104 protein-coding genes, 1 tRNA gene, 3 rRNA genes and 1 pseudogene (2 of these 109 only partly in view) are annotated in these 115343 nt (G+C 44.5%); 40 read left to right on the forward strand and 69 right to left on the reverse strand.

Annotated elements, in window-relative coordinates; translation table 11 throughout:
- The 5 genes in view from JK628_RS22515 to JK628_RS22535 are tightly spaced (at most 7 nt apart) and all read right to left on the reverse strand, a layout consistent with a single transcriptional unit that may run on beyond the window.
- Positions 1-503 carry the 5' portion of a hypothetical protein gene (locus JK628_RS22515; protein WP_202287103.1) on the reverse strand. It extends 220 nt beyond the left edge of the window, so 503 of the gene's 723 nt are visible here — the first part of the coding sequence; its start codon is at positions 501-503; its stop codon lies beyond the left edge, outside the window.
- A 7-nt stretch (positions 504-510) separates the two neighbouring features.
- The gene (locus JK628_RS22520) at positions 511-999 is read right to left on the reverse strand and encodes an RNA polymerase sigma factor (protein WP_202287105.1); all 489 of its coding nucleotides are present in this window, start codon (positions 997-999) and stop codon (positions 511-513) included.
- Positions 992-1789: an HvfC/BufC N-terminal domain-containing protein gene (locus JK628_RS22525; protein WP_202287107.1), complete on the reverse strand. Its 798-nt coding sequence runs from the start codon at positions 1787-1789 to the stop codon at positions 992-994. The genes JK628_RS22520 and JK628_RS22525 overlap by 8 nt, the downstream gene beginning before the upstream one ends.
- Positions 1780-2628: a DUF692 domain-containing protein gene (locus JK628_RS22530; protein WP_202287109.1), complete on the reverse strand. Its 849-nt coding sequence runs from the start codon at positions 2626-2628 to the stop codon at positions 1780-1782. Before JK628_RS22530 ends, JK628_RS22525 begins: the two co-directional genes overlap by 10 nt.
- On the reverse strand, positions 2628-2912 hold the full coding sequence (locus tag JK628_RS22535; RefSeq protein ID WP_202287111.1) for a BufA1 family periplasmic bufferin-type metallophore: 285 nt from the start codon (positions 2910-2912) through the stop codon (positions 2628-2630). The genes JK628_RS22530 and JK628_RS22535 overlap by 1 nt, the downstream gene beginning before the upstream one ends.
- A 341-nt stretch (positions 2913-3253) precedes the next feature.
- Between JK628_RS22535 and folX the strand changes: the two genes are divergently transcribed.
- From folX to folM, 3 genes are read left to right on the forward strand one after another with little or no spacing between them, the layout of a single operon-like run.
- Positions 3254-3619, forward strand: a complete 366-nt coding sequence (gene folX / locus JK628_RS22540; RefSeq protein WP_202287112.1) for a dihydroneopterin triphosphate 2'-epimerase — start codon at positions 3254-3256, stop codon at positions 3617-3619.
- 33 nt (positions 3620-3652) lie between these two features.
- On the forward strand, positions 3653-4291 hold the full coding sequence (gene folE / locus JK628_RS22545; protein ID WP_202287114.1) for a GTP cyclohydrolase I FolE: 639 nt from the start codon (positions 3653-3655) through the stop codon (positions 4289-4291).
- Positions 4292-4336: 45 nt separating this feature from the next.
- Entirely contained in the window at positions 4337-5041 is a 705-nt protein-coding gene (gene folM / locus JK628_RS22550; protein ID WP_202287116.1) for a dihydromonapterin reductase, read from the forward strand.
- Positions 5042-5159: 118 nt separating this feature from the next.
- On the opposite strand, the gene JK628_RS22555 is transcribed toward folM, so the two are convergent.
- Complete coding sequence (locus JK628_RS22555; RefSeq protein ID WP_202287117.1) at positions 5160-6416, reverse strand: mechanosensitive ion channel family protein; 1257 nt, start codon at positions 6414-6416, stop codon at positions 5160-5162.
- 199 nt (positions 6417-6615) lie between these two features.
- Here JK628_RS22555 and JK628_RS22560 point away from each other — a divergent pair, with 199 nt between their 5' ends.
- A complete protein-coding gene (locus tag JK628_RS22560) occupies positions 6616-7152 on the forward strand; it encodes an outer membrane beta-barrel protein (protein ID WP_202287118.1) in 537 nt (178 codons plus the stop codon).
- A 97-nt stretch (positions 7153-7249) separates the two neighbouring features.
- Complete coding sequence (locus JK628_RS22565) at positions 7250-7912, forward strand: DUF3157 family protein (protein ID WP_202287119.1); 663 nt, start codon at positions 7250-7252, stop codon at positions 7910-7912.
- Between the two features lie 156 nt (positions 7913-8068).
- On the opposite strand, the gene JK628_RS22570 is transcribed toward JK628_RS22565, so the two are convergent.
- Positions 8069-8530, reverse strand: coding sequence for a PaaI family thioesterase (locus JK628_RS22570; protein WP_202287121.1), 462 nt, complete (start codon positions 8528-8530; stop codon positions 8069-8071).
- A gap of 219 nt (positions 8531-8749) precedes the next feature.
- Positions 8750-8857, reverse strand: a pseudogene (locus JK628_RS22575) (aromatic amino acid lyase); the annotation flags it as partial.
- A gap of 830 nt (positions 8858-9687) precedes the next feature.
- Between JK628_RS22575 and JK628_RS22580 the strand changes: the two are divergent.
- Positions 9688-10713, forward strand: a complete 1026-nt coding sequence (locus JK628_RS22580; RefSeq protein ID WP_202287123.1) for an alpha/beta hydrolase family protein — start codon at positions 9688-9690, stop codon at positions 10711-10713.
- Between the two features lie 60 nt (positions 10714-10773).
- Complete coding sequence (locus tag JK628_RS22585; protein ID WP_202287125.1) at positions 10774-10992, forward strand: hypothetical protein; 219 nt, start codon at positions 10774-10776, stop codon at positions 10990-10992.
- 73 nt (positions 10993-11065) lie between these two features.
- Here the strand turns inward: JK628_RS22585 and hutH are convergent, their stop codons facing one another.
- From hutH to hutC, 3 genes are all read right to left on the reverse strand, one after another.
- Entirely contained in the window at positions 11066-12598 is a 1533-nt protein-coding gene (hutH, locus tag JK628_RS22590) for a histidine ammonia-lyase (RefSeq protein WP_202287127.1), read from the reverse strand.
- Between the two features lie 2 nt (positions 12599-12600).
- Positions 12601-14289 (reverse strand): urocanate hydratase, encoded by a 1689-nt coding sequence (gene hutU, locus JK628_RS22595; RefSeq protein ID WP_202287129.1) that lies wholly within the window; start codon positions 14287-14289, stop codon positions 12601-12603.
- Positions 14290-14435: 146 nt separating this feature from the next.
- Positions 14436-15140, reverse strand: coding sequence for a histidine utilization repressor (hutC, locus tag JK628_RS22600; RefSeq protein ID WP_202287131.1), 705 nt, complete (start codon positions 15138-15140; stop codon positions 14436-14438).
- A gap of 207 nt (positions 15141-15347) precedes the next feature.
- On the opposite strand from hutC, the gene hutI reads away from it, so the two are divergent.
- Positions 15348-16574 (forward strand): imidazolonepropionase, encoded by a 1227-nt coding sequence (gene hutI / locus JK628_RS22605; RefSeq protein ID WP_202287133.1) that lies wholly within the window; start codon positions 15348-15350, stop codon positions 16572-16574.
- Positions 16575-16625: 51 nt separating this feature from the next.
- Here the strand turns inward: hutI and JK628_RS22610 are convergent, their stop codons facing one another.
- Positions 16626-17516, reverse strand: a complete 891-nt coding sequence (locus JK628_RS22610; RefSeq protein WP_202287134.1) for a hypothetical protein — start codon at positions 17514-17516, stop codon at positions 16626-16628.
- 39 nt (positions 17517-17555) lie between these two features.
- Here JK628_RS22610 and JK628_RS22615 point away from each other — a divergent pair.
- A protein-coding gene (locus JK628_RS22615) for an IS3 family transposase (protein WP_202286106.1) occupies positions 17556-18706 on the forward strand; the annotation gives its coding sequence in 2 pieces (ribosomal slippage) (positions 17556-17793 and positions 17793-18706; 1152 coding nt in all).
- Between the two features lie 382 nt (positions 18707-19088).
- Here the strand turns inward: JK628_RS22615 and JK628_RS22620 are convergent.
- Positions 19089-19232 (reverse strand): hypothetical protein, encoded by a 144-nt coding sequence (locus tag JK628_RS22620; RefSeq protein WP_202287136.1) that lies wholly within the window; start codon positions 19230-19232, stop codon positions 19089-19091.
- A 188-nt stretch (positions 19233-19420) separates the two neighbouring features.
- Here JK628_RS22620 and JK628_RS22625 point away from each other — a divergent pair, with 188 nt between their 5' ends.
- Positions 19421-20554, forward strand: a complete 1134-nt coding sequence (locus tag JK628_RS22625; protein WP_202287137.1) for a hypothetical protein — start codon at positions 19421-19423, stop codon at positions 20552-20554.
- Between the two features lie 257 nt (positions 20555-20811).
- Here the strand turns inward: JK628_RS22625 and JK628_RS22630 are convergent, their stop codons facing one another.
- Positions 20812-21027 (reverse strand): hypothetical protein, encoded by a 216-nt coding sequence (locus JK628_RS22630; protein ID WP_202287139.1) that lies wholly within the window; start codon positions 21025-21027, stop codon positions 20812-20814.
- A gap of 578 nt (positions 21028-21605) precedes the next feature.
- On the opposite strand from JK628_RS22630, the gene mtnC reads away from it, so the two are divergent.
- From mtnC to JK628_RS22645, 3 genes are all read left to right on the forward strand, one after another.
- A complete protein-coding gene (mtnC, locus tag JK628_RS22635) occupies positions 21606-22283 on the forward strand; it encodes an acireductone synthase (protein WP_202287140.1) in 678 nt (225 codons plus the stop codon).
- Positions 22284-22472: 189 nt separating this feature from the next.
- Positions 22473-22901 (forward strand): acyl-CoA thioesterase, encoded by a 429-nt coding sequence (locus tag JK628_RS22640; RefSeq protein ID WP_202287141.1) that lies wholly within the window; start codon positions 22473-22475, stop codon positions 22899-22901.
- A gap of 50 nt (positions 22902-22951) precedes the next feature.
- On the forward strand, positions 22952-23224 hold the full coding sequence (locus JK628_RS22645) for a GNAT family N-acetyltransferase (protein ID WP_202287143.1): 273 nt from the start codon (positions 22952-22954) through the stop codon (positions 23222-23224).
- A 20-nt stretch (positions 23225-23244) separates the two neighbouring features.
- Here JK628_RS22645 and JK628_RS22650 read toward each other — a convergent pair whose 3' ends face one another.
- The 5 genes from JK628_RS22650 to JK628_RS22670 all read right to left on the reverse strand — a co-directional run bounded on the left by JK628_RS22650 (position 23245) and on the right by JK628_RS22670 (position 28405).
- Positions 23245-23649, reverse strand: coding sequence for an acyl-CoA thioesterase (locus JK628_RS22650; RefSeq protein ID WP_202287145.1), 405 nt, complete (start codon positions 23647-23649; stop codon positions 23245-23247).
- Between the two features lie 206 nt (positions 23650-23855).
- Positions 23856-25652 carry an AMP-dependent synthetase/ligase gene (locus JK628_RS22655; RefSeq protein WP_202287147.1) on the reverse strand — a complete coding sequence of 599 codons (1797 nt, stop codon included), beginning with the start codon at positions 25650-25652 and terminating at the stop codon, positions 23856-23858.
- Between the two features lie 218 nt (positions 25653-25870).
- Positions 25871-27175 (reverse strand): hypothetical protein, encoded by a 1305-nt coding sequence (locus JK628_RS22660; RefSeq protein WP_202287148.1) that lies wholly within the window; start codon positions 27173-27175, stop codon positions 25871-25873.
- Positions 27172-28017: an ABC transporter ATP-binding protein gene (locus JK628_RS22665; protein ID WP_202287150.1), complete on the reverse strand. Its 846-nt coding sequence runs from the start codon at positions 28015-28017 to the stop codon at positions 27172-27174. Before JK628_RS22665 ends, JK628_RS22660 begins: the two co-directional genes overlap by 4 nt.
- A 13-nt stretch (positions 28018-28030) precedes the next feature.
- A complete protein-coding gene (locus tag JK628_RS22670; RefSeq protein WP_202287152.1) occupies positions 28031-28405 on the reverse strand; it encodes a GntR family transcriptional regulator in 375 nt (124 codons plus the stop codon).
- Positions 28406-28552: 147 nt separating this feature from the next.
- Between JK628_RS22670 and JK628_RS22675 the strand changes: the two genes are divergently transcribed.
- The 3 genes from JK628_RS22675 (at position 28553) to JK628_RS22685 (ending at position 32132) form a co-directional block, all read left to right on the forward strand.
- Positions 28553-30163: an alpha/beta hydrolase gene (locus JK628_RS22675; protein WP_202289932.1), complete on the forward strand. Its 1611-nt coding sequence runs from the start codon at positions 28553-28555 to the stop codon at positions 30161-30163.
- 18 nt (positions 30164-30181) lie between these two features.
- Positions 30182-30916: an ABC transporter ATP-binding protein gene (locus tag JK628_RS22680; RefSeq protein WP_202287153.1), complete on the forward strand. Its 735-nt coding sequence runs from the start codon at positions 30182-30184 to the stop codon at positions 30914-30916.
- A gap of 79 nt (positions 30917-30995) precedes the next feature.
- Positions 30996-32132 (forward strand): ABC transporter permease, encoded by a 1137-nt coding sequence (locus JK628_RS22685; RefSeq protein WP_202287154.1) that lies wholly within the window; start codon positions 30996-30998, stop codon positions 32130-32132.
- An 87-nt stretch (positions 32133-32219) separates the two neighbouring features.
- On the opposite strand, the gene JK628_RS22690 is transcribed toward JK628_RS22685, so the two are convergent.
- Positions 32220-33233 carry a GlxA family transcriptional regulator gene (locus JK628_RS22690; RefSeq protein ID WP_202287155.1) on the reverse strand — a complete coding sequence of 338 codons (1014 nt, stop codon included), beginning with the start codon at positions 33231-33233 and terminating at the stop codon, positions 32220-32222.
- A gap of 142 nt (positions 33234-33375) precedes the next feature.
- On the opposite strand from JK628_RS22690, the gene JK628_RS22695 reads away from it, so the two are divergent.
- Positions 33376-33555, forward strand: coding sequence for a hypothetical protein (locus JK628_RS22695; protein WP_202287156.1), 180 nt, complete (start codon positions 33376-33378; stop codon positions 33553-33555).
- 585 nt (positions 33556-34140) lie between these two features.
- Here the strand turns inward: JK628_RS22695 and mog are convergent.
- Both mog and JK628_RS22705 read right to left on the reverse strand, forming a co-directional pair.
- Positions 34141-34674, reverse strand: a complete 534-nt coding sequence (gene mog, locus JK628_RS22700) for a molybdopterin adenylyltransferase (protein ID WP_202287157.1) — start codon at positions 34672-34674, stop codon at positions 34141-34143.
- A 159-nt stretch (positions 34675-34833) separates the two neighbouring features.
- Positions 34834-35307, reverse strand: a complete 474-nt coding sequence (locus JK628_RS22705; protein WP_202287158.1) for an NlpC/P60 family protein — start codon at positions 35305-35307, stop codon at positions 34834-34836.
- Positions 35308-35523: 216 nt separating this feature from the next.
- Between JK628_RS22705 and JK628_RS22710 the strand changes: the two genes are divergently transcribed.
- The gene (locus tag JK628_RS22710) at positions 35524-35670 is read left to right on the forward strand and encodes a hypothetical protein (RefSeq protein ID WP_202287159.1); all 147 of its coding nucleotides are present in this window, start codon (positions 35524-35526) and stop codon (positions 35668-35670) included.
- Positions 35671-35864: 194 nt separating this feature from the next.
- Here the strand turns inward: JK628_RS22710 and JK628_RS22715 are convergent, their stop codons facing one another.
- The 5 genes from JK628_RS22715 to JK628_RS22735 form a co-directional block, all read right to left on the reverse strand.
- Complete coding sequence (locus JK628_RS22715; protein WP_202287161.1) at positions 35865-37010, reverse strand: ABC transporter permease; 1146 nt, start codon at positions 37008-37010, stop codon at positions 35865-35867.
- Positions 37007-37930 carry an ABC transporter ATP-binding protein gene (locus tag JK628_RS22720; protein WP_202287163.1) on the reverse strand — a complete coding sequence of 308 codons (924 nt, stop codon included), beginning with the start codon at positions 37928-37930 and terminating at the stop codon, positions 37007-37009. The genes JK628_RS22715 and JK628_RS22720 overlap by 4 nt, the downstream gene beginning before the upstream one ends.
- Positions 37927-38877: an HlyD family secretion protein gene (locus tag JK628_RS22725; protein ID WP_202287166.1), complete on the reverse strand. Its 951-nt coding sequence runs from the start codon at positions 38875-38877 to the stop codon at positions 37927-37929. Before JK628_RS22725 ends, JK628_RS22720 begins: the two co-directional genes overlap by 4 nt.
- Positions 38878-39107: 230 nt before the next feature.
- Complete coding sequence (locus JK628_RS22730; RefSeq protein ID WP_202287168.1) at positions 39108-40949, reverse strand: phytase; 1842 nt, start codon at positions 40947-40949, stop codon at positions 39108-39110.
- A gap of 14 nt (positions 40950-40963) precedes the next feature.
- Positions 40964-43702: a TonB-dependent receptor gene (locus tag JK628_RS22735; RefSeq protein WP_202287171.1), complete on the reverse strand. Its 2739-nt coding sequence runs from the start codon at positions 43700-43702 to the stop codon at positions 40964-40966.
- A gap of 399 nt (positions 43703-44101) precedes the next feature.
- On the opposite strand from JK628_RS22735, the gene JK628_RS22740 reads away from it, so the two are divergent.
- From JK628_RS22740 to JK628_RS22755, 4 genes are all read left to right on the forward strand, one after another.
- Complete coding sequence (locus JK628_RS22740) at positions 44102-44983, forward strand: GGDEF domain-containing protein (RefSeq protein ID WP_202287173.1); 882 nt, start codon at positions 44102-44104, stop codon at positions 44981-44983.
- A complete protein-coding gene (locus JK628_RS22745; RefSeq protein WP_202287174.1) occupies positions 44984-46015 on the forward strand; it encodes an AraC family transcriptional regulator in 1032 nt (343 codons plus the stop codon). It abuts the gene before it with no gap.
- A 121-nt stretch (positions 46016-46136) separates the two neighbouring features.
- Positions 46137-46439: a MerR family transcriptional regulator gene (locus JK628_RS22750; RefSeq protein WP_337249452.1), complete on the forward strand. Its 303-nt coding sequence runs from the start codon at positions 46137-46139 to the stop codon at positions 46437-46439.
- 24 nt (positions 46440-46463) lie between these two features.
- Complete coding sequence (locus tag JK628_RS22755; protein WP_202287175.1) at positions 46464-46601, forward strand: hypothetical protein; 138 nt, start codon at positions 46464-46466, stop codon at positions 46599-46601.
- Between the two features lie 57 nt (positions 46602-46658).
- On the opposite strand, the gene JK628_RS22760 is transcribed toward JK628_RS22755, so the two are convergent.
- Genes JK628_RS22760 through JK628_RS22780 form a run of 5 tightly spaced genes read right to left on the reverse strand, consistent with a single transcriptional unit; the run spans position 46659 to position 54006 of the window.
- Complete coding sequence (locus JK628_RS22760) at positions 46659-47900, reverse strand: type III PLP-dependent enzyme (RefSeq protein ID WP_202287177.1); 1242 nt, start codon at positions 47898-47900, stop codon at positions 46659-46661.
- The gene (locus JK628_RS22765) at positions 47897-49816 is read right to left on the reverse strand and encodes an IucA/IucC family protein (RefSeq protein ID WP_202287178.1); all 1920 of its coding nucleotides are present in this window, start codon (positions 49814-49816) and stop codon (positions 47897-47899) included. Before JK628_RS22765 ends, JK628_RS22760 begins: the two co-directional genes overlap by 4 nt.
- Positions 49794-50966, reverse strand: a complete 1173-nt coding sequence (locus JK628_RS22770) for an MFS transporter (protein WP_202287180.1) — start codon at positions 50964-50966, stop codon at positions 49794-49796. The genes JK628_RS22765 and JK628_RS22770 overlap by 23 nt, the downstream gene beginning before the upstream one ends.
- Positions 50963-52819 (reverse strand): IucA/IucC family protein, encoded by a 1857-nt coding sequence (locus JK628_RS22775; RefSeq protein ID WP_202287182.1) that lies wholly within the window; start codon positions 52817-52819, stop codon positions 50963-50965. Before JK628_RS22775 ends, JK628_RS22770 begins: the two co-directional genes overlap by 4 nt.
- Entirely contained in the window at positions 52819-54006 is a 1188-nt protein-coding gene (locus JK628_RS22780) for an ATP-grasp domain-containing protein (protein WP_202287184.1), read from the reverse strand. Before JK628_RS22780 ends, JK628_RS22775 begins: the two co-directional genes overlap by 1 nt.
- 293 nt (positions 54007-54299) lie before the next feature.
- Between JK628_RS22780 and JK628_RS22785 the strand changes: the two genes are divergently transcribed.
- Positions 54300-55070, forward strand: coding sequence for an HpcH/HpaI aldolase family protein (locus tag JK628_RS22785; RefSeq protein WP_202287185.1), 771 nt, complete (start codon positions 54300-54302; stop codon positions 55068-55070).
- Positions 55071-55085: 15 nt separating this feature from the next.
- On the forward strand, positions 55086-57212 hold the full coding sequence (locus tag JK628_RS22790) for a TonB-dependent receptor family protein (protein ID WP_202287187.1): 2127 nt from the start codon (positions 55086-55088) through the stop codon (positions 57210-57212).
- 66 nt (positions 57213-57278) lie between these two features.
- Here JK628_RS22790 and JK628_RS22795 read toward each other — a convergent pair whose 3' ends face one another.
- The 4 genes from JK628_RS22795 to JK628_RS22810 form a co-directional block, all read right to left on the reverse strand.
- Positions 57279-58463 carry an NAD(P)/FAD-dependent oxidoreductase gene (locus tag JK628_RS22795; RefSeq protein ID WP_202287189.1) on the reverse strand — a complete coding sequence of 395 codons (1185 nt, stop codon included), beginning with the start codon at positions 58461-58463 and terminating at the stop codon, positions 57279-57281.
- A gap of 132 nt (positions 58464-58595) precedes the next feature.
- A complete protein-coding gene (gene gpsA, locus JK628_RS22800) occupies positions 58596-59612 on the reverse strand; it encodes an NAD(P)H-dependent glycerol-3-phosphate dehydrogenase (protein ID WP_202289934.1) in 1017 nt (338 codons plus the stop codon).
- Between the two features lie 4 nt (positions 59613-59616).
- Positions 59617-60102: a protein-export chaperone SecB gene (secB, locus tag JK628_RS22805; protein ID WP_202287191.1), complete on the reverse strand. Its 486-nt coding sequence runs from the start codon at positions 60100-60102 to the stop codon at positions 59617-59619.
- A 226-nt stretch (positions 60103-60328) separates the two neighbouring features.
- Entirely contained in the window at positions 60329-60763 is a 435-nt protein-coding gene (locus JK628_RS22810) for a rhodanese-like domain-containing protein (protein WP_202287193.1), read from the reverse strand.
- A 226-nt stretch (positions 60764-60989) separates the two neighbouring features.
- Between JK628_RS22810 and gpmM the strand changes: the two genes are divergently transcribed.
- The 4 genes from gpmM to JK628_RS22830 all read left to right on the forward strand — a co-directional run bounded on the left by gpmM (position 60990) and on the right by JK628_RS22830 (position 65944).
- A complete protein-coding gene (gpmM, locus tag JK628_RS22815) occupies positions 60990-62534 on the forward strand; it encodes a 2,3-bisphosphoglycerate-independent phosphoglycerate mutase (protein ID WP_202287194.1) in 1545 nt (514 codons plus the stop codon).
- Between the two features lie 273 nt (positions 62535-62807).
- On the forward strand, positions 62808-63941 hold the full coding sequence (locus JK628_RS22820; protein ID WP_202287195.1) for a murein hydrolase activator EnvC family protein: 1134 nt from the start codon (positions 62808-62810) through the stop codon (positions 63939-63941).
- A 33-nt stretch (positions 63942-63974) separates the two neighbouring features.
- Positions 63975-65180, forward strand: coding sequence for a S41 family peptidase (locus JK628_RS22825; RefSeq protein ID WP_202287197.1), 1206 nt, complete (start codon positions 63975-63977; stop codon positions 65178-65180).
- A gap of 8 nt (positions 65181-65188) precedes the next feature.
- Positions 65189-65944, forward strand: a complete 756-nt coding sequence (locus JK628_RS22830; protein ID WP_202287198.1) for a divergent polysaccharide deacetylase family protein — start codon at positions 65189-65191, stop codon at positions 65942-65944.
- Here JK628_RS22830 and JK628_RS22835 read toward each other — a convergent pair.
- The 7 genes from JK628_RS22835 to ccoG all read right to left on the reverse strand — a co-directional run bounded on the left by JK628_RS22835 (position 65925) and on the right by ccoG (position 74548).
- Complete coding sequence (locus JK628_RS22835) at positions 65925-66374, reverse strand: Rrf2 family transcriptional regulator (RefSeq protein ID WP_202287200.1); 450 nt, start codon at positions 66372-66374, stop codon at positions 65925-65927. The genes JK628_RS22830 and JK628_RS22835 overlap by 20 nt on opposite strands.
- Positions 66375-66413: 39 nt before the next feature.
- Complete coding sequence (locus JK628_RS22840; protein WP_202287201.1) at positions 66414-66668, reverse strand: YkgJ family cysteine cluster protein; 255 nt, start codon at positions 66666-66668, stop codon at positions 66414-66416.
- Positions 66669-67174: 506 nt separating this feature from the next.
- Positions 67175-67251, reverse strand: a tRNA-Asp gene (locus JK628_RS22845).
- 105 nt (positions 67252-67356) lie between these two features.
- Positions 67357-67472, reverse strand: a 5S ribosomal RNA gene (gene rrf / locus JK628_RS22850).
- Positions 67473-67641: 169 nt separating this feature from the next.
- Positions 67642-70546 (reverse strand): 23S ribosomal RNA (locus JK628_RS22855).
- Positions 70547-70943: 397 nt separating this feature from the next.
- Positions 70944-72486 (reverse strand): 16S ribosomal RNA (locus JK628_RS22860).
- Together the 16S, 23S and 5S rRNA genes with 1 tRNA gene alongside form the textbook arrangement of a ribosomal RNA operon.
- A gap of 640 nt (positions 72487-73126) precedes the next feature.
- Complete coding sequence (gene ccoG, locus JK628_RS22865; RefSeq protein WP_202287203.1) at positions 73127-74548, reverse strand: cytochrome c oxidase accessory protein CcoG; 1422 nt, start codon at positions 74546-74548, stop codon at positions 73127-73129.
- An 88-nt stretch (positions 74549-74636) separates the two neighbouring features.
- On the opposite strand from ccoG, the gene JK628_RS22870 reads away from it, so the two are divergent.
- From JK628_RS22870 to JK628_RS22880, 3 genes are all read left to right on the forward strand, one after another.
- Positions 74637-74990 (forward strand): hypothetical protein, encoded by a 354-nt coding sequence (locus JK628_RS22870; protein WP_202287204.1) that lies wholly within the window; start codon positions 74637-74639, stop codon positions 74988-74990.
- Positions 74991-75130: 140 nt separating this feature from the next.
- Entirely contained in the window at positions 75131-76033 is a 903-nt protein-coding gene (locus JK628_RS22875) for a 1,4-dihydroxy-2-naphthoyl-CoA synthase (protein WP_202287205.1), read from the forward strand.
- Between the two features lie 181 nt (positions 76034-76214).
- Positions 76215-76412 (forward strand): DUF2061 domain-containing protein, encoded by a 198-nt coding sequence (locus tag JK628_RS22880; protein WP_202287206.1) that lies wholly within the window; start codon positions 76215-76217, stop codon positions 76410-76412.
- Positions 76413-76435: 23 nt separating this feature from the next.
- Here JK628_RS22880 and JK628_RS22885 read toward each other — a convergent pair whose 3' ends face one another.
- Entirely contained in the window at positions 76436-77632 is a 1197-nt protein-coding gene (locus tag JK628_RS22885) for a potassium/proton antiporter (protein WP_202287208.1), read from the reverse strand.
- A gap of 717 nt (positions 77633-78349) precedes the next feature.
- Between JK628_RS22885 and JK628_RS22890 the strand changes: the two genes are divergently transcribed.
- The 5 genes from JK628_RS22890 (at position 78350) to JK628_RS22910 (ending at position 82636) form a co-directional block, all read left to right on the forward strand.
- Positions 78350-79159, forward strand: a complete 810-nt coding sequence (locus JK628_RS22890; protein ID WP_202287210.1) for a phosphate ABC transporter substrate-binding protein — start codon at positions 78350-78352, stop codon at positions 79157-79159.
- Between the two features lie 96 nt (positions 79160-79255).
- Positions 79256-80161 carry a phosphate ABC transporter permease subunit PstC gene (pstC, locus tag JK628_RS22895; RefSeq protein WP_202287212.1) on the forward strand — a complete coding sequence of 302 codons (906 nt, stop codon included), beginning with the start codon at positions 79256-79258 and terminating at the stop codon, positions 80159-80161.
- Positions 80161-81018: a phosphate ABC transporter permease PstA gene (gene pstA, locus JK628_RS22900; protein ID WP_202287214.1), complete on the forward strand. Its 858-nt coding sequence runs from the start codon at positions 80161-80163 to the stop codon at positions 81016-81018. The genes pstC and pstA overlap by 1 nt, the downstream gene beginning before the upstream one ends.
- Positions 81019-81030: 12 nt before the next feature.
- Positions 81031-81780, forward strand: coding sequence for a phosphate ABC transporter ATP-binding protein PstB (gene pstB / locus JK628_RS22905; RefSeq protein WP_202287216.1), 750 nt, complete (start codon positions 81031-81033; stop codon positions 81778-81780).
- A gap of 580 nt (positions 81781-82360) precedes the next feature.
- Entirely contained in the window at positions 82361-82636 is a 276-nt protein-coding gene (locus JK628_RS22910; RefSeq protein ID WP_202287218.1) for a hypothetical protein, read from the forward strand.
- Positions 82637-82713: 77 nt separating this feature from the next.
- On the opposite strand, the gene glmS is transcribed toward JK628_RS22910, so the two are convergent.
- The 19 genes from glmS to mioC form a co-directional block, all read right to left on the reverse strand.
- On the reverse strand, positions 82714-84543 hold the full coding sequence (gene glmS, locus JK628_RS22915) for a glutamine--fructose-6-phosphate transaminase (isomerizing) (RefSeq protein ID WP_202287220.1): 1830 nt from the start codon (positions 84541-84543) through the stop codon (positions 82714-82716).
- A gap of 83 nt (positions 84544-84626) precedes the next feature.
- Entirely contained in the window at positions 84627-85397 is a 771-nt protein-coding gene (locus JK628_RS22920; protein WP_202287222.1) for a DeoR/GlpR family DNA-binding transcription regulator, read from the reverse strand.
- A 151-nt stretch (positions 85398-85548) separates the two neighbouring features.
- Complete coding sequence (locus JK628_RS22925; protein ID WP_202287224.1) at positions 85549-87681, reverse strand: TonB-dependent siderophore receptor; 2133 nt, start codon at positions 87679-87681, stop codon at positions 85549-85551.
- A gap of 310 nt (positions 87682-87991) precedes the next feature.
- A complete protein-coding gene (gene glmU, locus JK628_RS22930; protein ID WP_202287226.1) occupies positions 87992-89359 on the reverse strand; it encodes a bifunctional UDP-N-acetylglucosamine diphosphorylase/glucosamine-1-phosphate N-acetyltransferase GlmU in 1368 nt (455 codons plus the stop codon).
- 99 nt (positions 89360-89458) lie between these two features.
- A complete protein-coding gene (locus tag JK628_RS22935; protein ID WP_443019981.1) occupies positions 89459-89833 on the reverse strand; it encodes a DsrE/DsrF/TusD sulfur relay family protein in 375 nt (124 codons plus the stop codon).
- Positions 89834-90305: 472 nt separating this feature from the next.
- A complete protein-coding gene (locus tag JK628_RS22940; protein WP_202287228.1) occupies positions 90306-90734 on the reverse strand; it encodes a F0F1 ATP synthase subunit epsilon in 429 nt (142 codons plus the stop codon).
- A gap of 59 nt (positions 90735-90793) precedes the next feature.
- On the reverse strand, positions 90794-92170 hold the full coding sequence (gene atpD / locus JK628_RS22945) for a F0F1 ATP synthase subunit beta (RefSeq protein ID WP_202287229.1): 1377 nt from the start codon (positions 92168-92170) through the stop codon (positions 90794-90796).
- A 35-nt stretch (positions 92171-92205) separates the two neighbouring features.
- A complete protein-coding gene (atpG, locus tag JK628_RS22950; protein WP_202287230.1) occupies positions 92206-93066 on the reverse strand; it encodes a F0F1 ATP synthase subunit gamma in 861 nt (286 codons plus the stop codon).
- Between the two features lie 48 nt (positions 93067-93114).
- On the reverse strand, positions 93115-94656 hold the full coding sequence (gene atpA / locus JK628_RS22955) for a F0F1 ATP synthase subunit alpha (protein ID WP_202287231.1): 1542 nt from the start codon (positions 94654-94656) through the stop codon (positions 93115-93117).
- A 14-nt stretch (positions 94657-94670) separates the two neighbouring features.
- Positions 94671-95204: a F0F1 ATP synthase subunit delta gene (gene atpH, locus JK628_RS22960; RefSeq protein ID WP_202287232.1), complete on the reverse strand. Its 534-nt coding sequence runs from the start codon at positions 95202-95204 to the stop codon at positions 94671-94673.
- A gap of 16 nt (positions 95205-95220) precedes the next feature.
- Positions 95221-95691 (reverse strand): F0F1 ATP synthase subunit B, encoded by a 471-nt coding sequence (gene atpF, locus JK628_RS22965; protein WP_202287233.1) that lies wholly within the window; start codon positions 95689-95691, stop codon positions 95221-95223.
- A 37-nt stretch (positions 95692-95728) separates the two neighbouring features.
- Complete coding sequence (atpE, locus tag JK628_RS22970) at positions 95729-95980, reverse strand: F0F1 ATP synthase subunit C (RefSeq protein ID WP_011639455.1); 252 nt, start codon at positions 95978-95980, stop codon at positions 95729-95731.
- 64 nt (positions 95981-96044) lie between these two features.
- Positions 96045-96839: a F0F1 ATP synthase subunit A gene (gene atpB, locus JK628_RS22975; protein WP_202287234.1), complete on the reverse strand. Its 795-nt coding sequence runs from the start codon at positions 96837-96839 to the stop codon at positions 96045-96047.
- A gap of 12 nt (positions 96840-96851) precedes the next feature.
- Entirely contained in the window at positions 96852-97235 is a 384-nt protein-coding gene (locus JK628_RS22980) for an ATP synthase subunit I (RefSeq protein ID WP_202287235.1), read from the reverse strand.
- A 223-nt stretch (positions 97236-97458) separates the two neighbouring features.
- Positions 97459-98346, reverse strand: a complete 888-nt coding sequence (locus JK628_RS22985; protein WP_202287236.1) for a ParB/RepB/Spo0J family partition protein — start codon at positions 98344-98346, stop codon at positions 97459-97461.
- A gap of 10 nt (positions 98347-98356) precedes the next feature.
- On the reverse strand, positions 98357-99145 hold the full coding sequence (locus JK628_RS22990) for a ParA family protein (RefSeq protein WP_202287237.1): 789 nt from the start codon (positions 99143-99145) through the stop codon (positions 98357-98359).
- Positions 99146-99362: 217 nt separating this feature from the next.
- Positions 99363-99986 (reverse strand): 16S rRNA (guanine(527)-N(7))-methyltransferase RsmG, encoded by a 624-nt coding sequence (rsmG, locus tag JK628_RS22995; RefSeq protein WP_202287238.1) that lies wholly within the window; start codon positions 99984-99986, stop codon positions 99363-99365.
- A 119-nt stretch (positions 99987-100105) separates the two neighbouring features.
- Positions 100106-101995, reverse strand: a complete 1890-nt coding sequence (gene mnmG, locus JK628_RS23000) for a tRNA uridine-5-carboxymethylaminomethyl(34) synthesis enzyme MnmG (protein ID WP_202287239.1) — start codon at positions 101993-101995, stop codon at positions 100106-100108.
- 460 nt (positions 101996-102455) lie between these two features.
- The gene (gene mioC / locus JK628_RS23005; RefSeq protein WP_202287240.1) at positions 102456-102896 is read right to left on the reverse strand and encodes an FMN-binding protein MioC; all 441 of its coding nucleotides are present in this window, start codon (positions 102894-102896) and stop codon (positions 102456-102458) included.
- A 285-nt stretch (positions 102897-103181) separates the two neighbouring features.
- Between mioC and JK628_RS23010 the strand changes: the two genes are divergently transcribed.
- Entirely contained in the window at positions 103182-104591 is a 1410-nt protein-coding gene (locus JK628_RS23010) for an alanine/glycine:cation symporter family protein (protein WP_202287241.1), read from the forward strand.
- Between the two features lie 156 nt (positions 104592-104747).
- Here the strand turns inward: JK628_RS23010 and JK628_RS23015 are convergent, their stop codons facing one another.
- Entirely contained in the window at positions 104748-105392 is a 645-nt protein-coding gene (locus JK628_RS23015; protein ID WP_202287242.1) for a LysE family translocator, read from the reverse strand.
- 295 nt (positions 105393-105687) lie between these two features.
- Between JK628_RS23015 and JK628_RS23020 the strand changes: the two genes are divergently transcribed.
- Entirely contained in the window at positions 105688-106617 is a 930-nt protein-coding gene (locus JK628_RS23020; RefSeq protein WP_202287243.1) for a DUF1186 domain-containing protein, read from the forward strand.
- Positions 106618-106912: 295 nt separating this feature from the next.
- Here the strand turns inward: JK628_RS23020 and JK628_RS23025 are convergent, their stop codons facing one another.
- A complete protein-coding gene (locus tag JK628_RS23025) occupies positions 106913-107254 on the reverse strand; it encodes a hypothetical protein (RefSeq protein ID WP_202287244.1) in 342 nt (113 codons plus the stop codon).
- 124 nt (positions 107255-107378) lie between these two features.
- Between JK628_RS23025 and JK628_RS23030 the strand changes: the two genes are divergently transcribed.
- The gene (locus JK628_RS23030) at positions 107379-108677 is read left to right on the forward strand and encodes a restriction endonuclease (protein ID WP_202287245.1); all 1299 of its coding nucleotides are present in this window, start codon (positions 107379-107381) and stop codon (positions 108675-108677) included.
- 147 nt (positions 108678-108824) lie between these two features.
- On the forward strand, positions 108825-111338 hold the full coding sequence (locus JK628_RS23035) for a helicase-related protein (protein WP_202287246.1): 2514 nt from the start codon (positions 108825-108827) through the stop codon (positions 111336-111338).
- A 444-nt stretch (positions 111339-111782) separates the two neighbouring features.
- On the opposite strand, the gene mnmE is transcribed toward JK628_RS23035, so the two are convergent.
- The 4 genes from mnmE to rnpA form a co-directional block, all read right to left on the reverse strand.
- On the reverse strand, positions 111783-113144 hold the full coding sequence (gene mnmE / locus JK628_RS23040) for a tRNA uridine-5-carboxymethylaminomethyl(34) synthesis GTPase MnmE (protein WP_202287247.1): 1362 nt from the start codon (positions 113142-113144) through the stop codon (positions 111783-111785).
- A gap of 125 nt (positions 113145-113269) precedes the next feature.
- The gene (yidC, locus tag JK628_RS23045) at positions 113270-114904 is read right to left on the reverse strand and encodes a membrane protein insertase YidC (RefSeq protein WP_202287248.1); all 1635 of its coding nucleotides are present in this window, start codon (positions 114902-114904) and stop codon (positions 113270-113272) included.
- A 3-nt stretch (positions 114905-114907) separates the two neighbouring features.
- Entirely contained in the window at positions 114908-115162 is a 255-nt protein-coding gene (yidD, locus tag JK628_RS23050; protein WP_202287249.1) for a membrane protein insertion efficiency factor YidD, read from the reverse strand.
- On the reverse strand, positions 115129-115343 hold the 3' portion of the coding sequence (rnpA, locus tag JK628_RS23055; protein ID WP_202287250.1) for a ribonuclease P protein component. It continues 142 nt past the right edge of the window; the window shows 215 of its 357 coding nt (coding positions 143-357); its start codon lies beyond the right edge, outside the window; the stop codon is at positions 115129-115131. The genes yidD and rnpA overlap by 34 nt, the downstream gene beginning before the upstream one ends.

Consider the following 115343-nt stretch of genomic DNA (forward strand, 5'->3'; position numbering starts at 1 on the left):
TAGCGTCCGCCGAGCATCTTACTGGCGCTATTATTGAGAAAACTCGAATTAACCGGAGTGAAATCAAGCTGAGTGAAGTAAGCTCGCAACTCGCTCAGCTGTCGAGTTTGCACTTCAAGCGGTTTCATTTTCACATGATTACGGGCAACCTCGTCAGCAATTTTCCAGCTCATGCTGTGCGCCGCGAGGGTGTTTGAGTCGCCATTAAATAAGCGCTGTAAATCTATATGAGACGACAGCTGATACCCAGCCACCAGCAGTAATACACTCGCAGCAATGGCATATAGCGCCTTGGTTATACCGCTACGTGCGCTTACGGTGTTAGCCGAACCGGCTATCGCTGTCTGTGGTGGCTCATCACTTCTTATCCGCTCATCAACCACCTTGCCAGCAAGCAGCGCTTCGATACGTGCTAAACCATCCTCTGACAGCTGCTGCGCCTCAACATACTGTTTCACTGATGATCTGAAACCCTTGTCAGCGGCTTTATCTTTGTTACCCATAATACAGTTAGCCCCCCTGACCTGTTCTGTTGGCGTTTGTAGCCTCATTTTCCAATATATCGACTGCCTTTAATTTAATGCGGTGTAATCTCGATAAAATGGTACCTCGTGGTTGCCCTAGATCGCTGGCAATCTCAGCTGCGCTATACCCCTCTACAGCCCATAGATACAGCACCTCTCTCTCCGCCGCATTTAGCTGTGAAAACAGATACTCGATGAGATCATGTTGCAACGTGACCTCTTCCAGACAAGTTTCATCGAGTAGCGCGGGAGCATGATCATCTATAGGCTCAAAATCGACTATTTTTAAGCGTCTGCAATCATCAATAAATTGATTGCGGATCATGGTGCGTAAATATGCCCTAGGGTGTGCAGGTGTCGCCCCACTCTTTAACCAACGCTCAATGGCCGTTTGCAGTAGATCTTCCGCTGCCGCACCATGCCGAGTGAGACATAAACAATAGCGGTATAAGCACTGCAATAACTCTCTATCCATGATCTGTTACTGATAGCTGGTAACCCGCAAGCCATCCCTTCTGGATTAGCTTGGGCAACAAACTCAAGTCAACATCCGCCGCCGTCAGAGCCCCGAGTGGCAAGCCTTGCTTTATCGACTGTAATAGCTGCGCCTCGGCGGCTGCCACTAATGTAAACGTTGCCTTAAAGTGGTCGCGGAATATCACTAGGTAGGATAGATTGGCGTCGCTATGCTGTGGCGAAGATTCGACACTGTCGACCGCAGCTTGATACTTTAACCATATTTGCTGCACTGGATACTGACAGGTCAGCAGTTCAATATCGGGTTGTAGTAGCAAAACAGCTTGCTGTTGCTGTGCTTCACTGAGTCGGCCCAACGCTTCCAAGCCATACACCTGTGGCAGTTGTAAAAATGCCTTGCGGTCCTGGGCATAGTAGCCCTGTTGCAGTGACCACTCTAACGCCGCTAACTCAGGAAGATACTCCAGCCCCTCAAATGCTTGATGTTGCTCTATCTCTCGAGCGAGCAGCTGCGGAAACTGAGCACCATAATGATTTAAATTAGCGTCATTGAGTGGGTAGGCAATGCCATATCGTTGCGCTAGCTGAGTGAAGCAGCCCTCGCCGAGCACGGTTTGGCACACAGGAAAGCTCGTCTGTAGGCCGTTTAACAGCGCCTGAAACGCATTGTTTCGATAGACACTCAAACGAGACTGTTCACGCTCGTTAACCATGCTAAGCAAAACACTATCATCGCCATCAGCTTGTAACGCTTTAATAAATGCGCCTTGCCAGTCAACTAAGCGCATCGGTCAACACCAGCTTTAGCATTGAGCTGCATCATATCGGCGGCAATTTGCCGCTCTTGCAGCAGTCGATTTAATGACGGGATCTCGCTGTCCCACTCAATCATGGTAGGGATATTGCCATTAAGCTGTATATAGCGCTGATAAGCGATCCATACTTGAGGATCGACAGGGTGGTTATGGGCATCAAGCAGATAATCGCCTTTTTGATGAAACCCCGCCAAATGGATCTGTTTCACACGCTTTGCCGGCACTGCATCTAAAAATGACTGTAGCTGCTGTTCCAAATTTACGCTGGTGACAAAGGCATTGTTGATATCCAGCAGCAGATAGCAATCCGCCTCCTCGGCAATAGCGGCGATAAACTCCCCCTCACTCAGTTCATTATGGCGGCAACTCATATAGGTAGACACATTTTCCAGCAATATTCTTTCACCCATAATGTCTTGAGTTTGCTTTATCCTGTTGCTGATATGCATCACCGCTTCCGCGGTATAGGGGAGTGGCAGCAGATCGGCCACCTTAAAGTCGTCATTGCCAGAAAAGCTCGCATGCTCCGAATACCAATGCCCGCCGCAAGCTTGCTTAAGTGACTTGATCTTGTTGAGGTAGTCAACGTCGAGTGTGTTGGCGCCGCCCAATGACAACCCCACGCTATGGAACACCAGTGGAAAACGTTCACTAATGCGATTGAGCAGATGCTGGTTTAAGCCGCCCTCCACCAGCCAGTTATCGACCAAGACTTCGAGCCACGGGATCTCAAGGCTATCGTCAGCCAAGATCTGTTGCACGTGAGGAGTACGCAGGCCAATGCCTGCGCCCGCAATAGCTGTCGCTAACACTAGCTTTTAGCCGGTTTAACCGCTTTAACTTCGCCGCCGGCTATTTTATCGCAGGTGCCAGCAGGGACATACACCCACTCAGTTGGCAGGTTGTCAGCTTTGGCTTTGCCCGCGCAACCATGGCTACCATCCAGCGCGCCACAATCATTAGCGCCCGCTTTGGCGATCCCGGCACATTTTTCCCACTCTTTGGGCTGATCAGGCACCGCTTGCGCGCCTAAAGACAGACTCGCAGCCAAGATACCTGCCACTGTTACACCAAGTGCTGTTGTTGAAGATTTCATATCGATTATTCCTTTTAATAGATAACACATTCAAACCCTATAACGAGTGAGCTACAGGTTTGATTGCATAATGCACAAAAGTAATTTTAGTTGAAGCGGAAATAATCGCTTAAACGATCGGCAAGAACGGTAATCACCAATAGGAAAACAAGTTTGCAAGCACCTATTAAACCCGCTATTTTTCACCCATAGTGCAACTACCATCAAAGCTAAACCTTAACAATCTGCACTATCTCAGTTGACTTTTAGATCTCCACTTGCTGTAAATGAGTAGTTAACAACTGATCCAAATAGCTGAATTTTCCCTATTCTTGCCTATAGTTAATTTAAAAGGACTCTAAATGACGACTAGCAATGCAATTATTAAAGTGACCAACCTGCGCTTGCGCACCTATATTGGCTTCAATATTGAGGAGCGCGAGAAGATGCAGGATGTGGTGATAAACATCGAGATCCACTACCCCGCAAGTAATGCTATTCGCGAAGATAATGTAGATGAAGCACTCAACTACAAGAAAGTGACCAAGGCTGTTATCCAACATGTAGAGGAGGGACGTTTTTTGCTATTAGAAAAACTCGTTGCCGACGTACTCGACATCAGCAGCCAACATCCATGGGTGCAGTATGCCCGTGTCACCATTGATAAGCCCCACGCATTAAGGTTTGCAGATTCAGTATCATTGTCACTGGAGTACCGCAAATCTTAATGGCAAATTATTCATTCACAGCAGGAGTCAACTATGGATGTATCACTCGCTGAACAGGTAAGAGAAGCATTGATTACCCAAGGACTCGAAACGCCATTAACGCCTTCGGACATGACCGCCGAACAAAAATATGAACGTATTAAAGGCTTAATGACTGAAGTCGTAGCAACCTTGGGCTTAGATCTTAATGATGATAGTTTGCAGGAGACCCCACACCGTATTGCCAAGATGTATGTCGACGAGATATTTGCTGGCTTAGATTATGCGAACTTTCCAAAAATAGCCCTAATTGAGAACAAGATGGGCGTCGACGAGATGGTACGGATCAGCGACATTAGTGTAGTGAGCACCTGCGAACACCATTTTGTGACTATCGATGGCCTCGCAAAAGTGGCCTACATCCCCGCTAACACTATTATCGGGCTATCAAAGATTAATCGTATCGTGCGCTTTTTTGCGCAGCGCCCCCAAGTTCAAGAGCGCTTAACCAAGCAGATTTTAGTCGCACTGCAAACATTGCTCGGTACCGACAATGTGGCAGTAAGTATCGATGCAACGCATTACTGTGTTAAATCCCGCGGAGTGATGGACACCCAATCTAAAACTCAAACGACGGCATTGGGCGGAAATTTTAAATCCAATGCCGCCACCCGAGCAGAGTTTCTAAGATAAATTCACTCGGCAGTTAACCCTGCTATCGACACAAAAAGGAATTTAATGACAGCCCCAATATTAATTACCGGAGTCGGCAAGCGTGTCGGCTTTTATCTTGCTCAACATTTAGCTCAGCAGGGACAAAGAGTCATTGGCACTTATCGTCGCCAATACCCGCAGCTACAACAGCTTGACGCCTTAGGTGTCGAACTGCACCAATGTGACTTTAACCATGCGTCACAGCTCAATGAGCTATTAACCACACTAAAACAGCAACCTGCCATCAGAGCTGTTATCCATAATGCGTCCGATTGGTTACCCGACGGCGATGCAGATACTGCGATAGCCATTATAGACAAGATGATGCGCATTCATGTCAGCATACCTTATGCCATCAACCTCGCCCTGACTGAGCAGCTCAAAGCCAACAACAGCATGGCTGATATTATCCATATCACCGATTACGTAGCAGAAAAAGGCAGTAAAAAACATGCAGCCTATGCCGCCAGTAAAGCAGCACTGCACAACTTAACCCTGTCGTTTGCCGCCAAGCTAGCACCCAAGGTTAAGGTCAACAGTATCGCTCCCGCTCTGCTGATGTTTAACCCCGATGATGACGAGCAGTACCAGCAAAAGGCTCTCAAAAAGGCGCTAATAGCCAAAGAGGGAGGCGAGGTTGAGATCTTAAATGCGGTAAATTATCTACTGCAGAGCCAATATGTCACCGGCCAAACATTGAAGATTGATGGCGGGCGGCACTTAGTCTAGCCAAAAATTAGCCTAAAAAACCCATAAAAAAAGGCACACTTAATAGCGTGCCTTCTTGGTAAATTGTTAGCGCCGCAGCCTAATGATTCATCTTACTGACAGATACTGTTCAGTCACATTAATGGCTTTGCAAGCTACGAACATCCGCGCCTGTTGGCCCCTGGAACACCCTTAAGCCAAACTCTGGCAATATGGCAAACACATGATCAAATATATCGGCCTGAATATCTTCATATACCGTCCAGCGAGTGTCGTTGGTGAAGATATAGATCTCAATTGGCACCCCCGATGATGTCGGCGCAAGCTGGCGAACCATCAATGTCATGTCCTTATGGAGCTGCTCGTGCTGTTTCAGGTAGGCCAACATGTAAGCCCTAAAGGTACCCACATTGGTTAGGTGGCGACTATTGACCGGCATATCGGCATCAACAACTTGAGCATTAAATGAGCCTAACTCCTGCGCTTTAGTCGCAAAATAGGGCTTAAGGTGATTAATCTTGGCTAACCGTAGTTTATCTTCTTCAGATAAAAATCCGATTGAACCGATATCAATTTGTACCGAACGTTTGATTCTGCGGCCACCAGATTCAGACATGCCGCGCCAGTTTTTAAAGGCATCAGACACCAATGCATAAGCTGGGATCATGGTAATCGTCTGATCCCAATTACGCACTTTAACTGTGGTCAGCGACACCTCTTCTACCGCCCCGTCGGCGCCATACTTATCCATTTGAATCCAATCGGTAGGGCTCACCATTCTGTTAGCCGCCAGCTGAATACCCGCCACAAAACCTAATATGGTGTCCCTAAAGACCAACATCACTAAACCGGTCGCGACACCTAAACCACTCAAGAAATAGACTGGCGATTGGTCGGCAAGCACTGAAATAGAGATGATAATGGCGACGAAAAACATGAATAACTTAAACAGTTGTACAAAGCTTTTGATCGGCAATCGACGGCTAACCAAGTTCACGTCTGCGATTTCATTGGCAGCATCAAGCCCGCTATAAACCGCGCGTACAAACAAGATAATGATAGTGACGTCTAACAGTCTGTCAGCCAAACTGGCCAATACAGCGTGTTCGGTTAACGCTAGCGGCAAGATAATATTGAGGATCAGCGCAGGCACTAGCTTGGCCATTTTCTCCAGTACGCGATAACGCATGAAGATATCATCCCACGTCACGCGAGAACGCTGGATAACCATATTCATGGTGCTAACCACACCGCGCTTAACAACAACATAGCCGATAAACGCCACAATGAAACAGGCCAGCACCAAAATGCTGGTTGAAACCCCATCGGCAGGCTGGCTGTCGATACCCGCACTGGCTAACCATTGCGTAATAGTTGCTCGTAATTCCTGATCCAAAATCTAAATCTCCAGTTAGTGAATGGATCAATTAATCCATTCAATCTTGCAAAGCACGGGTAACAAGCTCGAGTCATTTAACGAACAATGACGTTACAAACATCAAGTTTAACAGCTATTTGAGCTAAGTCAGTTGACTGTAATCTAAAGATTCACAACAATCCATTTTCTATTGTTGAATAGCTCAATCGAGATCATCATGACCAAATACTTGCTTACGTGTTTTATTACCCTGTGCAGCTTCAATGCGCTAGCGAATGATTACAGCCAAGATGAACCCATTTTACCAAAAGCGACTATCGGAATAACCCTAGACTATATTCCGGCCATCGACGATCTATACGGTGTTACGATTACCCCTAGTCATCACGACACCGATTACGCCAACTGGGGTTATTACATCGGTTATGCCCAGAGTAAAAAAGATGATTACCCCATTGAAGAACCCGGTGAAGCTTACACTAAAAGCTCACTTTGGCGCTTTGGTTTAAGCTACCCTATCGCAGCAGGCCTAAGTTTTTATGGCGGCGCAGCAGCTTATAGCCATGAACTGTCTTCAACCAATAACATTACCCCTTTAATCGTTGGCGGCGAACCCGTATGGGAAACCGAGAAAGAGACTACTTGGGGAGCTGAGGCTGGGTTACGTTATGTACTGGGCGAAAATTTTACTTTAGCCGCTGGCTATAACTCGGCCACCGAATCCGCGGTATTTAGCATCGGCTACACCATGTAATTAGCGCGCCACAACTACGATATTTTTGATCTTGTCAGTGTTAATCTGATTATAGTTTGTCTATGCTAGGGCAATCTCCTTTAAAAGGTTAACAATCATGTATAAGACCCTAATGGCATTTGCCTGCATTGCACTATTCTCACTGTCGATTCCAGCCTTTGCCGACGAAGTAGCCCGTGTCACTCTAGAAAATGGCGCTACAGTAAAGCTCAATGATGACTTCACTTGGGAATATGTGATCCTAGAAAGTCAGGTTCAAGATAGCACAGCCACCGCAGTCACTCTGCCAGCCACCGTCGCTGCAACTTCTGCCGAAGTAGCAACCGACGCCAGCACAGCCACTAATACAACACCTGCAGTGGCGACCACTTTACCCGCCAATGCCGACAACCTGACTTCAAGTGCGATTGCTCAAGCAGCCCTGCTTAAATCAACGGGTAAAAGTGGCGTGAAAGTTAGCTTTTTGAATGAGCAGTGGGACGATGACGGCCGCCTTGGCTTGACCTTCGAGCTATCAAGCAACAGCAGTGAGCATTATGTGATGATCGAATTAGAGATCAGTTTATTTGCAGATTCTGGCGCACTCATTAAGAGAGAAACGGTAAAAGTATGGCAAGCTGTATTTAGAATGCCAGACACATACCTACGTAAAGGTCAGACTCGCGAGAGTCGTGTTCTGTGGATTGAAGATATCGACAAAGCGCAGTGGACTAAGCAGTTAATGAGCCTGAAGATGAAAGAGATGGATTCTCGTATGTAGCCATTCATTGGCCGACCCCCCCCTTTTAGAGACCTAGCTGATTCAGCTGGGTCTTTTTGTATCAACTGGAGGATATTGGAACCACATTTGGTTGAATGAAAATCAGTGTTACCCAAAAATAAGTCGAAAATTTAAAACTTCATCCGACAAAACCGTTCAACCCATCATACTCTCTGGCATCTTCACCGCTACCATATGCCCTTTGGCACAAGTCACACCATTTGCAGAAAGCGTAATATCTAACACCACTTTTTTGGGCTTTATCTCACGAATAACGCCGCGTAACTCCAGCTCAACACCCATTGGCGTCGGCGCTAGAAAATCAATATTAAGCGCGGCGGTGACAAACCGAGGTGGCAGTTGGTCACGACTACCAAATGCTCGTTGAGCTGCCGCGCTGGCGCTACCCGTGCCATGACAATCGATTAAGGAGGCAATGAGCCCACCATAAACAAAACCCGGGATAGCTGTGTGAAATGGCTTTGGCATAAATAGCGCGATGGTTTCATCGTCATCCCAATAACTCTTTAACTGGTGACCGTGAGGATTATTTTTACCACAGCCATAACAATGGCTGAGATCTTCTGGATACAAATCTTGAAATGCCATAATCGTCATTTGTTGCCCCATGCGCTCAATAAGATCTACAAAAATAGTCAGCCACTACGCTATTACGGTTTCACCGTTTCAGCAATACCGACATAAGCCTTAAGACTAAAGGAGATCCACTATCGAATTGCAGGTTTGGCTGCATCAAGCTTAGATTAAATAACCCATTCAGCTATCAACAAATTATGACTCATGCAGCACTGTTAGCACCTCAAGCACCAACCCTGATGCGCCCAATACCTGAGGCTGACAACGCAGTGAATAGGGATCTTGCACCTTTTCACAGTTCAGGTGATCAAGACTGATCTCAGACTCATCAGCTAATAAGTGACGGAACTTACAGCAAACAGAATTTCTGCATTAAACAAACCTTGCTGCCGAAACAAAACTGTCACTTTTGACCGATATAGCCAACCAGAAATTGAAATTAAATAATAAAAATCAATAACAATTGAACCTTACATGCTACTTCGTTAGCGTTATAAAAAATGCAGAGCAAGGACTCGGAATTTTTAAACAACCGCGGTGTACTATTAACACTGGTAATGTTCGGTAAGTAGCTTACTATTTATTGATTTAAAATAAATTTAGTATCTGAGTGGGGACGCGAACAAAAATAAAACACTCATACGGATGCCTGGCCATATAGCCTCCCCCACCACATTTAATAATGGAGCTGACATTGGAAACAGTCAAAGGCGCAGATAAGCATCCTAGCTTAGATTATATACTTTCATATAAGTGTGATGATGTTATTGATGGATTTATGAAATCATTTAATTTATCCCATAAAGATTCCCAAGAAATATTCAATGAAATGTTAAGGTGAATATGGTACTGCACTTCACCACGAAGTGTTGGATCTCGCTCAATCGACTCCTCCCTCATTATAATTGATGAAATGTGGCATACTTTTATTTTATACACTAAAGAATACCACAACTTCTGCCATGAATACTTAGGTTACTACTTACACCATAGTCCTACCAAAAAATCAGATGCTGTAGAGTTCAATAAGCAAACAAGAAAGGAAGTACTAGAGATAAAAAGAACTCAATATGAATTAGTTTATGACCTTCTCGGAAAGGATGTTTTTTTAAATTGGTATCAAACGTACCCTGACAAATACTCCGCAACCAACATCATTTCAATGAGAACCAAATAAATTGAAAATTATTCTTGCCATATTTATATTCGTCATGTCATTCAACACCTACGCTTCAGCATTAGAAAGAGATAATAAACCCATTGTTTTTAATCATGAAAACATTATTAGGCCTAAAAGTTGCTTTACTGGTGTTATGTCATCATATGAGGGCTGGAGTAAACAACTTATCGCCACTGGCAAGGTTGCTAAAGATGAGTTTTATCAGCGATTTCCGCAACGAAAATATGACTTATACCGGGAAAAGGTAAACTGCTATTCGTTCATCTATCAAGTCGATGAACATAAGGTAAGAGGTTATTTGTTATACCCAAAACTATCTTACCCAAGCCGGTTACCTTCTGTAATTTACAATCGTGGTGGTAACAATATACCTCGTCATACCCTGAAGTTTGGCAATCTATTTTTAACGCATTTCCCTATCGCCTTAGAAGGCTATGTCGTTATCTCTAGCCAGTATGGTGGCGCCAGAGTTTGGCCGCCGTCATATAAAGGTAATACCGGGGTGGATGAGTATGGAGGTAGCGAGGTAGGAGATGTATTAGCGTTACTACCTATACTCGATAACTTGCCAATAACAGACCCGAATAAAGTGGCCATGATGGGCTGGAGTCGCGGTGGAATGATGTCTTTAATATCTGCCACTAAGTCAAACCGAATTAACACGTTAATACTCGGTGGGACGCCTGTAGACCTACTTTCATCGAAAACATACCGCCCTGACTTGGAACGCTTTGTCTTTAAAAAGCTTATACCAAATTATGAAGAGAACAAAGTCGAGGCACTAAAAAAGAGGTCTGCCATCTATTGGCCTGAAAAAATCCCAAAGTCTACCTCTGTTTTAATGTTACATGGAACAAATGATCAGAGAGTTAAAGTTGACAGCATTAGAAACTATGTCAAAGCATTAGAAAATAACGATGTAAAGGTAGAGTTAGAAGAATATAAAAATGGAAGTCATACGCTTATAGAGTTTAATAATGAAGTCTTAACAAAAGTGAAAAAATGGCTCGCACAAGAACTATAAAAAACTATAACTTGTAATAGATACGGTTATAAAATTGAAATAAAAACGAAGGACTAGAACATGAAAAAAAACAAACCTATGCGGGCTGTAGATTTAGAAAAGAATGAAATTATTGAAACTGCACTCCTTAAGAATGTAGGCGGTGGAGGTTATCCAATATTACCAGGGCAACCAGGATTCCCTGGGCAGCTTTGTAATCCAAACTGCCAACCAGCCTGCGGTTGCGGCCCTGACATTTGTAACCCTCAAGGTGACTTCTGTATCTCTACACCACCTTAACCGTACCAATATAAAGCCATATTATCTTGCATATGGCTTTAACTTCCCTTTATAGCTATAGATAACTATGAATTTACAAGCTTGGTAAAACACCTGTTGGCAGGTAGCCGTTGAAGCTAGCGGTCAGAAGCAGATCGGTGGCCGCTTCGATATCTGGGCCGAAGAAACGGTCCTTATCATAATAAGTCACCAATTCACGGATCTCCGCTTTCGCCTTGGCCACTGCTGCACTAGGTTGCAGTGGACGACGGAAGTCCAAACCTTGCGCTGACGCTAATAACTCAATCGCTAACACACCACGAGTATTTTCCGACATATCGCGCAAACGGCGCGCCGCAAAGGTGGCCATAGACACATGATCTTCTTGGTTGGCAGACGTTGGTAAGCTATCCACTGACGCTGGGTGAGCGTAGGTCTTATTCTCTGAAGCAAGTGCTGCAGCAGTTACCTGCGCAATCATAAAGCCTGAGTTTACTCCGCCATTTTCCACTAAGAAAGGCGGCAGCTTAGACAAGTTAGGATCGATTAGCAGCGCAATACGACGCTCGGCAATTGAACCAAGTTCGGCAATCGCTATCGCCAAGTTATCGGCTGCCATCGCTACTGGCTCAGCGTGAAAGTTACCGCCTGAGATGATGTCACCAGTATCTTGGAACACTAATGGGTTATCAGTGACACCGTTAGCTTCAGTGCCTAACACCTCTGCTGCATGGCGAATTTGCGTTAAACATGCGCCCAATACCTGTGGCTGACAACGCAGTGAATAGGGATCTTGCACCTTTTCACAGTTTGCATGGTCAAGACTGATCTCAGATTCGTCCGCTAACAAGTGACGGAATAAAGCAGCCGAGTCAATCTGGCCTTTTTGGCCACGAGCAGCATGAATACGGGCATCGAACGGGCTACGACTGCCCATCGCTGCTTCAACGCTCATTGCGCCAATCACTGAGCTGGCCGCAAACAGGTCTTCTGCGTTGAATAAACCTTCTAATGCTAATGCGGTAGAAGCTTGGGTGCCATTAAGTAAGGCTAGGCCCTCTTTGGCGGCAAGTTCAAGTGGCTTAAGTCCGGCGATCTCTAGCCCTTCAGCGGCAGTGATCAGTTGACCTTTATAGCTCATCTCACCTTCGGCCAGCAAGGGTAAACTCATATGCGATAGTGGCGCTAAGTCGCCCGATGCACCAACCGAACCTTTCTCAGGTATGCACGGGTACACTTCAGCGTTCACCAGGGCAATAAGGAAGTTGATCACCTCTAAACGAATACCGGAGAAACCCCGGCTGAGTGAGTTGATTTTCAGCACCATCATTAAGCGCACAGTGGCGTCTTGCATGTATTGGCCTGTGCCAGCGGCGTGTGACAACACGATAGAGCGTTGCAGCAGTTGCAAGTCCTCAGCGGCAATTTTGGTGTTAGCCAGCAAGCCAAAGCCGGTATTGATACCGTAAACAGTGCGGCCTTCATCTAATACTTGCTGTACTAGACCGGCACTAGTGTTGATGTCGGCTATGGCACTCTCAGCCAGCTCAAGGGTGATTTTTCCACGACTGATTTGACGAATTTGCTGCAGCGTTAAGCTACCCGGCGTTAATACTAAATGGTTCATGTCTACTTTCCCTCAGTCGTGGCTGTGTCTAGCATCGGCAGATCTAAGTTCTGCTCTTTTGCACAATTTTTAGCAAGCTCATATCCAGCATCAGCGTGACGCATCACACCGGTTGCAGGGTCATTCCACAGTACTCGACCTAGGCGCGCGGCTGCATCATCGCTGCCGTCGGCAACAATTACCACGCCAGAGTGTTGGCTAAAGCCCATGCCAACGCCACCACCATGGTGCAGCGACACCCAAGTGGCACCACTTGCCGTATTAAGCAATGCATTCATTAGTGGCCAATCCGATACCGCGTCTGAACCATCAAGCATAGATTCGGTTTCACGGTTAGGGCTAGCGACTGAACCTGAATCTAAGTGATCACGACCGATAACTATCGGTGCTGACAGTTCGCCATTTTTAACCATTTCGTTAAAGGCTAGTGCCAAACGCGCACGGTCCTTAAGGCCAACCCAGCAGATGCGTGAAGGCAGACCTTGGAAGGCGATACGCTCGCGCGCCATATCTAGCCAGTTATGCAGATGTGGGTTGTCTGGAATAAGCTCTTTAACTTTAGCGTCGGTCTTATAGATATCTTCAGGGTCGCCAGAAAGTGCCACCCAACGGAATGGACCAATACCTTCACAGAACAGTGGGCGCACGTAAGCAGGAACAAAGCCTGGGAAGTCGAATGCATTTTCGACACCCTCTTCAAACGCCATTTGACGAATGTTGTTACCGTAGTCCGTTGTCGCCGCACCAGCCGCCTGTAGTGCTAGCATCGCTTTGACTTGAACTGCCATTGACTGCTTAGCCGCTTTAACGACGGCCGCTTCATCGGTTTTACGCATCTCAATAGCTTGCTCTAATGTCCAGCCTTGTGGCAGGTAGCCGTTGAGCGGATCGTGTGCTGAGGTTTGGTCGGTCACCACATCAGGTGTCACTCCACGCTCGACCAGCTCGGCAAATATGTCTGCCGCATTACCGAGTAGACCAACCGATACCGGTTTGCCGCTAGTGTTAGCCTCTTCAATCATCGCCAATGCTTCATCGAGTGAAGTGGCTTTCTTGTCGACATATTGAGTACGAAGACGGAAATCGATACGTGTTTCATCGACTTCACAGGTCAGTACTGAGTAACCCGCCATGGTGCCAGCGAGTGGCTGTGCGCCGCCCATGCCACCAAGGCCGCCGGTTAAGATCCACTTACCCTGCGACGAACCACCAAAGTGCTGCTTAGCCATCGCCACAAAGGTCTCGTATGTGCCTTGCACAATGCCTTGTGAGCCGATGTATATCCACGAACCCGCCGTCATCTGGCCATACATAGCCAAACCTTTCTTATCGAGTTCGTTAAAATGTTCCCAGTTCGCCCAATGTGGCACCAGGTTAGAGTTGGCGATAATCACCCGTGGTGCATTGCTGTGGGTTTTAAATACGCCCACTGGTTTGCCCGATTGCACCATTAAGGTTTCGTCATCTTCAAGACGCTGCAGTACTTCAACAATCTTGTCGTAGCACTGCCAATCGCGGGCTGCACGGCCTATGCCGCCGTAAACGACTAGATCTTCAGGACGCTCGGCAACATCGGGATGTAAGTTGTTCATCAACATACGCATCGGTGCTTCGGTCATCCAGCTTTTACAGCTCAGTTTAGTTCCATGCGGCGCTATGATGCGACGACTTGGATCGTGTCTTTTATCCATGGGTCTACCTCGTTCAATCTGTTTTTTATAATTGGTTTTTATATTTGCTTTTTATCTACTGTCTTATTGTTTTCTTGCTAACGTTACAGTGGTAAATTTGGCCAGTGACAACGTCATTTTTGTTACTAAATCGTTTTATTCAGCGGCTAACTAAACGTCAGATGACCACCCAATCTAAATCTACTACCGGGGTGTATTAGACGGGCGAAACTCACCACACCTTGACGCGACCATGTTCGGCGAGAGATCTGTAAACAAGGCTCTGTTGCCTCAATTTGTAATAGTGCTAACTGGGTATCGTCCGCCAGTTTGGCTTCAATGGTGTGCTTAGCTTCAGTCAGCGGCGCCACCATCGATAAGTATTCATGGGGAGTTTGTTTACTAAAGTCTTGTGCTAGGTATTCAGGCACTAATTTAGGATTCACAAAACGCTCCTCTAACTGCAGTGGCGTGTCTTGTTCGCAATGGACTAACACCGATAAAAATACTGCGCCACCCTCTTCCAGCCCCAACGCAATGGCGATTGCCCCTGTTGCGATAGTTTGCCTGAGCGATACTTGCTGCACGCTGTAACCATGGCCACGATCTTTAATTTCATCGGCAATATTACGAATTGCCATCATCGATGACTGCGATTTGAGCCCTGCGACAAAAGTCCCTAAGCCCTGCGAGCGCTCTAATAGCCCAGATTCGGTTAACTCAGTTAAGCTACGGCGCGCCGTCATACGGCTGCAGTTAAACAGTTCAGCTAATTGATTTTCTGATGGCACACGGCTGTTCTCAGCCCATTGTCCTGATTCAATTTGAGCGCGAATATAGTGTTTAATCTCTGCAAACTTTGGCGTTGCCATTGGTTATCCTGTGTTTTGCACTGCACTTTTGATGACCGATGAGTCTGGTCGTTTACTCAATACAGCTATTTATAATGATCAAAAACTCGGCTACAATCCTAGCTTGTATATACAAGTAAACACAAGCTAGCTCACAAATTATTTTTAGTGGTGCCCTTAGTGTTAGTATTCAACCTCTACCGAAAACGTTAAAAAAGAGAGTGCATCATGTCGTGGGATCAAGTGTGGATTGATATCAATATTGCTACTATGTCGCCCAATATTGCAGAGCCTTACGGTGCGATTAAAGATGCCGCTCTGGCGGTGAAAGACGGCAAAATAGCTTGGCTAGGCAAGCGCGCAGACCTTCCTGAATTTGACGTACTCGGCACACCACTTTACAAAGGCAAGGGCGGCTGGCTAACCCCTGGGCTCATTGATGCCCACACTCATTTAGTGTTTGCGGGTAACCGTGCCAACGAATTTGAACTGCGCCTGCAAGGCGCTAGTTACGAAGAGATCGCCCGCTGCGGCGGTGGCATTATCTCGACGGTTAAAGCTTGCCGCGAAGCCGATGCAGCAGAGCTATTTGAGCTGGGGCGCCAGCGCCTTAACGCACTCGCCAAAGAGGGCGTTACCACGGTTGAGATAAAGTCTGGTTACGGTTTAGATATTGAAACTGAGCTCAAAATACTGCGGGTTGCTCGCGAGCTAGGCAAGCATCATCACGTTGATGTTAAAACCACTTTTTTAGGCGCCCACGCTATTCCGCCAGAATACAAAAATGATAGCGACGCCTATGTCGACCTAGTGATCAACGAAATGTTGCCACGAGTGATAGAGGAAAACCTTGCCGATGCCGTCGATGTGTTTTGCGAGAATATCGCCTTCAGCCTAGAACAGACCGAACGAGTGCTAACGGCCGCTAAAAATGCTGGCCTCGATATCAAGCTACACGCCGAGCAGTTGTCAAATTTGGGCGGCTCAGCCATGGCAGCCAAACTAGGGGCAAAATCAGTTGATCATATCGAGTATTTAGATGAAGACGGGGTTAAAGCCCTCAGCGAAAGTGGCACTTGCGCCACCCTATTGCCCGGTGCATTCTACTTTTTGCGCGAAACCCAGTTACCGCCTATCGATCTGCTACGTCAGTACAAAGTCCCTATGGTGGTTGCCAGCGACTACAACCCAGGTTCATCACCACTGTGCTCAAGTCTGCTAATGCTCAATATGGCTTGTACTTTAATGCGTTTAACGCCAGAAGAAGCACTCGCGGGCATGACCCGCAATGCGGCTAAAGCGTTAGGCATTGAAGCCGAAGTAGGTGTGTTAGAAGCCGGCATGACAGCTGATTTCTGCTTGTGGAATATCACGACTCCAGCGGAACTGGCTTACACCTACGGCGTTGGCTCGTGTATCGACGTGGTGAAGAATGGCCGCTTGGTACATCAGTAAAGCAGGATGCCTGAGCGATGAGGTAATCTCATCGTTTGGGCAGACAGAGCCTTATTGCAACTGCTTCTGTTGCTTTTCATCAACTTCACCATGTTCCTGTATATCAATGGCAGCTGATATTTTTTGATTTTCGTCCGCTAAGACCTTACTAGCTTTCTCATCTAAATGTCTAGCCATCCTTGAAAAGCCGGGGATTTTTGCTAATTTGACAACAGCATCAGCCATTTGAGAACTCTTATCTAATGCATCCATTAATGGATGATCGCTTTTGTTATAATCGGAGATTAATTTGCCCGGATTCTCTGAGTTCACACTAACAAGGTTGAATAATAATTTGAGTTTGAGCTCCTGAGAAATAGGCGAGTCTTCTATTTCATTGACTTGTGTAGATAGTCCTTCAAACGTTTTACTGATAACACCTTTATGCGTGTATTCTTCGATCAGTCTTTTAGAAAGCTTAAAACTTTTATTTGCGGAGTACGCCATCCACAATACAGGGATATAAAGTGGCATCATTGCAAAGACTAGATATGGGGTATCTTTGATTGTAGTAACAAGATTATCACCTTGAAACAGCCTTACCGCATTTAACACAAACGGAATTATCGAAATAATAACTAGCACAATGATAGATTTGCTAAATGTACTATTATGCTTTTTTAAATCCTCCTCTTCAGCTTTAGTTTTAGCCTCATAAGCAGAAGCTAGCCCTGCTGTTAACGCATCAGGAAGAAGCTTACGAATTTTATTTAATGAATCATTGTGAGCTCTATCGCAAGATTCTATATGTTCATTAAAACTCTTACGTGCTTCTACAGAAATATTATCTAGAGAACTATTTATGTCCTCTTTAGTGCCTTGATATTCAGTAGACAGCTTTTCAACGTTATCTTTTATTAAATCATAAGCTTGAGATTGGTAAGCCCCTAGAACAGTAGACACTTCATAGAGTTATACTTAACCAAAAATATGAGGTGTTACATGCGCGGAAAACGATATCCCGATGAGTTCAAAATTGAAGCCGTTAAACAGGTCACTGAACGTGGCTATAAAATAGCAGATGTTGCTGACAGATTAGGGGTTACTTCCAAAAGTTTGCACAACTGGATTAACAAGTTTGATAAGCCAGAAAAGCAGCACATCACCATTGATAATCAGCAAGACGAAATACGTAAGCTCAAGGCGGAGCTTCGCCGTGTAACCGAAGAGCGAAACATCCTAAAGGAGGCCGCCGTGTACTTTGCAAGCGAGTCAAAGAAAAGTACACGTTCATAAAGTCTAGGCTCAAGCAGTATCCTGTGAAAATCTTATGCGAAATACTTGGAGTCCATCGTAGTGGTTTCTATGCCTGGCTGAAGGAACCTCAGAGTCGAAGAGCGACTGAAGACAAACGCTTGCTGGGTAAGATTAAACAGTTTTGGCTGGAAAGTGGTTGCGTTTATGGCTATCGAAATATCACCTTGGACCTTAAAGATGATGGTGAAGTTGTTGGTAAAAACCGTGTATATCGAATCATGAAACAGGCTGAAATTAAAGCTGTACGAGGTTATAAACGCAATCCAACCTTTGGCGGAGGCGATGTTAACCATACGGCACCTAATACATTAAATCGAGGCTTTGATGTCGTCAAACCCAATATGATTTGGGTGACCGATTTCACTTATATTCGTACCCATGAAGGCTGGCTGTATCTCACCGTTGTGATAGACCTTTTTTCAAGACAAGTCGTAGGATGGACGATGAAAAGTACACCGAAGGCAGAGTTAGTTATAGATGCTCTATTAATGGCTATATGGAGACGCTCACCTACAGAAAAGGTGCTAATACATTCCGATCAAGGAGTGCAATATACCTGCTCAGATTGGCGTAGTTTTCTAAAAGAACACAACCTTGAAGCCAGTATGAGCCGAAGAGGAAACTGCCATGATAATGCTGTCGCTGAGAGTTTCTTCTCGCTGCTGAAAAAAGACAGGGTTAAGCGAAAAGTCTATAAAACCAGAGATGAAGCACGCTCAGAAGTATTTAACTATATCGAATATTTCTATAATCCAGTGCGGCATCATGGTAGTAATAATGGACTGTCTCCGATCAAGTTCGAGAAGCAGTATTATGAAAACCTAGAAAGTGTCTAGAAAACTGGGGGCTTACCAAATATCCCCTTCCATGTAAATGACTGTTATAAATCGAATATTATCACGAATATACAAAAATAAAACAAACATATTTCCGATGAACCCTGTCAACTAAAAATACCTACATATCTTAGATATCTACCAAAGAGATAAGAGAAAATAACTGTAATTCCCAAATAAATGGGCATTACTATTGCGAGGTTGGAAAGAGGTACAAATTAATTAAGCTTCCGCCCTATTAACTCAGGTCCACAAAAAATACCAACCTCATCGAAGTTGCCGAAATACGTAGACAAAAATGCTGTAGAAATATTATGGATGATGGTTCACGCTCAGGCGCAGCCTGTGTGGACAAAGCCACCTCTTACATCAAACAGAAACTTTAGACTGCTCCCCAAACGCCTTTCTCATCCAATAAACCACCAGTACCGCAACAGCGGAAGTGCCCCTCTAAGATAGACGAAACACCACTGTATAAAGAACTAGAATCAAATGACGGCGATAATAGATAAATACTATCTAACAACAGTGCACCACTAGGCACTAAAGTAGCGCTAAACCTGCATTAAAGTAGCGCTAAAGGTTGATTTTTCGATGAAAGATCATTCTCCGCTTTACTGGGTTCTTTTCAGGTGTAAGTTATCCGTGCCGAAGTGGAGAGCTCTCCAGTAGTCTTGGTTTATTTAATAAAAATAGACGCAAACACAAGGACTGATGATGAACCTTCTAAAAATTACTCCGCTGCTTGTTGCTGGATTTATGCCATTGGCATTTGCAGGGCAAACCCTAAACACAGTGGGCGCGACACAAACTCAATTCTGTTACAGCTCTCTAATGCAACTAAAACCAAGCATTAGTGCACTAAACAGCACAACCACGATAGATACTTGCCTCTTACTCACTAAAGACCCAGCCAAACAAGTCATCATTAGCTGTCCATCGTCAAACAATGTCGATATTGACGGCATCGATAAAGCTAAACTCAAGAATGATGGTCTTGCTGTTATTCTTTTCGCGAGTTGCCTCGCTGAAATAGAAAGCTCAGGTACTGCATTTACCTCGCAAGACACAGCTGTGTTAACTCAATTAACGGCAACAAAAATTGCAAGCGCGAACCCAACCGCAGATGAGAAACCAACTAAAACACTGAACAATACTAGTAACCGCTGGATCAGCTCATTCGAGCTAGGCTATAAACAACAAAATGGTTATGACGACGATGGCAAGCGCACTGGATTTGATCAAGGCGGGATTACTGGCTCACTAAAACTCAATGGTCGCTGGAGAAATAGCTGGGGGTGGAGTGATGCGGTAACTAACTTTGAAGTTGGAGTGGCATTTGGCCAGAACCCGACTGTAAATGAAGAAAAGTCTGATCCCGATGCTGCTGGGTTTAACGATGTCACCGATACTATTGATGGTTACATGAAATTTTTGTATTCACCAGGGCATATCATGGCAACCCAAAATGGAGACTCTGTCCTTAGCTTTGCCGCATTAGCCGGTATTAGAAGCTTAGATGAAGCTACACCAGGAAATGAACTCGCCAGATATTACGGCGGAGGATTAGAATTTAACCTCTATAATCAAGGAGTAGAAAAAGATAACAATGCACTTCCGAGAGCACGAATTGGAGGTTATTTCGTTAGAACATCAAACCATGGTGCAATGACAGGCGTTAACCTTTGGGTGGTTCAAGCTCAATATCAACTTGTCGCCGACAAGCCATTTTTATTAGGCTTTAAGGCGAACTTAGGTCCGGATGATCTAGATGATTATTCAGTCACTCTCAGCGTAAGACAAGATACCGCAAAACTGCTCAGTTTCTTCGGTTTTATTACCGAATGATGCTCTATTGAAACACAACTAAAAGCCAGTAATTATGCTGTTGAGATTACCAGTAAAGTGACTAAAAACGACTTTACTGGGAATTATATATCCATGAGAACAGGCCTAATTCTAACGCCAGAAGAAAAAACAACACAATTTAAGGCAACTCACTATTTAAATAGATGGTTATAACAAACAAGGAGAGTTATCAGCAAAGGAGGTAACTAGTTCTCTACTATCAAAAATCGCCGATACTACGGGCGATTTTTTGACTCTTACTTACAAGTACCACGCTCCACCAAGACTTTATTATTCGTCACGGTACCTTGAGTTACGCCAGCTCGATTAAAACAGGGTATATATTGTGTTCCAACTTGAACACCGTTACCGTCCAAATAAGCGTAAATCGAAAACTCCCAATAAGCGGCTTGCACTGCGGTTGATATTGCAGCTGTTGTAATGAGTGCTACAAGTCCTTTTTTTATATTCATTATTTATCCCTTAAATTTTCTATGGCGTAATGCCATCAATAATATTATCGGTTTAACTCGGCTTATCTATTACGCTTTTAGTTGATAATTCATACAGGCCGTCATCATTTAGTATGACGCCAAGCACGTACTCATGTGATTCAACCTACTATTCATGACGGATGCCAGATACGAGGGAATTGCCGCTAACAAAGGGGTCAATGGTATCCATAACATCGCTTTATTCTTAGCGATTATGGGATAGAACGCTGAACCCTTTTGATCAAACTTTGGTTGCATGCATTTTCATTTTATAAAATCCTTCCGCTCATGCTTAAGGGTAACAAACAACACAAAATCCAAGGTTAAATAATCACTTAGCATTAGCTAAGTAAGCATAATTCATTCAGTAAACCCAATATACCTACAGCAACTTATTCGCAGATAACACACCGTTATTTCTCACTAAACCCAAACAGCCGCTAAAACTGAAAATTAACTACAGTTTGCAGCGCGAATAGACTAGCCAAAAAGTGCGTTTCAGCTTAGGATCTGAACAATAAACAGATCAATTGCACATTGCGGAGTAACCAAACATCATGGGTATCAGAGCCATTGTCGTAGATACAGCCGGTACAACTACCGATCTTAACTTTATTGAGGATGTTCTTTTTCCTTATTCAGCTAAGGCATTACCCGCTTTTCTTGAAGAAAATCAAAATAATGTGTTAGTTGAAAACTGCATTTGTGATGTACAAGATATTGCACTTGAGCCAAACGCTAACCTTGCTCGCGTGACTGAAATTCTGCTGCAGTGGATTAGCGAAGACCGTAAAGCTACACCATTAAAAACCATTCAAGGCCTAATCTGGAAACAGGGTTATGCCAATGGTGAGTTTAAAGGCCATATCTTTCCTGACTTTATCGAAGCCCTTGATGGCTACAAGCAAAAAGGCTTACGCGTTTATAGCTTTTCATCAGGTTCAGTTGATGCGCAAAAACTCCTGTTCGGCAATAGCGATGCTGGCGATTTAACTGATAAATTTAATGGTCATTTCGACACTCGCACCGGCAATAAACGCTTTAAACAGGCTTACTGCAATATCCTAAACACCATCAGCCTGAGCCCGAAGCAGATTTTATTTGTTTCTGATGTGCTGGAGGAGTTAAAAGCCGCAGATGAAGCAGGCTTAAACGTTATGCAGATGGTACGTGATGATAAGCAACGTACAGGCGACTTTAAGCAGATTAGTAGCTTTGCTGATATTGAGCTCTAAGCGCTAGCCGCTAACTTTAAAAGGCATTCAATGAATGCCTTTTTTTATGGCTTAAATTCATTGATGGCAGTACCTAATACATGAATGAGCATTAGACCACGTCTTGTCGTCACTTCAGCATGCTGTTATGCTGGCTAAAAATCAAACAACCGTTTGAATAATAAAAAACACCAACGATAAGAGATCATTATGGATAAGTTTCTCAAGCAGTACCCAATTAATACCGCAATAAACGTCGCGTGGGGCGAAATGGATGCACTGCAGCACGTTAATAACGTAGTTTATTTTCGCTATTTCGAAACCGCCAGAATTGATTTTTTTAATCAGATTAACTTGTTAGAAGATCTACAAGTCACCTCAGTCGGTCCGGTGATTAGCGAAAACCAAGCTCGTTATAAACGCCCTGTGACCTTTCCAGATGCCATAGTCGTCGGCGTGAGCATTAGTGACATTAAAGATGACCGGTTCATGATGCACTACACTGTTTTCAGTAAAGCTCAGCAAGCAGTCACCACCATTGGCTCGTCTCAAGTGGTTATGTTTAACTTTAAAACTGGTCAAAAAGCCACGTTAACAGCACCACTGTTAGATGCCTTGAAAACCTATCAGCAGGCCTAATACTTTTAGCCATTGATGAAATGAGCGGCTTCGATCATCGGGAATAATCTATGAGTGAGAAAATCATCCATATAGTTGATGAAAATAGATTTGTTATCAATATCGATAAGGTTCAAGCCATGCAGTCCTATGAGATCATTATCGACCCTAGCAAAACATCAGCTGGACGATGCAATTTCGACAGTACCTTTGTACCAAATGAGTTACGAGGAAGAGGACTCGCTGAAAAGTTAGTTCGCCATGGGCTTAATTGGGCTAAATCACAAAACTTACAAATTGAAGCGAGCTGCTGGTATGTACAGAAGTTTTTAACCTCAACATAGGCAGCTCTTATCATTTGAGGCTAGGCACCAGTGAGTAGCGCAAGCTGCGCACGGATCTCGTCACTCAAGGGCGCGCTTTTTTCTGCCGCGTAATCGTAATGCACTACCGATGTTTGTGCTTCGACGGTTTTCTTGCCGTTTTGCCAGCAACTCTGGGTCAACTCAAAGCTACTATTACCGATGCGGCTGACCCAGGTTTTCACCGTTACATCGCTAGCAAAGTAGGTTGGAGCATTAAAGTTTACGCTAAAACCAGCAATGATCAGATTCCATTTCGATAGATCTTGAGTTGGGTTAAATATCTTGAATATTGGTTCACGTGCCGCTTCGAACCACACCGGGAACACGGTATTGTTTATATGACCTAAGGCATCCGTTTCACAAAAACGTGGCTGTATGGTTAAGCTGAATTCACTTTCCTTCACTGTGTTCTATCCTTTATTTATTATTATCTAAAACATTGCCGCCATTCTACCGATAAAACAACCAATACGGTAAAGCCTGTGTCTTTATATCGGTGCAGTGCGTCAACGAGGCTGAACACTGGTTGTTATTAACAACAGATTAGCCAGATACAAAAAAGGATGCCTCTGCACCCTTTTATCGTTACCAAACTTCTATCTACGGCTAGTTAACGACCATACATAGCGTTGATCTCTTGCGAATACTTCTGGTAAATCACCTTACGGCGCAGCTTCATGGTAGGGGTGATTAAGCCCGCTTCCATTGAAAAAGCATCCGGCAGTAGGGTGAACTTTTTAATCTTCTCAAACCCAGCTAACTCAGTTTGTAGCGCCTTTAAGCGCTCCTCAAAATGCTCTATCACATGTGAGTGACGCAGTAACTCAAGCGGGCTATCGTAATGTAAGCCCTTCTCTTTAGCCCAGCACTCTAACGACTCAAATGCGGGTACTATCAAGGCAGTCACGTAGTTACGCGCATCAGCGACAATGGCGACCTGCTCGATAAACGGACAACAGCCGACCTTACCTTCAACCCGTTGCGGCGCAATATACTTGCCATTAGAGGTTTTCATTAGCTCTTTAATGCGATCGGTAATAAACAGATTGCCATCTGCGTCGATCCGACCCGCATCCCCAGTTTTTAACCAGCCATCTTCAAAGGTGTCAGCGGTTTCTTGTGGGCGATTATAGTAACCGCGCATCACGGTGTCACCGCGCACTAAAATTTCGTTATCTTTACCTAGCTTAATTTCAACTTCAGGCAATACCTGACCATTGGAGCCAGGCACTCGGTTAGCTAAGGTGTTACAGGTTGCAGTTGCGGTAGTTTCTGTCATGCCGTAACCACAAAGCACAGGTACATCGATGCCTTGAAAGAAAGCACTTACATTGGGATCCAACGCCGCACCACCGCAAGGCATAAACTTCAAACGACCGCCCAACACCTGCTTTAACTTGCCAAAAACTAACTTATTAGCAAGTTTCCACTGCAAGCTCAAGCCTAACGATGCCTTGTGGCGTCCTTGACCCACCTCAGACTGTTTATGCCCGACCGACATCGCCCAGGTAAACATCCTCTGTCTCGCTTGTGGCGCTTTAATCACCTTATCTTGTACCGCGCTGTACACCTTCTCTAAAAATCTCGGTACGACACATAAAGTATGTGGTCGCACTTGCACAATCGCCTCTTTCACCGCCATCGGATTGGCAAGATAAACGTTACGTCCACCACGACATAGGACGTAAAAACTCCAACCACGCTCAAAGACATGGCTTAGTGGTAAGAATGCTAAAGAAACATCGCCGGGTGTAAATGGCAACAATTGATCATGCTGACGCACCATGGACGCAATATTTCGATGTTCCAGCATGACCCCTTTAGGATCACCCGTGGTGCCAGAGGTGTAAATAAGCGTTAATAGATCATCAAGATTTAAATCTGCTAAACGTCTTTCAAGCTCGCTATCGGCCTCACTATCAAGTTCACGTTCGAGCAGTTCATCCAAATGACAATGATTTTGTAGGTCTTGCAACTCAACTGTTCTGTCGAATACTACAACACGAGTCAGGCTGTCACATTGACTAACAAGTTCACATGCCATTGCATATTGCTCTGCGTCACCAGCAAAAACAAGCTTAGCCTGTGCATCGTTAACCATATAAGCAGCTTGCTCTAAAGTACTTGTTGGATAGATTGGCACAACCACCGCTTTAGCCTTTAGTAAGCCTAAGTCTGCGCAGGTCCACTGAGGGCAATTCTGCGATAGGATCACGGCGCGGTCTTGCGACTCAATGCCGAACTGGATTAACACCCGTGCTATTTTTGAGGTGATAACATCAAATTTGCTCCAGCTAACTTGATGCCAAGGCGCGGCCATTTCGAATCCTTCGAGTGCTATCGCATCGCCAAGTGCTTGGCTCTGCTGCTGTATGAGACGTATAACGTGAAATGACTCGAGTGACATAAAATAACTACCTTTTAGCTTACAAGTGTTCCGCTTTTACCTAAGTTTACTCGAAGTTCTCCTAAAAACTAAGAGCTTTTGCTCTATTTATGTTAAGTCAAACACAAAAAAAGACCGTTCAAGGTGATAAACAGTCTTCTATTAACATAAAAATTCACTAAGCAGTTCAATTAAAACAGAAACAACTAAGTTACCCACTCGCGCATATATCCCCACCGTTAGCTAGACAATAAATCACCACGCCACAAGCGGTATTTAGCATACCAAAGGCATAATAGGGCCAAAATCAGCAACGGAATATCCCAGGCAATCCAGTGCCAAATATCGCCGCCACTTTGCACTGTCGACAGTGAGGACGATACCCAACCAGATAACAAAGCGACTAAAAATATCGTGGCGGAAATCTGCATTGAAGTACGGCACATCGACCCTAAACCTAAGATGAAGGCACAACCAATAACATTACTGAGAACCAAGTGTAACCAAACCGACAAGCTAACCAAGGGTGATAGCAAGCTGACCAACGTAGCCGTCACCATCATAGTAACTGTCAGTATTGCCAGTAAACGATACTGCGCCAACATGAAGGCATTAACCATCCCTCTCTTACCATCAAAACCAGGCAGTACAAATAAGCTTTCAACCGCACGCCAACGTTGAATGCGGCTCCAGTGCAGCATGGCACAAGTGATACCACTAAACTGTATCAGCAGAAATAACACTGGCAGTTGTACATCAAGCAAATAAGCCCCGAGGGCTAATAGTAAAGTCACTACAGGCATAGCCAACAACATCATTGTCAGCATCGGGCCTATAAAGTAGTTAGCAGGGTGCAAGAAGCGTTCGAGGCGATTAAGCAGGTTCGAAGACGTTAGCGTCGGCAACCAGAACCAGCCCATCTCTAGACCGTTAAGATAGACAACACGTGCCTTACTATTCCAGCCACAACTGGACAGTTTACGCCCTAAAACCATCGCCAAAATCAGATCGACAAAAAGTAACAGAAGGGTGCCAGCTTGTGGTAAAAGCTCAGCTAAATAGGGTTGCATAGGCAGGGAAACATACAGTACAAATGACAGGTGGAATGCACTGCTATTTTTCAAACTGAAGTAAAGAAAGCCAAAACCGAATAACAACGTCAGTAACAGTTCATCCACTTTATCTAAAGCATTATGCGCCAGCAAAAATATCATTGCTATTACAAGGCTAGTAACCAATAAAGCAAGCGCCTGTAACAGCACACTTTGGCGATACTGCGGCACTATCTCGGCCCACTCAGTAGCTGCTAGTCGGTTCATTTGCCAGCCTATCGCCACACAAGTAGAGGCAACAAACATATTCATCAATAGCAGTAGTGTATCGATTTTCCGCTCTGCGTCATCAGGAAGTAAAAAAGGCATCCCCAAAGCCATGACCAACCCCAGCAATCCGACCCCAAGAAAACTAGCGCAACCAAGATCAAATAACCATAGGCGAACAGAACCCTTTAACCATTTGCCTGAGGTGATAAAGCTGCTATTCATGAGTGCAGTTCCATAAATAGCTGTTCCAAATTAAGTGAATCAGCACTAATAAGCCCCTCAAACTGCTGCCCTTGGTAATTATCAACCACGACTTTGTTACCATTACGGTGCAGTATATTGAGTTCACCGGGCAGTGTTGCGGTCTCAGATAGCCTCAGCAATTTTACCTGCTCTCTTAGATCATCTATCTCTTTAAAAATAATCAGCTCACCGTGCTTTATTAATGCAAGGTGGCTGGCAACTCGTTCAAGATCGGAGGTGATATGCGAGGAGAACAACACACAAGAGCCAGATTCAAGTGCTAGCTCAAACAGATCTGCCATAAACTTGCGTCGAGCGATTGGATCTAAGCTGGCAACGGGTTCATCAAGAATAAGCAGCTTAGGGCGGTAAGCCATCGCCATAATTAACGCTAATGATTGGCGTTGCCCCACCGATAACCGCTGCACCTGTTGCTTAAGATCAAGGTCGAAGCGCTGCAACCATTCAGTCTCTAAACTCATATCCCACTGCGGATAGAAGCTACGGTGCAATTCCAATGCTTTTAGTACACTAAAGCCTTCGTAGCCAAAGGGTTGTTGCGGCACATAACCTATTTGAGTTTTTATCTCGGAGGTCATCTGCTCAACGGGAGAGTCAAGCACCTCAATGCAGCCTGAACTGGTTTGCATTATTCCCAGAGCACAGCGCATAAGCGTTGATTTTCCAGCGCCATTTTGACCTAGTAGGCCAACGACCATTCCAGGGTATAGCGCCATATCTAGTGCATTTAATGCTACTTTATCATCGAACCGTTTTGTCAGCTGCTTACATACCAAGATCGGTGCTTCATTCATATCCATCGAAAAAAATCCTTTAATTCTGCCAGCGATCACCGAGCAGTGTTTGTAAGGCATCTAAACTCATGCCCAGTTGTTTTGCTTGCTCAATAACCGCATCAATTTGCGGATGTAACAGTTGTCCATTTGAAGTGGGGTCGCTCTGTTCTCGCAACGCCACGCGAGTTGGCTGGCCACGACGACGCTCAAGCCAACCTTGCTCAACCAGCTGCTGCACAGCGCGGCTAACCGTCATCGGGTTTACCGTTAAATGCTCTGCCATCTGCCGCACCGACGGCAATACTTGCTCACTTTGTAATTGGCCACCCACAATCAAACGTACAATCTGTTCGCTTAACTGTTTATAAATTGGCTCACCACTACTGGGGTTGACATTTAGTTGTTCTAACATTAGCCTTTAGCCACTGTATTAATACATTGATACACCGATACAGTAACAAGTTAACATATACCCGCTCCACTGCAAAGTGCATGTTTCAGAGCAGCCTGAAGTGGAGCGGGTATGGATACGCTAAATTGCAAAAAAGGAAGAAGTATCATGCATCATGGAATGTATTCACCACGAAAAATGAGAGTGGAACCTACTCTTACGCTTCGTAAAAAAGTCGCTCTAGCAGTGGTTATTTGGGCTGCAGTACTGATCCCTTCAGTTCATGCTCTGCCCCTAACTCTCAGCGCACCCACTTCGGTAAATACCACAGATAATAGCTGCTATGTTGACGGCCTTTCAGAGCGAATGAATTGTGGTTCCATCAGTGTGCCTGAGAATCATGACCTAGCAGAAGGTAAACAGATTCAGATCCATTACGTCGTTATGCCAGCGATTAAGAATAGCGGTAAAAGTGAAGCGCTACTGGCGATTGCAGGCGGTCCGGGGCAATCAGCGATTGAGAATGCTCAAGGCTTTAACCAGATGCTGACCAAGGTACGCCAAAGCCACGATGTCATCTTGATAGATCAACGTGGTACTGGCCAATCGAACCCACTGCAATGTATTGGTGATGGGTTTGAAAGTCCACTTGCCATTAACGAAAGTGACTTTGATACCCGAGTCGAAACTCAGAAGTGTTTAGATGAGCTTGATGCCGATGTCACCCAATACGATAGCTTATCTGCCCTTAGAGATTTTGAAGCAGTAAGACAGCATCTAGGCTATCAAAAATTGCACTTATACGGCGTATCCTATGGTACCCGCATGGCACAGCTATATATGCGTGATTACCCTGAACATGTAGCCACTGTCACCTTAGACGGTGTGGTACCAATGCAGCAAAGTGTATTGGCCATCGGTGATGCTATCGCCCGTGCTTTTGATCTCGTTATTCAGGACTGCAGCAACAACACACTTTGCCATAACCAATTCCCTGAACTGGCAGCAGAGCTTGCACAAGTCGACTCTGAACTGACCCATGCAGCAAAGATCAGTACCATTGCCGACCCTACCACTGGTGAAGCCACTCAACTGACAATGACCCGCAGTAAATTCAAAGGCTCACTGCGTATGGCATTGTACTCGCCCAGTGTACGAGCGCTAATCCCTCATGCCATTCACCAAGCCTCGAAAGGCAACTTCCAGCCAATTACTGGACTGTATGCCATGTCGATGGATGGAGCCGGAATTGCAATGGGAATGCACGCCTCGGTAGTGTGTGCTGAAGATTGGCAACGCCTAACGCCGCAGCTGCGCGCCAGCACCAATAACAACTATTTCGGCCGAGAAATGCTAAAAACCTTCGAGCAATCCTGTGCCGTGTGGAATATGCCTGCGGTAGATAGCAGCTTTAGCCAAGCTATTGCTAGTGACATTCCGACGCTGCTGTTATCGGGTGAGCTTGATCCGGCCACCCCACCAAGCTGGGGCGAGATGGCAATGGAAAAACTCACCAATGCCAAACATTTTGTCGCTCCTTATGCCACACATGGTGTTGCTTACCAGTCTTGCGGTAACAACCTAATTGCCGAACTCGTTGAAAAAGGCGCCGTGAGTGACATTGATGGTGAATGCTTAAATAAAGATATTCGCCGCAACTTCTACCTAAATGCCAGTACGGTTGAGGCGATACCCAGCGACACTGAACAAGAACAAACAGCCCTGAGCGAAGAGAGTTCCCTCAGTCAAGAAACAGCCTTGAGCCCGAAAAAGCCCTGAACCAGTAAGGAAACACTCATGATACAAGTATCAAATTTGTCAAAACGCATCGGAGATGTGCAGGCGCTGAATAATTTAAGCTTTTCAGCTCTCGATGGCCAAATAACCGGACTACTTGGTCCCAATGGCGCAGGTAAAACAACGTGCTTACGAACGGTGTTTGGTTTACTCAAACCCGATAATGGCTTTGCTGAAATCGATGGGATTAACATTGCTAAATCACCAGTTGCCGCCAAGCAGCAATTGGGACTGTTTCCCGATCCGTTTGGGCTATATGAGCGTTTAACGCCGCGTGAATACATCAGCTATTTTGCCGAGCTAAATGGCCTATCACGTAGTGATGCTAAACACGCCACCAGCAGTGTGATTGAAAAACTGCACCTAGCCGATATTGCCGACAGACAATGTAAGGGCTTTTCCCAAGGTCAGAGAATGAAAACGGCACTGGCGCAAGCCATCGTCCACCAGCCCACCAATATTGTGCTCGATGAGCCGACACGTGGCCTCGATGTTATGAGTACACGGGTGTTGCGTGACATATTGCGCGACCTTAAAAACCAAGGTCACTGTGTATTGTTCTCAAGTCATGTAATGCAAGAGGTAGCCGCACTTTGCGATCAGGTGATAGTCATGGCGGAGGGCAGAGTCGTTGCTGTCGGTAGCCCTGATGGACTGTGCCAACAAACAGGTAAAGCCTCACTTGAGGACGCCTTTATTCAGCTTATCGGTACCGATGAAGGGATAGCCGCATAACTCTGTCGTAAATAAGTCAGAGATTGGTCACCAAACTCTGCAAGATCACGCTAGCGAATAGCGACAAAAGGATTTAAAAATGAGTAATAAAACAATCACCATGATCCGCAAGGAACTGATTGATGCCGCTCGCGATAAGCGCTCAGTGATGGCTGGGCTCTACTACGCAGTAGGTGCTCCACTACTGATGTGCGGTATGTTTTTTATGTTGATCGGCCAGCTAACCAGCCCTGAAGATTTAAATATCAATATTAACAATCCTCAAGGCGCCCCCGATCTGGTTAAGTACCTTTCGAGCAAAGGAATTACCCAAGGTGATGCCGATAAAAACAAAGATATTTTGTTGGTGATTAGCGATGATTACGCCAGCAATATGGCGAAAGGGATCAGCGCCGACGTCACTTTAGTTGCCGATGCCTCAAATGAAAAACTGCAAAAGTCGATTCGTCGTCTTGAAAAACATCTGCAGCACTACAACTCTGAGATGGGCAGCTTACGTTTGATAGCCCGTGGCATCGACCCAAGAGTTATGCAGCCTATCAAGCTCAATGTGGAGGACCAAGCAACACCAGATTCAAAAGCAGGCATGATCTTAGGCATAGCCACTATGACGATGATCTACGCCGTATTTATCTCTGGAATGAACCTCGCCATTGATACCAGCGCAGGAGAACGCGAACGCAACTCACTGGCGCTACTGCTGAGCCACCCAGTATCAACTAGTCAGATCGTGATATCTAAAATTATCGCCGTTACTCTATTTGGAATGGTAGGTCTGTTATTAACACTCATAGTGTCCAAATTTGCCTACAGCTTTGTGCCTTGGCAAGAGCTTGGATTTAGCGTCAGCGTTAACAGCCGCTTTATTGGCATGATGATGCTTATAGGTCTCCCCGTAGCCATCATGGCAGCGTGCTTGCAGTTATTTGTATCGTTTCTTGCCAAGAGTTTTAAAGAAGCCCAATCATATCTCACGATTGTATTGATTTTACCTATGATGCTCGCGATGGCGGCCAGCTACGATATCGCGCCAGAGACTTTGCAATGGTTACCAGTATCAGGCCAGTTACAAGCGTTAATAGAGTTCATTAAAGGCCGAGAGCTACCTGGAATGCAGTTAGCGATTTCGTCATTTATCACCCTAGCCATCTCAGTAGTACTAGCCTTTGGTATGCAAAAATCTCTTAAAAGCGAAAAGATTGTCTTTGGCTTATAACCATACCGAGAAAGAAGCCTCTTAAAGTTAATCGCTTAAGAGGCTCTGTTTCAACAGAGGTAAGGTTCACTAACCCACAAAGAACATCTAATACTCACAGCAACTGTGAGTATTAAATTTTTGCCGATATGCTCTGGGCGATAAACTGGTGAGTTGGATAAACAGCTTTCTAAAGGAGCTAACATCTTCATAACCCACCTGCTCGACAATTTGCTCTAATGCTAACTCGGTAGTTTCCAGTAACCGCTTAGCTTCATCCACTCTTAAGCGCTGCATGTAACTCGCTGGCGTTTCATTCAATGCCTTTTTAAAGCGGCGGATCAAGGTGCGCTTGCCTACCGCAAACTTATCGGCAATATCGTCGAGCAGAAAACTCTGAGTTAAATGCAGCTGCATCCAATCTTGAATTCGCCTCACAAGCTCATCTTTATGCCGTTGTTCACTATCCAATGTCATAAATGGTTGTTGCGAGATACGGTTAGGATCGATTAGCAAAACTTTAGCCATTTGTGTCGCTATCTGCTCCCCCACCAGCAGCTTAACCAGCTGTAGCGCTAAGCTTAGGTTAGCGGTTGTCGCCCCAGCGGTGTACATGGGTCCATCACTCATGACTAAGTGTTCCATACACAGGTTCACCTTTGGAAACCTGCGCTTAAAAAGTTCCGCCAGCCACCAAACGCAGGTAGCAGTACGTCCGTCTAGCAAACCGCTAGCAGCCAGAACAAGCGTGCCTGCACAATACGCAGCTATTGGTTTTCCGGTTTCAGCAAACTGATGCAGAGTCGGCATATGCGGACTAAAAGCCCTAAGGTAGCTGTCGAGCTCTTTGCGATTAGTAATCGTTGAAGCGGCTACCACTACGGCATCGGCATGGGATAAATAGTGCTCGGCATCAGCATGAGCAATAACAGGCAAGGATAAGCCATAGTTGCTTTTAATCGGCTCACCATTTGGGGAGATTATCTTACACTCAAACAGATCATCTTCTGCGTTGGCTTGCGTTACCTTCCAATAGGTATTGCAGAAGCTAAAGACATCCATAAAACTGATGATGCCCCCCGCAACAGCATTATCTGCGGCCAAAATAACGATTCTTTTCACTGTCGCCACCTGTCACTAGTCACCCTTATTTTGTCAATAATGCCACTTATTTACAAATTGTCCACAATTTAAACTATCTCTACGTTGTTACTACCGATAAGTTCTAGCCGACATTAGATTAGCTAAGAGCAAGGAGTCAGTTATGAAAGCATTTTCGACCAAACATCTATTCAGCATAAGCTACTGGTTATTAAGTTGGGCCTTACTGGTCTGGCTCAATTTTAGTATTGAGCCAAATGCCATGGTGCATTTTGTCGTGCTCCCAGCATTGCTGCTGATCACAGGCCTAAATGCCGCTAGCCTATGCAATAAAAAATGCTAGTAAAGTAAATGTCTGTTACTTACGTTGAATATACCAGCACTCCCCTAGAAATGGATTCCCGTAAGCATTTTTTGCATAAGCGTTCTAACCTCCAGGGATAGAGGGAATGCCAATAAATGTACAACTGAATGGATTCAGGAGGTAGAGTAACGCAGGACGCAGTTACCGAGAGAATATTTATGTGCTGACCTCCAAGGACGGAGGAAATGCCAATAAATGTATGGAACATTTATGGCAAGACACAAATACCAAAACTACCCATCCATGGGTTTTGGCATAAGTGTTATGACCTCCAAGGACGGAGGGAATGCCAATAAATGTATGGAACATTTATGGCCAGACACAAATACCAAAACTACCCATCCATGGGTTTTGGCATAAGTGTTCCAGACACAAAAAAGCCCGAATTGATTCGGGCTTTCGAACATTTTAAGCGAGCTAGCTTAAGCGAACGACTTTGCTTTCGGCCTAAAAGGTTTAATAACCGCTTCGTCGCACTCTAAAAATTGGCCATCCATCAGATCGATACAGTATGGAATTACAGGGGGAAATAGAGTGCATCTAGACACGATCACTGCTAATAACTTACTTTGCTTTCGGCCTAAAAGGTTTAATAACCGCTTCGTCACACTCTAAAAATGGACCATCCATCAGATCGATACAGTATGGAATGGCTGGGAATACTGCATCCAAACACTCGCGAATTGATTTTGGCTTGCCTGGCAAGTTAACTATCAACGAGTCGCCACGTAGGCCTGCAGTTTGGCGCGACAAAATCGCCGTAGCAACAAACTTCAACGATTCAGCACGCATCAGCTCACCAAAGCCTGGCATCATGCGATCACATACCGCTTCTGTTGCTTCAGGCGTTACATCGCGCTTAGCTGGACCTGTACCACCAGTAGTGACAATTAAACTGCAGTTCTGAACATCAGCCATATCAATTAGCGTCGCTTCAATCGCGTCAGTTTCATCCGGGATCACCTTATAAACGGGCTCCCACTCTGATGTAAGGTACTCGTTTAGCACATCGATAATTGCCTTACCGGATAGATCTTCGTAGACACCAGCACTAGCACGGTCACTTACAGTCACAATACCAATTTTTGCTTTGCTCATTGCTTAATCCTTTCACTTTAATCTGTTGCTTGTATACCCGCGGCTAACAGCCATCGAATGCCAAAACCTGTTGATAGCGCATAAAGTAGCATAAAGTTAACTAGCAGGATTTGATAAATATCTAATATATGCGCTACAACCACTGAAAATACCAAGCCGTTAGAGTCTTCTAGACAACCAATACTTTTGTTTCCAATAGCTATTGTTCAAGCTGGAGATCATCACCCCTTGGCTCGTCGAAGCATGTAAGAACTGATTATTGCCGATATAGATGCCAACATGGCGTGTACTCCAGCCTGTTTTGAAGAAAACCAAATCGCCCTCTCTAAGCTGACTTTTGCTGACACTCTTACCTACGCTCCTTTGCTCATCAGTAGTTCGAGGCAGCTTAATGCCAAACTTGTCATTAAAGCCTAGCGCCACAAACCCTGAACAATCAACGCCACGCTTACTCATGCCTCCGAAGCGGTAGGGAGTACCTTTCCACTCGCTATGCAATTGCATTAATTGATTTTTTACTGCTGTCGTATTATCTAACGCTACCTTTTCAGTTGGATTATTAGTGCCTCGATTCGGGGTACTTGAACAAGCGCTTACTAGTAAAATAAAAACGAAAACAAAAACAGCTTTCATATGAGTCCATAGTGTCGATATTCGAGTAAATTAAGTCAGTTGAAATTTATTCTTTCAGATTTATTAGCTCTAAATATACCGTCTTGCAAACGGTAACATTACACAGTAAGAGTATTTTAAATTAGTAAAAGTGAAATTAATTAGCGAGTAAGCTTTCATTGCAAAAAAATTAAACTATATATAAAGAGAGCGCTAGTTAAATTAAAGGACGTTGTAATGGAAAAATATATCATTAATAACTATAAACAGGGTGAATTTGAACATTCAAAAGCAACAGAAGATGACTCCGTGCTGTGCGAAAGTCAGCTATACACCTACGAACAGGAGGATGAAACACCGAGTTATATTCTGGGTTACAATTGATCAAATACCGCTCCAAATATTAACTATTGGAGCGGTATTAAAACAGCTGTTTATTTTATCTCTTCACTTCAACACTTCTGCTTTAGATTACTCGTCATAGATTAAGCCATCATTAAAATATAATCAAAATCGACGCTTTAAACATCATCAATATTTATGTAGAACATATAAATATATATGCATCACCAATAAAACTACTCTAGATTTTTTTTAAATCTAAGTGACGCTATTATCAAACCAACTAGTGTAAATATCGCTAGCCAGCTAACATCATAAGACATATCAATGATATCCACATCGCGTAATATCACCCCTCGAATTAACCGCATAAAATGCGTTGCAGGCAATGCTTCTGCAATATACTGCGCCGCAATTGGCATTCCTTCATAAGGGAACATAAAACCTGATAGCAAGATCGAGGGCAATAATACAAAGATGGTCATCTGCATTGATTGTAGTTGGCTTTTTGCTATCGTCGAAATAACCAACCCCAAAGTTAAACTTGCCATAATAAACAATAAAGTAGCACTAAAAAGCTGCACTAAACTGCCATTCATTGGGACATTGAATAGGCTGTAACCTATACCTAAAATAATAGTTACCTGCAGCATACCAATAAACATGTAAGGGATTATTTTTCCTATCATTAACTCCATTGAACGTATTGGAGTCGTAATAAGCATCTCCAGATTTCCCCGTTCACGCTCCCGCACTATCGCGGCTGACGTAAACATGATCATCGTCATTGTGAGGATAACACCCACTAACCCTGGCACTATATTAACTACCGTTCGTTGTTCAGGGTTGTAAAACAGTGCCACCTCAAAGGTGGGAGTTGAGCGGTTGCTCGGTAAGCTTAACAATTCAGTTAACGGCATATTCCGCAACCCCTTTATAGCCGCCGAGATCATGGTATCGGAGCCATCGACAATCCACTGTGCCACAGGGCGGCTTGTCTCTTCATCACTCGAAGGCGGGCTTGCTAGGCCGACGGCACTATGGCGAACGAGTCTCTGGGCAACATCTTTAGGGATCACTAAAACGGCTCGCACCTCTCCCGTTGCAATAGCCGAATGGGCTGCTTCAATATCATTGAAGTGTTGAGTGAACTCCACCACTTGCGTAGCTCGCACTGTTTGCACTAATACTCGACTCAGCGCGGTTTGGCTTTGATCAACCACCCCCACTGGGATATCACGAATATTGGTATTGATAGCATAGCCAAATAGCATCAACTGGATAAGCGGGATCATTATGACCATGCCAAACGTCATTCTATCTCGCTTAAGCTGGATCAATTCTTTACTGACAATGGCTTGGATGCGGGACAGTGTTTTCATTGGCGTCCCTTCCCTGTACAGGTAACAAACACATCTTCAAGACTGGGTCTGACGATATGTAACTGTTGTTTATCCAGTAGCTCATGCAGTGCTAAGAATGCGATGGGATCTGGGCAGCTATGACTTACCAACACCCGTAAACGAGAACCTAGCTGTGCAGCAGTGATCACCTCAGGCAGTGCCGTGAGTTGCAGTTTAAGTTGACGTAAGTCATTTGACTCAACTTCAACCACATGTGCGCCCATATCTTGCATCAGTTGATCTGGAGAGCCATCAACACGCTTTACACCCGCTTCCAATATAGCCAACTTGTGGCAACGTTCTGCTTCATCCATATAGTGGGTAGAAACAATAATGCTGGTGCCTTGATCACTTAAGTCGAATAGCTTTTCCCAGAAATCTCGTCGGTTCTCAGGGTCTACGGCGGATGTGGGTTCATCGAGAAACAGTAATTCAGGTTTATGTATTGTGGCAGCAGCCAATGCTAAGCGTTGTTTTTGGCCGCCACTCATGCTGCCTGCTAACTGACTCGCCCGTTGATTCAGCCCATATGTGCTGAGCAGCTCATCAATTCGCAAACGCCTTTCATGGCGTGATAAGCCATATATTTTAGCGATAAACTGCAGATTTTCTTTTACGGTTAAATCATCGTACAAAGAAAACTTCTGCGTCATATAACCCATTTTTAAACGTAGTTTTTCAGCATCAGCAGGTAGCGTTAAGCCTAGTACCTCAACCTCTCCCGAAGTAGGTAACAATAATCCCGTCAACATACGAATGGCGGTGGTTTTTCCGCAGCCATTGGGCCCTAGAAAGCCATATATCTCGCCTTTTTCTACTTCAAAATTTAGATCTTGGATCGCTTTTAAACTACCAAAATGACGACATAACTGCGTTGCCCGAATCACAGTTTCACTCATGGCAACTCCACTTGAGCGGGGACTCCATTGGGTAAATTAGACGCGCTGTCTGGGAGTTGTACCTCTGCGAGGTACATTAGCCTTGCTCGCTCTTCCTGGTTGAGCGCGTAATAGGGTGTGAACGCTGGTTCATTAGATACCCACCTTACGTGCCCCATAATGGGGTCATCAATTCCATCAACATACACCAGCAGGTTATCATCAATCTTCACTTTCACCCGATATGGCTCAGGGATATAAACTCTCGCATAAGGCGCTTTACCCGCCAGCAAAATTGCTAAAGGACTGCCTTGAGTCACTCGCTCACCCAGATTCCACGGTAAGTTATCCAAAATGCCGTCGCGGGTGGCTCTAATGGTGAGATCTGCTAAGCGCTTATTCTCCCCTGCCAACACCGCTTTAGCTGCATCGAGATTAGCTTTAGCAAATCGAATATCCTCCTCTCTAGTGCCAGAGGTTAATTCTCGTAACTGCTCTTGGGCATTTTCTAGATTGGCGATACCAGAATCACGGCTGGCGAGAGCGCGATCAAGATTCGCCTTGCTGGCTAGATTATTTTTCACCATGGTCTGCATGCGGCGGTAATTGGCTTCACTTTCCAGTAGTGTTGCCTTTGCGCCTGCGACATTGGCGCTGGCTGCGGCTATCTCCTCTTCACGCGCACCTTTTCGCAACTTATCGTAGTTAGCAGTGGCTTGAGCAACCTCAGCCTGCGCCTTTAACTGCTGTGATTTTTGAAAGGTGTCATCTAATTGGACTAGCACCTCCCCTTTGCGAACCGTACTCCCTTGTGCGACAGGCAGGCCAACAACAACCTCATTGATAGTGGCAGTATGGGCGATACGCTCGCGCTCTAAACTGCCTAGCGCGACTTGTTTGTCACGTCTATCACAAGCCGAGATAGTACTTAGAATGAGTATAAAAAGGAGTACGCGCACATTAACCATCCTTATTTCGCCACAGTAGTTAAAGCTCAAATTATCAACAGATTAACGTTATGCCTCAAAGCACAAGTCTGCAAGTAAAATCCGCACAACCTCATCAAATATTGGTCATATTATTATCGAGAATTTAAACTTAGTGGGGCTATATAGGAAGGGTGAAAACACTGAGTCAAAGTTAGACTCAGTGTTTTCGTTTCAATGGTATATACGCTGACAACTCAACAGGCTTAGCCCTACTCCTTATTTAACTGCAGTGTTTGGCTAATCGCACTCCAAGGCACCCATTTAAAGTTTTGATTCTGATCCGGCATACGATTACGGCCATCTTGCACCACCATCATCCCTTGCGACCAAGCTCCACGACCTACCGAGCTTGAGGTGACATCCAGTCCGTCGGTCTCAGCGCTACCGTCATAACCTAAGCTGGCATTAACCCCTATCCTAAAACGATCTATGTAAGCATAAGGCGCAGTGCTGTTATACAGCAGGTAACTATCATTTCCCTGGCTAGAGACCACTAAATAACCAGTCTCACTGTCTGCTTGATAAAGTGATATTCCCTCGATATCGGCCACCAGCGCCTCCCCCGCTTTAATAATCATCTTGCCACTCAAATTCGCTGATTTATCATCGAGATTGAATGCCCAGATACCGACATTCTCTTCACCTAGGAATAGCTTGTTGTTGACATCATCAACCACACACCCCTCTGGTTGACTGGGCACACTAAACTGCCGAACTTCAGTTGCTTTTAAATGGTTATCTTGCCATTTCAGTTCGATTTGACTCACCAGCCCCGATTTCTCATTGGCAAATACATGCAATTCACCTTCATTAGGTTGATACATGCACAGGCCGTAGATATCAGTCAAAGTTGTAGTCTGTTCAGGTAATTGGGTCAATGAGCCTTGAGCATCAATACTAAAAATGCTTAGGCTATTACGATCGCGATTACTGGCAACGGCAATGTCACGATATTCACCACCTAGTAATACTTGCTGCCTAATATCGACATTATTAACCCGCCCAGCAGCAATGGCTTGCAGCTGCTCACCTTGCATAGAAAAACTCAATAACCCCCAGCGCTTGTTAGTGCCTAAAACGCGGCTTTTCTCCGGCATAGTAGGATGAACCCATATCGCGGGGTCATCCATGGTATCGCCAGCTCTGTCAGAAATATCACTCTCAACGGCTGTGGGGATCTCTTTTATTTGTGCAGTTGCATTGGTAGCCTTGATTTTTTTAGGCTGCCATTGTGCTTGATAAAATTGATCCTTGTCGTCCGAATAAGCCCAAAGCTGTGTCTCTGCCACATACAAGCTTTCGAATGCTTGACCATCTTTAAAGGGCGCTGCGACTTTATCTCCTTGGGTATCGAAAACCTGGCCACTTTCATCAATCATAGTAATTTGACCCGCTTTAATGGTTAATCCAGATAACTCATTATTGGGCATTGAGACAACAAGCTCTGATTCATCAGCCATATGCGGGGCAGCAGGGTAACGCCACAGCCCTTGATGATTATCGAGAACATGAAGCTGCTCGTTATCATCCACGGCACACTTTAACGCCCCCATTGATACCGCCAAGCTACGTACCAGTTGAGGTTGCCACTGTCCACCCGACGACAACAACCACTGCTCAGAATGGCCGGCATCATCCCCAATCCAAGCATAAAGATTGTTATCTGCACGCCGAGGCTGCAAACATAACCACTCCACCTGAAAGGCCCGCTTGGGTAGCAGTGACAAGCGTTGCATGTTATTCAGGTTCAACTTAATCCCCTGCACTTGGTCAACCTGAGTATCGTAGGTCAGTGCAATATTGTTATACACCGCTAAATATTCAAACTGGCCGGGAACGATAACGTTTAATTGCTGTTTATCTGCCAATACTAGCCCTAATCGCTCACTGGCAAACAGAGCCCGTTGCTCCCAGATTGCCATTTCGCTCGCCGCTACAGGTCCCTGCAAAATGGTTCGACCCTGCTGTGGATCTCGGTTATCTTGTGCTGCTAGCTGACAACTAAAAAGTGTCGCAAAGGCTAACGCCATTACATATTTTTGATTAATCATGAAAGTCTCAGGCCTTAATAGTTGATGAATTGAATACCTAGCTGAAATGTACGGCCATACTCTTCGTATTGGGCGTTGTAACGGCTCTGTCCGGTATAGGTATAGAAAGGTTCATCAGTAATATTTATCGCTTTGAAGTAGACTGTAATATCTTCGGTAATATAGCTTTTAGCGACGAAGTCCCACTGGGTATGTGCATCTTGGTAAATATCAAAATTAGCATCATCTAGCTCACCAATCTCAACCAAATATTCCGACTTATAAGCAGCGGCTAGCCGAAAGCTCACATAGGGATTTTCATAGCCAAATGAAGCATTAGCGGTAAGCTCTGACTGACTAGGCAGGGGAATATCACGCCCCTGTAAACCATCATCTTGCCAATTGATATGCGCCGTTGAGTCACTTAGTGTCAAGTTGCTAGTAAAGATTAACCCACGCCAGCCTTCAGGCATAAAGCCAAATTCCTGCACATAGGCAAGCTCCAACCCCAAAATATTGGCATCATCACCATTAACAAACGTCTCGGCTTTATCAAAATTTTGGTACTTACCGCGTCCGCCAAGATCTGCTTCATAGATAAAGTTAGTAATATCTTTATAAAAACCACTGGCAGAAATAACACCTAACCCACCCATATAATGCTCAATACTGACATCCCAATTCATCGCCTCTAACGCTTCTAAATCGGGATTACCAAAGCTTGCTTCAAGCTCGTCATCATCTTGCTCAATCAAAAACCCTGGCGCTAGCTGTCCAAAAGTCGGCCGCACAATGGTATTGGTCCAAGATGCTCGCACCACGGTTTTATCACTCCACTTATAGTTAAGATGCAAACCTGGCAGCCAGTGCTGATAGTCACGGTCGGTATTATTGGTAAAGAATTCATCCTTACTTTCATCAAAACCAGAACCTTGTGACTGCATTGCAGTGTGTTCAAAACGTACCCCAGCCAGCAGACGCAAACTATCAATATCGATGTGTCCCATAAAATAAGCCGCGGTAATATCTTCATCGATATCAAAGTCATTGATCCGCGATTCAATCTCGTCTTTTGCTGCAGCGCTGTCCATGCGGTTGACCAAATCCCAAACGGGGGCAGCCGCAATAGAGGGGCCAAATCGTCCTAGGTTGTAGTCTGGTTCAGCTGCTGAAAATTGACTCATTAACAGCTGAGACTCCGTAATACCTTGCTCGTCGAAATCTTCAAAGATCCAGATGTCTTCTCGATTCTCCTTAGCGCGAGCGCTGTACTTTGCGCCAAACTTAAGCGCGACAGGCCTATCAGCTAGCAACCAAGTTTTACTTAAATCAAACTTAGCCGACACCATAGTGTCGACGGTATTTGATTCGGCAATTTCAACTTTATCTAGCAAGTAGTTATCTGCATTGTAAAAATCGTCACTTGCGGATATTTTTGGCACTTGGCTATTTTGATAAGCAACTTCATCAAACTCACCTTCGAAGTCCGCACCACCGATATAGCGCGGTTTATCAGCTTCTGCGCGGCTCCAACTCGTCAGGTAATTAACAGTCCAAGTATCGAGCCGAGACTCGCCGCCTAAGACAAGGGAAAAAATCGCCTGATCTTCCTCTCGGGATTTTAATGAACGGGTCGCTTCTGCGGTTGTGGGGTCATCAGGCAAGGCGCCATCGTCCCATTTTATCTCATTACCGTTGCGGGTTTCGGTATCGACAAAGCTGCTATAGAGGGTTCGAATAAACAGGTCATTGTCATCGTTAGGTCTAAAATCTAGATTCGCGCCAAGGCCGACACGCTCTCGATTAATCTGGTAGTCACGCTGCTCAACCTCTTCTAATTTAGTAGGCTCATCGAAGCTCCATTTACCACCCGTTTCAACATTATCGGAGCCAAAATCACGGTTATACCAGCTTGCGGCAATGGCTACGCCGATGTTGTCTTGAAAAATATCACTATAACTACCCGCAAGCTTAGGATTAACACTGTCTGTCATTCCGTCATAGCTACCTTCAGCACTAACATTGACATAGGTGTCATCACGATCAAAAGCCGATAAGCTCTTAACTTCAATTGCCCCACCCAGTGAATCAGCATCCATGTCCGGTGTTAATGTTTTCGTCACCTCAACGGATTGCAGTAAGTCAGCAGGCACAACATCTAGCGCCACAGCGCGGCGATCACTATCAGGTGACGGTAGTCGGGTGCCATTCATCGATACCGCGTTATAGTCAGGCGCCATGCCTCTAATACGCACAAAGCGACCTTCGCCTTGGTCACGTTCGATTGAAATCCCAGGAACCCTCTGCAACGCCTCACTAATATTGGTATCCGGGAAGTTACCCAAGGCATCAGCGCTCAAGACACTGACAAGATTATCTGCAGCACGTTGGCGATTTAAAGATTTACTCAGCGAACCACGTTGGCCGACCACCTGTATATGCTCAAGGCCTTGCCCTTTCAATTCGATTTGCGTGTTGATGAGACTGACTTCACCCACTTTGATCTGCTGAGTGTACGTTGCTCCTCCTAGATACTGCGCCACTAATGTGTACTCACCCTCAGGCACTTCCTGAAAAAAGAAACGCCCATCTCGGCTCGATTCCTGTTTAAGGTTTAGCTCCTTAATGCTGATGAGTGCGCCTTCTAAAGGCATTTTCGTCGCCCCATCGGTAATCGCCCCTTCGACTTTGCCAGCCCATGAAGTGGATGGAAAAGCGAGACTAGCGGCAAAAAGTGCAAGGTAGAGCGGTGAAAGCGAACCGAGCTGCTTCATGTTGTTAATTTCCTATTTTAGTTTGCGTTATATGGCTGATATGCAGGCAAAACTAAAATAGATAGATGACAGTAAGGTGACGTCGAGATTTGAACTAGCAGAAAAAGGCTGTTTTTCAACAACTTTGACCGTGAATGAGCTATTTTGACTACCCGTTACAGCTGTTAGCTTTAACCCTTAATCAATTAAAAGGCCGAGCCAATATCGGTTAAGCTACTGTATAAAAAGAAATATACTCAAAAATACACACTTAACCTTGTCTGAAAATGACCTAAATATTAAAAAAAACTCCCCAACGCTGAACATCCATTGAGCCAATTTGACTACTTAAAGGATCATACAATCGTCATAAAATAGCAGTACGTTAGACGTAATACTCAGCTCATAAACAGATACAGTATGCATAAATTTGTTAGATCAAAGTTTACCCTCGGCATCGCGCTATTTAGCGGAATATTGCTCAGCCTTTGTCTATTACAGGCCGATACCAAAGTTAGCAGTAACATTGATTGGCTTGATGTAGCTGCAGAGGGCGCTTTATTGCTACTTGGATTGAGTTGGCTTGCATTAGTATTACAGGCTCGGCCTGGTGGTATAGTCACTCAGCTGCTTATCTTCGGTCTACTGGGCTATAGCTTGGGCTGCTATATGGATCTGCTCGATGAGTTTTTCATAAACCACAGCCTCCCCACTTGGTTTGCTTTTCTTGAAAAATTGCCCACACCTATCGGCTTACTTACGCTAACTTGCGGCTTATGGCTGTGGCGAGAAGAGCAGTTCACTATTAATGAGCAGTTACGCACTCGAGAGCAGTTTTTCCGCCAGCATAAACTCGTTGACAGGGTCACTAAGATTTATGATGCCCGGGCGATACGTCACCAAATAGCACTCAACGGCAATAACGCATTAAGCTTGATCATGATAGATATCGACAATTTTTCAGAGATAAATCAGCGTGACGGCTTTAATCAAGGGGATAAATTGCTCGCCAATATTGCGCAGATGCTCACTTGCCAACTTCGTTCCCAAGATCTTGTCTGCCGCTTTGCAGGCGACCGTTTCATTATTTTACTCCCCAATTGTTCAGCGCCATTCACGTATGCTATGGCGGCTGAACTGCAACGTGCAATCGTGCATTTGGGCTGCCAAGCTAGCAGTGCTCATATTCATTACAACCCACAAACAGAAAAGCAATCACTGGATGTCGATAGCTTAATCAGTCAAATAAATAAAGAGATGGAGCGCGTCAAACAAGCAAGAACTTGGCCCCAGGCCGTTTAAATGCAATCCATAGCTTATGCTCAAGATAAATGTATTGATAGCCAGCTACTTATAGCCAATATCGTGGCAACGTTTGAGCATAGACAGCTCGATGTTGAGCGCTTATTGAAAGGTACCGGGATTTTCAGGCAGGATTTGCAGCTCACAGACCATAAGATTAGCCCCTTGCAGCTCATGAGCTTAATCGACAACGCTTTAATGCTATGGCCCGGAGAGGACTTAGCGTTTTTAATCGGCCAGCAGTGGTTACCAGTACAAAGTGGAGCTATCACTAATGGCCTTTTTTGCTGCAACAGCCTTGCTCAAATGCAACGCTTTTGGCACCAATATCACTGGTTCAGCCAACCTTGGTTGCAAGGGTGGCACTGGCGCACGAAAAGCGTGCAACACCTATTGCTACAGCTAGATATAGGTGCCCAGCGCCAGCAACAGTTCTTTACTGAACTGAGTCTTTCAAGCTTAGTTTCAACCTATAAAAAGCTGACCCATAAAGCATGGCAAGGTCATTTTTCCTTACCTTATGCCGAACCTAAGTTACTCGATCAGTATTATAAATACTTAGGCCAAGACTTATCATTTAACCAACCTATCTGCGTCATTAGCTACGATGCAATAACAGCACAGTCCTCATTCGAACTGGCAAATTCACAGGGCTTAAAACTCGCACGGCAACAGCTGCATCAACAAAGGCAAGCTGCCGAATATCAAATAGGACTTCCCGCTGCTATCCGCTTACTGCTCACTAGAGCTAAAACACGCTGCTACACACTTCCGCAAATTGCAGAACACTTAAACCTCAGCCCAGCAACATTAAAACGTCGACTCAAGGCGTACGACATCAGCTTTCAGCAGCTGCAAGATCAAGCTAATATGCAACAAGCTATCTTCCTGTTAGCCGTATCAGGCGAAAGTAATTTAACCATCGCCAAGCAGTTGCACTTTGCTGACAGCAATAACTTTAGGCGTTCATTTAAGCGTTGGACCGGACAACTCCCCAGCCAATTTAAATATTGGTTGAGCCACGTTAACTAATCCTAATAGCGTTTTCTCACCGACAGCCATCTTGCGTCTTTAACCGCTTGTTCAGGTATGGCCAAAGGGCACTTAAAATCACCAATACAACACCAATTAGCGCGATGCTATTAGGCATTTCATTAAAAAGAAAATAGGCCTATTAAAACCTTCTGCACGCTCCGACTCTAACTATCGACTTTACTCGAGTAAAGACGTGCAGAGAATAGAAAAAATTGCCTCCTATAGAGAAGCTGGACTATCTCTTGAGTCCATTGCCGATATCCTTGACTCAAACGAATCAGAGTCGGCAACTGTACTCGAAGAAAGGCTCATAAACCTAAACAAAGAGATTAGTCAGCTGCGCCAGCAGCAACGAGTTGTAGAGATGCTAGGTCATAATTCTCTGATCAGAACCGCCAAAACCATGAATAAGGAGCAATGAGTCAATATTCTCAAGGCATCAGGTATGGATGAGCAGGCCATGCATAAGTGGCATATCGAATTTGAGAAGGATCTGCCAGAGGTCCATACCGACTTTTTAGAATCTTTAGGCTGTACCACTGAAGAGATAACTGAGATTAAAGCCTGGTCTACTCTAAAGTAGACTAGGCTTTAATCTCAAAGCTGCTTTACTTATCAAAATGAATAAACCAAAAGCAGGTTATTCTCTGATAAAAAACCGCTGGGGTGGAGCGTGCATTAAGAAATTCTGATGCGAAATATTCCATGCATATGCCCCCGCATGGGAGAATACCAAGTAATCACCCACTGCAAGCTGCTCTACATATTGCTGCGTCGCCAACACATCTTTTGGGGTGCACAACTGCCCAACCATGGTGACTAATTCCGACTTGAGGTTAGCCGTGGTAATCTTAGTTTCAGCTTGTTCCAACTCGATGCCAATGTCTTTTGCTGCTAACACAAAAAAGGGGTGGTCGTGAGCTTGCGCCGCAGGCGTTCTAAAGTGATGAGTGCCACCATGACCGATGGCAAACCATTGACCATGATTTTTTTTAATATCCAGTACCTGCATAACATAGTACCCCATCGCCGCCGTCACAAATCGACCACACTCGAAGCGAATATTCACCGCTTCCATCTGGTTTTGCTTAATTAAAGTCCCCAGCTCCGTACAAAAACATGCCCAGTCGAATACCTGCTGCGGATCGCTATAGTTAACCCCCACACCGCCCCCGACATTTAGCATCGGCAGATTCAAACTGTATTTCTGGCACCAGTTTTTAAAAGTTGAAAAATACAGCTTCATTAGCGCAAGGTGACGCTCAGCATCGAGCTGATGCGACATCAAATGAAAATGAAAACCTATCAGTTCCACCAGCGGATTACCTGCTACCGTGGGTATATCTCTCACCATGGTAATTGCCGTATCGAGTTCACAAGCATCAATACCAAAAGGAGTTGGCTTGCCTCCCATCGTCAGCCGCGTTTCGGCTATCCCCTCCAAGGAGATATTCATCCGCAATAGAATGCGGCAATGACGCTGTTTCTGTATGCATAACGCGGTGATCCGCTGTAGTTCAGTTAAGCTTTCCACATGGATAGCATCCACATTGAGATCAATCGCTTGTGATAACTCAGAGACTAACTTTCCGGGTCCACCAAAGATCAATGGTACTTGTGGTTGGCATTGGTGGATCCAGTTAAGTTCACCTCCTGAAGCGGCTTCAACGCCATCAACTATCGGCGCTAATACCTGTAGCACTTCGGCTTCAGGGTTAGCCTTAGCAGCATAATACAGCTCACAGTTACTCGGCAGCGCGGCCATCATTGCACTTGCATGATTTTTTAGCTGCTCAAGATCATAAATATAGGCACACAGTGGCGCTTGTGGATCTTGCTCCGAGGCCAAATTGGCAATGGCATTAGCAATTTTTTGCATCATAAACTCCCAAGAGCATCGACATCACTCACAAGGGGTGTGTAAGTGGCTAATGGTTGATTGTTTTTAAATCCACGCTGATCTTGTAAATCACTAAGAGGATTCGCCAGTTGGGTATAACTCGACAACCGATCAGATTTTTTAAACAAGCGGGTGCTCAAATTATTCTTCGATGGAATACTCTCTCCCTGAAGGAATCCTGCAAGCTCTGGTTGCTGCCCCTCTACCTGTTGCCATTGCTCGACAACACGGGCTGCGATTAGCCAAAGCTCTGTTTCTAACACCTGATCGCCAGCGGCTAAATGGAACATCGCCTCGCTGACATTATTAATCAGGCTGCAATAAGCCACTCTATTCCACCCCTGTTCTCGGCTATAGTAAACCGAGTTCATCGCCTCCTCTGATAACTCACTTAATAGCTGTTGCGGCCAGAATTCTGGCAGTAACTTCGTCCCCTCTAGATCCCTCAACCAGATATAGGCCGGCAGATCATTTTCAAATCCAATAACGGTATTTTGAAGGTGTGGCTCAAACGCAACCCCACGTTTAAAAAAGAAGTGGAATACTGCAGGCAACAGAAGTTGCACATAAGCCGCAAACCATTGGCTGGCTGTCTGCTGGTAACTTTGCTGGCGACGCTTTGCTATTGCGCGAAGTCTAGCCTCACAAACACTATTGCCTTGGTGATCCCAGCCAAATAACGCTCCGGCAACTTCAGGTTGATACAGCTCTAGTTGCGCCAACGGTATCCCCTCACGGTATAGAATACCGAAACACTCAGATACCATCTGACTTTGAGAGGAAGCGGAAGATTGCTCCCCCTCTAAGCGACTAAGATCGAGTGTGCTAGCAGCTGGTTCCGCCATCAAAGAGAAGTGTGGGTAATGCTGCTGAACATCACTGGCAACCGCCATTAACACTCGACTCAAGGCCACTGCGCTTTCAAGCTCATACCAGGCATTTTTACGCACACAGTTAGTCAAACGAACATGAATAGAGAACTTAATGAACTGATTGATATCGGCTGAATAGGTGGTTCTTACCGAAGACGTTGGGTATATATCGCTGCCCATTTGCCCCATGGGTTCAATTAATCCTAATGCTATTGCTTGCTGCACCAGAGGTTGCGCTAGAATTGTTTTCACCTCCCAAGGGTGACAGGGATAGAGGTTAGCGTTATCGGGTTTAAGCTTATTGATCCAATCCATGGGTTGCACAGCAGTACAGTGCATCTGCCTAATCAGGCTAGGGTCGACTTTAAACCAGTAGAGCGGAAAATTCGCTTTAATTTCAGGGGAACAGGCCAACATATCGTCAAACGACACCCCGTGGCGACTCTTAGGGCTAGGGTGCATAGCATGGCCCCAAATTAGGCTCTGCTCTGAGTTAATTAAACTCATCGCCGCACTGTCGCTCCCCATGCTTGAGCCTGAAAATACTTTGCTATCCAACCGCTGCAAGAATGCCTGAGTCACAGCAATACTATTGTCTATTTGAGCCAGTAACTCATCATTAAACGCAGTATTCGTTAGCTTAGACAGATGTTGCAGCAACAACTTAATGAGCTGTTCTGCACTATATAACTGCCAAACTGAAGCAGACTTTTTAACGTAAAGTTGACTTGAAAAACGCACACGTCCTAACAAACTGACTCTATCAGCCACTAATAACAATATCGCAGCTGACTCAGGTAACTTAATACGTATTTTTTGCTGGCCTTGCGTTAAGCGTTGCGACAACGATAGCGGACAATCAGGCTGATTGTCGTTAAAGTTGACCTGTTTCCGCACGATGGCGAACTCTCTCAAATAACAATTAAGCAAACAACCTATCGCATTGGATTCGGCTTGGTCTCGATAAACCTCTACTCCATATTGGTTGCTAACTTGTCGAGCCTTACTCTTTGATTGGATCAACATCCTGTTCTACCTCCTTGTAAAAAAGCACTAACCCGACTAACGCACAGCCGCAACTTAATGCAGCCAGCAAGAAGGGGAAATTTAATCCTGTGACTTGAATTGCACTACTGGCACAAATACCCGCTGCGACGCCGGCCCACTTCCCCCAAGCATCGAACCTTCCGAAAGATAAACCCGCATCACGCTGCTGAATTTGACGACTCACAATCAGATGTAAACCATTGAATATCAGCAACATTCCAAAACCAAACAACACTCTAAAAATCAATAACCCCACGCTATTAACCAGTAAAAACTGCCCAACACATGCAAGACATAATAATGAAAACCCTATTTGCGATTGCAACTTTGCAGGCATAGATAGCGATTTGATATTAAAAGAAAACAATAAGTACACTAGGTGTGGCAGGCTGTAGTAAAAACCGCTTAAGGCATCCGAATTGACACCGAGCTGTTCGCTGTAGGGCAAGAAGTAAGGAAAGGTAACCACCATAGAAAAGCAGAAGAAGAATTGTAGCCAAAGCACCTGCGAAAAACCTGGGGTTGTAGCCTCATTCACCGCCACGGATTGACGAGCAACAGAGCTTATTTTCACGCTACCTTCAGCGTTATCACGTGGCAAGAATAGGCATAGACCAAACGCCATCAGCGGCAGTAATGCTAACAATCGATAAAGTGTTAAAGGGTCATCAATATGGGAGAAAAAACCCAAAATGACAGGCGCACTGACTAAGGCCAGTCGCGCCGAACTTTGCGTTAGATTTAAGTTACTAGCTAATGCCTTTCCTTGGTAAAAACGACTCAAATAGGCGTTGGATGCGGCCATGGTGCCACCGCAAACTCCTTGTACCATCAAACCTAAAGCGAACATGGGCACTGAATCTGCAAAACCAGACAGAAGAAATCCTAACCCTAAGCCGAATTGCGCTCTCAGCAATGAGGTCTTCTTGCCATATTTATCGGCAAAACGTCCCCACCACGGCGCAGAAAAAGCAGTACATAGCGTTGGTACAATGAACATTAACCCGATGAGGTAGTCGGATTCACTGCCGCCTAAACTTACCATCATTCTAGGTAAAAATAGTGGCATGCCTAACGCGGTAAATGCCGCTAAAAAATGACAAAATAGCACCACTGCAATCACTCTCATGCCATTACCTCGCTATCGGCTATCTCTTTATCTGGCATATCTTTGACCGCGATCTCTTTGACAAGGAGTGCTTCCGTTGCAGGTTCGCAAAATGCCGCCAGTAAAAAATTAGGCGCGCTTTGGCCGTAAAACTTATTCACGTCAGTGGCACCTGAATCCGCTTTACTGAGCAAGCTGCCGGAGCTGAGTAGGTATTTAACCGGTAAATAGGGCTGGCTTAATAAGTAGTGACGCGCATAGTCTGTCTCAACGCCGTCCTGCTGCAATGCATCCAGTTCACCGACTAAATGACTCCTCAGTTGATAATACAACTCCGGTACTGGAGCCATCCCGTTTGTTGCCATTGCTTCGATGATGGCTGCGATATCAAGCTGCAAGGTGATGGTGGTGAACATCTGCGCCAACGCTTCATCGTCAGCGACAAAAATTCTTTGATCGATAAGCTTATCCACTCTATGTTGCGCCAACTCGGCAGCAGATAAACTCGCCTCATAACGGTTCACCAGCAGCCTTGCTGAATCGTTGTCTTTCATGACTAAAGACAAACGTTCACCATCTTTGTAAGCAAGAATGGCATTTTGTTGATTAGACTCTAGCGCTACACCGTACTTGAGCCAAAGACGCAGATGCACCTTTAACATAAGATCCAGATACTCACCGAACCAGCGCTGCCACTGTCCCTGATAGTATTGATCGACTAAATGTTGCAAATACAGACGGCCATCAGGCATTGGGCTAGCCAATGCCGCCACTGGAACCAGCTGCTTACATTGCATATTCGCAGAGTAGCCGCGAACGATATAAGCAAAAAGCTTACTATCACCAAGGTGCCCGCCATGTTGCTCATCGACATGCTCTATGCGGGTCGCCAATACCTTGTCCCGCTTAGCAAGCATCGACAACATCCGCTCAAACCAATGACCGTCGTACAAGGTGCTGGGCTTAATTGAACGAATATTTTTGGCTCCCAACGTGGCCATCAATAGTGGAACTTTAATGTGCAAGCTTGGAAAGTCAGCTAATGCCAAGGTGCGAACAGAGAGACTCGCTTGTACGGTTAATGCCGTTTTGGGAGCGATAACAACGCCTTCGGGCAGACACTCTAAACTCTTCGCCGTTAAAGGGTGCACTGGAAATAACTTATGCGTCACAGCCAAAAACTCTTCAAGTCCAACATCACTCATACTTGGCCAGCATGTTGGCACGACTGAGGTCAGAGTCACCAAATTGGCTGGAGCAGCACACCAATTAAGCTCAAATTTAGCCGCAAACTCAGGGGCATATAATGCTAATGCATCAGTATCAAAGCCAACTTTTGCCCGTGCTGTAGGGTAATAAGGGTGATCCAAGTAGGAGGCAATTTGGTCGCTAAACATCAGGCTTTGATGCCAACTTTCAAGTTCACCAAACGGAGCAGCTAACTCACTCCGCTTGGCGTTATATACCTGTTTACAGCTGACATGATGCGTCGTAGCGCAATCGGCTTCTTGAATGTAATTTAGAAATAACCTCTTAGATCCAGGCGGTAACTTAGTTGAAAGTACAGTAAGCCAAGCTTTGTAACCCTGACCATAGAGAATGGCTTCTTTATTGCTCACATCATGACTTATCCAAGCGTCAGATTCGGCTCGCCATGACTGCATGTAATGACTCGCAGCAATTGGCACATACATAATTTGCGAGCTCAGATGGCTCACCTTCAACCATGACTCAGGAATCGCACCACGCCAATGTCGCATTAATTCCTGCGGTAATGAGCTAATGACTTCCCCTTTTGTGACCAGTTCACAGACATTCTCTCTGAGGCATGCATCAATAATACGCTGGCTTATATACTGTTTAGCAGTAGACATTAACTCAACTCCCACAGTAGCTCTTGCGAGATGATATCGGCTTTAGCATCAAGCTTTGCAGCATCTGAGCCTATCAGGGTAAGTTCGCCTAGATAGTCCTTATTTGAATGATTGATGTGTATGTTATCGCCAACGGATTTAAGCGGTTGGAACCTAAGTTGATGACCTTGGTTCTCTATCGAAAAAGCGGCAGGACAAGTATTAATATGCCCCTCTTCGCTAGCTGGGAAATAGCGGATTAATGCCGCTGATGTTTGCGTATCAAGTATCGGTAAACGTTTACCTGAATGCAGTAACAGGATAGCTTCAAACCAGTCAAAACTGAGCAACTCATTCAGCAAGAATTCGCGACCATCACCAATACTGCGATAGTTAATTTCCACCAGCACCGGGCCGTTTTTCGTTAAGATAAACTCGCTATGGCATACGCCGAAATTCACTCCAAATGCAGCAACCTGTGCCAACGCGATCTCACGTTGCTGTAGACTGACAGCGCCATTCCAACAAGCCTGAGTTTCAACAAAGTAGGGAAGTGGAGACAAGGAAACATCAAAACCACCAATAGCGCATAATTGCTTGCCATCACCTAGGGTTTCTAAGGTAAATAGTGGCCCTTCTAAATAAGACTCGAGTAAAAATACATTATCTGGTCGACCTAAGCTGGCTGCATAATCATCCAGTTCCTCAGCACTATTGCACAAGGCGACATCCATGCTTGCCACGCCAGACCGCGGTTTAACCACGATAGGGAATGGTATGTTATCAGGCAATTCATCGCACATTGCCCAACTTAAAGACCAAGTATTCGGTAGCTCAGCCTGTAACAGCTTGGTCCGCATGGCAGCCTTATTTTTTGCTTGATAGCACAAGCGCCAATCCTTTGCTGGACACGAAAAGTAGTCAGCAACAAGCGCTGTTGCAGCTTGTAAATGGTCGCTATTTGAAAACACAATATCCGGGGTAATATCAAGATTATGCAGCTGCTCAATCACAGCTAATGGATTAAAAACATCACATTCAACAATATGATTAGGGCAAGCTTCCCGATCTGAAAAGTATTGTTTATGGGCTAGCTTATGATCTGTTAACAGCCATATTTCATAGCCTAGCCTATTCGCCGCGGGCACAAACCCCTCCACCACAGCCCGATTTTCAACATGTGTAATGAGCACTAATTTAGGCATCATAAGAATCCTTTCTTCCTAATAAATAGCTGAATGATTATCAAGTTCAAGCAATAACCGCGACATAGAAACACTTAAAACACCAAATGTAAATGATAATTATTACCATTTAGTGCTTTTGCAAAAATAAGGAATTTAAAATAAACAATTCATGCAAACGACTGATTTACTTAGATATCAAATTGTAAAGATTCTAAGCAACAAACCAAAAATCCAACTTAGATAGACAAATAACTTGACCTTTAACCGCAAATGAGAACAATTGGCATCCTCATTTGTATTTAAGGAAGAGTACAATGCCATTCTCCAATGTGCTGAAATCAAAGCTTGCGAAACAAGATGCTATCTATGGGATCTTAAACTCCGTTCCCTCACCCGTTATTTGCGAAATGTTTGCTTATGCAGGTTTTGATTTTGCTATTCTCGACACCGAACATGTACTAATTTCAGATGAAACGCTGGCACATTGTATTCGTGCAGCAGACTGCTCAGGTCTACCTCTCTTAGTAAGAGTTGCTGACGATAATCCACTTACAATAGCGAAAGTATTAGATGCTGGTGCAGCGGGCATTGTTGTGTCACGAGTATCCAGCCTGGCGATGGCTAAAAATGTAATTAAAGCTAGCAAGTACCCACCAATAGGCACCCGTGGAATAACCGGTGGCCGCAATACGGGTTTCGGCACCCTAGCGCTGCAGAACTATATTGACCAAGCCAATGATGAAACCTTTGTTTGCCTTATGATCGAAGACGCCGATGGTATGGCATCCCTGCCTGAAATCGTTGCTTTAGATCATGTCGATATGATCCTAGAGGGTGCCTTAGATCTGAGCCTATCTCTTGGCTATGGCACCCAAGTCACTCACCCAGACGTCCAAGCACAAATCCACAAAATGGCGCAAATTTGCAATGAAAATAATATGCCTTTCTGTGCAATTCCAAGAACAGCTCAGCAGCTAGCTAGCTGGCATAAAAAAGGCACTCAGGCATTTTTACTCGGCGAAGATCGAGGAATGATTTTTAAACACTTTAAACAACAGCTCGAAACACTTAAAAATACAAAATAAATCGTAGGGACACTTATGTTAAACCGTAAAAAATTATTCAACTTGAGCACGATTGCAGTCGCGATCTCAAGCAGCTTGTATTGCTCAACAGTCTTTGCTGAGGCAAGTGAACAAAAACCCGAAGTCATAGTTGTTACGGGTAGTTTACTTGGTGATTCAGAGGTCGCAGATCTCAAAACCTACACAGGTAACCGCTCTATCATCACTCAAGAGCAACTAGAGCGTACCGCGGTACGTTCAATTGATACCGCTCTGCAGCAAGTACCAGGCATAAAAATTAAAGATGAAAGTGGCACTGGCGTGCTACCCAATATTTCTGTGCGTGGCTTAGATAGCAGTCGTAGTGGCTATGCGCAGATCTTACTCGATGGCATTCCAATGACTCTTGCTCCGTACGGGCATACAGGACAGTCGCTGTTTCCGGCGACGCTATTTATGATAGATAGGATCGATGTCGCTCGTGGTGGAGCCTCTATTCAGTATGGCCCAAACAATGTCGGTGGTGTGATTAATTTGGTATCCAAGCCCATCTCCGAGGATTGGGAAACCAATCTCAACGAGCGCATCACCTTTTTCGGCGATAGCCGCAACCTGTATGACACTAATATCAGTACCGGCGGCGCCGTTAACGATGATTTTTCGATGCGTTTGGATGGCAACTTTATCAAGGGTGAGTCTTTTAGAGATCACTCTGATACTGACGTGACCAACGTCATGCTAAAAACAGTTTGGAATATTGACGAACAAAATAGCCTCGATGCTACGCTGCAATATTACGATGCTTTCTCCGAACTTCCCGGCGCTCTAAACTCAGCGGCATACGATGAAGACCGCAATCAGTCATTACGTCCTAATGATGAGTTTAAAGCAGATACCAAACGCGTTTCAGTTAACTACAACCACGTACTTGATGACTCAAAAACCATTGACTACGGTGAACTCGATCTAATCGTGTTTGGCAATAAAAGTAAGCGCAATTTTCAATGGGATTTCTATAACAAGAATAGCGACACCGACGGCAACCTAGGTTCACATTGGGCCGACACCACTCAAGACGCAACACATTTACGCAACTCACCCCGTGAGTTTGCCGTTTTCGGCATAGAGCCCAAAGCCAGCCTACTGCTTGATGGCGATATTTCCCAGCACATCATCGCAGGCGTTCGTTATGTCAATGAAGATATTAGCTACCAACTGAACCAAATTGACAAAACGACCCAAGTCGCTGTCCGGCCCCGTGACTGGCAGATGGACACTAACGCGATGGCATATTACATCAGCGATAAGATTGGCTTTCTTGACGATAGGCTGTCAGTTACACCGGGGATCCGCTATGAAGATGTACGCATGACGTTCACCAACGTCGGACAAGACTACAGCCAAGACAACCACGTACAAGAGTGGCTACCGGGTATTACCGTCGGCTATGAGTTCACCGACACTTGGTTTGGTTATGCCAATGCACAGCGCTCACTGCGTACCCCACAAATTTCACAACTGTGGCCTAAAGGGCAAACACTGGAATCAGAGTTATCATGGAACTATGAAGCAGGTGTACGCTTTACGCCAACAGAGCGCAGTAACCTGAACTTAGCAGCTTACCGAATCGACTTTGAAAACAAAGCAGAGTACAGCCGAGATATCAGCATGTTTATCAATATCGGTAAAACGCAAAACCAAGGTATTGAGCTAGAGGGCACCTACTCGCCAATGTCGGTGCCAGATTTGACGTTAACAGGTGCTTATAACTACCTAGATACTGAGCAACTCGAAGGGGAGTATGCGGGAAATCAATTACCTTTCGCTTCAAAGCATCAGCTTTCAGTTAGCGCTCTTTACAGCGTTAAAGATATTGATTTGGGACTAATGGCTTTCTATTACAGCGAATCATTTGCCGATTTGGCCAACAGTGTTGAGGAAAACATATCTGGCACAGCCGGTGAAATACCAGAATATACCGTGGTTAACTTCAATATTGGAACAGAGCTATTTAAACAGAACAATCGAGGCTTAAAACTAGGCTTATCAGTTAATAACCTGTTTGATAATGAGTACTTCTTTAGAGGGTTGGATGTATCACCTGCAGGTAAGGTTCCAGCACCAGGCCGCTCATTTAGCTTAGATATAGGCTATACGTTCTAAATTAGCTTTCTAAAATAACAGTAAAAAATAGGGCTTCGTCATGCGAAGCCTTATTTTTAATTAAAACTAAACCGCTTGCCCTGCAGCCACGCCTGAGCTCCAAGCCCACTGGAAATTAAAGCCCCCTAGCCAACCACTTACATCCATCACTTCACCGACAAAAAATAGACCAGTGACTGATTTTGCCTCCATAGTTTTAGACGACAGTTCATCGGTATCAACACCACCTAAGGTCACTTCTGCGGTGCGATAACCCTCTGTACCATTCATCACTATGCTCCAAGCTTCTAGATCAACAGCAAGTTGCTCTCGCTCTGCATGGACTAACTGATTAAGAGCCTTATTGAGTAGAGTCTCTTCAAATAGGACTTCGACTAATCGCTTTGGCAGCCACAATGAAAGCGCATTTCGCAAACTTTGCTTGGGGCTGTTATTTAGCTGCTGCTCAATCTCGACTCTGGCGTCTTTACCGGGTAACAAGTTAATGCTTATCGCCTCACCTGGGTTCCAATAGTTAGAGATCTGCAAAATTGCGGGGCCTGATAGGCCACGATGAGTAAACAGCAGTGCTTCGCTAAATTGAGTGCCGTCTTTAGCGGTAATGGTGCTTGGGACGGCAATACCCGACAGTGGCTCAAAGCGTTGCTTCTGGTCGCTATGCCAAGTAAAAGGCACGAGGCCGGCGTGAGTTGGCAACACTTTAAGGCCGAACTGTTCGGCGACATGGTAGCCGTAAGGTGATGCGCCCAACTTTGGCATCGATAGTCCGCCAGTCGCAATAACAAGAGACTGGCAAGTGAACTGCGCTTTATCCGTATGCACTTCAAACTGACCATCTGAATTTTTAGTCACTTGGCGAATTTCAGTTCGTAACTTAACGGCAGCTCCCGCCCACTCGCATTCGGTGAGTAACATGCTAACGATCTCTTTAGCTGAGTCATTGCAAAATAGCTGACCATGATCGCGCTCGTGGTATTCAATGCCGTGGCGCTCAACTAACTCTATAAAGTCACTTGATCGGTAACGTGCTAATGCTGACTTTACAAAATGGCTGTTACTGCATAGGAAGTTAGCAGGTTCTACTTTCTGATTAGTGAAGTTACAGCGACCACCACCACTGATAAGAATTTTTTTACCCGCTTGTTTGGCATTATCGAGTACTAGCACATCACGACCACGGTAGCCCGCTGTTGCAGCGCACATCAGCCCTGCAGCTCCAGCTCCGATAATAATTACGTCATGATGTTCCACTCGCTTACTCCTAAGTATTTTTGTTTACTGCGCTGTACCAGTACTTTTCGCTAGGCACAAAAAAGGGCGCTATTTTAGCACCCTTATTTATATTTGTACCATCACCATATTAATGGCAATAGCTAGCAGGTTTTATTCTGCCGATGTTTCGGACTTCTTATCACGACTTAACAACTCTTTAGCTGCGTCATGAGGTGCTTTGCCTTGATACAATACTTGGTAAACCTGCTCAGTGATCGGCATTTCAACGCCTAAACGTTTTGCGAGCGTGTAAACCTCTTTAGTATTGCGGTAACCTTCGACAACTTGGCCTATCTCCACTTGCGCAGCTTCAACATCACAGCCCTTGCCAAGCGCCAAACCGAAGCGACGGTTACGGGATTGATTGTCGGTACAAGTCAGCACTAAATCGCCTAAACCTGCCATCCCCATAAAGGTCGATGCTTGTGCACCCATCGCTTCACCGAGACGTGTTAATTCAACTAAACCCCGGGTGATTAATGCAGTACGCGCATTAGCACCAAAGCCGATACCATCAGATAGACCGGCGCCGATAGCAATAACATTCTTAACCGCACCACCTAATTGGAGGCCGATAAAGTCATCGTTGGCGTAAACGCGTAAGCGCTTAGGGCTATGTAACAATTCAACTAAATCATTAGTAAATTGCGGATCAGTACCTGCAATAGAGATAGCCGTTGGCATGCCAGCAGCAAGCTCTTTAGCAAACGTAGGGCCAGATAGAACTGCAAGAGGAAAATCGTCGCCGAGTACTTCTCGCGCCACATCTTGTATCAGTCGACCCGTTTCAGGCTCAAGGCCCTTCGTCGCCCACACAATACGTGCATCTTTGCGTAAAAGTGGCTTAGCTTGCGCTACCACCAATCCAAATACGTGGCTAGGTACAACAACTAATACGTTGTTGGAAGCAGCAAGTGCTGTGGCTAGATCTGATTCAGGGATAAGTAAATCTGGAAGCGGAATACCGGGTAAGAACTCTTGATTACACTTGTCGTTCTTTAGGTTTTCTATATGCTCTGGTTCATGTCCCCAAAGCAGGGTTCTGTGGCCATTACTCGCTAGAGAAATGGCAAGGGCGGTGCCATAAGAGCCCGCCCCCAGTACCGTAATATCGGCAGTATTTTCCATGCGATTAAGCGTTAGCTTCTTCTGCAGGCGCATCAGCGGCAGCAGCTTGACGCTGTTGAACGTACTGAGCGAATAGCGCGTCGAAGTTAACTGGAGCAAGGTTTAGTTGTGGGAAAGTACCACGGCTAACTAGGCTACCAATTGCTTCACGAGCATATGGGAAAAGAACGTTAGGGCAGTATGCACCTAAAGAGTGAGCTAGTTGCTGTTCAGTAAGACCAGTAATCGCGAAGATACCAGCTTGTTGAACTTCACAAAGAAACGCTGTTTCTTCACCGTTCTTAGCTGTCACTGTTAGAGAAAGCACAACTTCATATACGTCATCAGACAATTTATTGCTGCGAGTATCAAGGTCTAGCTTAACTTCTGGAGTCCACTCTTTCTGAAAAACAGCTGGGCTGTTTGGCGTTTCAAAAGAGATATCTTTTGTGTAAACACGTTGGATATTGAATTGCGGTGCTTGTTCTTCGTTGTTAGCTACTTCAGCCATAATTTCCTACCTTAAATGTTTAATGAGGCTACTTCAAAAGAGCCAGTCTCAGGGTTTTTGCCTTCATGGGTAACAACCCAATCAGCTGTCCCAGTATTTGATTTATTTAGTCAACAGACGCTTTTTTGGAGGGGTATCCCTCAATTCAATGCCGGTAACCATTAATGCTAAGCCGTGACACTTTAATCAATTACTTAACAATAATGCAATGGCTACACCGACACTTCTATCTTTTGCTTTTTGAAACAGGCAAGTTACTTGACTGCCATTCACCCATACCACCTTTCAAATTATTCACGTTTTCAAAACCATGCTTAACCATCAGTTGGGCCGCTTGAGACGAAGTCATGCCAGCGTTGCATACCATTATAATGGGACTGCCTTTTGAGTTTTCAAGGGCGCCAAGCTGATTATTTTTTATCTCAGCTAGCGGAAGGTTAACAGCGCCAACGATATGGCCCTTCTTAAATTCCTCTTTTCCGCGCACATCAACCACTTTTGCTTCTTGCTTGTTCATCAGCAAAGTGGCTTCTTGATGATTAACGTTTTTAACTTTTGATACGCTAGACTTAAACACCATAACGATAAGACCGACGAACAAACCAACCCAAGCCAGACTTAACATTGGGTTAGCTTTAAAAAATTCCATATATTCTTGCATGCTTTACTGCCTACTTTTAATTGGCCCAAATATAATGAGGGCACAGAGTATACCATTGCGCTGGCAGAATACAGAATGTTAGTCACGTAACGCACACGACAACAGGCTTTGAATCACAATCGATAACCTCAATCTAGGTAAATTTCTTTATGCCAAGTACCAATTGGTAGTAATATTTAACCAATTCAAATTTTAATCTTATTTTTTCAAACTTAAAGGTACTACCATGACGACTCGCAAACGCCCGCTGGCATTGCTGATCCTCGATGGCTGGGGTCACCGTGAAAACACGCAAAAAAATGCTGTTTTTCATGCAAATACTCCTGTTCTCGACAAGCTAAATGCGCAATATCCAAATAGTTTAATTTCAGGTTCCGGCCTTGATGTTGGTCTACCAGACGGCCAAATGGGCAACTCTGAAGTTGGCCACATCAATATTGGTTCAGGCCGTATTGTCTATCAAGAGTTAACTCGCATCGGTAAAGCTATCGATGATGGTGAGTTCGATACCAATCCAGCACTCACCGCTGCAGTTGATGGCGCAGTCAAAGCCAATGGCGCAGTTCATATTATGGGACTGCTCTCACCAGGCGGTGTGCATAGTCACCAAGATCATATCGAAGCCATGTGTCGCCTTGCTGTAAAACGTGGTGCCACTAAGGTCTATCTACATGCCTTTTTGGATGGTCGTGATACTCCACCACGCAGCGCTAAAGCAGGTTTGGGGCATTTCGAAGAGATGTTTAACACCCTAGGCACTGGCCAAGTAGCTTCAGTTATTGGTCGCTACTATGCAATGGACCGAGATAACCGCTGGGACCGCGTTTCACAAGCTTATGAACTGATCACTGAAGGCAAGGGCTTACATCAAGCAGAAAGCGCTACAGCAGCGATTGAATCCGCTTACGCTCGCGATGAAAATGATGAGTTTGTAGCGAGTACTGCAATACCTGATGCTGAAGGTAACATTGCCAAGCTAGAAGACAATGATGCACTGATTTTCATGAACTTCCGTGCTGACCGTGCCCGCCAAATCACTCGTAGCTTTGTTGATGCTGACTTTGATGGTTTTGAACGCGCCGTAACACCTAAAGCGCACTTTGTTATGCTAACAGAGTATGCAGCTAACATTGATGCCGCCATTGCTTACCCGTCAACAGATCTGGTCAACACTTTAGGCGAAACACTACAAGATCAGAACATGACACAGCTGCGCATTTCGGAAACCGAAAAATACGCTCACGTCACTTTCTTCTTTAACGGTGGTAAAGAGGAGCCTTTCGAAGGCGAAGATCGCATCTTAATCCAATCACCCAAAATCGCTACTTATGACCTGCAGCCAGAAATGAGTTCAACAGAGCTCACTGATAAGCTCGTTGCAGCAATAGAATCAACCGATTATGACGTGATTATATGTAACTATCCGAACGGCGATATGGTTGGTCACACTGGTAATTTTGATGCTGCGGTTCAAGCCTGTGAAGCGGTCGATAGCTGTTTAGGTCGAGTAGTAGAAGCATTAGACAAGGTTGGCGGTGAGTGTTTAATCACAGCAGATCATGGTAATGCTGAACAAATGACAGATGAAACGACTGGGCAGGCACATACTGCTCACACCAGCGAACTGGTACCACTGATCTATGTTGGGCGTGATGCAGATATAGAAAAAGGCGGTCGTTTGAGTGATTTAGCGCCGACTATGTTAACCTTGATGGGACGAGAAGTGCCTGAAGAGATGACAGGCCGAGCGATAATTAAACTCAAAGAGTAATATACCAACTCCACTAAAGATGTGATCGATTCAGAGCTTTCTCAGGGCTTTCAATTCCAGGCGCATTGTGGAAGAAATGGTTATTCCCTTTTGAGGCAATGCAACGCAGCAGTGAAAGTCCTGAGAAGCTCACGTTGTGAGGGTTTAAAATCACTTAATACAGCACATGTGGCTTTCGATATAGAATAACGATTAGCTACAAGCCACTTGCTTGTCTAAAGTGATTTTAATTCCCGCTGAATGAACAACTATTTAATGGAATTGGTATAACACGTGAACATTCGACTTTTTATCAAAGCCAGCATTATTGCTGGCTTTATATCACTTCCTATATCGGTAAATGCGACGGATCTCGATCGGCGACAATCTGAGCTTAAGTCGATTCAGGCACAGATTAACAAGCAGCAATCTGCAGTTAAAAATACCCATAAACAGAGAGAACGCTTAATCTCTTTGCTGAAGAAAGATGAGCAAGCCATCGCAGTGGCTGCAAAAAAAGTCAATAAAACCAAACAAGAGTTAGTCCAAATAGACAAAACGTTAACAGAACTCAGCAGCAAGTATATTCAGTTAGATAAACTGAAAACGATCCAACAGAAAACCTTATCGAATCAACTTGCTAGTGCCTATTTGGCGGGTAACCACGACTACAGTAAAATGTTGCTCAATCAACAATCTCCAGCCAGTATTGAACGCCTGCTTGCTTACTACCAATATTTAAACAATGCCCGTATCGCGTCGATAAAACAGCTACAAACGACCATTGTTGAACTTGATGAAATAAAGCTAAAGCAGCAAGAAAATCAAAATAGACTGAATAAGTTAGCTCTTGAGCAACAGCAGCAAGCTAAACGCTTAAACCAAGAACAGTCTCAACGCCAACAAACCTTAACTCAATTGCAAAGAACACTCAGTAACAGTGGTGCAAAACTGGAGCAGCTACAAATAGAGGAAGCCAGTTTAAAACGTGTGGTCGAGCAAGCCCTATTGGCGATGAAAAATAATCCGGCGTTCGAAGGCTTATCCAGCAAACGTAAATTAAAGTGGCCTACTAAGGGTCGAATCAAATCAGGTTTCGGCAGTAAACGCTCAGGCCAAGTGAAATGGAAAGGCGTGACAATTTCCGCCGCAGAAGGACAAAATATCGAAGCTATTGCTGGCGGACAAGTGATCTATGCAGACTGGTTGCGTGGCTTTGGCATGGTATTAGTTGTCGATCACGGCAAAGGATTCATGAGCTTATATGGACATGCACAAACCCTGCTAAAAGCAGCGGGAGACACCGTTAACAAGGGCGAATACATTGCATTAGTCGGTCGTTCAGGTGGACAGACTGAGTCTGGCCTATACTTTGAAGTAAGACATAAAGGGCAAGCTGTCGATCCAGCTCGATATTGTAAGCGGTAGACACAAAATCCCTTTCTTATACAAGGGGTTTATATGTCAGGAATTATCCGTAACCTTAGTTATGCCTCCGCGGGTTTAGTATTAGGTCTGTCACTTACCTTATTTGGCCAAGAGCATACGCAGCAATATAAAACACGCGTCGATTATCCCGTATTACTCGATGTCATCGATACAATTGAAACCTATTATGTAAAAAAGTTCACTGAAGAAGAGCTCATTGAAGCGGCTATTGAGGGGATTTTTTCCAAACTCGATCCCTATTCCAGCTTTCTAGATAAACAGGCCTTCACCAATATCCAAGAGAGTAACGACGGTGAATATTTTGGCTTTGGCGTAGAGATAGCGACAGACAATGATCAAATTACCATTGTGACTCCCTTCCCCCAATCACCGGCAGAATTAGCCGGCATTATGCCCGGTGACAGGGTTGTAAAGCTTAATCAACAATTAGTTACCGCTGATAAACTAGCAACCCTACTCGATGAAATAAAGCAGCATAGCTACGACAAGAAAGCGATAAACTTAGAGCTAATTAGGGCAAACTCCGAAACAACTTACAGCGTCACTATCAGCCCTAGCCTTATCACCATTAACTCTGTAGAAGCACAGTTACTAGACAACCAAATAGGTTATATAAGGCTGTCGAGCTTTCAAGAAAACTCGACTCAAGATCTGGTTAAGCAGCTCGCATTATGGCAAACAAAACCTCTAAATGGGCTTATTCTTGACCTTCGAAATAATCCTGGCGGGCTGCTGGATCAAGCAATTCAAATCGCAGATGTTTTTTTAGATCAAGGAAGAATAGTTGCAACTGAAGGGCGCTTCTTTGACGCTAATTCTGATTACTACGCCTCACCTCAAACCATGGTAAAAAGCGTACCAATGTTGGTTTTAATCAATAAAGGATCAGCATCAGCATCGGAGGTGCTTGCTGCTGCTCTACAAGAAAATGGCAGAGCTAAACTTATCGGTCAAACAAGTTTTGGCAAAGGCACAGTTCAAAGTCTGATCCCTACACTTACAGAAGGAAATGCCATTAAGCTAACCATTGCCAAATACACCACTCCCAATGGCAAAGACATTCACTCCAAAGGCATAGTCCCCGATATTAAAGTGGCATTAGAGACTGTAACAAGTGATCAAAATATGCCTATAATCAATGCAAACTCACTCACGGGTGATATTGCTGAAGATAAACTAGTAAACTCAGCAATTGCCTGGATTAAAACAGAAAAATAACCTATACAGTGCGCTATTTACTATTTTGCTTTTTATTATTTAGTTCGAATGTTTTTGCCGCAAGGATTGCCATCATTATTGACGATATTGGATATCGCCAATCAGATAAGGCTGTGCTGGCATTACCCTCAAATGTCACTCTCTCGGTGTTACCACTCACGCCTTTAGGCAAAACAGTCGCCATCCAAGCATACCAGCAAGGTAGTGAGATTTTAGTACATCTACCAATGCAAGCGCTCAATGGCAAAACGATAGGGCCAGGTGCATTAACTAACATAATGTCAGAGCAAGACTTTAAACAGCAACTCGAACACGCCATAGATAGCGTACCTTTTGCTATTGGTGCTAATAACCATATGGGAAGCTTACTAACCCAACTTAGCGAACCGATGCACTGGGTAATGGATACCCTAATTGAACGAGATATCTATTTTATAGACAGTGTGACCACTAAATATAGTCAAGCTGGGGCGATAGCAGAAGAGGTTGGCGTACCCTTGTTAAAGAGAACAATATTTCTCGATAACGACAAATCAAACGCGGGATTAGAATTTCAATTTCAAAAAGCAATAGAACTTGCTAAAACGCTGGATAATATCGTTGTTATTGCTCACCCGTATCCAGAGACACTGGAGTTTTTGAACAATAATCTTCATCGATTAGCAGAGGCAAATATCGCCTTGGTGCCACCATCAAGGCTATTACCATTCAGTGTGGCAACTAAAGAGGAAGCTGTAAAAAATCCTACTGTAAGATTGAGATAGAAAGGTCAGGTAGTAATGATTTTAGCTCTTTATTGTTACTTACAATCACATCTAAGGTATAGCCATCAAGCACCGCTAAATAGGCATTAACCGCTTCAGCAAGTACACTTTTTAACTTACAAGCTGGCGTCATTATGCAGTATGGCTTACTACAATCTATCGGAGATAGGGAGTTTTCGAGAGCACGTACAACTTGACCTACGTTGATTTCGTTAGCAGGTATAGCCAACTTAAAACCACCACTCTTGCCTCTTACTGTTTTTAAATAGCCCAATTTCCCAAGATGATGTACAACTTTAGAAATATGGTTAGCTGACAAGTTAAACACATCTGTAATTTCTGAGATACGAAAAAGCGTCTCACGCTCTGGATGCAAAGCCAGATACATAAGTGTTCTCAATCCAAAATCAGTGTAACGAGTTAACTGCATTGCTTATCAATCCATATATTGACTATCAAACTTAAGTTTCTAGATGTTTGTTGCTTGTTCCAGCGAGCTGATAAGCCATAAAGCTTCTTCATTATTAGTGCCACAAACATCTTCAATTGCTGCAAATTGACCACAAACAGCTGGTCGATCTGATTTGCCAAAAAGCCTACATAAATTACCATCATTCAACTGAATACACCTAACTCCTGCAGGTTTACCGTGAGGCATACCAGGAATAGGAGTGGTTATAGAAGGCGCAATGCAGCAAGCACCACAACCTAGTCGACAATTCATCTTAATACCTTAAATTAGCAATGCTCATTATACCGCGATTAAACATAATTGATTTGTATCACATCACATACTGCTCAGCAGCAAGTCAATATCTTACCCTAATAGTGATCACGGCATACTATTTAGCAGCTATAGACAATTTTTGCTACTCATAATTACAGCATGAAGAAACACCGCAACAACAGTTAAGGCTGATAGCAATATGGTAAGAGCAAACTTGCAGATATCAAGGGACACTCGCCAATGTATAAGAGAGATCAAAAATAACCATTATTAGCCAACTTTTTACTTCAGATAAAACGAAAAAAGCCCCTACATTGCTGTAGAGGCTTTCGTCTTTGTGTTGGCGGAGTGGACGGGACTCGAGCCCGTGTGCCTTCGGCATGCGAGACAGGCCACTTTCCGTTTAATAAAGAAGCTAACCAACTGAACTACGGCTCCTTTAGCTTTATCTTATCCAAACGAAAAAAGCCCCTACATTGCTGTAGAGGCTTTCGTCTTTGTGTTGGCGGAGTGGACGGGACTCGAACCCGCGACCCCCGGCGTGACAGGCCGGTATTCTAACCAACTGAACTACCACTCCTTTAGCAAATTGCCGAAGCATTTCACTAAATTCTTTATAGTCTCTGATATGTCACTATCAGTAGACTTTAACTTCACTTTCTAGAAAGTGAAAATCAAATTAGGCGCCTGGAAATGACCTACTCTCACATGGGGAAACCCCACACTACCATCGGCGATACTGTGTTTCACTTCTGAGTTCGGAATGGGATCAGGTGGGACCACAGCTCTATGGTTTCCAGACAAATTTGGTTATTACTTTCAGCTTTAAAAAAGCTAAAGGTAAAAGTTTAGAAAGCTGTTACTCGCTACCGCAAGTAATATTAAATTATTGAGTCAACACACACATTAAGTGCTTCTAATTCTGGTTTCTGTCGAAACATCAGTCTCATACAAAACCCATCAGGGTTGTATGGTTAAGCCTCACGAGTCATTAGTACAGGTTAGCTCAACGCCTCACAACGCTTACACACCCTGCCTATCAACGTCCTAGTCTCGAACGGCTCTTTAGAGGAATTAAATTCCTAGGGATGACTCATCTTAGGACTCGCTTCCCGCTTAGATGCTTTCAGCGGTTATCGATTCCGAACGTAGCTACCGGGCAATGCTATTGGCATAACAACCCGAACACCAGCGGTTCGTCCACTCCGGTCCTCTCGTACTAGGAGCAGCTTCCTTCAATCATCCAACGCCCACGGCAGATAGGGACCGAACTGTCTCACGACGTTCTGAACCCAGCTCGCGTACCACTTTAAATGGCGAACAGCCATACCCTTGGGACCGACTTCAGCCCCAGGATGTGATGAGCCGACATCGAGGTGCCAAACACCGCCGTCGATATGAACTCTTGGGCGGTATCAGCCTGTTATCCCCGGCGTACCTTTTATCCGTTGAGCGATGGCCCTTCCATACAGAACCACCGGATCACTATGACCTACTTTCGTACCTGCTCGACGTGTATGTCTCGCAGTTAAGCTGGCTTATGCCATTGCACTAACCGTACGATGTCCGACCGTACTTAGCCAACCTTCGTGCTCCTCCGTTACTCTTTGGGAGGAGACCGCCCCAGTCAAACTACCCACCAGGCACTGTCCCGAACCCCGATTCAGGGGCCGCGGTTAGAACATCAAAACTACAAGGGTGGTATTTCAAGGTTGACTCCACTTCATCTAGCGACAAAGCTTCAAAGTCTCCCACCTATCCTACACATGTAGGTTCAATGTTCAGTGCCAAGCTATAGTAAAGGTGCACGGGGTCTTTCCGTCTAGCCGCGGGTATACGGCATCTTCACCGCAATTTCAACTTCACTGAGTCTCGGCTGGAGACAGCGTGGCCATCATTACGCCATTCGTGCAGGTCGGAACTTACCCGACAAGGAATTTCGCTACCTTAGGACCGTTATAGTTACGGCCGCCGTTTACCGGGGCTTCGATCATGAGCTTCTCCGAAGATAACCCAATCAATTAACCTTCCGGCACCGGGCAGGCGTCATACCGTATACTTCCTCTTGCGAGTTTGCACAGTACTGTGTTTTTGATAAACAGTTGCAGCCACCTGGTATCTGCGACTGCCAACAGCTTAGGAAGCAAGTTCCATCACCGTCGGCAGCGTACCTTCTCCCGAAGTTACGGTACCATTTTGCCTAGTTCCTTCAGCCGAGTTCTCTCAAGCGCCTTGGTATTCTCTACCCAACCACCTGTGTCGGTTTGGGGTACGATTCCTACTAACCTGAAGCTTAGAAGATTTTCCTGGAAGCATGGCATCAACTACTTCAGTCCCTTAGGACCTCGTCATCAACTCTCAGCATTGCAATTTAATGCGTATTCCCGGATTTGCCTAAGAATACTGCCTACAGCCTTAAACGCGGACAACCAACGCCGCGCTAGCCTAGCCTTCTCCGTCTCTCCATCGCAGTTAGCAGAAGTACAGGAATATTAACCTGTTTCCCATCGACTACGCCTTTCGGCCTCGCCTTAGGGGTCGACTCACCCTGCCCTGATTAACATTGGACAGGAACCCTTGGTCTTTCGGCGAGGGAGTTTTTCACTCCCTTTATCGTTACTCATGTCAGCATTCGCACTTCTGATACGTCCAGTGTGGGTTACCCCTTCACCTTCAACCGCTTACAGAACGCTCCTCTACCGCTTGCTAGTAAACTAGCAAACCCATAGCTTCGGTGTATTGCTTAGCCCCGTTAAATCTTCCGCGCAGGCCGACTCGACTAGTGAGCTATTACGCTTTCTTTAAATGATGGCTGCTTCTAAGCCAACATCCTAGCTGTCTAAGCCTTCCCACATCGTTTCCCACTTAGCAATAACTTTGGGACCTTAGCTGATGGTCTGGGTTGTTTCCCTTTTCACGACGGACGTTAGCACCCGCCGTGTGTCTCCCGTATAGTACTCATTGGTATTCGGAGTTTGCAAAGGGTTGGTAAGTCGGGATGACCCCCTAGCCTTAACAGTGCTCTACCCCCAATGGTATTCGTACGAGGCGCTACCTAAATAGCTTTCGAGGAGAACCAGATATCTCCCGGTTTGATTGGCCTTTCACCCCCAGCCACAAGTCATCCGCTCATTTTTCAACATAAGTCGGTTCGGTCCTCCAGTTGATGTTACTCAACCTTCAACCTGCCCATGGCTAGATCACCGGGTTTCGGGTCTACACCTTGCAACTAAACGCGCAGTTAACACTCGGTTTCCCTACGGCTCCGCTATTCGCTTAACCTCGCTACAAAATGTAAGTCGCTGACCCATTATACAAAAGGTACGCAGTCACGGTCTCAAGAACCGCTCCCACTGCTTGTACGTATACGGTTTCAGGTTCTATTTCACTCCCCTCACAGGGGTTCTTTTCGCCTTTCCCTCACGGTACTGGTTCACTATCGGTCAGTCAGGAGTATTTAGCCTTGGAGGATGGTCCCCCCATGTTCAGACAAGATGTCACGTGTCCCGTCCTACTCGTTTTCACGTAAAGTTAGTTTTCATGTACGGGGCTATCACCCTGTGCCGCTGTGCTTTCCAACACATTCCACTAACACCCTCTACGCTTAAGGGCTAATCCCCGTTCGCTCGCCGCTACTAGGGGAATCTCGGTTGATTTCTTTTCCTCCGGGTACTTAGATGTTTCAGTTCCCCGGGTTTGCCTCACAACACTATGTATTCATGTTGTGATACTCACTTATGTGAGTGGGTTTCCCCATTCGGACATCGTTAGCTCAAATGCTTGTTACTAGCTCGCCAACGCTTTTCGCAAGTTACTACGTCCTTCATCGCCTCTGACTGCCAAGGCATCCACCATATACGCTTAGTCACTTAACCATACAACCCAAATAAGTCTCTATGAGAAATAATCGTTGTTTCAAGCGGGTAAGCTCAAAACAGTCGTATCGTAACTAATGGTTTCTACTTTCGCCAAAATTAGAATTTTTAACTCGTAACCGTTAAGTCACAAGCCAAGACACTTAATGTTTAAGTGTTTAGAACTCAATTTTTTAATTTCGCGCTAATCCTATAAATAACAATACGATAAATCGTAGCTGCTATCCCTTTCAGATTAACACTATCAGCTTTCCAAATTTTTAAAGAACGATATCACTGCAACAAGGCAGGATATTTTGTCGCTCACCTCAACTCAATTAAGAGATAAGGAGAACAAGCAATCTGTGTGGACACTCAAACGTATTTGCATACTTCAGATGCGAGTTAGTCGTATAGGTAAGGAGGTGATCCAGCCCCAGGTTCCCCTAGGGCTACCTTGTTACGACTTCACCCCAGTCATGAACCACACCGTGGTAAACGCCCTCCCGAAGGTTAAGCTATCTACTTCTGGTGCAGCCCACTCCCATGGTGTGACGGGCGGTGTGTACAAGGCCCGGGAACGTATTCACCGTAGCATTCTGATCTACGATTACTAGCGATTCCGACTTCACGGAGTCGAGTTGCAGACTCCGATCCGGACTACGACCGGCTTTGTGAGATTAGCTCCACCTCGCGGCTTTGCAACCCTCTGTACCGGCCATTGTAGCACGTGTGTAGCCCTACTCGTAAGGGCCATGATGACTTGACGTCGTCCCCACCTTCCTCCGGTTTATCACCGGCAGTCTCCCTAAAGTTCCCACCATTACGTGCTGGCAAATAAGGATAAGGGTTGCGCTCGTTGCGGGACTTAACCCAACATTTCACAACACGAGCTGACGACAGCCATGCAGCACCTGTCTCATAGTTCCCGAAGGCACACCAAAATCTCTTTCGGCTTCTATGGATGTCAAGAGTAGGTAAGGTTCTTCGCGTTGCATCGAATTAAACCACATGCTCCACCGCTTGTGCGGGCCCCCGTCAATTCATTTGAGTTTTAACCTTGCGGCCGTACTCCCCAGGCGGTCTACTTAATGCGTTAGCTTGAGAACCCAGTGTTCAAGACACCAAATTCCGAGTAGACATCGTTTACGGCGTGGACTACCAGGGTATCTAATCCTGTTTGCTCCCCACGCTTTCGTACATGAGCGTCAGTCTTTGTCCAGGGGGCCGCCTTCGCCACCGGTATTCCTTCAGATCTCTACGCATTTCACCGCTACACCTGAAATTCTACCCCCCTCTACAAGACTCTAGTTTGCCAGTTCGAAATGCAGTTCCCAGGTTGAGCCCGGGGCTTTCACATCTCGCTTAACAAACCGCCTGCGTACGCTTTACGCCCAGTAATTCCGATTAACGCTTGCACCCCTCGTATTACCGCGGCTGCTGGCACGAAGTTAGCCGGTGCTTCTTCTGCGAGTAACGTCACAGCTACTGGTTATTAACCAACAACCTTTCCTCCTCGCTGAAAGTACTTTACAACCCGAAGGCCTTCTTCATACACGCGGCATGGCTGCATCAGGCTTTCGCCCATTGTGCAATATTCCCCACTGCTGCCTCCCGTAGGAGTCTGGACCGTGTCTCAGTTCCAGTGTGGCTGATCATCCTCTCAGACCAGCTAGGGATCGTCGCCTTGGTGAGCCATTACCTCACCAACTAGCTAATCCCGCCTAGGTTCATCCAATCGCGGAAGGCCCGAAGGTCCCCTCCTTTCCCCCGTAGGGCGTATGCGGTATTAGCAGTCGTTTCCAACTGTTATCCCCCTCGATTGGGCAGATACCTAGGTATTACTCACCCGTCCGCCGCTCGACACCTCAGGAGCAAGCTCCCTTGTGTTTCCGCTCGACTTGCATGTGTTAGGCCTGCCGCCAGCGTTCAATCTGAGCCATGATCAAACTCTTCAATTAAAGTTTTTTGCTTTACCCCGTTAAGAGCAAAGCGGCTCAATGAATTATACTGTTTTTCAAATATCCGAAGATATTCGAAGTTTACATATTGCTATGGTCACTCAGTGGTTCATTGAGTTAATATTTTTGATTGCCGACATTCCGAAGAACAGAAGGCAATTTCGAATAACTCAACACCTGTGAGTGCCCACACAGATTTGCTTGTCATATTGTTAAAGAGCGTGACATCAATCTTTCAGATGTCGCCGAAGACGCTAGGTCGTTGGCTTGAGGAGGCGTATTCTACACTCTCCAGTGTCGGCGTCAAGGGCTTATTTTAAGAAGTTTTTCAAGCGATGATTTCTTAATCACTCTCGTGAAATCAATCATTACCCGAAGCCCTTAAAGCGCTTGTCACCTGAATCAAATCTCCGAAGAAGTTTAACTCTCTAACACTGCTGCAAGTCCCGTACAACCTAAGCTGTTGGCCTGCTGTGCCGTGTCAGTGGATGCGTATTATAGGGAAACTCAGGGAGAGCACAAGGGGCTAAATACTAAAAAGTGCAATAAAAATGAAATAAGTTGCTTAAGCGGATACTTCTCAATCGATACGTACAAAAAAGGGGCTAAAAGCCCCTTCTAGTTTGTTTAAACCATTAAATCAGTTACCAAAGAAGCGGGATTCTTGTTTCGCTTCTATAGCACCATCATTAGTTTCTACTTCAAAATTGATATGCGTCATCGCTCTAGAGAGGTCAACAGGGTCAACAGCAATACTAATAGGCAATGTTAGTACCTCACCACCTTTTAAGGTCACTTGCTGTGGACCAATCCATTCATAGTTAGTTAAACCTTCCACACTCATATTATAGACATGAGTACTTTCTGTTTTATTAAGAATCTTTAGGGTAAAGGTATTCTCAATTAAACCTTGGTCTGTTTCTCTGAATAAAAGATTACGGTCACGGATAACATCTATGCGGATCGGTGCAATTGTCGCTGTTGCGTAGATAAACACTAAAATCATTACCGATAGAATAACACCGTAACCAATAAGCTTAGGACGCAAGACTTTCTCTTGTACTCCTTCTAGCTTATTTTCGGTGGTATAGCTTATTAAGCCTTTATCATATCCCATGCGTTGCATAGTGGTATCGCAAGCATCTATACAGGCACCGCAGTTGATGCATTCGTATTGTAAGCCGTTACGTATATCAATACCTGTTGGGCACACCTGAACGCAAAGGTCACAATCAATGCAATCACCCAAGCCCATCGCTTTATGGTCTGCTTTGCGTGATCTTGGTCCGCGAGTTTCACCACGCTGGGTATCGTAACCCACTATATAAGTGTTCTTATCAAACATAGCCGCTTGGAAACGTGCATAGGGGCACATATGGATACACATGATTTCGCGCATCCAACCTGCATTACCGTATGTGGCAAAGGTAAAGAAAATCACCCAAAAGTAGACTCCACCACTGGCGCTTAAGCTGAACACCTCTAGGTAGACCTCTCTGGTGGGCACAAAGTAGGACACAAAGGTCATTGCGGTTAATAACGATATCAGCAACCAGGCGCCATGTTTTGCCGATTTACGCCAAAGCTTATTAAAGCTCCATGGCATCTGATCGAGCTTTATACGTTTATTACGAGCACCCTCAAGCTTCTCTTCAAACCATATAAAGATAAAGGTCCAAACTGTTTGCGGGCAGGTATAGCCACACCAAACTCGTCCGAGATAGGTGGTTATAAAGAACAAACCAAAGGCAGCAATCATCAGTAGTGCTGCGAGTAAGGTAAAATCTTGTGGCCAAATGGTTAAGCCGAATACATGAAACTTCTGCTCAGCCAAGTTAAACCATACAGCTTGTCTGTCTCCCCATGGGATCCATGGCAATAGTAAAAAGAACAGCATAGCGATCCAACCTAAACGTCGACGCAGCGTGCTCCACAAGCCTTCCACTGCGCGTACATAGATTCGATTTCGAGGGTTAAACCTATCCGCTTTATTAGCGTCAGGTTGATGAATTTTGATTCTTTCTACTTTTGAAAAATCTTTTTTATTTTGCTCTGCGTTCATTTTGTAGCCTTACAGCTTTAATATTGCTAGAAAACTAGCTTATTATAACGCTTATAATACAAGTTATTCACCTATATAGGACTAATTGATGAAAGGCTGGATTTTAATAGCGCTAATAGGCGGTATCCTTTATTACCTCTATACCAAAACAAATACACTTGATGAACCAATTGCTGAGGTTCAAGCTATTTATCAACAAGCTGAAGATAAGCTTGATAGCATGACAGGGACCCAAATGAAGCGTATCGATGATAAAGTCGACCTGTTAACTACGGATATAGCAGAACGACTATCGGCTACAGAGCAACAAGCATTAAGACTCATCAGCCAGTCACAGGTAAAACTCGATGACTATAAAGAGCGCTACTGTGGCAATGGTGCGGATAAACACACTAGCTTTAGTAAAGAGAACCAAACTTATATATGTGACAAACTGAATTAGGCAACAATAGCCTTGCTAATAGGTCATTGCGATAGGTCTCAGTTCACGCATTCGCGATTAATGTTAATTGACCTGAGATCTGATTCCGCCTAGCCTTTACTCATTACTGTTATATAACGAAATGAAAAGGCTAGCTGCTCATGACTGAAAAAGTGTCTGATATTTTTGACCCCGCATTATGGGATGTCGTTCCTGGATTTAATTTCGAAGATATTACCTACCACAGAGCTAAAGATCAGGGAACCGTTCGCGTAGCGATAAATCGTCCAGACTGTCTCAACTCATTCCGACCAAAAACCGTAGATGAACTCTATACTGCACTCGATCATGCTCGCCAATGGTCAGATGTCGGCTGCGTGTTGATCACTGGTAATGGCCCATCAGCTAAAGGGCAGCACTCCTTCTGTGCTGGCGGCGACCAAAGAATTCGTGGCAAAGATGGTTACAAATATGAAGGTGCTGAAGAGGGTACCGCAGATGTTGCTCGTATGGGCCGTTTACATATTCTTGAAGTACAGCGGCTAATCCGCTTTATGCCTAAAGTTGTTATTGCTGTCGTTCCTGGTTGGGCTGTTGGTGGTGGTCATAGCTTGCACGTGGTCTGTGATTTAACTTTGGCATCAAAGGAGCATGCTGTCTTTAAACAGACAGATCCTGACGTTGGTAGCTTTGACTCTGGTTATGGTAGTGCCTATTTAGCCAAGATGATTGGTCAAAAGCGAGCGCGTGAGATCTTCTTTCTTGGTTTTAACTACAGCGCAGAAGAAGCATTCGATATGGGGATGGTCAACCGTGCCATTCCCCATGCTGAGCTTGAAACAGAAGCATTAAGCTGGGCGAAAGAGATAAACTCTAAGTCACCAACGGCGATGCGTATGCTTAAATACGGCTTTAACCTTCCGGATGATGGCTTAGTGGGGCAGCAACTTTTTGCTGGTGAAGCAACGCGCTTAGCTTACGGTACGGCTGAAGCACAAGAGGGGCGTGATGCATTCTTAGAGAAGCGTGATCAAGACTTCTCATCTTTCCCGTGGCACTACTAATTTACAGTTTTCGCCTCTAATTGAATTGGTTGTAAACTCATCAATACATTAAAGATGTTGATGGGTTTATACCCAATTTACCCTTCCAATCTATTAATCCTATCAAACTTATCTATATAAACCTCTTTTAATTGCAAATGATAACCATTATCATTTAGTTAACTTTTAGAGGAGTACCATCATGACCAAGACTATAACTTTTGCGATTCTTCATTTTAGCGTCGCTTTCACTGTGACCTATTTACTAACGGGCAGCGCTATCATTGGTGGTGCAATAGCCTTAATAGAACCAGCTGTTAATACTGTCGTATTCTATTTCCATGAAAAAATTTGGAAAGGAATTGAGTCTAGGAATGCTTTACAAAGTGCCATAGCATAACTGAGTTCGGTTCCAGCGCCACTTTAGTCCTTATCTGAATTGTTCAAACCGAGTTTGTTGGCTAGAGGTGCAATAGCCCCTCCCTGAATAAACACAGAGAACAATACAATAAAGAACACCATATGCACGATTTCAAGTGATCCAGGCACACCAGCCGCGGCAGGAATTAATGCAAATACAATAGGAGTTGCCCCCTTTAAGCCAATGGCCGAAATAAACAATCGCTTCTTCCAGCTCGCTTTTACAAATGGCAGATAACAAAGCTGTACTGCCAGCGGCCTTGCTACCAATATGAGTAAAATGGCAGGTAATAAAGAGCTCGTAAATACCGCTGCTAATGACTGCGGGAAAATCTGTAAACCCAATACTATAAACATCAACGCTTGAGCTAACCAAGACAAGCTATTTAAGAAGTGTTGATTAACCGCTTGCCCACGCTTAATACCGTTACCAATCACCACACCTGCTATATAAGACGCTAACAGAATATTTCCCCCGAGCATCTCAGCACCATAGGTTGCCACCACAAAGCTTGCGAGAACAAAAACCGGGATCAGCCCAAACTCAGACAGATGAATTCGATTAAGTAGTGAAACTGCAACCTTAGCCACCAGCCCGCCCACTATTATCGCCACAGATATCTGTGTCACTAGCTCAAGTGCTATCTCCGAGGCAACTACCGTTTTACTAGCAGACAGTGCCATATCAGTTAAAAAAATCACCAATAGCATAGCAACAGGGTCATTGGTTGCTGATTCAAACTCCAATACGGTGTCAGTTTGCTCTTTTAGCTTTAATTTTTTAGATTCTAAGATAGAGAATACAGCGGCGGCATCGGTAGATGACACAATCGCCGCGAATAGCAGACAGGTGATGAAATCGAAATCAAGCAGCCAATATAAAATGACCGAAAAAAACATGGTGGTAAACAATACTCCAAAAGAAGCCAGTACTCCGCCTTCTTTATAGGCCACTTTTATCTTATCCGTTGATGTGTTTATGCCACCAACAAATACAATCATGTTCAGTGCTAAACCACCAATCCAAGCAGTTTGACTCAAGTCATCATAAACAAAGTTAAATTCACCATTACCAAGCACTAGGCCGACGCCCATAAATATAAGCAGTGATGGGATCCCCAGGGTTCTTGAAGGGTGATGCAGTAATATTCCGACTAAGATCAAAATAGACATACCAATCATGATCATTTCAGTCGTCATAGAACTTCCTTTAGTAAATTGGCCGAATGGGGAGATTAGCGCTAGAGCATACAATTGAATACTGTCATAAAAGTTTAACAATAAATTTATTTAGCATTCTTCAACGTTAAATATACTACAAATCACTAGGTTGACTATTAAATTAACCTTAAGGCTAAATTAACCCCGCAATACTCTCCGCTAAGTTAAGCCACTTAAACCAGCAGCAACACATCACTGATCCTAGAAGTTGATTCAGAAAAAGCATTTAAGAAAAGTCGTCTTAAAGATTATTAATCTAATAAAGCCCCTACATTTTACTCAAGTAAAACCCATGGGGATTTTAATCTGCGCTTTAGAAGCTACAAAACACTGTCACCTAACTGTCATATATCTCTGTCTTAATGCAACCGCCTTCAGTGAGGCACTAATTTGGTTTCGTATTTAGACTATACCAATTGCATTAAGTATCTGTTCATTCAGTGGGAATTCAAAGCGCTGAAGGCAAGTCGGAAACATGAAGCTAATAGTTATTCTATATCGAGAGTTTTCGACGCAGCATACGGCGCTTTGAAAGCCACCCGACGGGAAAAGCTCACGCATTCCACTTCTGCTTTGCATTGGCTCACAAGGGAATAACCATTCTCTCGTCAATGCGCTTTGAATTGAAAAGCGTGAGCGTTTCTGAATTGACTAAATACTAAATGCAATTGGTATTACAACAGAGTAGGAAAAGTAATGAAAAAAGTTATTGGCTTATTAACCGCAGTTGGTTTGATGGTATCGCCGCTGGTTCAAGCTGGCACTGTTACCGTATCAGGTTCAACTTCCGTCGCACACGTGATGGAAGTACTTGCCGAGAATTACCAAAACACCGCTAAGAAGAGTGTTGAAGTGCAGAGCACGGGTTCTTCAGCCGGTATTCGCGCCGCTAAAGATGGCACCAGCATGATAGGCATGTCATCGCGCAACGTTAAGCAGAGTGAGCTTAACAGTGACACCAAAGAGATTGTTATCGCACGTGATGGTATAGCTGCGGCAGTCAACAACGCTAATCCAGTAAAAAACTTAACCCAAGAGCAGATCTCAAAGATCTATCGCGGTGAAATCAAAAACTGGAGTGAAGTTGGCGGAGAGTCACGCCCAATAGTGGTTGTTACCCGGGAAAATGGCTCAGGAACTCGTGGTGCTTTCGAAGAAATAATGAAGCTACAGCGTACCGTCAATGGTCACAAAGTTACCGCTATCACCCCTAGAGCCCAAGTGGGTAATGGCAATGGCATGATCAAGACCATTGTGGCTAACAATCCATATGCCATCGGTTATATCTCGTTAGGCAGTGTCGATAGCAGCCTACGTGCAATTGATGTTGACGGTATTGCCGCTTCAGATGACAACATTGCTACTGGTGACTATCAAATTGCGCGTCCATTTATTGTGTTAATGGACAAGGACGCACCGCGTAATGCCCAAGACTTTATTGAATACATCTTGTCTGACGATGGGCAAAGCATTGTCGCTAACGAAGGTTATATCCGCGTTCAGTAAGCTAGCAGTAATAGATAAAAGGGGAGCTACGCGCTCCTCTTTACTTAGTTAATTTATCAACAGTTATATTTAACCGTAAGATTTCGAGGCAAAGTGATGAGCACAGCCAGTAAGGCCCGAGCGCAAGGACTGCAACTCGCCCCAGCAAAGAACTATGATTGGAAAGAACACTTTTTTCATCTGTTATTTCTAGCCAGTGCCATGATAGGTGTAGTCTCCGTCGCCACTATAGGTTGGTTTGTATTTCAAGAGGGACTTCCCGCCTTTAAAGAAGCTGGTGTACTTAACTTAGTTTTTGGTCGTGAATGGCTGCCACCAGCACTTTACGGCATCTTCCCAATGATAATATCGACCCTCATATCAACAGCTGGAGCGGTCATCATTGGTGTACCCATTGCTATCTTAACGGCTGTTTTTTTAGCGGAGCTGGCACCAAAATGGTTGGCCGATACAGTCCGCCCAGCAGTCGAGCTATTAGCTGGGATCCCATCGGTTGTATACGGCTTCTTTGGACTCGTTATTATCGTCCCAGCAATCGAAACCATCTTTAATATCCCAGCAGGGAACACTATTCTTGCGGGAATAATTGTATTGGCAATTATGATATTGCCAACCGTGATAACCATCTCTGAAACCTCCCTAAGGGCGCTACCTCCCGTTTATAAAGAGGGGGCTTTAGCGCTTGGCGCATCACATATTTATACTGTTTTTAAAGTGCTTATTCCTGCTGCCCGCAGCGGTATCTTTACCGGTGTAGCACTCGGTGTTGCTCGTGCCATTGGCGAGACAATGGCCATCATAATGGTAATGGGTAACGCGCCTGCTATGCCAGGGTCGGTACTTGAGCCCGCTAGAACATTAACGGCTAATATCGCAATGGAGATGTCTTACGCCACAGGTATTCACTCCAGCGCTCTTTACTCAACGGGCATCGTGTTATTGGTGTTTATCATTTTACTCAATGCGAGTTTGTTATTTCTAAACCGTAAGAGGAGCTACTAATGCTTCAGGATAAACGTATTTTTAATCGAGACCTTCAAGACAAACTGTTGTTTGGCGCCATTTGGGCCGCAGCCGCCATTACTATTTTATTTTTACTTTGGGTTGTGTGGCACATTTTAAGCAACGGCTTGGCCTATGTTAGTTGGGAGTTCATTACCAGCTCCTACACCCGTATCGGTGAAGCGTCTGGTATTTGGGCCATGATAGTGTCAACCGTGTATATGGTTGGTCTGTCACTCGCCATCGCGGCACCCATCGGCATAATGACGGCCATATATTTGACCGAGTATGCGGCACCGGGCAGCAACGTGGTTAAAACCATCCGCTTTTGCACAGAATCACTTGCTGGGATCCCATCTATTGTGTATGGCTTATTTGGTATGACCTTCTTCGTCACCACCTTAGGTTTGGGCTTTTCTATCCTTTCAGGTTCGTTAACATTGGCGATGCTGATTTTACCAGTGATTATCCGTACCACAGAAGAAGCGCTTATTGCTGTCCCTATGAGCTACCGTGAAGGCGGTTACGCCCTTGGCAGCTCAAAAATCTATACCATCTACCGGCTTATTTTACCGAGCGCACTACCGGGTATTGTCACCTCAATTATCTTAAGCACTGGTAGGGTCATTGGTGAATCTGCACCAGTATTTTTAACGGCGGGTATGGTGACCCAAATACCGCAATCAGTGCTTGATTCAGGCCGCACTTTAACTGTGCATCTGTATAAGCTCACACAAGAGCTCTTTACTCAACACGAGTGGGATCAGGCTTATGCCACCGCAACAGTGCTAATTGTATTAGTTCTACTACTCAACATGACCACCAAATTCATTGCTACCCGTATGAGCAAATCTTAAAAGGCTATCCCTATGAATAAGCTAGAAGTGAACAACTTAAACCTATTTTACGGCGATAACCACGCGCTAAAAGATATCTCAATGGCAATACCATCACGCCAAGTAACCGCTCTTATCGGTCCCTCTGGCTGTGGAAAATCAACACTGCTGCGCACACTAAATCGCATGAACGATCTGGTCGCAGGGGTGAGCATAGATGGTGATGTGATGTTTGAGGGAAACAACATCTACCAAGATGTCGATGTTAAGCAGCTAAGAATGCGTGTAGGCATGGTTTTCCAAAAGCCAAACCCGTTTCCAATGAGTATCTACGAGAATGTTGCTTTTGGTCTTAAAGCCCAAGGCGTAAAGGATAAGCGGTTATTGGATGAAGCAGTAGAGGAGGCGCTACGCAGCGCGGCTCTTTGGGATGAAGTGAGAGACAGACTAGATTCACCTGGCCAGGGCTTATCGGGTGGCCAACAACAAAGGCTCTGTATCGCCCGCACCATAGCGATGAAGCCAGAGGTGATTTTGATGGATGAACCCACCAGCGCACTGGATCCTATTGCGACTCATAAGATTGAAGAGCTTATGGATGAACTACGTAAGAAGTTCACCATAGTGATAGTGACTCACTCGATGAATCAAGCCAAACGCATCTCCGACAAAACAGCATTTTTCTGGATGGGCGAGCTAGTGGAGCATGGCGAAACAAGCCAGATATTTAACCAACCTGTTGATAAACGTACTCAGGGTTATGTTAGCGGAGAGTTCGGCTAACATCACATTTCCAATTTCAGCGCCCACAGTCTACGTGGGCGCCTATCACTTCCCCGCTTTACACTGTCTAAATAGCTTATTTACCTATAGATAAAGATCTACTTAACGTGCTAAAAAGCTAACACTTGATAAATTAATCGATTATTGTAAATTCTGTCTCTCAGCTTGTGACGACTGTCAACAAGCACTTCTTTTCAGCCAAAGTTGATATCAATAGAGTCAACACATTGTCTTTAGGGCGTATATGCAGGTCGAAATCTATAATAACAGGTCACTTTGTTCCGAAACCAAGCACATATCTCAGGCGTTACTCATCTTGCTTTCTAAAGGACTCCCTTTAGATGAGCTCCCTCAAGTCAAGGAATTAATATTGGCTGGCGACGAATTCGAATTTAAAAATGCGTATATTATTCGCCTACACAAGAAAAGCCTAAGGCCATAAAAAGATAATACAAAAGGGTAACGTATTAATATGTACTCCCCCTCGAATGAGCTAACTTTGACCTGCTAACTTGTTTAAATTTTGTTAATAAGTTAGCTTCGAACTATGGGTTAATCATATACAGGGGATACTACTTATATGGAAAGAATCAGAGAAGCTCAAGATCACTTAATAAGTGAGTTCGAAATCTATAATAATGCCGCGGCTAAAAAGCTCCCTCCTCTTGATATTGATTGCCCGGAAAAGCTCGAAACCATGCTGGAGTTTGTCACTCGGCGAGAAACATTAAAACAAGCTAAAAAACTCAGCTCGCCACCCGCAGGAAAACTCAAAGCGGCAATTGCAGACACCCTGTTACTACTGGATAATTTCGATATTAAAATAGCAAAAGAAAAAGGGGCAGCCGAGAAGTAGCTCGGCGCTTTTGAACTGCATTAAAAAAGCCCCCTATATTTAGGAGGCTTTTTTGTTTTTTAGCACTTAAATAATGTTTATTCTACCGTTACTGATTTAGCTAAGTTACGGGGTTGGTCTACATCAGTACCTTTAATCAAAGCCACATGGTATGACAACAGTTGCAGAGGGATAGTGTAGATAAGCGGTGCCATAAACTCATCACAATGAGGCACAGGGATCACTTTCATGGTGTCATCTGACTCAAACTCAGCATCTACATCCGCAAACACATACATTAAACCACCACGAGCGCGTACTTCTTCAACGTTAGATTTAAGCTTTTCAAGTAGCTCATTATTTGGGGCTACAACGATAACAGGCATATCAGCATCAATCAGTGCCAGTGGACCATGCTTAAGCTCACCCGATGCATATGCTTCGGCGTGAATATAAGAGATCTCTTTTAGCTTCAACGCACCTTCCATCGCAATAGGGTATTGATCCCCACGACCCAAGAACAGAGCATGGTGCTTATCAGCAAAGTCTTCTGCAAGTTCTGCGATGGCATCGTCTAAACCTAATGCTTGTTCAACTTTAGCGGGCATAGACTGCAAGCTCTGGGTAATATCAGCTTCCATCTCTGCAGACATACCATTATGGCGACCAATCACAGTGGTTAACATTAGTAAGCCCGCAAGTTGCACAGTAAACGCTTTAGTAGAGGCAACACCAATTTCGACACCCGCTTTCATCATGTAAGCCATATCAGACTCACGGACTAACGATGAGCCGGGAGCATTACAGATAGTCAACGTGGCTTTGTAGCCCATCTCTTTTGCTAAACGCATTGCTGCTAAGGTGTCAGCTGTTTCACCTGACTGTGAAATTGTCACTAACAAGCTATTTGGGAAAAGATGCGACTTACGGTAGCGGAACTCAGATGCTATTTCGACGTTACAAGAAACCCCCGCCCAATCTTCTAACCAATAACGCGCCGCCATACCTGCGTGATAACTAGTACCACAGGCGATGATCTGTACGTGCTTAATGTCTTTTAAGAATTCAGCTGCATTTTCACCAAAAGCTGAATCTAGAACTTTACCACCCGCGATTCGGCCTTCAAGGGTATGTGCTATCGCAGTTGGCTGCTCATAGATCTCCTTGAGCATATAGTGACGATATTCACCTTTATCACCGGCATCATGGGTGACTTCAGACTCTTTCATTTCACGCTCAACGGCATTGCCATCAACATCAAAGATATTAACTTCACGACGAGTCACTTCTGCAACATCACCCTCCTCAAGAAAAGCAAAAGAGCGAGTCACTGGTAGTAACGCTAACTGATCGGAAGCAACAAAGTTTTCACCCAAGCCATAACCAATCACTAATGGGCTGCCACTACGTGCAACGATCATACGTTGGCTATCCGTACGGTCGATAACCACAGTACCGTAAGCACCTTCTAACTGTTTAACTGCCACTTGAACTGCAGCTAGTAAAGTGTCGTGAGTTTTAAGCTCATGATGGACCAAGTGACAAATAACTTCGGTATCAGTGTCTGATGCAAAGGTATAACCTAAGCCTTTAAGCATAGTACGTAGCTTATTATGGTTTTCGATAATACCGTTATGTACCACGGCAATATCACCTTCTGACTGATGTGGATGCGCATTGCGCTCATTTGGCTCACCGTGGGTAGCCCAACGAGTATGTGCAATACCAGTACCACCAATAAGCGGCTGTACTTCAAGTGCTGATGACAACTCCTGGACCTTACCAACACGACGAGTACGGCTTAATTGACCATTATTAAGTACAGCAACACCTGCCGAGTCATAACCACGGTATTCAAGTCGTCTTAATCCTTCAACTAGAATTTCTGCAACATCCCTTTGCGCTACTGCGCCTACTATTCCACACATATTGATTACCTGGACTCTCTAATTAAGAGTTAATTTGAAATTAAAAATGAAGTTGATATTGCTATTAAATAACGTCTATTCAGTTATTCGATATACGGTGCGAGAATGACTCTCACGCCATGTTTTGAAATACTCTCAACCGCCTCAGCAGGGAGCTTGTCATCAGAAACAAGCACGCTGATATTACTCCAAGGCAGTTCTAAATTCGGAATGCGTCGACCTAGTTTTTCCGATTCAAGCATCACCACCACTTCACGTGATACTTCAGCCATCACCTTACTCAGTCCCGTCAGCTCATTAAAGGTCGTCGTGCCACGCTCAAGATCAATACCATCGGCACCAATAAACAGTTGGTCAAAATTATATGAACGTAAAACCTGCTCTGCGATTTGTCCTTGAAAGGATTCAGAGTGCGGATCCCAAGTACCGCCTGTCATTAGCAGTGTTGGCTCATTCTCAAGCTCATGAATTGCATTCGCCAGCGCTAATGAATTAGTCATAACCAGTAAGCCACGCTTGGCATTAAGTTGAGCAACAATGCCTGATGTTGTACTGCCACTATCGATGATTATGCGGTTGTGGTCGTTAATAAGCTCTGCTGCGGCCTTGGCGATAGCAAGCTTGTTAGGCGCTATTTTAGCGCTAAACTGCCGAGTTACTTCATCTGGTACCGCGACAGCACCACCATATCGCCTCAGTAACAGGCCAGTTTTTTCTAAGGTGGCTAGATCTTTACGAATGGTCACTTCAGATGTTTCGAAACGTAAGGACAACTCTTCAACACTCACCTCGCCTTGCTCATTAAGCAGGCTAATAATGCTGTGACGTCGTTGTTGAGTGTTGCGTTTATTCATAAACCACATTTAAGTTTCGTTTCGAAAGATAGATTATAGCCAAACGAAACTTAAAAGCTAGTTTTGAAACTTACAAAGCGGTTATTAGTCAAATTTTAGCCAAAAAAAAGCCTCTATCTTTCAATAGAGGCTAACTATTTTGCTTATCAGTTTAGAACTTAGCTTCTAATGCCAAGCTAAAGTGACGACCTTCACCAACGGTAACATCAGTGTTAGTACCACCCGCTAGATAATCTACATCGAATAGGTTTTTAACGTTAACACGTACGCTAACATCGCTACCCATTACATCCATAGTGTATGCCGCGCCCATATCAAAACGAACATAACCATCTTTAGCAATTGTATTACTAGTATTAGCAAAACGCTCACCAACATAGATAGCACCGAAGTTAATCGCCAGCTCTTCAGTCATCTCATAGCGAGTCCATACGTTAGCTGACCACTCAGGAGCATCGACTGGTGTCATACCATTCAAGTTATCGCTTTCAGGACGGACATATTCAGCATCGAGGTACATCATAGAACCAGTCATAAACCACTTGTCACTAACCTGGCCTTGAGCCCCCATTTCGAAACCAGTATGACGCTGCTCACCACTTTGAGTCGTCTTAGTTTCTTCGCTGCCTTCAATCTCTTCTTTAACAGTAACGTTTGACACTGTGATATCAAATATTGCGCCTGTTAGTAGCAAGCTGCCATCAAATAGTTCCCATTTAGTACCTATTTCGTACTGCTCACCATACTCAGGGTCTAAGTTAGTGCCATCATTAATATCATTATCATCATTAACAATGCCTTGCGGTGTGAAACTCTTAGAATAGTTCACATAGATGCTACCATTCTCTGCAGGAGAGTAGATTGCACCAAATTTAGGAGATACGGCGTAACTGTTACCACCGTCAGCATCTTTCTTTTGTTCATCGTAACGAACGCCTGCAAGTACTTGCCATTCATCAGTAATGGTCACTAGATCTTGAACGTAGAAGCCATAATGCTTATAGCTGCTTTCGTAAAGGGTTTCATCACGGTTATAATCAAGATCTGGCTTAGGTAACGGTTGGCCAGGCATAACTAGTTGTTTCTTTGGACCTGATTCTTTTAACTGTCCATAGTAGTAATCAAGCATGTTTGCACCAATAAGCAGCTGGTGCTCAATATCGCCCGTATAGATATTACCTGTGAAATCAACATAACCTGTTTTATGCTGCCAATCATCATAACGATCGAATGGGCTAACATAATAACCATCGGTGAATGGATCTTCTGAGCCACTGATCAGTGATGGAGATGAATCTAAACGTTGGCGGTTAAACTGCTGATCGTTATAACCCGCCTTCACTTGCCACTCATCAGATAGGTGGTAAGTTAAATCGGCACCCATATTTGAGATAGTATTATCGGTAAATGCCCAAGGCTGATCCCAAATAATGTCGCTACCACCAATCAAGTCACCGCTGCTATCTAACCAACCACCACGATCAATACCGGTTTTATCTTGGGTATAGTCGTATTTAAGTGAAAGTAATAAGTCATCAGTGATATCAAACTCAAGGTTTAGATAGCCCAACCAGCGATCACGCTCTTGGTTTGAACCATCTTGATATTCGCGCCAGTATTGAGTGTCTTGCTTTACAAGCACGGTACGGTAACGAATAGTTTCTGATTCATTTAAGCTACCACCGGCATCTAATTGAAAGCGTGTTGAGCCGTGCTCATCGGTATCAAAACCAATGTCTAACATAGTTTCAGCTGTTGGTTTTTTGGTTACCATGTTAATCAGTCCGCCTGGGCCTGATTGACCATAAAGCATGCTTGAAGGGCCTTTCAGCACTTCAACTTGCTGCAGCGTTTCGATTGGCTGAACATAGTGAGACCATTGTTGCTGGCCATTGATCAAATAGCCTGAACCTGATGATAACTCAAACCCACGGATACTAAAGACTTGACGGTTCCACTTTTCACTACCACCAGTCACACTTGAGTCGTTAACTAAAACTTCACCAAGGTTGGTTGCTAATTGCTCGTCAGTAATAAAGTCTGGGATCACAGCGACTGATTGCGGCGTATCAAGAATGTCGATATCACCACGCATTGCACCTGAAGATGAACCAATTTTATAGTCGTTAAAACTACGTCCTGTAACAGTAATACGTTCGATGTCACTGTTAACGACAACATTGGATTCTGCTGCAACATCTTCAGCAAAAGCGGTTGATGATGCTAAAGCTGCAACAACTGCAAGACCGATACGAGAAAACTTAAAAGACGCCTGAAAAGACATAGCCAACCCCAAAAATGAAACCGAAATGTAATAATTGGCAGTAATATAAATGAGAATCGTTTTTATTTATAGCTCTTTACCTGTTTTTACATTGTCAACGTGAACCGGCGCAAGAAACAAACAAAACAGAAACAAAAGAAAACAAAAAACAAACAAACGAGACGGTATGTATCACCGTTGTTCTAATGGGATATATCTAGATTTGGTGTAGCAGAACAGTAAGATATAAGGCTGGTGTTACTTTCATATATTAGAGCTATAAAGCAAAAAAGCGACCTTACTTGGTCGCTTTTTTACTGCAGCTAATGAGTTACTTCTTCGGTAGCTTTACCGGTCTTACCCAAGCTGATATATGACGCTGCTTAACACGAGTAATAACAAGTTCGTCAGCTGCTACATCTTTGGTAATTGTAGAACCAGCCCCTAACGTAGCGCCTTTGCCAATGGTAACTGGTGCAATCAGCTGCGTATCACTGCCAACAAATACGTTGTCTTCGATAACCGTTAAAAACTTATTTGCGCCATCATAGTTGCAAGTAATAGTACCTGCGCCAATATTTACACCACTGCCTATCTGTGCGTCACCAATATAGGCCAAGTGACCCGCTTTAGAACCTTTACCTAATACCGCTTTCTTGATCTCGACAAAATTACCTACATGGGCATCTTCTTTAAGCTCTGCGCCGGGACGTAAACGCGCAAAAGGACCCGCACTCGCATCAACGCCGACTTTGGCATTCTCAATAATCGAGTAAGGCTTAATAACAGCATTGTCACTAATATCACAATCGATAAGAATTGCACCTGCGCCAATAGTGACGTTATTCCCAATAGTCACTTTACCTTCGATAATGACGTTAATATCGATCATTACATCCATACCGACAGTAACATCACCACGAATATCAATACGGGCCGGATCACGCAAGTTTGCGCCTTCAAGCATCAATTTTTCAGCAGCACGAGCTTGGTATGCACGTTCTAGCTGAGCCAGCTGTACACGATTATTAGCACCTTCAACTTCAACAGCGGATTCAGGCTGCGCAGTCGTAATAGCTACGCCCTCTTTGTGAGCCATGGCTACAATGTCAGTAAGATAGTATTCGCCCTGGGCATTGTCTGATGACAATTGGCCTAACCAAGACTTAAGCTGCTTACCGGGCGCAGCCATAATGCCAGTATTCACTTCATTAATAGCTAACTGCTCAGCATTAGCATCTTTTTGCTCAATAATGCCGACAACTTTTCCAGCCTCACGCATAATGCGACCGTAGCCCATTGGGTTAGGTAAGTTTACCGTAAGAATAGCTAAACCACCTTTTTCATGGGCAGCCAATAATGACTCAAGTGTAGAAGCTTGAATAAGTGGGACGTCACCGTAGAGAATAAGCACAGTGTCATCGTCACTAATATTATCATTAGCTTGTGCAACGGCATGGCCCGTACCTAACTGCTCTGCTTGCAGTACCCAATTAAGCTGTTGTTCACCAAGTTTAGCTTGCAGCTTATCAGCACCATAACCATAAACAAGTTGAATAGCATCGCTGCCCACTTGCTGCGCTGTATCAATCACATGCTGAACCATGCTTTTATGGGCGATAGGGTGAAGTACTTTGGGAAGATCTGAGCGCATGCGGGTTCCCTTGCCTGCTGCCAAAATCACTACATTCAGTGCCATTACTAGATCCTTAAGGTGTTGCTTGTTTATAAATTTTTTTGAACGCTGATTTTAAGCTAAATGGGTCCTAAAAGCGACTTTAGTGTCAGCGTACGAACATTAAAAGGTCACAGTTTTATCTGCCATTAACACCCATTGAGCAAGATCATCCATCGTCGCCACTTCACATCCATCAATAACCGCTAATTTTGTTAATCCACGCGCATGCATACATGAGCCGCAAAACTTCACTTGGGTATTTTGCGCAATAACAATCTCTAGCATTTGCTGGATATTATAGCCTTCGGTGGGGTTTTGCTTGGGTAAAACGGCTGTAATTGCATCAGACAATAAGAACAGACTCAGCTTTGCTGGTGGGCTGTCTTGCTCATTGAGCTGGATTGCTAAGCGCAGAGCATTGAACAGTCTTTCTGAGCCATAAGGAGCATCATTAACGATAATTAGAATGTGTTGCATAGAAGGGGTCTCAGGCATTTAATCGCCAGATGGTAACACTCAAGTTGGCTAAGCGGTCTTACTTAGATCACGTTCTAAGATTGTCAGATATGAGACGGCATAAATGCCGACCTACAACGAAGCTTATGGGCTTGAGTGCTAGGTGCTAGGTGCTAGGTGCTAGGTGCTAGGTGCTAGGTGCTAGGTGCTAGGTGCTAGGTGCTAGGTGCTAGGTGCTAGGTGCTAGGTGCTAGGTGCTAGGTGCTAGGTGCTAGGTGCTAGGTGCTAGGTGCTAGGTGCTAGGTGCTAGGTGCTAGGTGGGGAATGTAGCGGTTAATTGACCCGTTTCAAATTGTTTATTCACTTTTTACGCTTTATATTTTGCTTTACCCGCTTTCCCATCTTAGTTCTTCAGCGGCTCTTCCTCGAACCTTTCTTAGCTTTTACCTTTCTTTAGGCACAAAAAAGGCGCTTACCTTTCGGTAAACGCCTTTTATCACAAACAATAACCTTATCTGGCAATGTTCTTCTTGATGGTCTCGACAACGCGAAGCTGAGCAACTGCTTGAGCTAGCTCAATCGCAGCGGCTGCATAGTTGAAGTCGGCGCCAGCATCCGCCATAGCGGTTTCTGCACGACGCTTCGCTTCTGCAGCGGCTTTCTCGTCAATATCATCGGCACGCATAACGACGTCAGCCAATACAGAAACTGAAAAAGGTTGAACTTCCAGGATACCACCTGAAAGATAAAACACTTCTTCTTTTCCATCTTGCTTGACGATGCGCGCCATGCCAGGCTTGATATGTGTAAGCAGAGGCGCGTGACCAGGCATAACGCCTAGATCACCTTCTGAACCGGTTACCTGTAGGTGTGCTACAAGACCAGAAAAGATGCTACTTTCTGCACTTACAATATCAAGCTGTACTGTCATGGCTGCCATCCGTTCTCCTTAAACTAGTTTTCTACACTAACACTTTCACATCAGTGCAGATTACTGAGTTATTTTTTGTTAGCTTTCTCAACGGCTTCGTCGATTGAACCAACCATGTAGAACGCTTGCTCTGGAAGGTGATCAAATTCACCCTCTAGAATACCCTTAAAGCCACGAATAGTGTCTTTTAGAGAAACGTACTTACCTGGAGAACCGGTGAATACTTCTGCAACGAAGAAAGGCTGAGAAAGATATTTTTCAATCTTACGAGCACGGAATACAGTTGTCTTATCTTCATCAGATAATTCATCCATACCTAGGATCGCAATAATATCTTTCAGCTCTTTGTAGCGCTGAAGTACGGTTTGAACACCGTTAGCAACATCATAATGCTCTTGACCAACAACCAATGGATCTAACTGACGTGAAGTCGAGTCCAATGGGTCAACCGCTGGGTAAATACCCATAGAAGCAATATTACGTGACAATACAACAGTCGCATCTAAGTGAGCGAAGGTTGTTGCTGGTGACGGATCCGTTAAATCATCCGCAGGTACGTATACGGCTTGAACAGAGGTAATTGACCCTGTCTTAGTCGATGTAATACGCTCCTGAAGAACACCCATCTCTTCAGCCAATGTTGGCTGGTAACCTACTGCTGATGGCATACGGCCTAGCAGTGCAGATACTTCAGTACCTGCCAAGGTGTAACGATAGATGTTATCAACGAAGAAAAGAACATCTTTTCCTTCGTCACGGAACTTCTCAGCCATAGTAAGACCGGTAAGTGCCACACGTAGACGGTTTCCTGGAGGCTCGTTCATCTGACCATAAACCATGGCCACTTTGTCGAGAACACCAGAATCTTTCATCTCGTAGTAGAAGTCGTTACCCTCACGAGTACGCTCACCTACACCAGCAAATACAGATAAACCTGAGTGTGCTTTAGCGATGTTGTTAATAAGTTCCATCATGTTGACGGTCTTACCAACACCAGCACCACCAAACAAACCTACTTTACCACCTTTAGCAAACGGACAAACAAGGTCAATAACCTTGATACCAGTTTCTAAAAGTTCAGTAGAGCTTGATTGGTCTTCGTATGAAGGAGCTTCACGATGGATCACATAGCGATCTTCTTCACCGATTTCACCACATTCATCAATAGGTTGACCTAATACATTCATGATACGGCCAAGGGTCTTTTCCCCAACCGGAACAGAAATAGGTGAACCAGAGTTTACAACCTCAAGACCACGACGCAGACCATCTGAAGAACCCATAGCGATGGTACGAACTACACCACCACCTAGTTGCTGCTGAACTTCCAGCACCAAGCCTTCACTTTCGATCTTTAGAGCGTCATATATCTGAGGTACGGCATCATGTGGAAACTCAACGTCCACAACCGCGCCAATGACTTGGACAACAGTACCTGTGCTCATTATAAATCCTCTAAAACTTGTATTCGTTACCTAGCCTAAACGGCTGCAGCGCCAGCAACAATTTCCGACAGTTCCTGCGTAATCGCAGCCTGACGAGCCTTGTTGTAAACTAACTGCAAGTCACTAATAAGATCACCAGCATTGTCAGTTGCAGACTTCATAGCAACCATACGGGCTGCTTGTTCGGATGCAATGTTTTCGACAACACCTTGGTAAACTTGCGACTCCACATAACGGACCAATAACGTATCCAAAAGTTCTTTTGGATCTGGCTCGTATAGGTAGTCCCAATGATGAGAAATCTCATCCTCTTCAGACTTTGGCAAAGGTAGCAGCTGCTCGATCACTGGTGTTTGAGACATAGTATTAACAAATTTGTTAAACACTACATATAAACGATCCAGCTTGCCTTCGTTGTATGCTTCAAGCATGACACGTACTGTTCCGATCAAGTCAGCGAGCTTTGGAGCATCGCCTAAACCTGAAGCGTGAGCAGAAACTTGTCCACCAAAGCTAGCGAAGAATTGTACGCTTCGCGCACCGATTGGGCAGAATTCAACTTCTACTCCATCTGCACGTTGCTTCTTCACGTCTGCGACAACCTTTTTGAAAAGGTTAACGTTCAGACCACCACAAAGACCACGGTCGGTTGACACTACAATGTAACCAACACGCTTAGCCTCTCTCACCTCTAAATAGGGGTGTTTATACTCGAGAGAACCTTGCGCTACGTGACCGATCACCTTACGCATATTTTCTGCATATGGACGGCTTGCTGCCATGCGTTCCTGCGCTCTGCGCATTTTGCTAGCTGCAACCATTTCCATAGCAGATGTGATCTTCTGAGTGTTTTGAACACTCGCGATCTTGGTTTTAATCTCTTTAGCGTTGGCCATCTTAACTCTCCAATCTGGACCTGAGGTGCCTTACGACACCTCGTTCGATTACCAGGTTTGGGTTTCGACGAACTTATCGAGGCCGGCCTTCAACTCACCTTCGATGTCGGCATTATATTTGCCAGTCTCGTTGATGGTCTTCATAAGGTCAGCATGCTCGCTGTTCATGAAAGAGAGCAAAGACGCTTCGAAATCACCAATCTTATTAAGCTCAACGCTCTTTAGGTAACCTTTTTCAGCTGAGAAAATAGACACAGACTGATCAGCTACGCTCATAGGGGCGTATTGCTTTTGCTTCATAAGTTCGGTAACACGCTCACCATGCTCAAGTTGAGCACGAGTTGCATCATCTAAGTCAGATGCAAACTGTGAGAACGCTGCAAGCTCTCGATACTGTGCAAGTGCGCTACGAATACCGCCTGACAGTTTCTTGATGATCTTAGTCTGCGCCGCACCACCAACACGAGAAACCGAAATCCCTGGGTTAACAGCAGGACGTAGTCCTGAGTTAAATAGGTCAGTTTCAAGGAAGATTTGACCATCGGTAATCGAAATTACGTTAGTCGGTACGAATGCAGATACGTCACCCGCTTGAGTTTCAATAATCGGCAATGCTGTCAAAGAACCAGTTTGGCCTTTAACTTCGCCTTTAGTGAACTTCTCAACATACTCGGCGTTAACACGTGAAGCACGTTCTAACAGACGAGAGTGAAGATAGAATACATCACCTGGGTATGCTTCACGTCCTGGTGGACGCTTAAGTAGCAATGAGATCTGACGGTAAGCAACTGCTTGCTTAGACAGATCATCATAGACAATCAGTGAATCTTCACCGCGGTCACGGAAATATTCACCCATTGAACAACCAGAGTATGGAGCCAAGTATTGTAGTGCAGCAGCTTCAGAAGCTGTAGCAACAACAACAATGGTGTTCGCCAAAGCGCCATGTTCTTCTAGCTTGCGTACCACGTTAGCAATTGTAGAAGCCTTTTGGCCTACAGCTACGTATACACACTTAATGCCAGTGTCTTTTTGATTGATAATTGCATCGATCGCAAGAGCGGTTTTACCGATCTGACGGTCACCAATAATCAATTCACGTTGTCCACGACCGATTGGGATCATAGAGTCAACGGCTTTATAACCAGTTTGCACTGGCTCATCGACAGACTGACGTTCAATAACACCTGGTGCGATTACTTCAACAGGAGAGAAACCATCGTTGTCGATAGGTCCTTTTCCGTCGATTGGCTCACCCAATGTGTTGACTACGCGGCCTAAAAGACCACGGCCAACTGGGACTTCCAGAATACGACCAGTTGTTTTAACTTTATCGCCTTCTGCCAAAGTGGCATAAGGACCCATTACTACGGCACCGACAGAATCGCGTTCTAAGTTCAACGCGATTGCGAAACGGTTACCAGGCAGCTCGATCATTTCACCCTGCATCACATCGGCTAGGCCGTGGATGCGGATGATGCCGTCACTTACTGCAACGATAGTACCTTCGTTGCGAGCTTCACTAACGACTTCGAACTGCTCGATCCGCTGTTTAATCAGATCGCTGATTTCAGTGGAATTCAGTTGCATGCTCAAACTCCCAATTACGACTGCAGCGTATCAGACAGACGCGAAATTTTTCCGCGGACCGAGCCATCAATGACTAAGTCTCCTGCCGTGATAATTACACCAGCAATAAGGCTGGTATCTATGCTGCAATTCAGCTTAACTTTGCGTGCTAGACGTTTCTCTAAAGAAGCGCTCATTTCCTGTTGTTGCTCAGAGGTCAGCTCGGTTGCTGAAACGACAAACGCTTCAACTTCTTTCGCATACTCATGTTGCATCTCAACAAATTGTTGAGCAACAGCTGGTAGCACTACTAAACGACCGTTTTCAGCCATTACCTTTAACAGGTTTTGAGCTTGCTCGTTGACCTGCTCTCCACAAACTCTAATAAAGAGTTCAGAAAGCTGGCTACTGGCTAAAGAGCCAGACAATAGAGGCTGCATGGATTCGTTTTCACTAACCATTGCAGCGAAGTTAAGCATTTCTACCCAACTTTCTATTGCGTTTTGTTCAAGAGCAAAGTCAAACGCTGCCTTTGCGTAAGGACGAGCGATGGTGGTTATTTCAGCCATAACTCAAACTCCTTATTTAAAGTTCAGCAACTAGTTTATTAACTATGTCACTGTGGGCGGCTTCATCAATCGAACGTTCAAGAATTTTTTCTGCGCCAGCAATAGCTAGTACAGCAACTTGCTTACGCAAGTCTTCTTTTACGCGATTACGTTCAGCTTCAATTTCTGCTTGACCTTGAGCGATAATTTTAGCGCGCTCAGTGTCAGCTTCGGCTTTAGCTTCATCAACGATTTGAGCTTTACGTTTATTCGCAGACTCAATAATTTCGTTAGCAGTCGCTTTTGCATCTTTTAGCTGGTCAGTGGCTTTCGCCTGTGCCAACTCAAGGTCTTTCACGGCACGGTCAGCATCGGCTAGACCGTCGGCAATCCTTTTTTGACGCTCTTCGATGGCATTCATCAAAGGGGGCCAAACAAACTTCATGCAAAACCACACGAAGAGTAAAAAGGCAACCGTCTGACCGAGTAGGGTAGCGTTGATATTCACAACAGCCTCCTATTAAGTTTAAAGACAGAAGCGTTTATTAAAGCATTGCACCAAGAGGGTTAGTAAATAGCATAAATAATGCAATACCAACACCGATCATAGTAACGGCGTCCAATAGACCCGCGACGATGAACATTTTAACTTGTAGCATAGGAGCCATTTCTGGTTGACGCGCAGCGCCTTCCAAGAACTTACCACCTAGTAGGCCGAAACCGATAGCAGTACCTAATGCACCCATACCAATCAACAGAGCAACAGCAATAGCTGTCATGCCTAATACAGTTTCCATCTCTATCTCCAATATTCTAAATCGTTGTTATTAATGATTTAGTTTAAAATTTCTACAGCAGTCCTTAATGATCTTCATGCGCCATGCTTAAGTAAACAATGGTCAACATCATGAAGATAAACGCTTGTAAAGTGATAACCATAATATGGAAGATTAACCAACCTAGTTGTAGTGTTACACCTAGAGTAGATAACGCCCAGTTAGCACCGTACATCAACGCAATAAGGATGAAAATCAACTCACCCGCATACAAGTTACCAAACAAACGCAGTGCCAATGAGATTGGCTTAGCGATCAAAGTAACTGTTTCTAGCAGGAAGTTGACGGGTATCATTGCCCAATGGTTAAAAGGCTGCATGGTCAGTTCTTTAACAAAACCTGAAATGCCTTTGACTTTAATGCTGTAGTAAATAATCAGCACAAACACACCTAAAGCCATACTAAAGGTTATGTTTAAGTCAGTCGTTGGTACAACTTTCATGTAAGGGATACCAGCAGCAGCTGCTAGTGAAGGGATCCAGTCAACTGGAACCATATCCATGAAGTTCATCATGAATACCCATACAAAAATCGTTAATGCCAACGGAGCAATAACAGGATTGCGGCCATGGAAGGTTTCCTTAACGCTACTGTCAACGAACTCAACTATCATCTCGATAAAGCACTGAAGCTTACCGGGAACACCTGTAGTTGCTTTCTTGCCAACGCTACGGAATAGCCACAAGAACAAAACACCAAGCCCAACCGAAAAGAACAACGAATCAATGTGCCATGTCCAGAAGCCTTCGCCAACACTTAGGTTGGTAAGGTGGTGCTGGATATAGCCCTGCGGTGTTAACGCTTCACCAGTTGCAGCCATGATTCATCCCACTTAACTTTGCTTGAAATATAAAGGGGCTGTCCAATGCATTACTAACGCCAGTGTGTAACAAACAAAAAGTGGCATAAAGCCAATTTCAATATAGATAAACACCAACGAAAACATTGCTATGGTTAACAGCATCTTTACCGCTTCCCCCCAGTAAAAAGTCTTAACAACTTTAGCTGCGGAGCTTGCTCCCGTATGGGAAAAAGCGAGGGTTGCGAATACAAAATTAGGGAGTACAGCAATAGCACCACCTGCTAAAGCAGATATACCATACTGAGCTCCCCACATGGCGAAAAAGAAAACTGACACACTTCCAGCCACCGCCGCCTGTATCAAAACCAACTTATAGGCTGACCAACGGCCACGACGTGCTAAAACCTTGCTCAATTTATCTTCTCCGCATTATCACTTCCTGTTTCGATGACCGGACTAAATATATCCGTATAAACCCGAGGTACAAAAAGCTTGCGAAAGTATACCGTTTCAGTGTTTCAAAGCAAGTTTAACAGCTAGAAAAAGGAGACTTTTAGCGTGATCTAGGCCAAAAGTCTAAAAGTGTAAGATTAACAGATGTCACAAAGTTACATAATATTGTGTTAACTTCGGTTTTTTAGCGGATTTTGCTGATAATACCCTCTAATTCAGCCAAATTTTGATAGTTAATTACCATTTTCCCTTTACCCTTCTTATTGTGGGTAAGGGAAACCTTGGCACCTAGCCTTTCAATTAATTGACTCTCTAGACGGACTACATCGTGATCTTTAGCTGGTTTTTCGACGATTTCAGTTTGATTTAAGGTTTTATTCACTAATCGTTCAGTTTCACGAACAGTCAATTCTTTAGAAACGACTAATCGAGCCAAATTTGTCTGCTCGTCACCATCAATTGCAAGCAGTGCACGACCATGACCCATGTCAATATCGCCATACTCAAGCATACGTTTAACCGGCTCATTAAGGCCATTTAAACGCAATAAATTGGATACCGTTGCACGTGATTTACCCACCGCATCAGCAATCTGTTGATGGGTAAGCTCAAACTCTTCAATCAAACGATTTAATGCAATCGCTTCTTCCATCGCATTCAAGTCTTCACGCTGAATGTTTTCAATCAACGCTATTGCCACAGCAGCTTCATCAGCGACCTGTTTAACAATACAAGGTATCTTCGTCAGCCCAGCAAGCTGTGATGCGCGCCAGCGACGTTCACCGGCAATAATTTCAAATTGGTCAGCAGATACTTTACGAACCACAATAGGTTGGATAATTCCTTGAGCACGAATAGATTCAGCAAGCTCTTCTAATGCTTCGGTCGACATGTCTTTACGAGGCTGATACTTACCTGGTTGAAGCCTATCGATATCCAAAGTAATCAGATCATTACTTTTGCCATCTTGCTCAGCTTCATCCGCTTTAGGTTCTAGTCGTTTACTGGCTGCATGGCTAGTACTCAATAGGGCGTCAAGGCCTTTTCCTAAGCCTCTTTTCTTCAATGTCATTGTTACTTCCTTAATCCTGCTCAGCCAGTTCTAATTGCTCTGCTCGGCGAATGATTTCACCCGCCAATGCGAGGTAGGCTTTTGCTCCCGCGCTCGATTTGTCGTAATACATAGCTGGTGCCCCAAAACTTGGCGCTTCAGCAAGACGAACGTTCCTTGGGATCACAGTGCGATAAACTTTATCTCCAAAATGTTGCTTTAGTTGGTCAGATACATCGTTAGACAAACGGTTACGAGGATCATACATCGTCCGTAAAATCCCTTCGATATGCAGGCCAGAGTTGACCATGGAACCTAATTTAGTGATGGTATCCATCAGTGCAGTTAAGCCCTCTAATGCATAATACTCACACTGCATAGGTACCAATATTGAATCAGCCGCAGACATAGCATTAACGGTTAGCATATTGAGCGAAGGCGGGCAGTCGATAAAGATGTAATCGTAGTCATCTTTAATCGGTGCTATTGCATTACGCAGGCGAACTTCTCTAGCGAAAAACTCCATCAGCTTAATTTCAGCCGCTGTAACGTCACCATTGCCGGCAATAAGATCATATTTTCCGCTAGTGTTTCGGCAAACAACATCTTCGAATGACTTCTCTTCAACCAAGAGCTCATAGGCGGTATTTTCGACGGTATATTTGTCGATCCCACTGCCCATTGTAGCGTTACCTTGCGGATCAAGATCGATCAGCAGCACACGACGTTTGGTTGCAGCTAAAGAAGCCGCTAAATTAACACAAGTTGTTGTTTTTCCGACGCCACCTTTCTGGTTGGCTACGGCGATCACTTTACCCACAATATCACCCTGTAAGTCACTTTTATTGTATTCCGGCCCTCTCTCATTGGCTGTCTTAAAAAAATGAGGGGGAATGTTTTACCAAATTGCTTGAAGCGCTGAAAGATTGCAACCGTTCAGTACGCTTTATCTGCAATGGTTCAAAAATTAGTCGTTAAAGACCAACTAAACCATGACAACAAGCGAGTGTATTTCCAATTTAGAGATACACCTCAAATTAACTTTGCTTAACCACACGCAGCAAATGACGCTGTTCATCTAGCTTTGGCACAACCAGTTCTATGGTATCAGTCACCAAAAATCCAGCAGGCATGTTCGCCAACTCGTCTTCACTTAGCTGACCTTTTAGCGCATAAAAACAGCCATCGGCTTTTGGTAAATGGTGGCACCACTGCAGCATATCTTGAATAGACGCAAACGCGCGGCTTAACACACCATCAAACAGCTCTTCTGGTTGGTAAGCTTCTACGCGACTTTCAATCGACGAAATGTTATTGATCCCAAGTTCAAATTGAACCTGTTTTTGAAAGCGAATGCGTTTACCTAAACTGTCGAGTAACACAAACTCTTTATCAGGATTTAAGATCGCTAACGGGATCCCCGGTAAACCAGGACCGGTGCCAACATCAATAAAACGCGATCCTTGAAGATGTGGCGAAACCACCAAACTGTCCATTATGTGCCGAATGAGCATCTGCTCAGGATCACGCACAGAAGTCAGGTTAAATGCCTTATTCCACTTATTGAGCATGCCAACAAAGTCAACAAGTTGCTTTTTTTGCTGCTCGGTAGCCTCTAGACCAACTTCAGCCATGTATTCATTTAACTGGGCAAATAACACTGGTAGTGTCCTCGAAACAATGTAAATCAAATATTCATCGGTATTATGAAGCGCAGAAAAGATGAAAGGAAGCCTCAAAGCTTCCCTTTATCGTGCATAACGGCGTTATATTGCGTTATTTAAGCGCTTTTTCTCAATAAACCGCGTTTTTTCAAATGAACTAACAAAATTGAGATAGCAGCAGGCGTCATGCCTGAGATACGAGAAGCTTGACCCACAGTTTCAGGTTTGTGCTCATTCATCTTTGCAATGACTTCGTTAGACAACCCCGGAACCTCTTGGTAATCAAGATCGAGCGGCAATCCAGTTGTTTCATTTCGAATCGCTTTGTCGATCTCATCTTGTTGGCGCTGAATATACCCCGAGTATTTAACTTGGATCTGCACCTGCTCAGCGGCACGTTGATCGTCAATACCAGGGCCAAAGCCATCAATCGACATCAATGTTGGATAATCGAGCTCAGGACGACGCAATAGATCTTCAAAAGTGGCTTCGCGTGCTATTGGGGTTCTTAAATGTGGATTCAGCACATCAACAAGTGGCGATTTAGGGTGGATCCACTGGCTTCGTAAACGCTGAAGCTCAAGTTCGATCGACTCTTTTTTCTCACTAAACTTCGCCCAACGATCATCATCAATTAAACCAAGTTCACGGCCTTTCTCGGTTAAACGCAGGTCGGCATTATCTTCACGTAACAATAAGCGATATTCCGCACGGCTAGTAAACATGCGGTATGGTTCTTTAGTGCCTAGTGTCGATAGATCATCTACCAATACCCCAAGGTAAGCTTGGTCGCGACGAGGACACCAAGTCTCTTTTCCTTGAACTTGCAATGAGGCGTTCATCCCCGCTAACAAGCCTTGGGCACCGGCTTCTTCGTAGCCAGTGGTGCCATTAATTTGCCCAGCAAAGAACAAACCATTAATGGTTTTAGTCTCTAATGAGTTTTTAAGATCCCGAGGGTCAAAATAATCATATTCAATCGCATAACCAGGACGCATGATCTCTGCGTTTTCCATCCCCTTAATTGAACGAACTAAATTGAGCTGCACGTCAAAAGGTAGGCTGGTTGAAATACCGTTAGGATAAATTTCAGTGGTATTTAACCCTTCAGGTTCAATAAAAATTTGATGCGAATTTTTATCGGCAAAACGGTTAATTTTGTCTTCGATAGAGGGGCAGTAGCGTGGGCCAATACCTTCGATCACACCCGAATACATTGGGCTACGATCTAATCCTGCACGAATAATATCGTGGGTACGCTCATTGGTATGAGTGATATGGCATGACACCTGCTCAGGATGCTGGCTTACATCACCAACAAACGACATTACTGGCAATGGATCATCACCTTTTTGCTCTGTCATTTGAGAAAAATCAATAGTGTTTGCGTCAATGCGTGGTGGTGTTCCGGTTTTTAAGCGGCCAACTCGAATTGGTAATTCACGTAGACGATGAGCCAATGCTATCGCTGGAGGATCGCCTGCTCGGCCACCGCTGTAATTCTCTAATCCTATATGGATCTTGCCACTCAAAAAAGTACCGGTTGTTAACACAACAGCGGGTGCTTCGAAGGCTAAACCCATTTGAGTTACTACACCGACTACAGTTTCATTTTCAACAACAAGATCGTCTACCGCTTGTTGGAAAATACGTAAATTGGGTTGGTGTTGTAAGATCTCTTGGATCTTATGTCGATAAAGGGCTCTATCTGCTTGAGCACGAGTCGCTCGTACTGCAGGACCTTTGCTCGAGTTTAATGTTCTAAATTGAATACCTGCGTAATCCGTGGCAACGGCCATCGCTCCGCCTAAAGCATCAATTTCTTTAACCAGGTGTCCTTTTCCGATGCCGCCGATAGCAGGATTACAGGACATCTGTCCCAAGGTATCTATGTTATGGGTTAGCAAAAGTGTTTTGGAACCCATTCTGGCAGAAGCTAACGCAGCTTCTGTTCCAGCATGACCACCACCAACAACGATTACATCAAACCGTTCATGAAAATGCATTCGACTGCCTTCGATTGTTAAAAGGATAAAATTCTGTTTCTGAGCCGCTCATTTTAGCATTTGCTTTGCCTAAGGTGAACGATCTATTTTGCCTGTTTTGATCAACACCGATCTGCTTAATAGATCTTAAGATCTTTAAATAGATCTCTTATTATGTTTATTATTAAGGGAAACTTTTTCGGTGGATAACCCAAATTCATTATTAAAATCATGAGTTAACAAACGATCAAACCTGTGATCAGATCGCGATCAAACTCGCGTAAGCTTGGGGATAGATCGGCTAGTTATCCACAAGGTGGATCATTGAGCAGATCGGGTGTCGATTAATACAGAGGTTGATCAGATCTAAATAATACGTTATCCACATCTTTGTCCTTTTTTGACTTAATATGTGGATAACTACGATCTAAACTGTGAGTTGTTTAAAAGTTAATAGATGAAAGCGATCATTAAAAGGATCTTAAAGTTGATCTTGCCAGCCGCTTAACCAAGCCAGAGCGGCTTCTTCTGGAATTGGATCGTATTGAACATCGATCTGGATCTTATCCACAAAAACTTGTGCACCGCATAAGGCCAGCGCATCCACCAGTTTTTCTGGGCCTTGGCAAAAAGTATCGTAGCTTGAATCACCAATGGCACATAATGCAAATTGGGTGTTCGCCAGATCCGGTTTTTTAGCTAAGATCTCGTCCAAAAATGGCACTATATTGTCTGGAAGATCGCCTGCGCCATGAGTAGAACTGCTAATTAACCATAGCGAATTGGGGTCCAGATCCTCCAAATTAGGGGCTAAATGTATGATGGTTTCATGGCCTAGATCATTCAATTGTGCCGATATTTCATCAGCTACGTATTCTGCACTACCTAACGTTGTGCCTACTAATAGTTCTACTTTTGCCATGTTACTTCCTAATATTGAGCTGCTTTTAACTACGTTTATGCTGTGCATGATAGGTGAAAACCACTATGTAAGCTAAGCGATCTTGGCTATTTAAACTGTAAAGATAGCAGTTACAGCCTAGGCTTTATGCCGTCTACACCACCTTATATAGATATTAATAGACAACCTTTTAGAGCAATAGCACCTTGCGTTCTAACTCATTACTGATAGCTTATGTCGTTATAACATTAACTTAACAATTGTGATTTGTAGTTGTTAGGTATAACAATAATAATGAGTATTTTTATGACGTTAGCTTCAGTTACAGGTCAGTTTGCTGATCTAGCTTGGGGACCACACATGCTGGTTCTATTGGTTGGTGGTGGTCTGTTCTTCCTTATATATTCCCGCTTTGCTCCCTTTAGATACATAGGCCACGCAATCGCTATTTTGCGTGGAAAGCACCCAGATAAGGGGGCTAAAGGGCAAATTAGTCACGCGGGTGCGCTATCAAGTGCGATGGCCGGTACTGTAGGAATGGGCAATATCGGCAGTGTGGCCGTCGCTATTATGGTTGGTGGTCCCGGTGCAATTTTTTGGATGTGGATCAGCGCCATTGTAGGAATGGCAACCAAGTTCTTCACCTGTACGTTGGCGATTATGTACCGCGGTAAAGACGAAAATGGTCAGCTACAAGGCGGACCTATGTACATTATTACCGAAGGTTTAGGCCCTAAATGGCGATTTTTGGCGGTGTTTTTCTGTTTAGTCGGTCTTGTTGGTAATTTCCCACTGTTTAATACTAACCAACTGGTGCAGATTTTAAGAGAGTGGTTAATCATCAAACCCGGTTTTTATGGGGCTGATCAAAACACATTTTGGCTTGATCTAAGTATGGGTGTGGTGGTTATGATCGTGGTTGGTAGCGTTATATTAGGCGGTATTAAGCGGATCGCCAGCGTGGCACAAAGTGTAGTGCCGTTAATGATCTTCATCTATATGGGCTGTGCTTTATATGTTATTGGCAACCATATTAGCGAGATCCCTACTTATATGGCCTTAATCGTTACGGAGGCATTTTCACTAGATTCTGTCGGCGGCGGGATCTTAGGGACCATGCTGATTGGTATTCGTCGTGCTGCATTTTCGAATGAAGCGGGAATAGGTACCGAGGTAATGGCGCATGGTAGTGCTAAAACAAATGAGCCAGTAAAAGAAGGATTGGTGGCTATGTTAGGCCCTGCCATTGATACCTTGTTGGTTTGTACGGCCACCGCAATGATCATCCTAATTTCAGGTGTTTGGCAAGGTAGCGAGGCAGCTGGAGTTAATTTATCGGCGCAAGCTTTTGCGTTAACTATGCCCGGTGTTGGTCCATACTTACTGATATTGTGCGTTTTCTTTTTTAGTATAAGCACTATCTTCACTCAGGCATTTTATGGCGGCCAATGCTTTAGTTTTCTGTTTGGGGTAAAGCGGCTGCGAAAATACCAGTACGTATATTTGTTGACTATCTTGTTTGCAGCGACCGCTACATTAGACGAGATCATCAATCTTATCGACGGCGCTTACGCTCTAATGGCCATTCCTACCATGGTATCGGCACTATTATTAGCACCAAAAGTTAAAGCTGCTGCTGATGATTATTTTGCGCGATTAAAGCTAAAGCAATCTAAAAGGGAGCCAGAAGTGCTTGAACAACTATCTGAAAAATAGGGGAGTTAGCACACTGTTATTAACTGCTTTGGTTATTCTGTTAAAGGCTAATTCGGAAAAAGTGGTTTTAGCGTTTAACGAAAAAAGGCTCTGCTATTAGCAGAGCCTTTCTCTTTTTAGTAGGTATAGCGGTGACAGTAACTCGTCATCAATAGGCTAAGCTACCGACTGAACCTGCGAGGCTAATAACCAGATGGCCAATGCAAAAAATATCACGCCCATAAATTTATTCTGGTAAGTGCGAAATTTTTCATTTTTCAGCAATGGTTTACCTAAAGTACCGACTAATGCCACCAACAGAAGATTAAAGCTTAACCCCATAACATTAAGCAGCAAACCTAACGCTAACATCTGCTCGCCAGAGCTTGCACTAAGCTGAGTTGAAACGAATTGCGGCAAGAATAGTACAAAGAAGATCAGTGCTTTTGGGTTTAACAAGTTACTCATTACTGCGCGGCGATATAACAGTTTAGCTAGATTATTTTGCTGCTCAATCTCAGGCGCTTCAGCGGCAGAACTACGGATGCAGTCCCAGCCCATTTTAAGTAAATATGCAGCACCTAAAATACGCAATAACTCTAATGCCATTGGGTTCATCGCGACTAAAGCAGAAACACCCATTGCTGCAAGTATTGTCAAAATTAAGCCCGAAGTGGCATTTCCAAAGCTAGCATAAACACCAACTTTTTTGCCATAACTTAGGCTTGAGCTGGCGATAAGTAACATGTCAGGCCCAGGGATCAAGAGTAGGGCAACCACGGTAGTGAGGTATAAAGGAAGTAACGCTAGATCGATCATCATTAATGCACTATATATAGGGAAAGAATCAAACAAGGCGCGGATTCTACAGTTATCCAACATGAATGAAAGTCATGTTGTGTTTAAATGAGAGCTGAGGTTGGCAGGGTTTGTTTACGCGGGAGGGCTGATACATAGCTTTATATTGAGGAACGTGAAGTTAGATTATTTGAGTTTTTTACCCATCTCTTTATGTTGAATATAGGCCTATCCGTTGTTAGAGCCATTTTACTTGGGGTTTTAGCGTGCTCTTTTGCTACTCTATGAGGCAACATCACCTTTATACCTTGAATGTAATATGAAATTAGACGAGATAATTACCACTCTGAGTCGTGGCGACTTAACAGAACTCCCTATTGGTGCTTTGCAGGCGGCCAGATTGCAATGGTCTGAGTTACTGCCGGTTATCGATGAATTGATGCAAAGGTTTATTGCTGAAGATGCCTTGTCTGATACCGAGTCTAACCTACTATTCTTTGGTATCTGCCTTATTATCGATCGTAAGCAGTACAGCAGTTTTGATTCTTTGATTAATCTCACCAATAAAGATGACTGTAATAGTCCGCTAGAAGCCCTGCTTGGTGACTTTATCGCTTCAGATCTTTCTACCGCTTACTATATTTTGGCCCAAGGGCAACCTGAGCAGCTGTGCTTTTTGGTTAACTCTGATCAAGCGGGCGAAATTATTAAAATGGCAGCCTTAAGTGCACTGTTTACTCAACTGCATACAGGCCAAATTGATAGAGAAACACTTAATCAAGGTGTGCCTAGCTTTATCGAAAATCTACTCAAAAATAATAACTCAATAGCACTTTTTGAACTGATTAATCTGTTAATTTCTAATGAGTTTAATCAATATCACAACCAGTTTATTGGTTATGTTGAGAGTAAATTAATCGATGAAGGCCCTGCCGAGAATAAATGCATCATCGATTGGGATAATCAGTCTATCGGTTATTCAGAGTGGGAAAGTGGCCTAATAAGCGGCGATTATGATGTTATCGACTCATTGAGTCAGTGGGCAGGTTTTAATGCTGAATCTGATATGAATGATGATGACCTCATGGCGGTTTTTGATGATTTGATGAATATGCCAAAGGAACTAGACGATAGTTATTTTGAAAACCTTGATCCTAAGCAACCTTTTATTGCCGATATTCAAGCCGGCCGCAATGATCCCTGTCCTTGTGGTAGTGGCAAGAAATACAAGAAGTGCTGCTTGAATTAGGTTGCTCGTAAATCAAGAGATGAACCTTGTCAGTAAACTAATTGAATTCCTTGCCTGCTCACAAGATTAAAGGAGCTTTTGTTCATCTAACTGATTGATAGGGCTATGGGGAACCATAGCCTTTGTAGTGTTTATCGCCTCCAGCGGGGGGCATAGTCGCTGACTATGTGTTGACACTTCTATGACACGCTGCAAGTACATCCATGTAAGCTCGGCGGTAGCATCCATGCTACCAACGGCCATAGCCGCATCTACACCTCGTCTCTACAAAGCAGATGGTTTCTTTGATTAGTCGTTATTGTATGAATGGTTTAAAAGAAACTCTTGCTGGGCCTACGATGTTATAAAAGGTATTAATATCGAGCTCTAGGCATATAACCCCTTTATTATCTCTTACTTTGAAGCCTTGCAGATTGCCTTTTAGAAATGCAGTGCTGACTTTTAGCCAGTGTAGAGCTTGTTTATCTTTAAGGAGCAAATTGATATCAGTTAATGTGTCTAGCTTAATCTTACTTATGGGGATCTCTAACCACCACACTGACTTAGTCTGATTGATGTTTGAGAAGTGAGTATTGCTAGTAGTTAATGAGGCATTATATTGATTATTAGCTAAATCTATTGCTTCTCTTTTATTCATTATTCACTTCCTTTACTGATTTTTATAGTTGATTACAAATCAATAAATCCCAACAATAACATTGTGTTGTTGCCTAGTCTCTATGTTACTGTTGCTGGTACTACTTTCGTACGAGTTGTCATATATGGAAATTCAAATTGGCGATGTACTCAGATATAAAAAACCTGTATGTGCTGCAAACCCTTATGAAGATGGTCACCTAAACTTCCACTTTTTGACTAAATCTTTAGAAGCAAAAAAGCTCCAGCTCGAGAAAGGTATAAATCCTTCGGCTAGAATAAAAACTAGTTGTGGTGAGATGGTTCGACCCACCATACTCGTTTCTAGTAGCCCAAATAAAAAAGGCACTGTAGAGACACCATGGGAAGATTTCTATGATGTCGATAACGGCCATATTCGCTATTTTGGTGACAACAAAGAACCAGGTAAAGACCCTGCTAATGCACCAGGAAATAAGGCTTTGCTGGAAGCTTTCCGGTTATCACATTCTCATTCTGTTGAGGAGAGATTGTTAACTCCACCGATATTGTTCTTTAAGCGCACCGTGATTAATGGTGTCGCAAAAGGTTATCCGCAATTCCACGGCTTAGGGATTATTAATAGTGTTGAGCTTGTGACTCAGTGGGATAATAAATTGGAGCGCTCATTTACCAATTATGCTTTTGATTTCACAGTTCTTTGCATAGCGACTGAACATGAGCAGTTTGAGTGGGATTGGATCAATGACCGGCGTAAAAAAGGGTTTTCACTGGTTAACACTAATAAAGCTGCACCTAAAAGTTGGTGCCGATGGCTAGCTGAGGGAAGTAATTCTCTCAATAAACTCCGTCGTCGTGTTTCAAAATTAAGTCTTGAAAAAACTGTTAATCAAAAGCCTATTCCTGGTTCAGAATTAGATCGAGTACTGAACGAGATCTATACCTATTACACCAACAAAAAACATAGATTCGAGGCGCTTGCAGAAGTGATTGCCGCTCGGGTGATAGATAGGGAATACGGTATTTACCAGAAAGGTTGGGTAACTCAAGGTTCCAGCGATGGTGGCGCAGACTTTATTGGTAAAGTCATATTAGGCAGTGGCTTTTCCAAAGTTGAACTGATTGTATTAGGCCAAGCTAAGTGCGAAGCATTAAATAGTCCTACAGGTGGTAACCATATTGCGCGAACAGTTGCCCGCCTTAAGCGTGGTTGGTTAGGTGTATATGTTACAACTAGCTATTTCTCTGATTCGGTTCAACGAGAAGTGATTGAAGACAAGTACCCCATCATTTTGATCCATGGACTAAGAGTTGCTGAAGAAGTCGCTAAAATTGTCTATGAAAGTGAAGAGTTTAGTGACGTGAACAGCTTTTTAGTCGCTATGGATAAGGACTATCCAGCGCGACTAAAACAAAGACAAGCGGAAGAAATTTTGAATTTTTAAGCTTTACTTGCTATTAGCTCATCTATTTTTAAATTAATATAGTCCATGCCAATTATCCCTACATGGTGACTAGCTTTTACCTTGAAAACTACCTCATCGTTCTCCCAAGCTGCTCTTTTAGCTCTAAATATGTATTAAGTAGAAATAATGCCCACCAATAAAACTACACTACCCATAGACGCCCTCTATCAAGAGTTTAAGTCTGCTTTTAAAGACAATCATTTAGTGGTTGAGTCTGATACAGGCTCGGGCAAGTCAACTCGTTTACCGCTCTGGTGTGTAGAGCCTGATGAAAATGGCAAAAAACGCCGTGTATTGGTGGTTGAACCACGGCGGGTAGCTTGTTTGGCGTTGGCATCTTTTGTTGGTTCATTGGCTAAAAATAGCCAAGAACCTTTAAACGTAGGCCATGCCATCCGTTTTGATTCAACGGTTGATGAACACACTGATATTGCCTTTGTGACGCCGGGTATTGCGTTGCGGTGGCTTTCGATGGATCAGGAAGGACAAGATGAAAAGGCGGGCTTAGCGTGTTTTGATACGGTGATTATTGATGAGTTTCATGAGCGCCGTTGGGATACCGATCTGCTGTTAGCTTTACTTAAAAAGCGTGTCCAACATCGGTTAATATTGACTTCGGCAACCATTGACGGTGCAAGACTCAATGAGTACCTATCTGATTCTATTGGAGTTAGTTCAAAAAGATTGTTGGCGAAAGGTAAAATGTTTCACGTGGAACTAACGTACCAGTCAACTGATAGTCAGCAGTTACCAGATATATCGAGCATAGAGCAAAAAGTAAAAACGGCAGTGACATCATTGCTGAGCAAAACATCTGGCGATGTTTTAGTGTTTTTACCTGGTAAGCGTGAAATTCAATCTTGTTTACAGGCTTGTCAGTCTCTTTCTCAAGCTAAGCCAGCATCTGAATCAAGCGATAGCACGGCTAATATTGATTTAGTCGCACTACATGGTGGCATATCTGCCGCTGAGCAGCAGTCATTACTGGCCAGCGCGGCTAAACAACGGGTTATTTTCTCCACCAATATCGCTGAAACCTCTTTGACTATTCCAGGGGTGACGGCGGTGATTGATTCTGGGCTAGAGCGGCGCACTCATCAGCGCAATGGCCGAACCGTATTGTCGTTGGCGCGAATATCAAGAGCGAGTAGTGAACAGCGAAAAGGCCGTGCGGGCCGAACACAAGCTGGCCAGTGTGTGCGCTTGTGGGGAGAACACGCGCCATTAGAGGCGATGACACCGCCAGAATTACAGCGTGAAGAACTCGTTGAACCTATGTTGGCAGCAGCATGCAGCGGCATGCGTTTAGCTGAACTCGGGTTTGTTGATGCTATTAACAGTAAACCATTGGCGATTGCTGAAAATCGTTTATTGGCGATGGGCGCGATTGATCAACAGGGTAAAGTGACCGCCCATGGCAGAAAGTTATTCCCATTACCGATAGACACTCAGTTTGCCCATCTGATTAGTGCTATGCCTGATGATGAATGTACCGAGTTAATGGTGGATTTGGCCGCGGCGATTAGTGTGCCACAGCGTTTGTATCAGCAACCAGCAGCGGAATACGATATTAAGTCGCTACATGACTGGGAACCGCTGGGTTGTGATGCTTTTACATTGGTAAAACTGCTACGAGAGCCGGCTGTCGATTTTCTGAATATTGAACATAACGCGATTAAAGAGGCCCGCAGGCTGGCTAACCAAATTAGGCAAGGGTTAGGTCTGCATAAGCTGAACAGGGCTACGGTGCTAGACCGACAATCTGAGCCGTTGCGAAACCGTTGGTTATTGGCGGTGATTAAGGCGCTGCCTGAACTGGCGTTTGTTAGGCGTATTAAACGGGTACAAGCATTAGGCAATGGTTTTAGTGAGGTGCAAATTGGCCGTGATAGCCGCTTTAGTCCAGAGCTTAAAGATTTTGCCGGCAAAGAAGCTGCAATAGCGGCTGTGGTGTTTGATCAACACTCTATAGCGGGTAAAGGGGTTAAGCAGACATTGAACTTGGCTGCAGTCATGGCGCCCATTTCGACTCAACTACTTTGCCAAGCGGGATTAGGCGAAGATAGGTTAGCTGAAAACAAAGAGCGTTCTGCTAGCCGTAAAGTGCTTATTGAGTGTTTATATGCTGGCAGAGTAATAGATTCTCGTTTTGAACGAGCATCAGGTGAGCAGGCTACTGAGGCTATTGCTCGCAGTATTATTCAGGGGCGGGAGTTGTCGGGTGTCGCTAAGCGTTTAGCTGCGGATATTGCCGCATGGAATATATGGTTTGCGCTGGGTAAAACGGCTGAGTTTGAAAGTGAGATTAAGCAGCCTTTAGCGCTTGATACCTACCTTAAAGACAAGCTGGTGCAGTTAGGGGTAGAGAGCTTTGAGGATTTAGGCTTACTTGAGGGTGATGATTTACTGTTTGACGGTATACCCGAGTGGCAACGTGAGGAGTTTGATCAGCTTTATCCGGCAGCATTACAGCTGCCTGAGCTTAAACTCACTGTTAGCTATGAACCTAAACGCAAGCTGGTGATTTTAGATTACGTTAACGGTGGCCGTAAACAGGGGCCTAAACGCTGGGAGTTACCGCGCTGGGTCGGCTGGAAGATCCAATACCGCAAAGCTAGCCGTGTGGTTGATGTTAAGTAGATCTAGTACTAAGGATCGATAGCACTAATCATTGATTTTAACCACAGGAAATACACTTTTGCACAGGTTTAATTTGGAAGTATTTTTTTTCTGAGTATAACTTATCAAGAAAGATCTATTTTTAGCACTGTTTTTTTAGATCTTAAACTGTTCCTTTACGTTTTTAAGTGTTTAATAACAGTAGCTTACATCTAGATTGAATTAAGTGTTTAGATCTATCCACAGATCGAGTTTGCTTGTTGATATCTCTGTTGATACTTGTATTTTACGATCTTAATTTAGCGGGCATATGAGGTGAGGTTTACAGTTGACGATCTATAGCGATCGCGCTGTAAATATAGGCTTACATTGAGGGCTTGTTATTGGTCTAGATCTTGATGGCAAGATCTAGACTAATAGCTTTTTAACTGTGTAGCGTATGGTTTAGCAATGTTTGTAAAAGTATTACTTACCAATACAAAAAGAGCTGAAAATCTTGCCAAGCAGATCGTCTGAAGTGAACTTACCGGTGATCTCCGATAACGCCAATTGCGCCATTCTCAACTCTTCTGCCAGCAACTCGCCGGCTTGATAAACCTCTAGCTGCTCTTTACCGATATCTAAATGGCTGCTGGCCAGGTCGAGCGCTTCTAAATGGCGACGACGGGCAATAAAGCCACCCTCTAGATTGCTCTGGTAACCCATTAATGATTTTAGGTGTTGCTGCAGTGCTGCTACGCCTAAACCCGTTTTAGCGGAGATACGGTGCACAGGGTGGCCTGCTTCTTCGGTAATATCGAGTGTTTCACCGGTGAGATCGGCTTTATTTCGCACCACAGTAATGCCCAAGTTTTTAGGTAATCGATCGATAAAGTCTGGCCAGATTTCGTGTGGATCAACAGCATTAGTCGTGGTGCCATCAACCATAAACAACACTTGATCTGCGCTTGTTATCTCGTCCCATGCGCGTTCAATACCAATTTTTTCAACAGTATCGGCAGTATCGCGTAGGCCTGCGGTGTCAATGATATGCAGTGGCATGCCGTCGAGATGGATATGTTCGCGCAGTACATCGCGAGTGGTACCCGCTATTTCGGTAACAATGGCAGACTCTTTACCGGCAAGGGCATTAAGTAAGCTTGATTTTCCTGCGTTAGGACGGCCAGCAATAACCACTTTCATCCCTTCTCGGATGATAGATCCCTGCTTGGCACTGGCCTGCACGGAGGTGAGTTGAGTGATAATGCGATTTAACGAGCCAGAGATTTTACCATCGGATAGGAAGTCTACCTCTTCATCTGGAAAGTCTATAGCTGCCTCAACGTATAAGCGCAGGTTGGTGACCTGTTCGACCAGTTCATGTACCTGAGTAGAGAATTCGCCCTGTAGCGAGTTTAAGGCGCTTCTAGCGGCTTGTTCACTGGTGGCATCAATCAGGTCAGCAATGGCCTCTGCCTGCGTTAGGTCGAGCTTGTCGTTCATAAAAGCCTGTTCGCTGAACTCACCTGGCTTGGCGATGCGCAAACCTTCAGTTTCCATCACGCGCTTAATCAGCATATCAAGCACAATTTGGCCGCCGTGACCTTGCAGCTCTAATACATCTTCACCGGTAAACGAGTTGGGACCTTTAAAGTATAAAGCGATACCTTGGTCGATAACATCGCCCTGATTGCTTTTAAAGTCACAGTAATCGGCATAACGGGTTTTAGGTATGTGCCCAAGTACCGCCATAGCTACATTGCTAGCTAAGTCGCCAGATACGCGAATAATACCTACACCGCCACGACCTGGAGCGGTCGCTTGTGCCACGATAGTATCTGTTGTCATTACTGTGTTTCCTAATCTCATTTTCAGCAGTTAGCTGTGAAGTTAAAAATATTGTCTTTACATAGATAGCAAAAAAGCGGTCAATACTCAGTATTAGACCGCTTTTTATTAGTCGGAGCTAAGCGTTATTTTAACCCTTTCTTCTCCAGACCAGCATAGATAATCTTTTGCTGTGTAATCGCGACTAAGTTACCTACCAACCAGTATAGAACCAGACCTGCTGGGAACCATAGGAAGAATACGGTAAAGATAACTGGCATCCACTGCATCATCTTAACTTGCATTGGATCCATTGTCGGTGCCATTGGCTGCATCTTCTGCATCACAAACATTGAGATACCCATCAAGATAGGCATTACATAGTATGGATCCTGTACTGACAAGTCGGTGATCCATAACATGAATGGTGCATGACGTAGCTCAACGCTTTCAAGCAACACCCAGTATAGTGCGATGAAAATAGGCATCTGTAGCAAGATTGGTAGACAGCCACCCATAGGGTTAACTTTCTCTTTCTTGTACAGCTCCATCATCGCTTGACCCATCTTCTGACGGTCATCACCTAAGCGCTCTTTCATTTCCGCTAGTTTTGGCTGAAGGTTACGCATCTTCGCCATAGAGGTGTATTGCGCTTTAGTCAGCGGATACAACATACCACGGACCGTCAGTGTAATAAGGATAATTGCGATACCCCAGTTGGTCACTAACGACTGGAAGAACATCAGTAGTTTGTAAATTGGAACTGCAATCCACCAAAGGAAGCCGTAATCAACAACTAGGTTTAAAGAGTCAGAGATGGCTGACAGCGCTTCTTGATCTTTAGGACCAACATAGAACTGAGCTCTAATGTTTTGTTCGCTACCAGGTGCAATGTCATATAGTGCGCCACGGAAACCGATATTCGCTAATCCACCCGCGCTTACGCTTGAGAAGATAATGTTTTTATCGGTTGCTGGTGGTACCCAAGCAGACACGAAATAGTGTTGTAGCATTGCAGCCCAACCACCCAACGTTGCCTTGTCTAGGTTCTTATCAGCCATATCGTCGAAGCTGTATTTCTCGTAGCGTGTATCTGCTGTTGAGAATGCGCCACCACGATAAGTCGGCATCATCATGCTGCTTTCGCTTTTTTTGATGCTGTGCTTGATTTGACCATACATCTGAACTTGTAGCTGAGCACTAGAGGTGTTGTTGATTTTGTAATCAACATCAACATTGTATTTACCACGATAGAAGGTAAATAATTTAGTGTAAGTTACGCCGTTAGCTGCAACATAGGTTAATGGCACATTTAATGTGTCTTGGCCTGCTGCTAAATCATAATCGCGGGCAGTGCTATCGAAATGAGCGCGACCAGTAGTGCTGCTATCAATACCATCACGACCGATTAGACCACTTTGAGCGATGTAATAGATGTCATTAGTTTGCTCTAGCAGAACAAATGGGTCATCACCATCTAGCTCAAGCTTATGAGAAAGCAAAGCTGAATAAACGATGTCACCGCCAATTGGATCAATTTTGATTTCAAGTTGGTCAGTGGTCACAGTGATCAGTTCTTTAGAAGCGGTAATCACTTCTGGTAATGCTGAATCAGCATCCGGAACGTCTGAACTATGCGCATCGGCAACAGTAGACGCTGCTACTGAAGATTGAGTTTGCGCTACAACCGGTTGAGGAGCATTATCCGTTTGCCATTGTTGCCACAGTAAAAAGCTGACAAAAAGCAGACCGATAAGCAATATATTGCGTTGAGATTCCATAGCCTATTTATCGCACCTATTTTTTTTGTGAGGGACGGGGTCTTCACCACCCGGATGTAAAGGGTGACATTTTAATATGCGTTTCGCTGCAAACCAACATCCTTTCACAAATCCATGCAAACGAATAGCTTCAATTGCATAGTGTGAACATGTTGGATTGAACCTACAACGAGGTCCCAGCATGGGACTTATGAGTACTTGGTAGCCACGAATAATCGTAGTTGCTAGCCATTGTAACGGCGAGAGAGTTTTCGCCATAGCTTTTCTACCAATTTTTTGAGTTCTGCACTTTCCATATCAAGCACGCCATTTCTGACTAGTACAACGATGTCCACAGCGGGAAGATCATGCTGGTGTAAACGAAAATTATCTCTAATAATACGTTTAATTCGATTTCGTTGATGAGCTTTCTTTACATAACGCTTGGCAACTGTGAGTC

It is taken from the genome of Shewanella sp. KX20019, assembly GCF_016757755.1.
Lineage (GTDB): Bacteria > Pseudomonadota > Gammaproteobacteria > Enterobacterales > Shewanellaceae > Shewanella.

What these genes read in the sequence shown, in the direction of transcription:
- JK628_RS22520 (WP_202287105.1), bottom strand. Translation starts at nt 999, where the DNA reads ATGGATAGAGAGTTATTGCAGTGCTTATACCGCTATTGTTTATGTCTC.
- JK628_RS22525 (WP_202287107.1), bottom strand. Translation starts at nt 1,789, where the DNA reads ATGCGCTTAGTTGACTGGCAAGGCGCATTTATTAAAGCGTTACAAGCT.
- JK628_RS22535 (WP_202287111.1), bottom strand. Translation starts at nt 2,912, where the DNA reads ATGAAATCTTCAACAACAGCACTTGGTGTAACAGTGGCAGGTATCTTG.
- folX (WP_202287112.1), top strand. Translation starts at nt 3,254, where the DNA reads ATGACGACTAGCAATGCAATTATTAAAGTGACCAACCTGCGCTTGCGC.
- folE (WP_202287114.1), top strand. Translation starts at nt 3,653, where the DNA reads ATGGATGTATCACTCGCTGAACAGGTAAGAGAAGCATTGATTACCCAA.
- folM (WP_202287116.1), top strand. Translation starts at nt 4,337, where the DNA reads ATGACAGCCCCAATATTAATTACCGGAGTCGGCAAGCGTGTCGGCTTT.
- JK628_RS22560 (WP_202287118.1), top strand. Translation starts at nt 6,616, where the DNA reads ATGACCAAATACTTGCTTACGTGTTTTATTACCCTGTGCAGCTTCAAT.
- JK628_RS22565 (WP_202287119.1), top strand. Translation starts at nt 7,250, where the DNA reads ATGTATAAGACCCTAATGGCATTTGCCTGCATTGCACTATTCTCACTG.
- JK628_RS22570 (WP_202287121.1), bottom strand. Translation starts at nt 8,530, where the DNA reads ATGACGATTATGGCATTTCAAGATTTGTATCCAGAAGATCTCAGCCAT.
- JK628_RS22585 (WP_202287125.1), top strand. Translation starts at nt 10,774, where the DNA reads ATGAAAAAAAACAAACCTATGCGGGCTGTAGATTTAGAAAAGAATGAA.
- hutH (WP_202287127.1), bottom strand. Translation starts at nt 12,598, where the DNA reads ATGAACCATTTAGTATTAACGCCGGGTAGCTTAACGCTGCAGCAAATT.
- hutU (WP_202287129.1), bottom strand. Translation starts at nt 14,289, where the DNA reads ATGGATAAAAGACACGATCCAAGTCGTCGCATCATAGCGCCGCATGGA.
- hutC (WP_202287131.1), bottom strand. Translation starts at nt 15,140, where the DNA reads ATGGCAACGCCAAAGTTTGCAGAGATTAAACACTATATTCGCGCTCAA.
- hutI (WP_202287133.1), top strand. Translation starts at nt 15,348, where the DNA reads ATGTCGTGGGATCAAGTGTGGATTGATATCAATATTGCTACTATGTCG.
- JK628_RS22625 (WP_202287137.1), top strand. Translation starts at nt 19,421, where the DNA reads ATGATGAACCTTCTAAAAATTACTCCGCTGCTTGTTGCTGGATTTATG.
- JK628_RS22630 (WP_202287139.1), bottom strand. Translation starts at nt 21,027, where the DNA reads ATGAATATAAAAAAAGGACTTGTAGCACTCATTACAACAGCTGCAATA.
- mtnC (WP_202287140.1), top strand. Translation starts at nt 21,606, where the DNA reads ATGGGTATCAGAGCCATTGTCGTAGATACAGCCGGTACAACTACCGAT.
- JK628_RS22640 (WP_202287141.1), top strand. Translation starts at nt 22,473, where the DNA reads ATGGATAAGTTTCTCAAGCAGTACCCAATTAATACCGCAATAAACGTC.
- JK628_RS22645 (WP_202287143.1), top strand. Translation starts at nt 22,952, where the DNA reads ATGAGTGAGAAAATCATCCATATAGTTGATGAAAATAGATTTGTTATC.
- JK628_RS22655 (WP_202287147.1), bottom strand. Translation starts at nt 25,652, where the DNA reads ATGTCACTCGAGTCATTTCACGTTATACGTCTCATACAGCAGCAGAGC.
- JK628_RS22660 (WP_202287148.1), bottom strand. Translation starts at nt 27,175, where the DNA reads ATGAATAGCAGCTTTATCACCTCAGGCAAATGGTTAAAGGGTTCTGTT.
- JK628_RS22665 (WP_202287150.1), bottom strand. Translation starts at nt 28,017, where the DNA reads ATGGATATGAATGAAGCACCGATCTTGGTATGTAAGCAGCTGACAAAA.
- JK628_RS22670 (WP_202287152.1), bottom strand. Translation starts at nt 28,405, where the DNA reads ATGTTAGAACAACTAAATGTCAACCCCAGTAGTGGTGAGCCAATTTAT.
- JK628_RS22675 (WP_202289932.1), top strand. Translation starts at nt 28,553, where the DNA reads ATGCATCATGGAATGTATTCACCACGAAAAATGAGAGTGGAACCTACT.
- JK628_RS22680 (WP_202287153.1), top strand. Translation starts at nt 30,182, where the DNA reads ATGATACAAGTATCAAATTTGTCAAAACGCATCGGAGATGTGCAGGCG.
- JK628_RS22685 (WP_202287154.1), top strand. Translation starts at nt 30,996, where the DNA reads ATGAGTAATAAAACAATCACCATGATCCGCAAGGAACTGATTGATGCC.
- JK628_RS22695 (WP_202287156.1), top strand. Translation starts at nt 33,376, where the DNA reads ATGAAAGCATTTTCGACCAAACATCTATTCAGCATAAGCTACTGGTTA.
- mog (WP_202287157.1), bottom strand. Translation starts at nt 34,674, where the DNA reads ATGAGCAAAGCAAAAATTGGTATTGTGACTGTAAGTGACCGTGCTAGT.
- JK628_RS22705 (WP_202287158.1), bottom strand. Translation starts at nt 35,307, where the DNA reads ATGAAAGCTGTTTTTGTTTTCGTTTTTATTTTACTAGTAAGCGCTTGT.
- JK628_RS22710 (WP_202287159.1), top strand. Translation starts at nt 35,524, where the DNA reads ATGGAAAAATATATCATTAATAACTATAAACAGGGTGAATTTGAACAT.
- JK628_RS22715 (WP_202287161.1), bottom strand. Translation starts at nt 37,010, where the DNA reads ATGAAAACACTGTCCCGCATCCAAGCCATTGTCAGTAAAGAATTGATC.
- JK628_RS22720 (WP_202287163.1), bottom strand. Translation starts at nt 37,930, where the DNA reads ATGAGTGAAACTGTGATTCGGGCAACGCAGTTATGTCGTCATTTTGGT.
- JK628_RS22725 (WP_202287166.1), bottom strand. Translation starts at nt 38,877, where the DNA reads ATGGTTAATGTGCGCGTACTCCTTTTTATACTCATTCTAAGTACTATC.
- JK628_RS22730 (WP_202287168.1), bottom strand. Translation starts at nt 40,949, where the DNA reads ATGATTAATCAAAAATATGTAATGGCGTTAGCCTTTGCGACACTTTTT.
- JK628_RS22735 (WP_202287171.1), bottom strand. Translation starts at nt 43,702, where the DNA reads ATGAAGCAGCTCGGTTCGCTTTCACCGCTCTACCTTGCACTTTTTGCC.
- JK628_RS22740 (WP_202287173.1), top strand. Translation starts at nt 44,102, where the DNA reads ATGCATAAATTTGTTAGATCAAAGTTTACCCTCGGCATCGCGCTATTT.
- JK628_RS22745 (WP_202287174.1), top strand. Translation starts at nt 44,984, where the DNA reads ATGCAATCCATAGCTTATGCTCAAGATAAATGTATTGATAGCCAGCTA.
- JK628_RS22755 (WP_202287175.1), top strand. Translation starts at nt 46,464, where the DNA reads ATGGATGAGCAGGCCATGCATAAGTGGCATATCGAATTTGAGAAGGAT.
- JK628_RS22760 (WP_202287177.1), bottom strand. Translation starts at nt 47,900, where the DNA reads ATGATGCAAAAAATTGCTAATGCCATTGCCAATTTGGCCTCGGAGCAA.
- JK628_RS22765 (WP_202287178.1), bottom strand. Translation starts at nt 49,816, where the DNA reads ATGTTGATCCAATCAAAGAGTAAGGCTCGACAAGTTAGCAACCAATAT.
- JK628_RS22770 (WP_202287180.1), bottom strand. Translation starts at nt 50,966, where the DNA reads ATGAGAGTGATTGCAGTGGTGCTATTTTGTCATTTTTTAGCGGCATTT.
- JK628_RS22775 (WP_202287182.1), bottom strand. Translation starts at nt 52,819, where the DNA reads ATGTCTACTGCTAAACAGTATATAAGCCAGCGTATTATTGATGCATGC.
- JK628_RS22780 (WP_202287184.1), bottom strand. Translation starts at nt 54,006, where the DNA reads ATGATGCCTAAATTAGTGCTCATTACACATGTTGAAAATCGGGCTGTG.
- JK628_RS22785 (WP_202287185.1), top strand. Translation starts at nt 54,300, where the DNA reads ATGCCATTCTCCAATGTGCTGAAATCAAAGCTTGCGAAACAAGATGCT.
- JK628_RS22790 (WP_202287187.1), top strand. Translation starts at nt 55,086, where the DNA reads ATGTTAAACCGTAAAAAATTATTCAACTTGAGCACGATTGCAGTCGCG.
- gpsA (WP_202289934.1), bottom strand. Translation starts at nt 59,612, where the DNA reads ATGGAAAATACTGCCGATATTACGGTACTGGGGGCGGGCTCTTATGGC.
- secB (WP_202287191.1), bottom strand. Translation starts at nt 60,102, where the DNA reads ATGGCTGAAGTAGCTAACAACGAAGAACAAGCACCGCAATTCAATATC.
- JK628_RS22810 (WP_202287193.1), bottom strand. Translation starts at nt 60,763, where the DNA reads ATGCAAGAATATATGGAATTTTTTAAAGCTAACCCAATGTTAAGTCTG.
- gpmM (WP_202287194.1), top strand. Translation starts at nt 60,990, where the DNA reads ATGACGACTCGCAAACGCCCGCTGGCATTGCTGATCCTCGATGGCTGG.
- JK628_RS22825 (WP_202287197.1), top strand. Translation starts at nt 63,975, where the DNA reads ATGTCAGGAATTATCCGTAACCTTAGTTATGCCTCCGCGGGTTTAGTA.
- JK628_RS22835 (WP_202287200.1), bottom strand. Translation starts at nt 66,374, where the DNA reads ATGCAGTTAACTCGTTACACTGATTTTGGATTGAGAACACTTATGTAT.
- JK628_RS22840 (WP_202287201.1), bottom strand. Translation starts at nt 66,668, where the DNA reads ATGAATTGTCGACTAGGTTGTGGTGCTTGCTGCATTGCGCCTTCTATA.
- ccoG (WP_202287203.1), bottom strand. Translation starts at nt 74,548, where the DNA reads ATGAACGCAGAGCAAAATAAAAAAGATTTTTCAAAAGTAGAAAGAATC.
- JK628_RS22870 (WP_202287204.1), top strand. Translation starts at nt 74,637, where the DNA reads ATGAAAGGCTGGATTTTAATAGCGCTAATAGGCGGTATCCTTTATTAC.
- JK628_RS22875 (WP_202287205.1), top strand. Translation starts at nt 75,131, where the DNA reads ATGACTGAAAAAGTGTCTGATATTTTTGACCCCGCATTATGGGATGTC.
- JK628_RS22880 (WP_202287206.1), top strand. Translation starts at nt 76,215, where the DNA reads ATGACCAAGACTATAACTTTTGCGATTCTTCATTTTAGCGTCGCTTTC.
- JK628_RS22885 (WP_202287208.1), bottom strand. Translation starts at nt 77,632, where the DNA reads ATGACGACTGAAATGATCATGATTGGTATGTCTATTTTGATCTTAGTC.
- JK628_RS22890 (WP_202287210.1), top strand. Translation starts at nt 78,350, where the DNA reads ATGAAAAAAGTTATTGGCTTATTAACCGCAGTTGGTTTGATGGTATCG.
- pstC (WP_202287212.1), top strand. Translation starts at nt 79,256, where the DNA reads ATGAGCACAGCCAGTAAGGCCCGAGCGCAAGGACTGCAACTCGCCCCA.
- pstA (WP_202287214.1), top strand. Translation starts at nt 80,161, where the DNA reads ATGCTTCAGGATAAACGTATTTTTAATCGAGACCTTCAAGACAAACTG.
- pstB (WP_202287216.1), top strand. Translation starts at nt 81,031, where the DNA reads ATGAATAAGCTAGAAGTGAACAACTTAAACCTATTTTACGGCGATAAC.
- JK628_RS22910 (WP_202287218.1), top strand. Translation starts at nt 82,361, where the DNA reads ATGGAAAGAATCAGAGAAGCTCAAGATCACTTAATAAGTGAGTTCGAA.
- glmS (WP_202287220.1), bottom strand. Translation starts at nt 84,543, where the DNA reads ATGTGTGGAATAGTAGGCGCAGTAGCGCAAAGGGATGTTGCAGAAATT.
- JK628_RS22920 (WP_202287222.1), bottom strand. Translation starts at nt 85,397, where the DNA reads ATGAATAAACGCAACACTCAACAACGACGTCACAGCATTATTAGCCTG.
- JK628_RS22925 (WP_202287224.1), bottom strand. Translation starts at nt 87,681, where the DNA reads ATGTCTTTTCAGGCGTCTTTTAAGTTTTCTCGTATCGGTCTTGCAGTT.
- glmU (WP_202287226.1), bottom strand. Translation starts at nt 89,359, where the DNA reads ATGGCACTGAATGTAGTGATTTTGGCAGCAGGCAAGGGAACCCGCATG.
- JK628_RS22935 (WP_443019981.1), bottom strand. Translation starts at nt 89,833, where the DNA reads ATGCCTGAGACCCCTTCTATGCAACACATTCTAATTATCGTTAATGAT.
- JK628_RS22940 (WP_202287228.1), bottom strand. Translation starts at nt 90,734, where the DNA reads ATGGCAGCCATGACAGTACAGCTTGATATTGTAAGTGCAGAAAGTAGC.
- atpD (WP_202287229.1), bottom strand. Translation starts at nt 92,170, where the DNA reads ATGAGCACAGGTACTGTTGTCCAAGTCATTGGCGCGGTTGTGGACGTT.
- atpG (WP_202287230.1), bottom strand. Translation starts at nt 93,066, where the DNA reads ATGGCCAACGCTAAAGAGATTAAAACCAAGATCGCGAGTGTTCAAAAC.
- atpA (WP_202287231.1), bottom strand. Translation starts at nt 94,656, where the DNA reads ATGCAACTGAATTCCACTGAAATCAGCGATCTGATTAAACAGCGGATC.
- atpH (WP_202287232.1), bottom strand. Translation starts at nt 95,204, where the DNA reads ATGGCTGAAATAACCACCATCGCTCGTCCTTACGCAAAGGCAGCGTTT.
- atpE (WP_011639455.1), bottom strand. Translation starts at nt 95,980, where the DNA reads ATGGAAACTGTATTAGGCATGACAGCTATTGCTGTTGCTCTGTTGATT.
- atpB (WP_202287234.1), bottom strand. Translation starts at nt 96,839, where the DNA reads ATGGCTGCAACTGGTGAAGCGTTAACACCGCAGGGCTATATCCAGCAC.
- JK628_RS22985 (WP_202287236.1), bottom strand. Translation starts at nt 98,346, where the DNA reads ATGACATTGAAGAAAAGAGGCTTAGGAAAAGGCCTTGACGCCCTATTG.
- mnmG (WP_202287239.1), bottom strand. Translation starts at nt 101,995, where the DNA reads ATGCATTTTCATGAACGGTTTGATGTAATCGTTGTTGGTGGTGGTCAT.
- mioC (WP_202287240.1), bottom strand. Translation starts at nt 102,896, where the DNA reads ATGGCAAAAGTAGAACTATTAGTAGGCACAACGTTAGGTAGTGCAGAA.
- JK628_RS23010 (WP_202287241.1), top strand. Translation starts at nt 103,182, where the DNA reads ATGACGTTAGCTTCAGTTACAGGTCAGTTTGCTGATCTAGCTTGGGGA.
- JK628_RS23015 (WP_202287242.1), bottom strand. Translation starts at nt 105,392, where the DNA reads ATGATGATCGATCTAGCGTTACTTCCTTTATACCTCACTACCGTGGTT.
- JK628_RS23020 (WP_202287243.1), top strand. Translation starts at nt 105,688, where the DNA reads ATGAAATTAGACGAGATAATTACCACTCTGAGTCGTGGCGACTTAACA.
- JK628_RS23025 (WP_202287244.1), bottom strand. Translation starts at nt 107,254, where the DNA reads ATGAATAAAAGAGAAGCAATAGATTTAGCTAATAATCAATATAATGCC.
- JK628_RS23030 (WP_202287245.1), top strand. Translation starts at nt 107,379, where the DNA reads ATGGAAATTCAAATTGGCGATGTACTCAGATATAAAAAACCTGTATGT.
- JK628_RS23035 (WP_202287246.1), top strand. Translation starts at nt 108,825, where the DNA reads ATGCCCACCAATAAAACTACACTACCCATAGACGCCCTCTATCAAGAG.
- mnmE (WP_202287247.1), bottom strand. Translation starts at nt 113,144, where the DNA reads ATGACAACAGATACTATCGTGGCACAAGCGACCGCTCCAGGTCGTGGC.
- yidC (WP_202287248.1), bottom strand. Translation starts at nt 114,904, where the DNA reads ATGGAATCTCAACGCAATATATTGCTTATCGGTCTGCTTTTTGTCAGC.
- yidD (WP_202287249.1), bottom strand. Translation starts at nt 115,162, where the DNA reads ATGGCGAAAACTCTCTCGCCGTTACAATGGCTAGCAACTACGATTATT.